106 protein-coding genes (2 of these 106 cut by a window edge) are annotated in these 113598 nt (G+C 69.5%); 67 read left to right on the top strand and 39 right to left on the bottom strand.

From position 1 onward, the window contains the following. Together EZ242_RS21075 and EZ242_RS21070 are read left to right on the top strand one after the other, a co-directional pair. Positions 1-5: the 3' portion of a Rieske (2Fe-2S) protein gene (locus EZ242_RS21075; RefSeq protein WP_135287160.1), read on the top strand. The gene continues 358 nt to the left of window position 1, outside the view; only the last 5 of its 363 coding nucleotides appear in the window; its start codon lies off the left edge, out of view; the stop codon is at positions 3-5. A gap of 3 nt (positions 6-8) precedes the next feature. Beyond that, complete coding sequence (locus EZ242_RS21070) at positions 9-1007, top strand: S49 family peptidase (protein WP_240787185.1); 999 nt, start codon at positions 9-11, stop codon at positions 1005-1007. A gap of 12 nt (positions 1008-1019) precedes the next feature. Here EZ242_RS21070 and EZ242_RS21065 read toward each other — a convergent pair whose 3' ends face one another. Together EZ242_RS21065 and EZ242_RS21060 are read right to left on the bottom strand one after the other, a co-directional pair. Then, positions 1020-1775 (bottom strand): SAM-dependent methyltransferase, encoded by a 756-nt coding sequence (locus EZ242_RS21065; RefSeq protein ID WP_135287159.1) that lies wholly within the window; start codon positions 1773-1775, stop codon positions 1020-1022. Next, a complete protein-coding gene (locus EZ242_RS21060) occupies positions 1772-2380 on the bottom strand; it encodes a Maf family nucleotide pyrophosphatase (RefSeq protein ID WP_135287158.1) in 609 nt (202 codons plus the stop codon). The genes EZ242_RS21065 and EZ242_RS21060 overlap by 4 nt, the downstream gene beginning before the upstream one ends. A 25-nt stretch (positions 2381-2405) precedes the next feature. On the opposite strand from EZ242_RS21060, the gene EZ242_RS21055 reads away from it, so the two are divergent. The 23 genes from EZ242_RS21055 (at position 2406) to nagZ (ending at position 22251) form a co-directional block, all read left to right on the top strand. After that, on the top strand, positions 2406-2945 hold the full coding sequence (locus EZ242_RS21055) for a YceD family protein (protein ID WP_135287157.1): 540 nt from the start codon (positions 2406-2408) through the stop codon (positions 2943-2945). 143 nt (positions 2946-3088) lie between these two features. Beyond that, positions 3089-3271, top strand: a complete 183-nt coding sequence (gene rpmF / locus EZ242_RS21050; protein ID WP_135249669.1) for a 50S ribosomal protein L32 — start codon at positions 3089-3091, stop codon at positions 3269-3271. 243 nt (positions 3272-3514) lie between these two features. Beyond that, positions 3515-4579: a phosphate acyltransferase PlsX gene (plsX, locus tag EZ242_RS21045; protein WP_135287156.1), complete on the top strand. Its 1065-nt coding sequence runs from the start codon at positions 3515-3517 to the stop codon at positions 4577-4579. Between the two features lie 8 nt (positions 4580-4587). Then, positions 4588-5562, top strand: a complete 975-nt coding sequence (locus EZ242_RS21040) for a beta-ketoacyl-ACP synthase III (RefSeq protein ID WP_135287155.1) — start codon at positions 4588-4590, stop codon at positions 5560-5562. Between the two features lie 37 nt (positions 5563-5599). Continuing rightward, positions 5600-6544, top strand: a complete 945-nt coding sequence (gene fabD, locus EZ242_RS21035) for an ACP S-malonyltransferase (protein WP_135287154.1) — start codon at positions 5600-5602, stop codon at positions 6542-6544. Beyond that, complete coding sequence (gene fabG / locus EZ242_RS21030; RefSeq protein WP_135287153.1) at positions 6541-7290, top strand: 3-oxoacyl-ACP reductase FabG; 750 nt, start codon at positions 6541-6543, stop codon at positions 7288-7290. Before fabD ends, fabG begins: the two co-directional genes overlap by 4 nt. 104 nt (positions 7291-7394) lie before the next feature. Then, on the top strand, positions 7395-7634 hold the full coding sequence (gene acpP / locus EZ242_RS21025; protein WP_123299754.1) for an acyl carrier protein: 240 nt from the start codon (positions 7395-7397) through the stop codon (positions 7632-7634). A 7-nt stretch (positions 7635-7641) separates the two neighbouring features. Further along, positions 7642-8886: a beta-ketoacyl-ACP synthase II gene (fabF, locus tag EZ242_RS21020; RefSeq protein ID WP_135287152.1), complete on the top strand. Its 1245-nt coding sequence runs from the start codon at positions 7642-7644 to the stop codon at positions 8884-8886. A 22-nt stretch (positions 8887-8908) separates the two neighbouring features. After that, positions 8909-9382, top strand: coding sequence for a hypothetical protein (locus EZ242_RS21015; RefSeq protein ID WP_135287151.1), 474 nt, complete (start codon positions 8909-8911; stop codon positions 9380-9382). Then, positions 9379-10014 carry an RNA polymerase sigma factor RpoE gene (gene rpoE, locus EZ242_RS21010; protein WP_135287150.1) on the top strand — a complete coding sequence of 212 codons (636 nt, stop codon included), beginning with the start codon at positions 9379-9381 and terminating at the stop codon, positions 10012-10014. Before EZ242_RS21015 ends, rpoE begins: the two co-directional genes overlap by 4 nt. A 20-nt stretch (positions 10015-10034) precedes the next feature. Beyond that, on the top strand, positions 10035-10610 hold the full coding sequence (locus tag EZ242_RS21005) for a sigma-E factor negative regulatory protein (RefSeq protein WP_135287149.1): 576 nt from the start codon (positions 10035-10037) through the stop codon (positions 10608-10610). A gap of 31 nt (positions 10611-10641) precedes the next feature. Further along, a complete protein-coding gene (locus tag EZ242_RS21000; protein ID WP_240787184.1) occupies positions 10642-11619 on the top strand; it encodes a MucB/RseB C-terminal domain-containing protein in 978 nt (325 codons plus the stop codon). A 109-nt stretch (positions 11620-11728) separates the two neighbouring features. Beyond that, positions 11729-13231 (top strand): DegQ family serine endoprotease, encoded by a 1503-nt coding sequence (locus EZ242_RS20995; protein ID WP_135287147.1) that lies wholly within the window; start codon positions 11729-11731, stop codon positions 13229-13231. A 488-nt stretch (positions 13232-13719) separates the two neighbouring features. Next, entirely contained in the window at positions 13720-15531 is a 1812-nt protein-coding gene (gene lepA / locus EZ242_RS20990; protein WP_135287146.1) for a translation elongation factor 4, read from the top strand. A 76-nt stretch (positions 15532-15607) separates the two neighbouring features. After that, positions 15608-16576 (top strand): signal peptidase I, encoded by a 969-nt coding sequence (gene lepB / locus EZ242_RS20985; protein ID WP_135287222.1) that lies wholly within the window; start codon positions 15608-15610, stop codon positions 16574-16576. A gap of 26 nt (positions 16577-16602) precedes the next feature. Then, positions 16603-16959, top strand: a complete 357-nt coding sequence (locus EZ242_RS20980; protein ID WP_135287145.1) for a DUF4845 domain-containing protein — start codon at positions 16603-16605, stop codon at positions 16957-16959. Positions 16960-16972: 13 nt separating this feature from the next. Continuing rightward, positions 16973-17692: a ribonuclease III gene (gene rnc, locus EZ242_RS20975; RefSeq protein ID WP_135287144.1), complete on the top strand. Its 720-nt coding sequence runs from the start codon at positions 16973-16975 to the stop codon at positions 17690-17692. Continuing rightward, positions 17689-18705 (top strand): GTPase Era, encoded by a 1017-nt coding sequence (era, locus tag EZ242_RS20970; RefSeq protein ID WP_135287143.1) that lies wholly within the window; start codon positions 17689-17691, stop codon positions 18703-18705. Before rnc ends, era begins: the two co-directional genes overlap by 4 nt. Before the next feature lie 24 nt (positions 18706-18729). Beyond that, positions 18730-19482 carry a DNA repair protein RecO gene (gene recO, locus EZ242_RS20965; protein WP_135287142.1) on the top strand — a complete coding sequence of 251 codons (753 nt, stop codon included), beginning with the start codon at positions 18730-18732 and terminating at the stop codon, positions 19480-19482. Then, positions 19479-20231 carry a pyridoxine 5'-phosphate synthase gene (locus EZ242_RS20960; RefSeq protein ID WP_135287141.1) on the top strand — a complete coding sequence of 251 codons (753 nt, stop codon included), beginning with the start codon at positions 19479-19481 and terminating at the stop codon, positions 20229-20231. The genes recO and EZ242_RS20960 overlap by 4 nt, the downstream gene beginning before the upstream one ends. Before the next feature lies 1 nt (position 20232). Then, positions 20233-20763 carry a 2'-5' RNA ligase family protein gene (locus EZ242_RS20955; RefSeq protein ID WP_167784910.1) on the top strand — a complete coding sequence of 177 codons (531 nt, stop codon included), beginning with the start codon at positions 20233-20235 and terminating at the stop codon, positions 20761-20763. Further along, positions 20760-21167 (top strand): holo-ACP synthase, encoded by a 408-nt coding sequence (acpS, locus tag EZ242_RS20950; RefSeq protein ID WP_135287139.1) that lies wholly within the window; start codon positions 20760-20762, stop codon positions 21165-21167. Before EZ242_RS20955 ends, acpS begins: the two co-directional genes overlap by 4 nt. A 1-nt stretch (position 21168) precedes the next feature. Further along, positions 21169-22251 (top strand): beta-N-acetylhexosaminidase, encoded by a 1083-nt coding sequence (gene nagZ, locus EZ242_RS20945; RefSeq protein ID WP_135287138.1) that lies wholly within the window; start codon positions 21169-21171, stop codon positions 22249-22251. Positions 22252-22321: 70 nt separating this feature from the next. Here nagZ and lysS read toward each other — a convergent pair whose 3' ends face one another. Continuing rightward, positions 22322-23851 carry a lysine--tRNA ligase gene (lysS, locus tag EZ242_RS20940; RefSeq protein ID WP_135287137.1) on the bottom strand — a complete coding sequence of 510 codons (1530 nt, stop codon included), beginning with the start codon at positions 23849-23851 and terminating at the stop codon, positions 22322-22324. An 83-nt stretch (positions 23852-23934) separates the two neighbouring features. Continuing rightward, positions 23935-24567, bottom strand: a complete 633-nt coding sequence (locus tag EZ242_RS20935) for an LON peptidase substrate-binding domain-containing protein (protein ID WP_135287136.1) — start codon at positions 24565-24567, stop codon at positions 23935-23937. Between the two features lie 56 nt (positions 24568-24623). Between EZ242_RS20935 and EZ242_RS20930 the strand changes: the two genes are divergently transcribed. Continuing rightward, on the top strand, positions 24624-25169 hold the full coding sequence (locus tag EZ242_RS20930; protein WP_135287135.1) for a YggT family protein: 546 nt from the start codon (positions 24624-24626) through the stop codon (positions 25167-25169). Between the two features lie 28 nt (positions 25170-25197). On the opposite strand, the gene accD is transcribed toward EZ242_RS20930, so the two are convergent. The 12 genes from accD to EZ242_RS20870 all read right to left on the bottom strand — a co-directional run bounded on the left by accD (position 25198) and on the right by EZ242_RS20870 (position 38389). Continuing rightward, on the bottom strand, positions 25198-26070 hold the full coding sequence (accD, locus tag EZ242_RS20925) for an acetyl-CoA carboxylase, carboxyltransferase subunit beta (protein WP_135287134.1): 873 nt from the start codon (positions 26068-26070) through the stop codon (positions 25198-25200). Positions 26071-26094: 24 nt separating this feature from the next. Further along, entirely contained in the window at positions 26095-26904 is an 810-nt protein-coding gene (gene trpA, locus EZ242_RS20920; protein WP_135287133.1) for a tryptophan synthase subunit alpha, read from the bottom strand. Beyond that, positions 26901-28163 (bottom strand): tryptophan synthase subunit beta, encoded by a 1263-nt coding sequence (gene trpB, locus EZ242_RS20915; RefSeq protein WP_135287132.1) that lies wholly within the window; start codon positions 28161-28163, stop codon positions 26901-26903. The genes trpA and trpB overlap by 4 nt, the downstream gene beginning before the upstream one ends. After that, positions 28160-28846: a phosphoribosylanthranilate isomerase gene (locus EZ242_RS20910; protein ID WP_135287131.1), complete on the bottom strand. Its 687-nt coding sequence runs from the start codon at positions 28844-28846 to the stop codon at positions 28160-28162. The genes trpB and EZ242_RS20910 overlap by 4 nt, the downstream gene beginning before the upstream one ends. Before the next feature lie 69 nt (positions 28847-28915). Beyond that, complete coding sequence (gene truA, locus EZ242_RS20905; RefSeq protein WP_135287130.1) at positions 28916-29725, bottom strand: tRNA pseudouridine(38-40) synthase TruA; 810 nt, start codon at positions 29723-29725, stop codon at positions 28916-28918. A 4-nt stretch (positions 29726-29729) separates the two neighbouring features. Next, a complete protein-coding gene (locus EZ242_RS20900) occupies positions 29730-32690 on the bottom strand; it encodes a FimV/HubP family polar landmark protein (RefSeq protein WP_135287129.1) in 2961 nt (986 codons plus the stop codon). Positions 32691-32886: 196 nt separating this feature from the next. Continuing rightward, on the bottom strand, positions 32887-34032 hold the full coding sequence (gene asd / locus EZ242_RS20895) for an aspartate-semialdehyde dehydrogenase (RefSeq protein ID WP_135287221.1): 1146 nt from the start codon (positions 34030-34032) through the stop codon (positions 32887-32889). Between the two features lie 85 nt (positions 34033-34117). Continuing rightward, on the bottom strand, positions 34118-35212 hold the full coding sequence (gene leuB / locus EZ242_RS20890) for a 3-isopropylmalate dehydrogenase (RefSeq protein WP_135287128.1): 1095 nt from the start codon (positions 35210-35212) through the stop codon (positions 34118-34120). An 11-nt stretch (positions 35213-35223) separates the two neighbouring features. Next, on the bottom strand, positions 35224-35868 hold the full coding sequence (gene leuD / locus EZ242_RS20885; RefSeq protein WP_135287127.1) for a 3-isopropylmalate dehydratase small subunit: 645 nt from the start codon (positions 35866-35868) through the stop codon (positions 35224-35226). Between the two features lie 5 nt (positions 35869-35873). Then, complete coding sequence (locus tag EZ242_RS20880; RefSeq protein ID WP_135287126.1) at positions 35874-35999, bottom strand: entericidin A/B family lipoprotein; 126 nt, start codon at positions 35997-35999, stop codon at positions 35874-35876. 18 nt (positions 36000-36017) lie between these two features. Beyond that, positions 36018-37439, bottom strand: coding sequence for a 3-isopropylmalate dehydratase large subunit (leuC, locus tag EZ242_RS20875; RefSeq protein ID WP_135287125.1), 1422 nt, complete (start codon positions 37437-37439; stop codon positions 36018-36020). Between the two features lie 26 nt (positions 37440-37465). Further along, complete coding sequence (locus tag EZ242_RS20870) at positions 37466-38389, bottom strand: LysR substrate-binding domain-containing protein (RefSeq protein ID WP_276606547.1); 924 nt, start codon at positions 38387-38389, stop codon at positions 37466-37468. A gap of 301 nt (positions 38390-38690) precedes the next feature. On the opposite strand from EZ242_RS20870, the gene EZ242_RS22170 reads away from it, so the two are divergent. Further along, positions 38691-39020, top strand: a complete 330-nt coding sequence (locus tag EZ242_RS22170) for a GYD domain-containing protein (protein ID WP_167784908.1) — start codon at positions 38691-38693, stop codon at positions 39018-39020. Between the two features lie 206 nt (positions 39021-39226). Further along, a complete protein-coding gene (locus tag EZ242_RS20860; protein ID WP_135287123.1) occupies positions 39227-40189 on the top strand; it encodes a Bug family tripartite tricarboxylate transporter substrate binding protein in 963 nt (320 codons plus the stop codon). A gap of 79 nt (positions 40190-40268) precedes the next feature. Here EZ242_RS20860 and gltA read toward each other — a convergent pair whose 3' ends face one another. The 7 genes from gltA to EZ242_RS20825 form a co-directional block, all read right to left on the bottom strand. Continuing rightward, positions 40269-41579 (bottom strand): citrate synthase, encoded by a 1311-nt coding sequence (gltA, locus tag EZ242_RS20855; RefSeq protein WP_135287122.1) that lies wholly within the window; start codon positions 41577-41579, stop codon positions 40269-40271. 19 nt (positions 41580-41598) lie between these two features. Next, positions 41599-41862 carry an FAD assembly factor SdhE gene (locus EZ242_RS20850; protein ID WP_135287121.1) on the bottom strand — a complete coding sequence of 88 codons (264 nt, stop codon included), beginning with the start codon at positions 41860-41862 and terminating at the stop codon, positions 41599-41601. A gap of 9 nt (positions 41863-41871) precedes the next feature. After that, the gene (locus tag EZ242_RS20845; protein ID WP_135287120.1) at positions 41872-42576 is read right to left on the bottom strand and encodes a succinate dehydrogenase iron-sulfur subunit; all 705 of its coding nucleotides are present in this window, start codon (positions 42574-42576) and stop codon (positions 41872-41874) included. A 52-nt stretch (positions 42577-42628) separates the two neighbouring features. Next, positions 42629-44437 (bottom strand): succinate dehydrogenase flavoprotein subunit, encoded by a 1809-nt coding sequence (gene sdhA, locus EZ242_RS20840; RefSeq protein WP_135287119.1) that lies wholly within the window; start codon positions 44435-44437, stop codon positions 42629-42631. Positions 44438-44444: 7 nt separating this feature from the next. Further along, positions 44445-44810 (bottom strand): succinate dehydrogenase, hydrophobic membrane anchor protein, encoded by a 366-nt coding sequence (gene sdhD, locus EZ242_RS20835; protein ID WP_135287118.1) that lies wholly within the window; start codon positions 44808-44810, stop codon positions 44445-44447. A gap of 23 nt (positions 44811-44833) precedes the next feature. Next, on the bottom strand, positions 44834-45271 hold the full coding sequence (gene sdhC / locus EZ242_RS20830) for a succinate dehydrogenase, cytochrome b556 subunit (RefSeq protein ID WP_135287117.1): 438 nt from the start codon (positions 45269-45271) through the stop codon (positions 44834-44836). 81 nt (positions 45272-45352) lie between these two features. Next, positions 45353-46150, bottom strand: a complete 798-nt coding sequence (locus EZ242_RS20825; protein ID WP_135287116.1) for a GntR family transcriptional regulator — start codon at positions 46148-46150, stop codon at positions 45353-45355. A 165-nt stretch (positions 46151-46315) separates the two neighbouring features. Here EZ242_RS20825 and EZ242_RS20820 point away from each other — a divergent pair, with 165 nt between their 5' ends. The 6 genes from EZ242_RS20820 (at position 46316) to EZ242_RS20795 (ending at position 53909) form a co-directional block, all read left to right on the top strand. Then, on the top strand, positions 46316-47302 hold the full coding sequence (locus tag EZ242_RS20820) for a malate dehydrogenase (RefSeq protein WP_135287115.1): 987 nt from the start codon (positions 46316-46318) through the stop codon (positions 47300-47302). 123 nt (positions 47303-47425) lie between these two features. After that, on the top strand, positions 47426-48415 hold the full coding sequence (locus EZ242_RS20815) for an HpcH/HpaI aldolase/citrate lyase family protein (protein WP_135287114.1): 990 nt from the start codon (positions 47426-47428) through the stop codon (positions 48413-48415). A gap of 21 nt (positions 48416-48436) precedes the next feature. Then, the gene (locus EZ242_RS22595) at positions 48437-49348 is read left to right on the top strand and encodes a hypothetical protein (protein WP_338101472.1); all 912 of its coding nucleotides are present in this window, start codon (positions 48437-48439) and stop codon (positions 49346-49348) included. Positions 49349-49403: 55 nt separating this feature from the next. Beyond that, positions 49404-51989 (top strand): bifunctional aconitate hydratase 2/2-methylisocitrate dehydratase, encoded by a 2586-nt coding sequence (gene acnB, locus EZ242_RS20805; RefSeq protein WP_135287113.1) that lies wholly within the window; start codon positions 49404-49406, stop codon positions 51987-51989. A gap of 180 nt (positions 51990-52169) precedes the next feature. Beyond that, positions 52170-53141, top strand: a complete 972-nt coding sequence (locus EZ242_RS20800) for a glycosyltransferase family 2 protein (protein ID WP_167784906.1) — start codon at positions 52170-52172, stop codon at positions 53139-53141. A 36-nt stretch (positions 53142-53177) separates the two neighbouring features. Continuing rightward, positions 53178-53909 (top strand): pseudouridine synthase, encoded by a 732-nt coding sequence (locus EZ242_RS20795; protein ID WP_135287111.1) that lies wholly within the window; start codon positions 53178-53180, stop codon positions 53907-53909. Here EZ242_RS20795 and EZ242_RS20790 read toward each other — a convergent pair. Further along, positions 53899-54672, bottom strand: a complete 774-nt coding sequence (locus tag EZ242_RS20790) for an alpha/beta fold hydrolase (RefSeq protein WP_135287110.1) — start codon at positions 54670-54672, stop codon at positions 53899-53901. The two genes, EZ242_RS20795 and EZ242_RS20790, sit on opposite strands and share 11 nt — an antisense overlap. A 70-nt stretch (positions 54673-54742) precedes the next feature. On the opposite strand from EZ242_RS20790, the gene EZ242_RS20785 reads away from it, so the two are divergent. The 14 genes from EZ242_RS20785 to EZ242_RS20720 all read left to right on the top strand — a co-directional run bounded on the left by EZ242_RS20785 (position 54743) and on the right by EZ242_RS20720 (position 69187). After that, entirely contained in the window at positions 54743-55720 is a 978-nt protein-coding gene (locus EZ242_RS20785) for a YncE family protein (RefSeq protein WP_135287109.1), read from the top strand. Then, entirely contained in the window at positions 55686-56480 is a 795-nt protein-coding gene (locus EZ242_RS20780) for a polysaccharide deacetylase family protein (RefSeq protein ID WP_135287108.1), read from the top strand. Before EZ242_RS20785 ends, EZ242_RS20780 begins: the two co-directional genes overlap by 35 nt. Before the next feature lie 4 nt (positions 56481-56484). Beyond that, positions 56485-57435, top strand: coding sequence for a sterol desaturase family protein (locus EZ242_RS20775; RefSeq protein ID WP_135287107.1), 951 nt, complete (start codon positions 56485-56487; stop codon positions 57433-57435). Between the two features lie 21 nt (positions 57436-57456). Then, on the top strand, positions 57457-58281 hold the full coding sequence (locus EZ242_RS20770) for a competence/damage-inducible protein A (protein ID WP_135287106.1): 825 nt from the start codon (positions 57457-57459) through the stop codon (positions 58279-58281). Positions 58282-58441: 160 nt separating this feature from the next. Beyond that, entirely contained in the window at positions 58442-59860 is a 1419-nt protein-coding gene (gene glnA, locus EZ242_RS20765; RefSeq protein ID WP_135287105.1) for a type I glutamate--ammonia ligase, read from the top strand. 134 nt (positions 59861-59994) lie between these two features. Further along, positions 59995-60552 (top strand): hypothetical protein, encoded by a 558-nt coding sequence (locus EZ242_RS20760; RefSeq protein WP_420821264.1) that lies wholly within the window; start codon positions 59995-59997, stop codon positions 60550-60552. A gap of 22 nt (positions 60553-60574) precedes the next feature. Continuing rightward, positions 60575-61660 (top strand): nitrogen regulation protein NR(II), encoded by a 1086-nt coding sequence (gene glnL / locus EZ242_RS20755; protein WP_167784904.1) that lies wholly within the window; start codon positions 60575-60577, stop codon positions 61658-61660. A gap of 27 nt (positions 61661-61687) precedes the next feature. Beyond that, positions 61688-63193, top strand: a complete 1506-nt coding sequence (gene ntrC, locus EZ242_RS20750; protein WP_135287104.1) for a nitrogen regulation protein NR(I) — start codon at positions 61688-61690, stop codon at positions 63191-63193. Between the two features lie 119 nt (positions 63194-63312). Then, entirely contained in the window at positions 63313-65901 is a 2589-nt protein-coding gene (locus tag EZ242_RS20745) for an ATP-binding protein (protein WP_135287103.1), read from the top strand. Next, on the top strand, positions 65901-66278 hold the full coding sequence (locus tag EZ242_RS20740) for a response regulator (protein ID WP_135287102.1): 378 nt from the start codon (positions 65901-65903) through the stop codon (positions 66276-66278). The genes EZ242_RS20745 and EZ242_RS20740 overlap by 1 nt, the downstream gene beginning before the upstream one ends. Beyond that, entirely contained in the window at positions 66275-66745 is a 471-nt protein-coding gene (locus tag EZ242_RS20735; protein ID WP_135287101.1) for an ATP-binding protein, read from the top strand. The genes EZ242_RS20740 and EZ242_RS20735 overlap by 4 nt, the downstream gene beginning before the upstream one ends. 19 nt (positions 66746-66764) lie before the next feature. Further along, complete coding sequence (locus EZ242_RS20730; protein WP_135287100.1) at positions 66765-67109, top strand: STAS domain-containing protein; 345 nt, start codon at positions 66765-66767, stop codon at positions 67107-67109. 16 nt (positions 67110-67125) lie between these two features. Then, entirely contained in the window at positions 67126-68010 is an 885-nt protein-coding gene (locus tag EZ242_RS20725; RefSeq protein WP_135287099.1) for a patatin-like phospholipase family protein, read from the top strand. Then, complete coding sequence (locus tag EZ242_RS20720) at positions 67997-69187, top strand: PP2C family protein-serine/threonine phosphatase (RefSeq protein ID WP_135287098.1); 1191 nt, start codon at positions 67997-67999, stop codon at positions 69185-69187. Before EZ242_RS20725 ends, EZ242_RS20720 begins: the two co-directional genes overlap by 14 nt. A gap of 15 nt (positions 69188-69202) precedes the next feature. Here the strand turns inward: EZ242_RS20720 and xth are convergent, their stop codons facing one another. From xth to EZ242_RS20700, 4 genes are read right to left on the bottom strand one after another with little or no spacing between them, the layout of a single operon-like run. Beyond that, on the bottom strand, positions 69203-69988 hold the full coding sequence (gene xth, locus EZ242_RS20715) for an exodeoxyribonuclease III (RefSeq protein ID WP_135287097.1): 786 nt from the start codon (positions 69986-69988) through the stop codon (positions 69203-69205). Positions 69989-70044: 56 nt separating this feature from the next. Then, positions 70045-71142, bottom strand: coding sequence for a DUF3616 domain-containing protein (locus tag EZ242_RS20710; RefSeq protein ID WP_135287096.1), 1098 nt, complete (start codon positions 71140-71142; stop codon positions 70045-70047). Between the two features lie 27 nt (positions 71143-71169). Next, the gene (locus EZ242_RS20705; protein WP_135287095.1) at positions 71170-71490 is read right to left on the bottom strand and encodes a hypothetical protein; all 321 of its coding nucleotides are present in this window, start codon (positions 71488-71490) and stop codon (positions 71170-71172) included. Beyond that, positions 71480-72310 carry a hypothetical protein gene (locus tag EZ242_RS20700; protein ID WP_240787183.1) on the bottom strand — a complete coding sequence of 277 codons (831 nt, stop codon included), beginning with the start codon at positions 72308-72310 and terminating at the stop codon, positions 71480-71482. The genes EZ242_RS20705 and EZ242_RS20700 overlap by 11 nt, the downstream gene beginning before the upstream one ends. Positions 72311-72371: 61 nt before the next feature. On the opposite strand from EZ242_RS20700, the gene EZ242_RS20695 reads away from it, so the two are divergent. Continuing rightward, complete coding sequence (locus tag EZ242_RS20695; RefSeq protein ID WP_167784902.1) at positions 72372-74129, top strand: PAS domain-containing sensor histidine kinase; 1758 nt, start codon at positions 72372-72374, stop codon at positions 74127-74129. A 19-nt stretch (positions 74130-74148) separates the two neighbouring features. On the opposite strand, the gene EZ242_RS20690 is transcribed toward EZ242_RS20695, so the two are convergent. Continuing rightward, positions 74149-74640, bottom strand: coding sequence for a dihydrofolate reductase (locus EZ242_RS20690; RefSeq protein ID WP_135287093.1), 492 nt, complete (start codon positions 74638-74640; stop codon positions 74149-74151). A 300-nt stretch (positions 74641-74940) separates the two neighbouring features. Here EZ242_RS20690 and EZ242_RS20685 point away from each other — a divergent pair, with 300 nt between their 5' ends. The 7 genes from EZ242_RS20685 to EZ242_RS22480 all read left to right on the top strand — a co-directional run bounded on the left by EZ242_RS20685 (position 74941) and on the right by EZ242_RS22480 (position 90955). After that, positions 74941-77127: a type I secretion system permease/ATPase gene (locus EZ242_RS20685; RefSeq protein ID WP_135287092.1), complete on the top strand. Its 2187-nt coding sequence runs from the start codon at positions 74941-74943 to the stop codon at positions 77125-77127. Further along, the gene (locus tag EZ242_RS20680) at positions 77124-78542 is read left to right on the top strand and encodes an HlyD family type I secretion periplasmic adaptor subunit (protein WP_135287091.1); all 1419 of its coding nucleotides are present in this window, start codon (positions 77124-77126) and stop codon (positions 78540-78542) included. Before EZ242_RS20685 ends, EZ242_RS20680 begins: the two co-directional genes overlap by 4 nt. Positions 78543-78815: 273 nt before the next feature. Then, complete coding sequence (locus tag EZ242_RS20675; protein WP_135287090.1) at positions 78816-79172, top strand: hypothetical protein; 357 nt, start codon at positions 78816-78818, stop codon at positions 79170-79172. Positions 79173-79243: 71 nt separating this feature from the next. Further along, complete coding sequence (locus EZ242_RS20670; protein WP_135287089.1) at positions 79244-79813, top strand: hypothetical protein; 570 nt, start codon at positions 79244-79246, stop codon at positions 79811-79813. Continuing rightward, entirely contained in the window at positions 79810-80601 is a 792-nt protein-coding gene (locus EZ242_RS20665) for a hypothetical protein (RefSeq protein WP_135287088.1), read from the top strand. Before EZ242_RS20670 ends, EZ242_RS20665 begins: the two co-directional genes overlap by 4 nt. After that, on the top strand, positions 80598-81170 hold the full coding sequence (locus EZ242_RS20660) for a hypothetical protein (RefSeq protein WP_135287087.1): 573 nt from the start codon (positions 80598-80600) through the stop codon (positions 81168-81170). The genes EZ242_RS20665 and EZ242_RS20660 overlap by 4 nt, the downstream gene beginning before the upstream one ends. After that, positions 81167-90955 (top strand): putative Ig domain-containing protein, encoded by a 9789-nt coding sequence (locus tag EZ242_RS22480; protein WP_276606546.1) that lies wholly within the window; start codon positions 81167-81169, stop codon positions 90953-90955. Before EZ242_RS20660 ends, EZ242_RS22480 begins: the two co-directional genes overlap by 4 nt. A gap of 16 nt (positions 90956-90971) precedes the next feature. Here EZ242_RS22480 and EZ242_RS20560 read toward each other — a convergent pair whose 3' ends face one another. Genes EZ242_RS20560 through EZ242_RS20550 form a run of 3 tightly spaced genes read right to left on the bottom strand, consistent with a single transcriptional unit; the run spans position 90972 to position 93627 of the window. Continuing rightward, the gene (locus EZ242_RS20560) at positions 90972-91784 is read right to left on the bottom strand and encodes a thymidylate synthase (protein WP_135287086.1); all 813 of its coding nucleotides are present in this window, start codon (positions 91782-91784) and stop codon (positions 90972-90974) included. A gap of 35 nt (positions 91785-91819) precedes the next feature. Further along, positions 91820-93232, bottom strand: a complete 1413-nt coding sequence (locus tag EZ242_RS20555) for an FAD-binding oxidoreductase (RefSeq protein WP_135287085.1) — start codon at positions 93230-93232, stop codon at positions 91820-91822. Then, on the bottom strand, positions 93229-93627 hold the full coding sequence (locus EZ242_RS20550) for a DUF2069 domain-containing protein (protein WP_135287215.1): 399 nt from the start codon (positions 93625-93627) through the stop codon (positions 93229-93231). The genes EZ242_RS20555 and EZ242_RS20550 overlap by 4 nt, the downstream gene beginning before the upstream one ends. 50 nt (positions 93628-93677) lie before the next feature. Here EZ242_RS20550 and EZ242_RS20545 point away from each other — a divergent pair, with 50 nt between their 5' ends. Next, positions 93678-94889: a YihY family inner membrane protein gene (locus EZ242_RS20545; protein ID WP_135287084.1), complete on the top strand. Its 1212-nt coding sequence runs from the start codon at positions 93678-93680 to the stop codon at positions 94887-94889. 3 nt (positions 94890-94892) lie between these two features. Here the strand turns inward: EZ242_RS20545 and EZ242_RS20540 are convergent, their stop codons facing one another. From EZ242_RS20540 to EZ242_RS20530, 3 genes are read right to left on the bottom strand one after another with little or no spacing between them, the layout of a single operon-like run. After that, positions 94893-96179 carry a cytochrome P450 gene (locus EZ242_RS20540; protein WP_135287083.1) on the bottom strand — a complete coding sequence of 429 codons (1287 nt, stop codon included), beginning with the start codon at positions 96177-96179 and terminating at the stop codon, positions 94893-94895. Beyond that, the gene (locus EZ242_RS20535; protein WP_135287082.1) at positions 96176-96982 is read right to left on the bottom strand and encodes an alpha/beta fold hydrolase; all 807 of its coding nucleotides are present in this window, start codon (positions 96980-96982) and stop codon (positions 96176-96178) included. The genes EZ242_RS20540 and EZ242_RS20535 overlap by 4 nt, the downstream gene beginning before the upstream one ends. Position 96983: 1 nt before the next feature. Continuing rightward, positions 96984-98291 carry an O-acetylhomoserine aminocarboxypropyltransferase gene (locus EZ242_RS20530; protein ID WP_135287081.1) on the bottom strand — a complete coding sequence of 436 codons (1308 nt, stop codon included), beginning with the start codon at positions 98289-98291 and terminating at the stop codon, positions 96984-96986. Between the two features lie 87 nt (positions 98292-98378). Between EZ242_RS20530 and EZ242_RS20525 the strand changes: the two genes are divergently transcribed. From EZ242_RS20525 to EZ242_RS20510, 4 genes are all read left to right on the top strand, one after another. Continuing rightward, a complete protein-coding gene (locus tag EZ242_RS20525) occupies positions 98379-98843 on the top strand; it encodes a CBS domain-containing protein (protein ID WP_135287080.1) in 465 nt (154 codons plus the stop codon). A gap of 69 nt (positions 98844-98912) precedes the next feature. Beyond that, on the top strand, positions 98913-100010 hold the full coding sequence (gene aroC / locus EZ242_RS20520) for a chorismate synthase (RefSeq protein ID WP_135287079.1): 1098 nt from the start codon (positions 98913-98915) through the stop codon (positions 100008-100010). Next, positions 100010-101200 (top strand): MFS transporter, encoded by a 1191-nt coding sequence (locus EZ242_RS20515; protein ID WP_135287078.1) that lies wholly within the window; start codon positions 100010-100012, stop codon positions 101198-101200. The genes aroC and EZ242_RS20515 overlap by 1 nt, the downstream gene beginning before the upstream one ends. Beyond that, positions 101197-101430, top strand: a complete 234-nt coding sequence (locus tag EZ242_RS20510) for a DUF167 domain-containing protein (RefSeq protein ID WP_135287077.1) — start codon at positions 101197-101199, stop codon at positions 101428-101430. The genes EZ242_RS20515 and EZ242_RS20510 overlap by 4 nt, the downstream gene beginning before the upstream one ends. A gap of 165 nt (positions 101431-101595) precedes the next feature. Here EZ242_RS20510 and mltB read toward each other — a convergent pair whose 3' ends face one another. The 4 genes from mltB to EZ242_RS20490 are packed head-to-tail and all read right to left on the bottom strand — an operon-like array spanning position 101596 to position 106737. Then, on the bottom strand, positions 101596-102783 hold the full coding sequence (gene mltB, locus EZ242_RS20505) for a lytic murein transglycosylase B (RefSeq protein ID WP_240787192.1): 1188 nt from the start codon (positions 102781-102783) through the stop codon (positions 101596-101598). Beyond that, positions 102780-104801, bottom strand: coding sequence for a transglutaminase TgpA family protein (locus EZ242_RS20500; RefSeq protein WP_135287214.1), 2022 nt, complete (start codon positions 104799-104801; stop codon positions 102780-102782). The genes mltB and EZ242_RS20500 overlap by 4 nt, the downstream gene beginning before the upstream one ends. Then, positions 104798-105757, bottom strand: a complete 960-nt coding sequence (locus tag EZ242_RS20495) for a DUF58 domain-containing protein (RefSeq protein WP_135287213.1) — start codon at positions 105755-105757, stop codon at positions 104798-104800. The genes EZ242_RS20500 and EZ242_RS20495 overlap by 4 nt, the downstream gene beginning before the upstream one ends. 59 nt (positions 105758-105816) lie before the next feature. Further along, positions 105817-106737 carry an AAA family ATPase gene (locus tag EZ242_RS20490; RefSeq protein ID WP_135287075.1) on the bottom strand — a complete coding sequence of 307 codons (921 nt, stop codon included), beginning with the start codon at positions 106735-106737 and terminating at the stop codon, positions 105817-105819. 46 nt (positions 106738-106783) lie between these two features. On the opposite strand from EZ242_RS20490, the gene EZ242_RS20485 reads away from it, so the two are divergent. From EZ242_RS20485 to EZ242_RS20460, 6 genes are all read left to right on the top strand, one after another. Further along, positions 106784-107743 (top strand): histone deacetylase family protein, encoded by a 960-nt coding sequence (locus tag EZ242_RS20485; protein ID WP_135287074.1) that lies wholly within the window; start codon positions 106784-106786, stop codon positions 107741-107743. Next, positions 107740-108999 carry a mechanosensitive ion channel family protein gene (locus tag EZ242_RS20480; protein ID WP_420821263.1) on the top strand — a complete coding sequence of 420 codons (1260 nt, stop codon included), beginning with the start codon at positions 107740-107742 and terminating at the stop codon, positions 108997-108999. Before EZ242_RS20485 ends, EZ242_RS20480 begins: the two co-directional genes overlap by 4 nt. A gap of 68 nt (positions 109000-109067) precedes the next feature. Beyond that, positions 109068-109817, top strand: coding sequence for an electron transfer flavoprotein subunit beta/FixA family protein (locus tag EZ242_RS20475; protein ID WP_135287073.1), 750 nt, complete (start codon positions 109068-109070; stop codon positions 109815-109817). 31 nt (positions 109818-109848) lie between these two features. Continuing rightward, on the top strand, positions 109849-110781 hold the full coding sequence (locus tag EZ242_RS20470) for an electron transfer flavoprotein subunit alpha/FixB family protein (protein WP_135287072.1): 933 nt from the start codon (positions 109849-109851) through the stop codon (positions 110779-110781). 171 nt (positions 110782-110952) lie between these two features. Next, the gene (locus EZ242_RS20465) at positions 110953-112773 is read left to right on the top strand and encodes an acyl-CoA dehydrogenase (protein ID WP_135287071.1); all 1821 of its coding nucleotides are present in this window, start codon (positions 110953-110955) and stop codon (positions 112771-112773) included. A 26-nt stretch (positions 112774-112799) separates the two neighbouring features. Next, a protein-coding gene (locus EZ242_RS20460; protein WP_135287070.1) for an NAD(P)H-dependent flavin oxidoreductase crosses the window boundary here: on the top strand, positions 112800-113598 show its 5' portion. It continues 164 nt past the right edge of the window; only the first 799 of its 963 coding nucleotides appear in the window; its start codon is at positions 112800-112802; its stop codon lies off the right edge, out of view.

Raw genomic sequence — 113598 nt, 5'->3', positions numbered from 1 at the left:
TCTGACCGATGTCCGACCGTCCCCCGCCCGAAGAGTCGGGCCTTCCCCCGTCGCCTTCCCCCGTCGCCTCCGAATCCGCCTCCGGCTGGGAGCGCGGCTCGCTCGAACGCCTGATGCTGGCCAACCTGCAGGAGCAGCGCGCGGCGCGCCGCTGGCGCGTGGGCCTGCGCGTGGCCTGGCTGGTGTTCCTGGTGTTTCTTGCGTGGGCGCTGCTCTGGCGCGGCGGCCCGAGTTCGGCGAGCAAGGCGCTGCCGCATACCGCACTCGTCGAGATCCGCGGCGCCATCAGCGCCGACGACACCAACAGCGCGGAGAACGTGGTGGCTTCGCTGCGCAGCGCCTTCGAGGACGCGGGCGCGCAGGGCGTGGTGCTCCTGATCGACTCGCCCGGCGGCAGCCCGGTGCAGGCCGGCCTCATCAACGACGAGATCCAGCGCCTGCGCGAGAAGCACAAGAAGCCGATCTACACCGTGGTGGAGGAGTCCTGCGCTTCGGCCGCCTATTACATCGCCGCAGCCACGGACCGCATCTACGTGAACAAGGCCAGCATCGTCGGCAGCATCGGCGTACTGATGGACGGGTTCGGTTTCACCGGGCTGATCGACAAACTCGGCATCGAGCGCCGCCTCATCACGGCCGGCGAGCACAAGGGTTTCCTGGATCCGTTCCGGCCGCAGACCGCGCAGGACCGCGCCTATGTGAAGGACATGCTGCAGGAGGTGCACCAGCAGTTCATCGACGTCGTGCGCCAGGGCCGCGGCAAGCGCCTCAAGGAAGACGCCGAGTTGTTCTCAGGCCTGTTCTGGACCGGCTCGCGCGCGATCGAGCTGGGCCTGGCCGACCAGCTCGGAAGCCTGGATTACGTGGCCCGCGAGGTGCTCAAGGCCGAGGAGGTGATCGACTACACCCGGCGCGAGAACCTGGCCGAGCGCCTGGCCTCGCGCTTCGGCGCCTCGATCGGGACGGGCGCCGTCCGCGCGCTGCAGCTCGCGCCTTCCATCCGCTGAGCCGCCGGCGGCTCAGCGCCCGATGGCGAAAACGGCCGGGCCTCCCACGGCCTGCGGACGTTCTCGCCAGCCGGCCACCGTGTCGCTGCGCGTGCGTGCCGCAGGAAGGGTCAGGCCGCTGCTGACCGACAGGCGCGTGCCGGGCGACAGGGCCTGGAGCAGGGCGCCGAGCAGGGCGGCATTCCGGTAGGGTGTCTCGATGAACAGCTGAGACTGCCCGGTGCGCAGGGCCAGGGTTTCCAGCTCGCGGATGCGCTGCACGCGGGCGGCGGACTCCTGCGGCAGGTAGCCCACGAAGGCGAAGTTCTGGCCATTGAGGCCACTGGCCACCAGGGCCAGCAGCAGCGAGGACGGCCCGACCAGCGGCAGCACCTCGATGCCCAGCGCATGCGCCGCCCGGACCACGGACGCGCCCGGGTCCGCAACGGCGGGCATGCCGGCTTCGCTCATGAGACCCAGGTCATGGCCTTCCAGGGCGGGGCGCAGCAGCGCGCGGGCGTCGAAGCCGGTGCCGTCATCGCCTTTCTTGTGCAGCTCACGCGGCAACTCCACGATGGACTGGGCCTGCAGCGGCGCGGACAGCGGATGGTGTTCCGCAATGCGCTTGAGGCAGGCCCGCGCGCTCTTGGCGTTTTCCACCAGCCAGTGGCGCAGGTCCGCGGCCTGCGCCATCGTGCCGGCGGGCATCACGGACTCGATCGGCACCTGCTCGTCGCAGCCGAAGTCCAGCGGCGCGGGCACCAGCAGCAGCCGGCCGGCCGCGCTCATGCGAGCAGCCTCACGCCGGCTTCGCGCAGCAGGGCGCAGGTGCGGATCAGGGGCAGGCCCACCAGGGCCGTGGGGTCGTCGCTGTCGATGGAATCGAGCAGGGCGATGCCCAGGCCCTCGCTCTTGGCGCTGCCCGCGCAGTCGTAGGGCTGCTCGGCGCGCAGGTAGGCGTCGATCTCCTGCGGCGCCAGCGTGCGAAAGCGCACTTGCACGGGCGCGAGCGACAGGCGCTCGAAGCCGGTCGCCTGGCAGACCACGGCGACCGCCGTATGAAAGACCACGCAGCGGCCGCTCATGCGCGTGAGCTGCTCGAAGGCGCGCTCGTGCGTTCCGGGCTTGCCCAGCGCTTGGCCGTCCAGGTCGGCCACCTGGTCCGATCCGATCACCGCCGCCTGCGGATACCGCGCGGCCACGGCGCGTGCCTTGGCCACCGCCAGGCGGCGCGCGAGCGCCTCGGGCGTCTCGCCCGGCAAGGGCGTCTCGTCCACCTCGGGCGAGGCCACCTCGAAGCCGAGATGGAGCCGCTGCAGCAGCTCCCGGCGGTAGCGCGAAGTGGACCCCAGCACCACGGGGCGGCTCGGGGCGGATTCGGGGGCGATCGTCATCGGGCGATTCTCTTACACTGCCCCGATGCCCAAGGAGTTCAAACCCCAGCGGCTGGACGTGCGCGCCTTCGCCGAAGAAGCCGCCGAACTGTCCGGAAGCAGCACGGTCGGCCAGCACCCGCGACTGGTGGCGGAAACCCAGGGGCGCGACCCCGACCAGCCCGTCACCTGGCGCGCGCGCGGCGAGCTGCGCAACGCGCGGCACCACGAGCCCGAGGTCTGGCTGCACCTTCAGGCCGAGACCGTGCTCGCGCTGGCCTGCCAGCGCTGCCTGGAGCCGGTCGCCACGCCGCTGTCGGTGGACCGGTCCTTCCGCTTCGTCGCCGACGAGGCCGCCGCCGAGGCGCAGGACGACGATTCCGAGGAAGACCTGCTCGCCCTCAGTGCGCAGTTCGACCTCATCGCCCTCCTGGAAGACGAGTTGCTCATGGCGGTGCCGCTGGTGCCGCGCCATGAGGTCTGTCCCGAGCCCTTGCCCGAGGTCGCTGCCCCGGCGGCCGATCCGCAGCAAGACGGCAAGCCCAACCCCTTCGCCATCCTGGGCAAGCTCAAGCAGCGGGGCTGAGGCGTCGCGCCGGGCGCGTGGGCTATAATCGCGGGCTTTTGCGCAGCCGCCTGGGTTCCTGGCCGGCTTCGCTCATCCACCCACCCCACACGTCGCGGCTGCAAGCAGGCAGCCTGCACTGTTTCTCTCTTCAGGAGATCGCCATGGCCGTCCAGCAAAACAAGAAGTCGCCTTCCAAGCGCGGCATGCATCGTTCGCACAATGCCCTCACGGTGCCCGGCATCGCCGTGGAGCCGACCACGGGTGAGACGCACCTGCGTCACCACATCAGCCCGAACGGCTTCTACCGTGGCCGCAAGGTCCTGAAGACCAAGAACGACGCCTGAATCCGCGGCGCGCCCCGAGCTGGCACCTGCGCTCCTCGCCGTACGCGTGGTGGGCGGCGGTGCTCGATGCCACCTCGGGCCGCTCGCTCGGACTCAGTCTCGCTTGCTGAGACGTTTCGCATTCACAAGGGCCCGTGGCGCGCAGGCGCGGCACGGGCCCTTGTCGCTGGCGTGCCGCACGTCCCGCACAGCGATGGGGTCCGGGCCCGGGCGGCGGGCTTCACTCGCTCTACATTTGAGCCTATGACAACGATTCTGGCCGTCGATTGCATGGGCGGTGACCATGGACCGCGGGTGACGCTGCCCGCCTGCAGCCGATTCCTGGACGAGCATCCCGACGCACAGCTGCTGCTGGTCGGCCGCGCGGAGGACCTGCAGGGCTTCAAGCACGAACGCGCCCGCGTCGTGGCCGCCTCGGAAGTCGTTGCCATGGACGATGCGGTGGAGGTCGCGCTTCGGCGCAAGAAGGACTCGTCCATGCGGGTGGCGCTGCAGCAGGTCAAGGGCGGCCATGCCCATGCGGCCGTGTCGGCCGGCAACACCGGCGCGCTTATGGCCCTGGCGCGCTACCTGCTCAAGACCGTGGAGGGGATCGATCGTCCCGCCATCGCCTACCCCATGCCCAACGCCAAGGGCGGCGCGACCACCGTGCTGGACCTGGGCGCCAACGTGGACTGCACCGAGCAGCACCTGCTGCAGTTCGCGGTGATGGGCTCGGCGCTGGTCTCCGCGCTTCGCCACGACGAGCAGCCCAGCGTGGGCCTGCTGAACATCGGCGAAGAGATCATCAAGGGCAGCGAGGTCATCAAGCGGGCCGGCGAACTCCTGCGCGCCGCGGCCGCGGCCGGCGACCTCAACTTCCACGGCAACGTGGAGGGCAATGACATCTTCAAGGGCACCACGGACATCGTGGTGTGCGACGGCTTCGTCGGCAACGTGGCGCTCAAGACCAGCGAAGGCTTGGCGACCATGATCGGCGGCTTCCTGAAGGAGGAGTTCTCGCGCACGCCGCTCACGCGCCTCGCGGCGGTGGTGGCCTGGCCCGTGCTGGCGGCGTTCAAGCGCCGGGTGGACTACCGCCGCTACAACGGCGCGGCCCTGCTCGGGCTGCGCGGGCTCGTGTTCAAGAGCCACGGCTCGGCCGACGAGTTCGCCTTCGGGCAGGCCCTCGGGCGCGCGTATGATGCGGCCCGCAATCAACTGCTGGAACGGGTGCAGGCACGCATCGCCCACGCCCGGCCGCTGCTGGTGGGAGAGGCCACCGCCGCGAACGACAACCAGCACCCCGTGGTCACGGCCGCCAGCTGATTCAATCCATGACATTTAGCCGCATCGCCGGAACGGGCAGCTACCTGCCCCCGCGCCGGGTCACCAACGACGAGCTGGCCGCAGAACTCGCGCAGCGTGGCATCGAAACCTCCGACGAATGGATCGTCGAGCGCACGGGCATCCGCGCGCGGCACTTCGCGGCGCCGGAAGTGACCAGCAGCGAGCTGGCCGAGCATGCCTCGCGCCATGCCATCGAGGCGGCGGGCCTTCAGCCCACGGACATCGACCTCATCATCGTCGCCACGTCCACGCCCGACATGGTGTTCCCGTCCTCGGCCTGCATCCTGCAGGCGAAGCTGGGCATCGTCGGCTGCCCCGCCTTCGACGTGCAGGCCGTCTGCAGCGGCTTCGTGTACGCCCTCACGGTGGCCGATTCCATGATCAAGGCCGGCGCCGCGCGCCGAGCACTGGTGGTCGGGGCCGAGGTGTTCTCTCGCATCCTCGACTTCAACGACCGTACCACCTGCGTCCTGTTCGGCGACGGTGCCGGCGCCGTGGTGCTGGAAGCTTCCGAGAAGCCGGGCATCCTCGCCACCGACCTGCATGCCGACGGCCGCCATGTGGGCGTGCTCTGCGTTCCCGGCAGTGTGAGCGGCGGCAAGGTGCTGGGCGAGCCGCTGCTGCGCATGGATGGCCAGGCGGTCTTCAAGCTGGCGGTGGGCGTGCTGGAGGCCAGCGCCCGCGCGACGCTCGCCAAGGCGAACTGCACCGAGGCCGACATCGACTGGCTGATCCCGCACCAGGCCAACATCCGCATCATGCAGAGCACGGCCCGCAAGCTGAAGCTGCCGCTGGACAAGCTGGTCGTCACGGTGGACCAGCACGGCAACACCTCCGCCGCGTCCATCCCCCTGGCACTGGACGCCGCCGTGCGCGGCGGCCGCGTCAAGCGCGGCGACAAGCTCATGCTCGAAGGCGTGGGCGGCGGCTTCACCTGGGGCGCCGTGCTGCTGCAGTATTGAAGCACTCCCGATCACCAAGCATCGAAGAATAAAAGCGATGAGTTCATTCGCATTCGTGTTCCCGGGCCAGGGCTCGCAATCGGTCGGCATGCTGGACGCCTGGGGCGAACACCCCGAGGTGCGCCGCACCCTGCAGGAAGCGTCCGAGGCCCTGGGCCAGGACATCGGCAAGCTGATCCACGAGGGGCCCAAGGAAGACCTGGCCCTGACCACCAACACCCAGCCGGTGATGCTGGTCGCCGGCGTGGCCGCCTGGCGTGCGTGGCGGGCCGAGGGCGGCGCCATGCCCGTCGTGATGGCCGGCCATTCGCTGGGCGAGTACAGCGCCCTCGTGGCCGCCGGCGCGCTGAGCCTGGCGGACGCGGCGCCGCTGGTGCGCTTTCGTGCGCAGGCCATGCAGGAGGCCGTGCCGGTGGGGACGGGCGCCATGGCGGCCATCCTGGGACTGGAAGCTGTCCGCGTGGTCGAAGGCTGCGCCGAGGCGCAGCGCGCTTGCGCCCCGGGTGAAGTGGTCGAGGCCGTCAACTTCAACGACCCCGCGCAGACCGTGATCGCCGGCAGCAAGGCGGCGGTGGACAAGGCCTGCGAAGTCCTCAAGGCCATGGGCGCCAAGCGCGCCCTGCCGCTGCCCGTGTCGGCGCCGTTCCATTCCAGCCTGATGAAGCCGGCCGCCGAGCGCCTGCGCGAGCGCCTGTCCGCCACGCGCATCGAGGCGCCCCAGGTGCCGGTGATCAACAACATCGACGTCGCCGTCGAGTCCGATGCGCAGCGCATCCGCGATGCCCTGTACCGCCAGGCCTTCGGCCCGGTGCGCTGGGTGGAGTGCGTGCGCGCCATGCAGGCGCGTGGCGTGGCCACCGTCGTCGAGTGCGGGCCGGGCAAGGTGCTCGCGGGCCTGTGCAAGCGCATCGACGCCCAGCTGACGGGCCTCTCCCTCATGGATCCGGCGAGCCTCGCCGAACTGAAAGGCAGCCTGCAATGAGCACGGTCGCATTCGCGGGCCAGGTGGCCCTGGTCACGGGCGCCTCGCGCGGCATCGGCGCCTGCATCGCCGGCGAGCTGGCGCGGCGCGGCCTCAAGGTGGTCGGCACGGCCACCACCGATGAAGGCGCGCAGCGCATTTCGCAGGCCCTGTCCGCCCACCCGGGGTGCCGTGGCGCGCGCCTGGACGTGAACGACGCCGCCGCTGCGGAGGCGCTGGTGGAGTCCCTGGTCAAGGAGCACGGCGGCCTGCAGGTGCTGGTCAACAACGCCGGCATCACGCGCGACACGCTGGCCATGCGCCTGAAGGACGAGGACTGGGACGCCGTGCTCGACACGAACCTCAAGGCCGTGTTTCGCCTGAGCCGCGCCGTGATGCGCACGATGATGAAGCAGCGCTACGGCCGCATCGTGAACATCACTTCTGTGGTGGGCGCCTCGGGCAATGCCGGCCAGGCCAACTACGCCGCCGCCAAGGCGGGCGTGGCCGGCCTCACGCGGGCCCTGGCGCGCGAGCTCGGAAGCCGCGGCATCACGGTCAATTGCGTCGCGCCGGGCTTCATCGCCACCGACATGACGGCGGCGCTTTCGCAGCAGCAGCAGGACGCGCTCCTGGGGCAGATCCCCCTGGGCCACCTGGGCCGCCCCGACGACGTGGCGCATGCGGTAGCCTATCTGGCCTCGCCGGAGGCCGGTTACGTCACCGGACAGGAGTTGCACGTCAACGGCGGCATGTACATGGCATAAAGCGGCCACAGGGCCGCTTTGCCTTCTCCCGCGCTGCCGGTGGGGCCACTCATGCCCGCCCGGCTAAAATCGCGGATTCATTCACAAACCCTTTGAGGGAACCCATGAGCGATATCGAAGCACGTGTCAAGAAGATCATCGCCGAGCAACTCGGCGTGGAAGAGTCACAGGTGACGAATGAGAAAGCCTTCGTGGCCGACCTCGGCGCCGACTCGCTCGACACGGTGGAGCTGGTGATGGCGCTGGAAGACGAATTCGGCATCGAGATCCCCGACGAGGACGCCGAGAAGATCACCACCGTTCAAAACGCCATCGACTACGCGGTGGCTCACCAGAAGGCCTGAAGCATCGATGTCGCGCCGCCGTGTCGTCGTAACCGGTCTGGGCTGCGTCAGCCCCGTGGGGAACACGGTTGCCGAGTCCTGGACGCGTCTTCTCGCCGGAGAGTCCGGCATCGACCACATCACGCAGTTCGACGCCAGCGCCTTCGGCTGTCGTTTCGCGGGTGAGGTCAAGGGCTTCAGCATCGAGGACTACCTGTCCGAGAAGGAAGCCCGGCACATGGATCGATTCATTCACCTGGGCTACGCCGCTGCGGCCCAGGCTGTGGCCGACAGCGGGCTGCCCACGGGCGAGGCCCTGGGCGAGGAACTCGCCACGCGCATCGGCTGCAACATCGGCTCGGGCATCGGCGGCCTGCCGATGATCGAGCAGACGCACGCCGAATACCTCAACCGGGGTCCGCGCCGCGTCTCGCCCTTCTTCGTCCCGGCCTCGATCATCAACATGATCTCCGGGCACGTGTCCATGCAGTTCGGCTTCAAGGGTCCGAACATCTCGGTGGTCACGGCCTGCACCACCGGCCTGCACGCCATCGGCCTGTCGGCCCGCATGATCGAGTACGGGGACGCCGACGTCATGATCGCCGGCGGCGCGGAGTCCACCGTGTCGCCGCTGGGCATCGGCGGCTTCGCCTCCGCCCGGGCCCTGTCCACCCGCAACGACGATCCCAAGACCGCCTCGCGGCCCTGGGACAAGGACCGCGACGGCTTCGTGCTGGGTGAAGGCGGCGGCGTGCTCGTGCTCGAGGAATACGAGCATGCCCGGGCCCGCGGCGCGCGCATCTACGCCGAGGTGGCCGGCTTCGGCATGACGGGCGATGCGCACCACATCACCGCGCCCGACGTGGACGGCCCGCGCCGGGCCATGCTCCAGGCGCTGCGCAACGCCGGGCTCGCGCCCGAGCAGGTGGACTACATCAACGCCCACGGCACCTCCACGCCGCTGGGCGACGTCAACGAGACCAATGCGATCAAGCTGGCCCTGGGCGAGCGCGCACGCAAGGTCGTCGTGAACTCCACCAAGTCCATGACCGGGCACCTGCTGGGCGGCGCGGGCGGCATCGAGTCGGTGTTCACCGTGCTGGCCGTGCACCACCAGAAGTCGCCCCCGACCATCAACATCTTCAACCAGGACCCCGAGTGCGACCTGGACTACTGCGCCAACGAGGCGCGGGACATGAAGATCGACGTGGCGCTGAAGAACAACTTCGGCTTCGGCGGCACGAACGGCACGCTGGTCTTCAAGCGCGTCTGAACCGCAGGCATCAGCAGTCCCCATGCGCAGCGCCCCATCGGTGACTTACCCGGTGGGGCGTTCGCTTTGGTGCGCCGGCGTCCTGGCCGGCGTGTGGCTGCTCGCGCTGGCCAACCTGGTGCTCTGGATGCTGCTGGGCCCCGCGCCTGGCGCGCGGCAGGCGCTGGTCGCGCTGGTGCTGCTGGCCTGTGTGCCCCTGTCGCTGCACGCATGGCGAACCCAGCTTCGCGGTGAACTCGACTGGGATGGGGCGGCCTGGCACCTGCGCACCGGGGGCGATCCGGTCCCGATCCGGCTCGACCGGGTCTGGGATGCTCAGCGGTGGATGGTGCTGCGCTGGCGCGGGCCCGAGGGGCAGAGTGGATCGACCCGCTGGGTCTGGCTCGCGCAAGGCCTGGATACAGAGGTCTGGCAGGCCTTTCGGCGCGCGGTATATTTTTCAGCCGGCGCGCAGGCGCAGTCCGCATCGGCGCGCGCGCCCGCAACCCCTACATGAACAAAGCACCGCCCTTTCCGCCACGCAACTCGCAGGATGCCGACCTTGCGCTCGTGGAGCGGACGCTGGCGGGCGACCAGAAGGCCTACGAACTGCTGGTCGTGAAGTACCAACGGCGCATCGAGCGCCTGATCGGGCGCATGGTCCGCGACACGGACCTGGTCCAGGACATCGCGCAGGAGACCTTCATCCGCGCGTACCGCGCCATCGGGCAGTTCCGTGGCGACGCGCAGTTCTACACCTGGCTTTACCGGATCGCGGTGAACACCGCCAAGAAGGCGCTGGTGGACTTGAAGCGCGACCCGCTGGTCACGGAAAGCGCGCTCAGGTCGGTCGAAGATGAAGATGAAACTTCGGCCGTGGAGAACGAACTAACGAGCCCCGAGACCCCGGAGACGGTGTTGGCGGCCAAGGAAATCGCTTACGCGGTGAACCAGGCGATGGAGGCCTTGCCCGAGGAACTGCGCCAGGCCGTCACGCTCCGAGAGATTGAGGGGTTGAGTTATGAAGAGATCTCCGAAGTCATGAACTGCCCCATCGGTACCGTGCGGTCGCGGATCTTCCGTGCGCGAGAGGCAATCTCGGCCAAGGTGAAACCTCTGCTGGCCCATCAGTCCGGCAAGCGTTGGTGAAGTGCCGACGAGGTGATGCGATGAACAAGACGACGAATACACACGAGATGATTTCGGCCCTGGCCGACGGCGACCTGGCGGGTGCCCGTGCCTCGGCCACCCTGGACCTGCTCTGCAGTGACCCGGCGGCCGAGGAGGCTTGGCACTGTTACCACGTGATTGGCGACGTGCTGCGCTCTCCTGACCTGGCCCGGGCAACGCCGCGGGCGGACTTCATGCAGGCCTTGTCGAAGCGGCTGGCCGAGGAGCCACGCCCCGTGGTGCCCGTGGCCGTGCCGCTGGGGCTGGTGGAGCCCCCGATCGACGCCGACATTCGCCCCACGGCCGAGCCGGCCAACGACCCGGTGTTCCGCTGGAAGATCGTCGCGGGTGCGGCCTCGCTGGCCGCTGCGTTTGCGGTGAGCTGGTCAATGCTGGGTGCGCCCGGGGCACCGGTGGGCCCGCAGCTCGCGTCGGTGCCCGCCAACGAACTGATGATCCGCGACGCGCAGCTCGACGAGCTGCTGGCCGCCCACCAGCAGCTGGGCGGGGCCGGGGCGCTGCAGATGCCGGCGTCCTTCATCCGCGAGGTTTCCTTCGATGCGCGCAACCGCTAGGCGGGCGGGGCGCCGGGCGTGCGCTTCGGTCTTGCGGCGGCAAGTGCTGGTGATGGGCCTGGGCATGCTCGGGCTGGCCGCCGGCGTGCACGCGGGCAATGCGTCCGGCGGCAACGCGGTGCACAGCGTCACCGACTGGCTCAGCCGCGTGGAGGCGGCGCCGCGCAAGCACAACTACATCGGCACCATGGTCGTGTCAGCCGGTGCCGGGGCCATGTCGAGTGCGCGCATCTGGCATGCCTGCACGGCGGACCTCCAGGTCGAGCGGGTCGATGCGCTGACGGGCCCGGCCCGCTCCAGCCTCCGGCGCGACGACCGCGTGGTCACCCTCCTGCCCGATCAGAAGCTGGTGCGCATCGAGCGCCACGACGCGCTGGGCCGCTTCCCGGACCTGCTGCGGTCCACCGGGGCGGCCATTGCGGACTTCTACGGCGTTCGCCCCGCGGGCACCGAGCGCGTGGCCGGTTTCGAGGCCGACGTGGTTCAGCTTGCGCCCAAGGACGCCCATCGCTTCGGCTACCGCGTCTGGACCGAGCGGCGCACCGGCCTGGTCGTGAAACTGCAGACGCTGGGCCACGAAGGCGGCGTGCTCGAGCAGGCCGCGTTTTCCGAGCTGCAGCTGGACGTGCCCCTGCGTCCCGAGAAACTGATTCGCATGATGACGCCCCCCGCCGGCTGGCGCGTGGAGCGCAACGAGGCCGTGAAGACCACGGCCGCCGCCGAAGGCTGGCAGCTCAAGCCCGGCGTGCCCGGCTTCGAGGCCATGGACTGCTATCGCCGCGGCGAAGCAGCCGGCGCCATGCATTGCGTCTTTTCGGATGGCATTGCCGCCGTCTCGCTCTTCGTCGAGCCGGCGCAGCCCGGCAAGCCGACCCGTGAGGGCGTGCTCGCGGCCGGTGCCACGCACACCCTGATGCGGCGCCTGCAGGACTGGACGATCACCGCCGTGGGCGAGGTGCCGCCGCAGACGCTGCGTACTTTCGTGCAGAGCCTTGAGCGCCGCCCCTGAGCCCTCATCTGCGGGCTTGGCACGCCCTGGCCTTGCCAGGTTGAACCCTTTGCGCTCTTCCTGCTCCCTGGGCAGGAGGCACGCCTGATTTTTCCGATCCGAGGACACCATGCCTGAGACCCGCAGCCATCCTTTGCGTACCCGCACCGCCACCGCCGCGATGTCGCTCCTCGTGGCTTCCAGCCTGCTCGCCGGCCCGCCGGCGCTCGCGCAGTCGGCGCCCCAGGGCGGCGGCCTGCCCGACCTCACCCACCTGGTGGAGCAGGTCGGGCCGGCGGTGGTCAACATCCGCACCATGGAGCGCAGCCGCAGCCCGCAGATGCCGCCTGGCATGGACGAGGAGATGCAGGAGTTCTTCCGCCGCTTCTTCGGCCAGCCCCTGCCGGGCACGCCGCGCCAGGGGCCGCCTGGACAGGGCCAGGGGCCGGGGCAGGGGCCGGGGCAAGGCGAAGGTCCGCAGCGCCGCGGCGTGGGCTCCGGATTCATCCTCACGCAGGACGGCTTCGTCATGACCAACGCGCACGTGGTGGACGGCGCCGAGGAAGTGCTGGTCACGCTGCCCGACAAGCGCGAGTTCAAGGCCAAGGTGATCGGCACGCCCGACAAGCGCACCGACATCGCGGTGCTCAAGATCGAGGCGACGGGCCTGCCCTTCGTGCGCATCGGCGACGCCAACCGCCTGAAGGTGGGCGAGTGGGTGATGGCCATCGGCTCGCCCTTCGGGCTGGACAACACCGTCACGGCCGGCATCGTCAGCGCCAAGCAGCGCGACACGGGTGACTACCTGCCCTTCATCCAGACCGACGTGGCGATCAACCCGGGCAACTCCGGCGGGCCGCTGATCAACATGCGCGGCGAGGTCGTGGGCATCAACAGCCAGATCTATTCGCGCTCGGGCGGCTTCATGGGCATTTCCTTCGCCATTCCGATCGACGAGGCCATCCGCGTGGCCGAGCAACTGCGCACCAGCGGCCGCGTCACGCGCGGGCGCATCGGCGTGCAGATCGACCAGGTGAGCAAGGAAGTGGCCGAGTCGATCGGCCTCGGGCGCGCCCAGGGCGCGCTGGTGCGCAGCGTGGAGAGCGGCTCGCCGGCGGCCAAGGCGGGCATCGAGGCCGGCGACATCATCGTCCGCTTCGACGGTCGCACCATCGACCGCCCCACGGACCTGCCGCGCCTGGTGGGCAACACCAAGCCGGGCACGCGCTCGTCGATCACCGTCTTCCGCCGCGGCAACACGCGCGACTTGCAGGTCCAGGTCGCCGAGCTCGAACCCGAGCAGGCGCAGCGCCAGGCTTCGGGGCCGCAGAGCAAGCCGCCAGCCGGCTCTGCACTCGCGCAGTCGGTGGGCCTGGCGGTCGCCGAACTGAGCGAGGCGCAGAAGAAGGAGCTGAACATCAAGGGCGGCGTGCGCGTGGAAGCGGTGGCCGACGCCGCCCTGCGAGCCGGCATCCGTGAGGGCGACGTGATCGTCGCCATCGGCAACACGGAGATCAGCAACGTGCGCGAGTTCGAAGCGGCGGTCGCCAAGCTGGACAAGAGCAAGCCCCTGCCGGTCCTGCTGCGTCGGGGCGAGATGGCCACCTACCTCGTGCTGCGCCCGCAGGGGTAAGCGAAAAGACCTCAAGACCCTGATGGGCGCTCGGGTTTCGGGGTTTTTCGCCGCGGCCGCCCGGATTATTTTCGGGCCTCGCGGGTGGCGTGAAGCCTCGGTTGGCGGGCGCTCACCTTCAAATCGCTACAACCATTTTCGATAGAATCGCGCCCTTCGAATGGGTGTTCGGCGCATATGCAAGGGCGCGCGGCTCACCATGCGGGATGGCATGAACCCGTCCACCGGCCGTCCACAGATCGCCCACATGTTGTTCAGTCACCCGCCTACCAAGCGTGTTCATAAGCTGTGAATAAAGTTGCTGTTGCTGCGCTGCAACTCGGGGTGGGGGCCATGGCTGTGGCTGTACGGCGGGGGGTTTTTGCCTACAATGAAGTCCCAACTATCGCAGTTGCCATTGATTGTTGGTTCAGGGCGCGTCGCCACTCGACGCGCCCTTTTTTCTTGCCCGCGCTCCTTTGAATTCAATCACTTAAGCGTTCCCCTTGATGAAGCACATCAGAAACTTCTCGATCATTGCGCACATCGATCATGGCAAGTCCACGCTGGCGGACCGCCTGATCCAGCGTTGCGGCGGCCTGTCCGATCGCGAGATGAAAGAGCAGGTGCTCGACTCGATGGACCTCGAAAAAGAGCGTGGGATAACCATCAAGGCGCAGACCGCGGCGCTGCACTACACGGCGCGCGATGGACAGGTCTACAACCTCAATCTGATCGACACGCCCGGGCACGTGGACTTTTCCTATGAGGTCTCGCGATCGCTGTCCGCATGCGAGGGCGCGCTGCTCGTGGTCGATGCGAGCCAGGGCGTGGAAGCGCAGACGGTGGCCAACTGCTACACCGCGCTGGACCTCGGCGTGGAGGTGGTGCCGGTCCTGAACAAGATGGACCTGCCGCAGGCCGACCCCGAGACCGCGAAGTCCGAGATCGAGGACGTGATCGGCATCGACGCCACCGATGCGATCCCCTGCTCGGCGAAGACCGGCATGGGCATCGACGAGATCCTCGAGGCCATCGTGGCCAAGGTGCCGGCGCCGCGTGGCAAGGCCGAGGGCCCGCTGCGCGCCATGATCGTCGACAGCTGGTTCGACAGCTATGTCGGCGTGGTCATGCTGGTGCGCGTGGTGGACGGCCGCCTGGCCAAGGGCGACCGCATCAAGCTCATGGCCACGGGCGCGAGCTACAACGCCGACAACCTGGGCGTCTTCACGCCCGGCAACGAGCCGCGCGAGTCGCTGGAGGCCGGCGAGGTCGGCTACATCATCGCGGGCATCAAGGAACTGCAGGCGGCCAAGGTGGGCGACACCGTGACGCTGCTCAAGGCCGGCAGCGGTGGGGCGGCCTTCACCGCGACCGAGCCGCTGCCCGGCTTCAAGGAGATCCAGCCGCAGGTCTTCGCGGGCCTGTACCCCACCGAGGCCAACCAGTACGACGCGCTGCGCGACAGCCTGGAAAAGCTCAAGCTCAATGACGCCTCGCTGCACTTCGAGCCCGAAGTGAGCCAGGCCCTTGGTTTCGGCTTCCGCTGCGGCTTCCTGGGCCTGCTGCACATGGAGATCGTGCAGGAGCGCCTGGAGCGCGAATTCGACCAGGACCTCATCACCACGGCGCCGAGCGTGGTCTACCAGGTGGTCAAGGGCGACGGCGAGGTCATCATGGTCGAGAACCCGTCCAAGATGCCCGACCAGGGCCGCATCCAGGAGGTTCGCGAGCCCATCGTCACCGTGCACCTGTACATGCCGCAGGAGTACGTCGGGCCGGTGATGACGCTGGCCAACCAGAAACGCGGCGTGCAGATCAACATGGCCTACCACGGGCGGCAGGTCATGCTCACCTACGAGCTGCCGCTGGGCGAGATCGTGCTGGACTTCTTCGACAAGCTGAAGTCGGTCAGCCGTGGCTACGCCTCCATGGACTACGAGTTCAAGGAGTACCGCCCCTCGGACGTGGTGAAGGTGGACATCCTCCTGAACGGCGAGAAGGTCGACGCCCTGTCCATCATCGTCCACCGCACGCAGGCGCAGTACCGTGGCCGCGCGGTCGCCGCGAAGATGCGCGAGATCATCAGCCGGCAGATGTTCGACGTGGCCATCCAGGCGGCCATCGGCGCCAACGTGATCGCGCGCGAGACCATCAAGGCGATGCGCAAGAACGTGCTGGCAAAATGCTACGGGGGTGACATCACCCGCAAGCGCAAGCTGCTCGAAAAACAAAAGGCAGGCAAGAAACGAATGAAGCAGATCGGCTCGGTCGAAGTACCGCAGGAAGCGTTCCTCGCCATCCTGCAGGTGGAGGAATGAAGCGCGTCGTGCAGCCGGGGGCTGCAGTTCCGGGCCTGCCGAGGCAGGGGCGCTCGCTGCGGAGGGCAGCGGCATGATGCAGGCACTCACCGCCGCCATCCTGGCGGGCTTCGTCGGCTATGCGGGTGCCTGGTACCTGGGGATGGTCGAAGGCAACTTCGCGCTCCTGCTGTTCCTGGCCACGCTGGTCACCGGGGCGTACTGGGTCGCCGAGCGCCTCTGGTTCCTGCCGCAGCGCCGCCGCGCGGCGCAGGCGCTGCAGGCCCAGGCGGCCGAACGCGAGGCAACGCTCGCGCGCCAGGGCATCCAGGCGGGCGATGGTGCCCAGGTCGCCGTGGCGCGGGAACGGGTCCTCGCGCAGCCCTGGTGGCTGGACTGGACCGCCGGCCTCTTCCCGGTGATCCTGGTCGTGTTCCTGCTGCGGTCCTTCCTCTTCGAGCCCTTCAAGATTCCCTCGGGCTCCATGATTCCCACGCTGCTGGTCGGCGACCTGATCCTGGTGAACAAGTTCACCTATGGCCTGCGCATGCCGGTGCTCAACACCAAGATCACCGAGGGCCGCGAGCCGCAGCGGGGTGACGTGGTGGTCTTCCGCTATCCGCCCAAGCCCAGCCTGGACTACATCAAGCGCGTGGTGGGCTTGCCGGGCGACGAGGTGGCTTACCTCAACAAGCGCATCTTCATCAACGGCCAGCCCATCGAGCGCCAGCCCATCGATGACTTCTTCGACCGCGAGTCCATGCGCTACGCCAAGCAGTTCGAGGAGCACCTGGGGGGCAAGGACTTCCGCGTCCTGGTCAATCCGCAGAGTCCGGGCTTCGTTCCGGGCGTCGAGGAGTTTCCTTTTCGCGACAACTGCCGCTACAACGTCGAGGGTGTGGTGTGCAAGGTACCCCCTGGCCACTATTTCGTCATGGGGGACAACCGTGATAATTCCCTCGATTCGCGCTTCTGGGGCTTCGTTCCGGATCGCAACCTGGTCGGCAAGGCTTTCCTCATCTGGATGAACTTCGGTGACCTGGGGCGCATCGGCGGCTTCGAGTGATCGGTTTTACACAAGAGGGGCAAGCAATGAAGTTTTCGACCATCCGGCGCCAGCGTGGCGTGTCCGTCCTGGCGGTGTTCCTGCTGCTGGGCGTGGCCGGGCTGCTGATCGTCCTGGCCGCGCGCGTCACGCCCACGGTCCTGGAATACCAGGCCATCCAGGGCGCGGTGGAAAAAGCCAGGGTCGGCCAGACCCCGGACGAGGTGCGGCGCCTCTTCGACCGCGCCGCCGAGGTCGATGGCATCAAGTCCATCTCCAGCAAGGACCTGGAGATCACGCGCGACGATTCCGGGCGCGTGGTGATCGGCTATGCCTACGACCGCCAGTTCAGCCTGGGCGGCCCGGCCTTCCTGCTGATCAAGTACTCGGGCAAGTCGATTTGACCCTGCTTTCTCCGTGACAGCTCCGCGTGCCGCGTCGGCGGGAGCCGATCCCCTTCTGTCGGCATTGCAGCAGCGCTTGCAGCACCGCTTCACGGACCCGCGCCTGCTCGCGCGGGCGCTCACGCACCGCAGCTTCTCGGCCGACCACAACGAGCGGCTCGAATACCTCGGCGACGCCGTGCTGGGCCTGGCGGTGTCCCGCCTCGTCTACGAACGCCTCGCCGAACTTCCCGAGGGCGACTTGTCGCGCGTGCGCGCCAACCTCGTGCGGCAGGAGAGCCTGCACCAGATCGCACTCGAACTGCGCCTTCCCGAGGTGGTGCGCCTGGGCGAAGGCGAGGCCCGCTCCGGCGGCAGCAAGCGCCCCTCCATCCTGGCCGACGTGCTGGAGGCGCTCATCGGCGCGGTCTACCTCGACGCCGGCTTCGAAGCTGCCGAGGCGCTGGTGCGCCGCCTCTTCGAGTCGCTCGAGATCCGCCCCGAAATGCGCGCCGCGGCCAAGGACGCCAAGACCGAGCTGCAGGAACTGCTGCAGGCCCGCCGCATGAAACTTCCGCTCTACCGCGTGGCCGCAACGCTGGGCGCTGCGCATCGACAGACTTTCGAGGTCGACTGCGAAGTGCTTGAATTGGGGCGCACGGCGCGTGGCACCGGCGGCTCCCGCCGGGCCGCCGAGCAGGCGGCCGCGGCCGCCATGCTCGAAGCCCTGCGAAGCCTCAAACCCTCCAAATGAACCCTTCCGATCCTCCTTTGCCCGCGCCTGCGCAAGCGGGCGCCGCTCCCCCGTCGCCTGAGCCCGGTGCCGGTCTGCCTTCCGCCGGCGACGACGCCTCGTCGAGCCCGCCCGAGGGCGCGCAGCGCTGCGGCCTGGTCGCCATCGTCGGCAAGCCCAACGTCGGCAAGTCCACGCTGCTCAACGCCCTGGTGGGCCAGAAGATCAGCATCACCTCGCGCAAGGCGCAGACCACGCGGCACCGCATCACCGGCATGCGCACGCGGGGCGCCACGCAGTTCGTCTTCGTGGACACGCCCGGCTTCCAGACGCGGCACTCCACGGCCCTGAACCGGTCCCTCAACAAGACCGTGATGGGCGCGGTGGGTGACGTGGACGTGGTGCTGTTCCTGGTGGAGGCGGGCCGCTTCACGCTGGGCGATGCCAAGGTGCTGTCGCTGCTCAAGCCGGGCATCCCGGTGCTGCTGGTGGCCAACAAGCTCGACCAGGTGCACCGCCGCGGCGAGCTCGCGCCCTGGCTGCGCGACATGCAGGAGCGGCACGCCTTCGCGGAGTTCGTGCCCATGTCGGCCAAGAACCCCAAGGACATCGAACGCCTGTTCGGCATCGTCGAGAAGTACCTGCCCGAGCAGCCTTGGTGGTATGCGGAAGACGAACTCACCGACCGCAGCGAGAAGTTCATGGCCGCGGAGATGGTGCGCGAGAAGCTGTTCCGCCTCACGGGCGAGGAGCTGCCCTACACCTCCACCGTCATCATCGACAAGTTCGACGAGGAACCCAGCCCGCGCCATGGCCGCATGCTGCGCATCGCCGCCACCATCGTGGTCGAGCGCGACAGCCACAAGGCCATGGTCATCGGCGAGAAGGGCGAGCGCCTCAAGCGCATCGGCACCGAGGCCCGCACCGAGCTGGAGAAGCTCATGGGCGCCAAGGTGTTCCTGGAGATCTGGGTCAAGGTGCGCGCGGGCTGGGCCGACGACGAAGCGCGGGTGCGCAGCTTCGGCTACGAGTAGCGGGCGCCCCGCGCCGCCCTTGCGATGGCCACCCGCCGCATCTCCGACGAAGCCGCCTTCGTGCTCCATCGCTACGACTGGAGCGAGTCCAGCCTCATCCTGGAGACCTTCACCCGGCGCCATGGCCGTGTCGCGCTGGTGGCCAAGGGGGCCAAGCGCCCCAGCTCCAACTTCCGTCCGGTGCTGCTGCCCCTGCAACCCTTGCGCCTGGCCTTCAGCGCCGAAGGCGAGATCCGCACGCTCAAGGACGCCGAGTGGGTGGGCGGGCAGGTCATGCCCACGGGCGACGCCCTGCTGGCCGGCTACTACCTGAACGAGCTGCTGCTTCGCCTGCTGGCGCGCGACGACCCGCACCCGGCTCTCTTCGAGCACTACGCCGCCGCCGTGCAGGTGCTCGCCTCCGAGCATGGCGAGGCCCTGCAGCCGGCGCTGCGGGCCTTCGAGCTGCTGCTGCTGCGCGAAGTCGGCGTGCTGCCTTCGCTCGATGTGCAGACCCTGGCCATGGCGCCCCTGCAGGCGGGCGAGACCTACGGCCTGGTGCCCGAAGGCGGGCTGGTGCGCACGGAGCCGGGCGAAGGGCGGGGGGCGCTCGCCGCCACGGACTGGCTCGCGCTGGAACAGGCCATGTCGCAGCCCGCACCCTTCCACGCCACGCTGCGCGAAGCCGCGCGCCTGTCCTCCGCGCTCAAGCCGCAGCTGCGCAACCTGCTGCACTACCATTGCGGGGTCTCTTCGCTGCGAACGCGCCAGCTCATGGTCGATCTCCAGGCCTTATGAATCCGCACCCCACTGCGCTGTCCATCAACCTGAACAAGGTCGCCCTGGTGCGCAACACCCGCCACCTGGGTATCCCCAGCGTGGAGCGCGCCGCCACCTTGTGCCTGGACGCGGGCGCGCAGGGCATCACCGTCCACCCGCGGCCCGACGCGCGCCACATCCGCGCGGACGACGTGCACGCGCTGCACGCCCTGCTCGCGCGGCGGCCCGGCGTGGAGTTCAACATCGAGGGCAACCCCTTCCACAACCTGATGGACTTCGTGCGCGCGCTGCGGCCGCAGCAGGCCACCTTCGTTCCGGACAGCGAAGGGCAGTTCACCAGCGACCACGGCTGGAGCTTCCCGGCCGACGGCCCGCGCCTGGCACCGCTCATCGCCGAATGCCATGCGCTGGGCGTGCGGGTCAGCCTCTTCATGGACCCGGTCCCCGAGGCCATGGCCGCGGTGCGCGAATGCGGCGCCGACCGCATCGAGCTCTATACCGAGACCTATGCCCGCGCCTTCGGCACCCCAGCCGAGGCCGAGGTGCTGCAGGGCTTTGCGCAGGCCGCGCGTGCGGCGCAGGCGGCGGGCCTGGGCGTCAACGCCGGCCATGACCTCAACCAGCAGAACCTCACGGCCTTCCTGCGGGCCTTGCCCGGCGTGCTGGAGGTGTCCATCGGCCACGCCTTCATCGCCGACGCGCTCGAGCTGGGGTATGCGGCGGCCGTCGCGCGCTATCTCGCCTGCGTGCAGGCGGCGGGACACTGAGATGTTGAACGTGGTGGCCCTGCCGCGCTGGCGCGCTGGCGACGCCGAACGCCTGCAGGCCTGGCGCGTCAAGCACCAGCCGGGCGCGCTGCGCCTTCCGGCGCACGTGCCCCTGGTGCAGAGCGAGCATGCCCTGGCCGACGCGGACCTCATCGAGCATGTGCGCGCCGTCGCCGCGCGCGTTCGGCCCTTCACCTTCGAATTCAGCTACGCGCTGCCGCTCATGTGGGACGGCCAGAGCGCCCGCGTGCTGCTCATGCCGGAGGCGGGCGCCGCGGCCCTCTGGTCGCTCTATCGCAACCTGTACAGCGGCCGGCTCGCGGCCTGGCTGCCCACCACCAGCACCTTCGTGCCCCACATCACCCTGGGCAGCTTCTCCATGCCGGAGCAGGCCTTGGCCCTGTCGGACCAGTGGAACGCGAGCGAGGCGCCGCTGCGCGGCGAGGTCACCGAGCTGAGTGTCATGCGCCTCTCGGGTCCGCGGGTGCAGTGGGTCACCGAAGTGCCGCTGCAGGGCCTGGTCAGCGCATGATCTACGGCATCGGCACGGACATCTGCGACGTGCGCCGCATCCGCGAGTCCTGGGAGCGGCATGGCGAGCGCTTCGCGCGGCGCGTGCTGGCCGACGCGGAGCTCGCCGTCTTCCAGGCCCGCTCGCGCCGCTGGCCGGAGCGGGGCCTGCGCTACCTGGCCACCCGCTTTTCCGCCAAGGAGGCCTTCAGCAAGGCCGTGGGCCTGGGCATGCGCCTGCCCATGACCTGGCGCCGCTGCGAAATCGCCAACCTGCGCAGCGGCCAGCCCGTCATCGTGCTGCACGGCGAGCTGAAAGCCTGGTTCGAGGCGCAGGGCCTCACGGCCCACGTCACCGTCACCGACGAATCCGACTACGCCGCGAGCTTCGTCGTCGTCGAAAAGAAGCAAGAAGAGAAATCCTGAAATGAGCGACCACGCCCCCGTCATCCTCGACATCGCCGGCCTCGAACTGACCGACACCGACCGCGCGCGCCTCGCGCACCCGCTGTGCGGCGGCCTCATCCTCTTTGGCCGCAACTGGAAGGACCGCGAGCAGCTCACGCGCCTGTGCGCCGACATCAAGTCGGTCCGTGAGGACCTTTTGATCTGCGTGGACCACGAGGGCGGCCGCGTGCAGCGCTTTCGCACCGGCGGCTTCACGCACCTGCCGCCCATGCGCGCGCTGGGCGAGCTGTGGATGTCGGACGGTGGCACGGGCGCCAGCGCCATGCGCGCCACCGACGCGGCCACCGCCTGCGGCTACGTGCTGGCGAGCGAACTGCGCGCCTGCGGCGTGGACTTCAGCTTCACGCCGGTGCTGGACCTGGATTGGGGTGAGAGCGGCGTGATCGGCGACCGCGCCTTCTCCCGTGACGCGCGCGTCGCCACGCTGCTGGCCAAGAGCCTCATGCACGGCCTGCTCCAGGCCGGCATGGCCAACTGCGGCAAGCACTTCCCCGGCCACGGCTTCGTCAAGGCCGATTCGCACACCGACATCCCCGTGGACGATCGCAGCCTGAAGGCCATCCTGGCCGACGACGCCGCGCCCTACGGCTGGCTCAGCGCCACGCTCACCAGCGTCATGCCCGCGCACGTGATCTATCCGAAGGTCGATTCGCGCCCGGCGGGCTTCTCGCGCCGCTGGCTGGAGGACATCCTGCGCCGGCAGCTGGGCTTCCAGGGCGCGATCTTCAGCGACGACCTGAGCATGGCGGGGGCGCGGATCATCGATGGACGCGAGGTGAGCTACACCGAGGCGGCGGTGGTGGCGCTGGAGGCGGGGTGCGACATGGTCTTGCTTTGCAACCAGTCGGTGGAGAGCGAGGGGGGGGCGGCGGTGGATGAATTGCTGGAGGGGTTGTCAACGGCTGCGGAGAGCGGGGAATGGAGCGCGAACGGCCGCAGCGAAGAGCGTCGATATGGCTTGCTGCCGACGGCTGCCGCCCCGGACTGGGAGGCCCTGATGGCCCATCCCAGCTACCTCCGCGCGATCGACCTGCTCGTCTGAGATTCTTTTCAGTAGTGCGACTCGACGTTGCGGGGCTGGGTAGCCCGGGACTGCGCGCAGCGCTGCCCGCTCAGCCCTCGCGCCGCAGCGCCGGAAACAGGATCACGTCCCGGATGCTCGCCGAGTCCGTCAGCAGCATCATCAGCCGGTCGATGCCGATGCCGCAGCCGCCGGCCGGCGGCATGCCGTATTCCAGGGCGCGGACGAAGTCGTGGTCGAAGAACATGGCTTCGTCGTCGCCGGAGTCCTTGGCGCTGACCTGCGCGGCGAAGCGGGCGGCCTGGTCTTCGGCGTCGTTGAGTTCGGAGAAGCCGTTGCCGAATTCGCGGCCGGTGATGTACAGCTCGAAGCGCTCCGTCACTTCCGGCCGCTCGTCATTGGCGCGCGCCAGCGGCGAGATTTCGGTGGGGTGCTCCATGATGAAGGTCGGCTGCCAGAGCTTGTCCTCCACCGTCTCCTCGAAGTACATCACCTGCAGGCTGGCGAGCGAGCGGGTGGACAGGCGGTTCTTTTCCTCGCTGAGGCCCTGCTTGCGAAGGGCCGCGACGAGCCACTCGCGGTCGTCGGCGCCGGCGCCGGCATCCGTGTGGCGCGCGATGGCTTCGCGGATGGTGAGGCGCTCGAACGGCTGCGACAGGTCCACCGGCTTGCCCGCGTACGTGAGCTGCAGCGTGCCCACGGCCTTCTGCGCGGCGTCGCGCACCAGGGCTTCGGTGAAGTCCATGAGGTCGCGGTAGTTCCAGTAGGCCGCGTAGAACTCCATCATCGTGAACTCGGGGTTGTGGCGCACCGAGATGCCTTCGTTGCGGAAGTTGCGGTTGATCTCGTAGACGCGCTCGAAGCCGCCCACCAGCAGGCGCTTCAAGTACAGCTCCGGCGCGATGCGCAGGAACATCTGCTGGTCCAGCGCGTTGTGGTGCGTGACGAAGGGCTTCGCGTTGGCACCGCCGGGGATGGGGTGCAGCATGGGCGTTTCCACTTCCAGGAAACCGTGCGCGCCCATGAATTCGCGGATGCCGCTGACGGCCTTGCTGCGCGCGACGAAGCGCCGGCGTGCGTCCTCGTCGGTCATGAGGTCCACGTAGCGCTGGCGGTACTTCACCTCCTGGTCGTGGATGCCGTGGAACTTGTCCGGCATGGGGCGCAGGCTCTTGGTCAACAGGCGGATGCGCGTGGCCTGGATCGTGAGTTCGCCGGTCTTGGTCTTGAAGAGGGTGCCCTCGCAGGCGACGATGTCGCCGAGGTCCCAGTGTTTGAAGGCCGCGTAGTCGGCCTCGCCCACCTTGTCCCGCTGCACGTACACCTGAAGCCGGCCCGTGCCGTCCTGCAGCGTGGCGAAACTGGCCTTGCCCATCACGCGCTTGAGCATCATGCGGCCGGCGATGGAGGCGGGGATGGCCTCGGCTTCGAGCTGCGGGGCTTCCTTGGCGTCGTGCGCTGCGAACAGCGCCTGCGCCTGGTCCGCGGGCTTGAAGTCGTTGGGGAAGGCGACCGCGCCGCCCTGCTTCTGCGCCTCGCGCAGGGCCTTGAGTTTCTCGCGCCGCTCGGCGATGAGCTGGTTGTCGTCGGAAGCGGGAACGGAGGCTGCGTGGTCGGACATGGTGCGAAGGGGCGAAACGGAAGTCGGGCCGGCGCGCGCGGCCAAACCCGCGATTCTAGTTTCTGCGCCCTGGCGCCCAGCCTTCAGCCGATGCCCATGCGCGTGAGCAGGTCGCCCACCAGCTCCAGGCGCACCAGCGGGTTGTCCAGCTCCATGAGCCGCTGCTTGAGCGTGACCGGCACGGGCAGCAGCTCGCACCAGCGGTTGGCGACCCAGCCGCAGTCGTCCAGGTGCCAGGGCTCGGCCACGGGCATGGCCTCGCCGGGGGCGAGCTTCTCCTGCAGCGATGCCAGCAGCCTCGACAGGGACTGCGCGCTCGCTTCCAGGTCGGGTGGAACGGGCACCGCGACGTCGGGTTCCAGAGCCGCGATGTCCGCCACCCAGAGCCCGTGCTTGAGTTGCTGGCTGCGGGTGATGCGAAAGCGGTGCAGGCCTTCGATGCGGATCATCATGAGCCCGGGCTGCGGCGCCGCGAAGTCGCTGATGCGCGCGAGCGTGCCGACCTGCGCGAAGGCCTCGGACGGTGCGCCGGGCTGTTTCACTTCGTGCCCCTGCGTGAGCGAGACCACGCCGAACGGCGCTCCCGCCTTGTGGCAGCGGCCGATCATGTCCAGGTAGCGCACCTCGAAGATGCGAAGCGGCAGCAGGCCGCCGGGGAACAGCACGGTGCCCAGCGGGAACAGCGGAAGCGAATGCAGGGTGAGGTCGGCCGCCACGGTGGGTTCTCGACGAGCTGTCGCTATGATCCCACGAGCTTTACGGTCGCGGGCCCATGCTTTACGAAATCTTGTCCTTGCTTCTGAACGTGGCCGCCGGCCTCATTGGCGGGGCCTGCCTGCTGCGGCTGTACATGCAGCACCAGCGCATTGCCTTCTCCAATCCGGTGGGCCGTTTCGTCTTCGCCGTGACGGACTGGATCGTGCTGCCCCTGCGGCGCGTGCTGCCCGCCCTGGGCCGCTGGGACACGGCCAGCGCCGTCGCGGCCTGGCTGGTGGAGCTGCTGCAGGTGTTCCTGCTGTGGCTGCTGATGGGTGCGGTGGGCTCGCCGGCCTGGCTGCCGCTGGTGGCGGTGTTCGGGGTGCTGCGCCTGGCCATCTCGGCGCTCACGGTGCTGATCATCGTGGGGGCGGTGCTGTCCTGGCTGCGGGCGGATTCGCCCATGGTGGACATCATCGAGCGCCTGTGTGCGCCGCTGCTGCGGCCCTTCAGGCGCATGGTGCCGCTGGTGGGAGGGATCGACCTGTCCCCGCTGGTGCTGCTCCTGCTGCTGCAGGTGGCGGGCATCGTGCTCAACGGGGTGCAGCGCTCGATCATGTGAGCGCAGGGGGCCATCCCCCTGCGGCTTCTCAGCTCACCGCGTCCGCCGGCTGCCGTTGCAGCATCGCCAGGGCATTGGCGATGGTCTTGCGCAGCTCGCGCCGGTCGCAGATGAAATCGACCCCGCCTTTTTCCTGCAGGAATTCCGCGCGCTGGAACCCTTCGGGCAGCTTGACCCGCACGGTGGACTCGATCACGCGCGGGCCGGCGAAGCCGATCAGCGCCTTGGGTTCGGCGACGACCAGGTCGCCCATGAAGGCGAAGCCGGCGCTCACGCCGCCCATGGTGGGGTCGGTCAGCACGCTGATGTAGGGCAGGCCCTTCTGCGCCAGCCGCGTGAGCGCGGCGTTGGTCTTGGCCATCTGCATGAGCGACAGCAGGCCTTCCTGCATGCGCGCACCGCCCGTGGCGGTGAAGCAGAGGAAGGGCACCTTCTGCTCGATGGCGGTCTCCACGCCGCGCACGAAGCGCTCGCCGACCACGCTGCCCATGCTGCCGCCCATGAAGTCGAACTCGAAGGCCGCGGCGACCAGGGGGATGCTGTGCACCGCCCCGCCCATGACGATGAGCGCGTCGGTCTCGCCGGTGTTCTCCAGGGCTTCCTTCAGCCGCTCCGGGTAGCGGCGGCTGTCCTTGAACTTGAGCGCGTCGACCGGCAGCACTTCCTGGCCGATCTCGTAGCGGCCCTCGCCGTCGAGGAAGGCGTCCAGCCGCGTGCGCGCGCCGATGCGGTGGTGATGGCTGCAGGTGGGGCAGACGTTCTGGTTCTGTTCCAGGTCGGTCTTGTACAACACCGTCTCGCAGCTGGGGCACTTGACCCACAGGCCTTCCGGCACGCTGCGACGGTCGGCGCGGTCCGAAGCTTGGATCTTGGGCGGGAGGAGTTTTTCGAGCCAGGACATGGAGGCTTCCTTTCGGGGCGGATTCTAGGCGTCCAGCGCCCGGCGGATCTCCGCCAGGAACTGCGCCGCAGCCGGCGCGACCTTCTCGCGCGGCTGCCCTTCGATCAACTGGATAAGACGCGTGCCGATGACCACCGCATCCGCCACGCGACCGACGGCGCAGGCCGTCTGCGCATCCCGGATGCCGAAGCCCACGCCCACCGGAATCTTCACGTGCTCGCGGATGCGCGGCAGCATCCGTTCGACCGCGCCGGTGTCGAGGTGGCCGGCGCCGGTCACGCCCTTGAGCGAGACGTAGTAGACGTAGCCGCTGGCCACGCGTGCCACCAGGCGGATGCGTTCGTCGGTGCTGGTGGGCGCGAGCAGGAAGATGAGGTCCATGCCCTGCGCGCGCAGCTGCGCGGCGAAGGCCTCGCATTCCTCGGGCGGGTAGTCCACGACCAGCAGGCCGTCCACGCCCGCCTGCGCGGCGTCGCGGATGAAGGCGCCGGCGCCGTGGCGCAGGTCGTAGCGCTCGACCGGATTGGCATAGCCCATGAGGACGACCGGCGTGCTTTGGTCGCGCTCGCGGAACCGGCGCACGGCCTGCAGCACCTGCGCCATGCCCACGCCCAGGGCCAGCGCACGTTCGCCGGCCTTCTGGATCACCGGGCCATCGGCCATGGGGTCGGAGAAGGGGACACCCAGCTCGATCACGTTGGCGCCGGCTTCGACCATGGCGTGCATCAGCTCCGGCGTGACGTCCGCATAGGGGAAGCCCGCCATGACGTAGGGAATGAGGGCCTTGCGGCCCTGCGCCTTCAGGCGCTCGAACGTGGCGGCGATGCGGCTCACGGCTTGAACTCCACGCGCGCCTCGCCCTTGACGCTCTGGCCGCGGCAGCTCGGTCGGCAGTAGAAGTCCGCGCCGCTCAGGTCGGCCACGGTGCCGATGTCCTTGTCGCCCCGGCCCGAGAGGTTCACCAGCAGGCTCTGGTCGCTGCGCATCGTCCGCGCGAGCTTCATGGCATGGGCGATGGCGTGGCTGGACTCCAGCGCGGGGATGATGCCTTCGGTGCGGCACAGGTAGTGGAAGGCCTCCAGCGCCTCGGCGTCGGTGATGCCCACGTACTCGGCACGGCCGATGTCCTTGAGCCAGGCGTGCTCCGGGCCCACGCCAGGGTAGTCCAGGCCCGCGCTGATGCTGTGCGTCTCGGTGATCTGGCCGTCCTCGTCCTGCAGGATGTAGGTGCGGTTGCCGTGCAGCACGCCCGGATTGCCCCGCTGGAGCGAGGCCGAGTGCTTGCCGCTGTCCAGGCCTTCGCCGGCGGCCTCCACACCGATGAGGCGGGTGTCCTCGAAGCCGATGTAGGGGTGGAAGATGCCCATGGCGTTGCTGCCGCCGCCCACGCAGGCGATCACCGCGTCGGGCTGGCGGCCGGCGAGCGCGGGCATCTGTTCGATGCACTCGTGGCCGATGACGCTCTGGAAGTCACGGACCATCATCGGATAGGGGTGCGGGCCGGCCACGGTGCCGATGATGTAGAAGGTGTTCTCCACGTTCGTGACCCAGTCGCGCATGGCTTCGTTCAGGGCGTCCTTGAGCGTGCGGCTGCCCAGTTCCACCGGCACCACCTGCGCGCCCAGCAGCTTCATGCGGTACACGTTGGGGCTCTGGCGCTTGACGTCCTCGGCGCCCATGTACACCACGCATTCCAGCCCGTAGCGGGCGCAGATGGTGGCCGTGGCCACGCCGTGCTGGCCGGCGCCGGTTTCGGCGATCACGCGCGGCTTGCCCATGCGCCGCGCGAGCATGGCCTGGCCGATGACGTTGTTGATCTTGTGCGCGCCGGTGTGGTTGAGGTCTTCGCGCTTGAGGTAGATCTGCGCGCCGCCCATCTCGCGGCTCATGCGCGCGGCGTGGTAGATGGGGGAGGGCCGACCCACGAAGTGCGCCAGCTCGTACTGGAACTCGGCCAGGAACTCGGGGTCGCGCTGCCAGCGCGCGTAGGCCGCGCGCAGTTCGCTGATGGCGTGGGTCAGCGTCTCGCTGACGAAGCTGCCGCCGTAGATGCCGAAATGGCCCGCGGCATCGGGTTGCTCATAGCTGCTCATGATTGGGAAGGGGCAAGCTCGTCGGCTGCCCGGACGGCAGCCACGAAGCGATGGATCTTGCCGGCGTCCTTGATGCCCTTGGCGGACTCGACGCCGGAACTCACGTCAACGGCCAGCGTTCGGCAACGCGGCCGCAGCTGCGCGATGCCATCGCCCACGTTTGCAGGTGTCAACCCACCAGACAAGACGAGGTGAGCGTCGACGTTTGTTGGAATGCGTGACCAATCGAATGCCTTGCCGGCGCCGCCGTAGCCCTCGACATGCGCGTCGAGGACCAGGCCCTGGGCCGAGGAGAAGCGGGACGCGAATGTTAGCAAGTCGAAGCCCTGTCCCGCTTCGAGCGGGATGCGGGCGGCGCGCAGGTAGGGCCGCCCCGCGGCGGCCACCACGCACTGCTCGGGTGTCTCGTCGCCGTGGAACTGCAGCCAGGCCTGCGGGATGCGCTCGCAGGCAGCCACGACGTCGCTGGCGGGGGCATTGACGAAGAGAAGCGTGGGCGCGACGAAGGGCGGCAGGCGCCGCGCGAGCTCGGCGGCACGCGCGAGGCTCACGTGGCGCGGGCTGCGCTCCCAGAGCACGAAGCCCACCGCATCCGCGCCGGCCTGCACCGCGGCATCCACGTCCTGCTCGCGCGTGAGCCCGCAGATCTTGATGCGCGTGCGGCGCTGGGAAGGGGCGGTCATGGCGTGTGGGTCCGGGGGGCGGTCTGCAGGTGGGACCGGGAGGCCGAGCCGGGGCTCGGGGAGGAAGTCTCAGGGAAGCCAATCATACGCAGCGCTGTGCTGCGGCAATCCCCAGTGCGGCTCGTACACCGGGCCCAGGAAGTACAGGCCGTCGGGCGAAAAGGTCGGCGCCGCCGCGTCGCGGCTGCGCGCCTGCAGCACCTGCCGCATCCACGAAGGCGGCTGCGCACCCTGGCCGACCAGCACCAGGCAGCCCATGATGTTGCGGATCATGTGGTGCAGGAAGGCATTGGCCTCGAACTCGAAGCGCCAGTAGGCGCCGCGCCGGTGGATGTCGATGCGGTGCAGGGTCTTCACCGGCGTGTGCGACTGGCAGGCCGAGGCGCGGAAGGAGCTGAAGTCGTGCTCGCCCAGGAGCATCGCAGCGGCTTCCCGCATGGGCTCGGCCTGGAGCGGGCGGAACACCCAGCCGGCACGGCCGGCGTCCACGCTGGGACGCACCGGCGACTCGCGCAGCACGTAGGCATAGCGGCGCGCGATGGCGCTGGCGCGGGCATGGAAGCTGCGCGGCACGGGCTGTGCCCATTCGACGGCGATGTCCGGCGGCAGGAAGCGGTTGGTGCCGCGCACCCAGGAGAAGGGCTCGCGCTGCACGGGCGTGTCGAAGTGCACCACCTGCATCAGGCCGTGCACGCCGGCGTCGGTGCGGCCGGCGCACAGGGTGGCGATCGGCTGGTCGGCGAACTGCGAGAGCGCATGCTCCAGGTGGTCCTGGATCGTGCGGCCCGAGGGCTGGCTCTGCCAACCCTCGTAGCCCTGGCCGCTGTAACTGATGCCGAGCGCGATGCGGCCCGGGTCGGGCGCGGCCTCGGAGTTCACGTCATCAACCGAGGTCCGCGAGGAAGCGGCGCGCGCGGTCCTGCAATGCCCCGGAGGCTTCGGCCAGCACTTCCTCGGCCAGGCTGCGGGCGCCGTCGCTGTCGCCGATGGCCTGGAATTCCTCGGCCAGCGAGAGCTTGGTGGCCAGCGGGTCGGCGTCGGTGAAATCCTCGTCCTCGGCCCTGAGCTCGGGCAGGTCGCCGAGGGTGGAGGGCGGCGGATCGAGTTGCAGCGAAAGATCGCCCAGGTCGAAGGAGAGCGGGTCGGACACCGGGGCGGCAGCGGCCTGCGCCTCCGGTGCCGGCGCCGGTTCGAATGACAGGTCGGCGAGCGGCATGGCCGCCAGGCCGGACAGCTCGGTGCCGGCTTCAGCCGCGGCCGTCGGTGCGGGCAGCGGATCGAATTCCAGGTCCGGCAGTTCCAGCGTGACGGCTTCAGCCAGCGACGCGGTTGCAGTCGGCTGCGCAGGCGAGGGCGCCGGCTCGTCGGGTGGGAGGTCGAAGTCCAGGCTCGTCGCTTCCGGCATGGGCAGGGCCGCGGCCCGGGCGCTGGAGAGGGCGGCGAGGTCGTCGAGCAACTCGTCCGCCGGGCTGGGCGCCGCCTCGTCCGCGACCACCGGGCGCAGCTCTTCGAGCGGGTCCGCGGGGAGCCTGGCGAGGGTGGAGGCAGGCGTGTTGCCTTCCGAATCGATGAAGTCCAGGTCCAGGTCCAGGTCGATGCCCGCGGGTGCGGCCGGGCTCGGCACGGACGGCGGCACGGCTTCCAGGACCACGGCTTCGTCGGCCTCGTCGGTGGTGATGTAGCGGGTGCCCGCCAGCGTCGCCGAGGCGGCCGGCATGGCCGCGGCCAGGGTGGCGGCGCCTGGCCGGCGGGCGTCCGCGAAGCCGTGTGCGCTTTCGTAGAGCGGGTTGGCCGCGTCGAGCTCCTGGCCCAGCTTGCAGATGTGCTGCCACTCGGGACCTTGGCCCTGGGTCAGGGCATGCGCCTCCGAGGCGATGAGTTCGAAGGCCTGCGCGTCGCGACGTCGCGCGTAGATCTCCAGCAGCTTGGTGTGGATGGCCACCCGCTGCGGCGTGATGCGCAAGGCTTCCTTGAGGATTTCCTCGGCCTGCAGGTCACGGCCATAGGCCAGGTACACATCGGCCTCGGCGACCGGATCGACGTCGCCGGCGGCGTCGAGCTGGCTGGGCGAATACACCATGGACGAGGCGGTGGTCTGCGCGGCCTCGGCCGTGTCGATGCGCTGGCCGCCGCTGGCGCCGAAGAAGGAGTCCGGCTGCAGGCGGCTTTCCAGGAAGGAGCTGTCCACGGTGGCGGTCTTGTTCCGCCGCCGCAGGCGCAGCAGCGCCCAGCCGAGCAGCAGGGCGAGGGCGCCACCGGCCGCGGCGGGCACCAGCGGTTCGGCGATGAGCTGGTCCACGAGGGCGGGCTCGTCCGCGCTGGACGCAGGCGCCGGGCTGGGGGGTGCGGCGGCGGCCGTCGGCGCTGCAGCGGATGCAGCGGGTGCGGCAGGCGCGGCGGAATCCGGCGCTGCGGCGCCAGGTGCCTGCGCGGCCGACGCTTCGGCCGCGGCGGCCGCGGCCGGAGCCGGTGCCTCGATGGTGGCGCCCGGTACCTGGGCTGCCACGGCGATGCCGGCCGCAGGCGCGGCGGCCGGGGCCGCCGCTGCCGCGCCGCCGGTGCCGCCCCCGGCGGGGGCCGTCGCGGTGGCCGTGGTGGCGGCGCTCAAGCGGCTGAGCTCGGCGATGTTCTTGTTCAGCTCCGCCAGCCGGGCGGCGGTCTCCTGCTCGTTGCGCTCCCGCGCGATGCGCTCCTCCTCGGCCGCCGTACGGGCTGCGCGCACGGAACCCTTGGACAGGGTGAGCCGGTCCGGGCCGGCCGTCGCCTGGCCCCGGTCCTGTACCTCGGTCTGCACGCGGCCGGAGGCCGAGCGGGACGCGCTGGCCACGGCCGGCGCTTCGCCGAGGTTCTGCGCCAGGCGGCGCCGGAACTCGTTGAAGTCGCGGCTGTGCGCGACGATGGTCTGGCGGGCTTCGGCGCGCGGCACGGCAGCGGCCTGCGCTTCGCTGGGCAACTCCAGCACGGCGCCCGAACGCAGGCGGTTGACGTTGTCGCCGAAGAAGGCCTCCGGGTTGCTGCGCAGCATGGCCACCAGCATCTGGTCGAGCGAGACCGAGGGCGGCCGATAGCGCGTGGCGATCTCGCCGGCCGTGTCGCCCGGCTGCACGGTGACCCGGGCCGGCGCGTCGGCCGTGGGCGCCGCGGGCCGCCGCGCCAGGCGTTCGGTGCCCGCAGGACGGGCGGGGGCTTCCGGTGTCGGTTCGGCGGCCCTGGCCGCGGCGGGCGCGGCAGCGGGCGCCGAAGAGGAGGGCGCGCGGTTCGCGACATCGGCGCGAACCGCGGGCGGCGTTGCGGGCGTGGGCTCCGCGGCAGCCCGCGCGGACGTGCGGCCGACCGGCGGCGGGACGATCTGCGCCGCCACGGGCGCGGACGGGCGCAGGCTGGGCGGATCCAGCAGCATGGTGAAGTCGCGCACGATGCGGCCGGTGGCCCACTGGGCATCGACGATCACGTCGAGGAAGGGGTCGTTGATGGCCCGCTCGCTGGACAGGCGCAGGAAATAGCTGCCGTCGGCGCGGCGCTGCAGGGCCAGGCGCGCACCGGCGAGCGCCTGGTTGAGTTCGACGCCCGCGCGCTGGAAGGCTGCGGGCGAGGCAATGGACACCTTGAGCGATTCGAGCTCTTCGGCGGAGATCTGCGGAACCTCGATTTCGGCCTGCAGGGGCTCGCCCAGGGCGGAGACCACCTTGACGCGGCCGAGCGCCAGGGCGTGCGCGTCGCCCCCGACGCCGACCAGCAGCAGCGCCGCCGCCAACGCCACGGCGGTGGACCGCCAGCGGGGCAGGCGCGAGGCACCGGAAAGCAGATGGCCGGCTCGGCTGGCGGGCAGCAGCGGTTTTCTCATGGTGCGGGCGGTCGCCTTATGCAATGGATCACCTGAAGTAGATTGCATGATTCCTCGGAGCCGGACAAGGAAGCCGGCTCGGCGGCCGAGACATCGTTCTCAGCCGCACGGAAGCTCTGCGATTCATGTTGCCACATGACAACGGCCTGGAACGTTCAGTTACAGGCCGTTGCATTAGGTTAATTCCTGAAGGGTGTCAAGCGTCCAGCAGGATGCGCAGCATGCGGCGCAGCGGTTCGGCGGCGCCCCAGAGGAGCTGGTCGCCGATGGTGAAGGCGCCCAGGTACTCGGGGCCCATGGCCAGCTTGCGCAGGCGCCCCACCGGGATGTCCAGCGTGCCCGTGACGGCCACGGGCGTGAGGCCGGCGAGCGTGGCCTCGCGGGTGTTGGGCACGACTTTGACCCAGGCGTTGTCCGCCGCGATCATGGCCTCGATGTCCGCCAGCGGCACGTCCTTGCGCAGCTTGAATGTCAGGGCCTGGCTGTGGCAGCGCATGGCGCCGACGCGCACGCAGAAGCCGTCCACCGGGACGGCCGGTGCCGAGAAGCCGGGGCCCTGGCCCAGGATCTTGTTGGTCTCGGCGCCGCCCTTCCATTCCTCGCGGCTCATGCCGTCGCCCAGGTCCTTGTCGATCCAGGGAATGAGCGAGCCGCCCAGGGGCACGCCGAAATTCTGCGTCTCGGCGGCAGACAGCGACTGCTGCTTGCCCAGGATCTTGCGGTCGATCTCCAGGATGGCCGAGCGCGGATCGTCCAGCAGGGCGCGCACCTCGGCGTTGAGCGTGCCGAACTGGGTGAGCAGCTCGCGCATGTGCTGCGCACCGCCGCCCGAGGCGGCCTGGTAGGTCATGCTGGTCATCCACTCGACCAGGCCGGCCTTGTACAGCGCGCCCACGCCCATCAGCATGCAGCTGACGGTGCAGTTGCCGCCGATCCAGTTGCGGCCGCCCTTGGACAGGGCGTTCTTGATGACCGGCGAGTTGACCGGGTCGAGGACGATGACGGCGTCGTCCTTCATGCGCAGGGTGGAGGCGGCGTCGATCCAGTGGCCGTTCCAGCCGGCCGCGCGCAGCTTGGGATAGACCTCGCTGGTGTAGTCGCCGCCCTGGGCCGTGAGGATCACGTCGCACCTGGCGAGCTGGCCGATGTCGAAGGCGTCCTTGAGGGTCGGCTCGTTCTTGGCCTGCGCGGGCGCCTTGCCGCCGGCGTTGGAGGTGGAGAAGAACACCGGCTCGATCAGGCCGAAGTCGCCTTCGGCCTGCATGCGGTCCATGAGGACCGAGCCGACCATGCCGCGCCAGCCGACCAGGCCGACCAGGGGTTGTTGTGCCTTGAGAGTCATCGTCATCGCCCTTTGCTTGAGTTGGATTTCACTTCGCCCCCGGCTCGTCCGGGCCGGGGGAGGGCGCGCGACGAACCGGAGCTTGCTAGCCCTTGGTAATCGTTTTGGTGGTGATCGCGGCCACGACCGCGTCGCCCATCTCGCGGGTGCCGACCTTCGTGGTGCCGTCCGAGTGAATGTCCGCCGTGCGCAGGCCCTGCGCCAGCACGTGCTGGACCGCCGACTCGATGCGGTCGGCGGCCTGGGGCTGGTCGAGGGAGAAGCGGAGCATCATGGCGGCGGACAGGATTGTAGCCAAGGGGTTGGCGATTCCCTGGCCCGCGATGTCGGGCGCGCTGCCGTGGCTGGGCTCGTACAGGCCCTGGCCCCGCTCGTTCAGGCTGGCCGAAGGCAGCATGCCGATGGAGCCGGTGAGCATGGCGGCTTCGTCCGAGAGGATGTCGCCGAACATGTTGCCGGTGACCACCACGTCGAACTTCTTGGGCGCGCGCACCAGCTGCATGGCGGCGTTGTCCACGTACATGTGGTCCAGCGCGACGTCGGGGTACTGCTGCCCCACCTCGGTGACCACGTCCTTCCAGAGCTGGAAGGTCTCCAGCACGTTGGACTTGTCAACGCTGGTCACGCGCTGGCTGCGCTTGCGCGCGGCCTGGAAGGCGATGTGGGCGATGCGCTCGATCTCCGGGCGCGAGTAGCGCATGGTGTCGAAGGCTTCCTCGGCGCCGGGGAAGTGGCCGTCCGGTGCGGTGCGGCGTCCGCGCGGCTGGCCGAAGTAGATGTCGCCCGTGAGCTCGCGGATGATGAGGATGTCCAGCCCGGCGATCAGTTCGGGCTTCAGGCTGGAGGCGTGCGTGAGCTGCTCATAGCAGATGGCCGGCCGGAAGTTGGCGAACAGGCCCAGGTGCTTGCGCAGCCCCAGGATGGCCTGCTCGGGCCGCAGCGCGCGTTCGAGCTTGTCGTACTTCCAGTCGCCCACGGCGCCGAACAGGATGGCGTCGGCCTCCTGGGCCAGCTTGAGCGTGGATTCGGGCAGCGGATGCCCGTGCGACTCGTAGGCCGCGCCGCCCACCGGCGCTGCCTCCATGTCGAATTCCAGCTCGAGCGCGTTGAGGACCTTGACGGCCTCGGCCACGATCTCGGGGCCGATGCCGTCGCCGGGGAGCACTGCAATCTTCTTCATCTGTCCTTGCCTCACAGGGTCTGCGCCAGCCAGGGCTTGGTGGCCAGGCGCTCGGCCTCGTAGGCCTTGATCTTGTCCGCCTGCCGCAGCGTCAGCCCGATGTCGTCGAAGCCATTGAGCAGGCAGTACTTGCGAAAGGGCTGCACCTCGAAAGCGAGTTCCTCGCCCTGCGGCTTGACCACGACCTGGCGTTCCAGGTCCACGGTGAGTTCGTAGCCGGGAAAGGCGTTCACCTCGTCGAAGAGGCGGGAGACCGTGCTCTCGGGCAGCACGATGGGCAGCACGCCGTTCTTGAAGCAGTTGTTGAAGAAGATGTCGGCGTAGCTCGGCGCGATGAGTGCACGGAAGCCGTACTGCTGCAGCGCCCAGGGCGCATGCTCGCGCGAGGAGCCGCAGCCGAAGTTGCGGCGCGCCAGCAGCACCGAAGCGCCCGCGTAGCGGGGCTGGTTCAGCACGAAGTCCGGGTTCGGCTTGCGGCTGGCCGGGTCCTGGCCGGGCTCGCCATGGTCCAGGTAGCGCCACTCGTCGAACAGGGTGGGGCCGAAGCCCGTCTTGCGGATCGACTTGAGGAACTGCTTGGGGATGATGGCGTCGGTGTCGACGTTCTCGCGGTCGAGCGGTGCGACCAGGCCTTTGTGGATGGTGAACTTGTCCATGGTGGCTACTTCTTGCCAGCGCCTTCGAGCGCGCTGCCGGCCTTCTGGATGTCCTGGCCCATGCCACGGACGGTGTTGCAGCCGGCCAGCACGAAGGTGGCGGCCAGCAGGAGGGCGGTGAACTTCTTCATGGTGTTTGTCCTCAAGGATCAGGCGAACTGGCGGATATCGACGAAGTGACCATGCACGGCCGCGGCGGCAGCCATGGCGGGGGACACCAGGTGCGTGCGGCCGCCGGCGCCCTGGCGGCCTTCGAAGTTGCGGTTGCTGGTGGAGGCGCAGCGCTCGCCCGGCTCCAGCCGGTCGGCGTTCATGGCCAGGCACATGGAGCAGCCGGGCTCGCGCCACTCGAAGCCGGCGGCCTTGAAGATCTCGTGCAGGCCCTCGCGCTCGGCCTGCTCCTTGACCAGCCCGGAGCCCGGCACCACCAGCGCCAGCTTCACGTTGCGGGACACCTTCTGGCCCAGGCGCTTGACCACGGCCGCGGCCTCGCGCATGTCCTCGATGCGGCTGTTCGTGCACGAGCCGATGAAGACCTTGTCCACGTGCACGTCGGCCAGCGGCTTGCCCGGCTCCAGGCCCATGTAGGCCAGGGCCCGCTCCATGGCGGCGCGGCGGCTCTCGTCCTTTTCCTTGTCGGGGTCGGGCACGCGCGCGTCGATGCCCAGCACCATCTCGGGCGAGGTGCCCCAGGTGACCTGCGGCACGATCTGCGCGGCGTCGAGCTCGACCACCGCGTCCCAGTGCGCGTCGGCGTCGGAATGCAGCGTGCGCCAGTAGGCGACCGCCTGCTCCCAGGCGACGCCGGTGGGCGCCAGCGGGCGGCCCTTCACGTACTCGATGGTCTTGTCGTCCACCGCCACCAGGCCCGCGCGCGCGCCCGCCTCGATGGCCATGTTGCACACCGTCATGCGGCCTTCCATGGTGAGCGAGCGGATGGCCGAGCCGCCGAACTCGATGGTGTAGCCGGTGCCCCCGGCGGTGCCGATCTTGCCGATGATGGCCAGCACCACGTCCTTGGCGGTGATGCCGCGCGCGAGCGTGCCGTTCACCTTCACCAGCATGTTCTTCGCCTTCTTGGCCAGCAGGGTCTGCGTGGCCAGCACGTGCTCCACCTCGCTGGTGCCGATGCCGTGGGCCAGCGCACCGAAGGCGCCATGCGTGGAGGTGTGCGAGTCGCCGCAGACCACCGTCATGCCCGGAAGCGTGGCGCCCTGCTCGGGGCCGATCACGTGCACGATGCCCTGGCGCTTGGAGAGGAACGGGAAGTAGGCGGCCGCGCCGAACTCCTTGATGTTCTTGTCCAGCGTGGTGACCTGCTCCTTGGAGATCGGGTCGGTGATGCCGTCGTAGCCGCGTTCCCAGCCGGTGGTGGGCGTGTTGTGGTCGGCCGTGGCCACCACGCTGCTGACGCGCCAGACCTTGCGGCCGCTCTCGCGCAGGCCCTCGAAGGCCTGGGGGCTGGTGACTTCATGCACCAGGTGGCGGTCGATGTAGAGGATGGCGGTGCCGTCCTCCTCCGCGTGGATGACGTGCTCGTCCCAGATCTTGTCGTAGAGGGTGCGTCCCATGATGAGGCCTTTTCGGGTCAGGAATTCTAAGGAGCGGTGCGCACCTGTGCGCCGAGGTGTTCGGCCAGCAGGCGTGCGGTAGCGGGCAGGGTGGCGAAATCGCGGGCCACGAGCTGCAGCTCGCGCAGGGCCCAGGCGTCGGTCAGCGGCACGGCTTCGAGGCCGCCCATGGGGGCCAGCAGCTCGAAGGCGCGGTCGGGCACCAGGCCGATGCCCAGCCCGCTTTGGACCATGCGGCACAGGGCGTCCAGGCCGGTGACCTGCATGCGAAGCCGCAGCGGCCGGCCCGCCTCGTGCGCGGCGCGGCTCATGGCCAGGTTGATGGAGCTGTTGCTGTGAAGCCCGAGGTGGTCGAAATCCAGCGTGTCGGCGAACGCCACCCGCGCCAGCCGCGCGAGCGCATGGCCGCTCGGGACGGCGAGCACCAGCCGGTCCTGCCGGTAGGCGCGCAGGGCCAGGTCGCCGGCCTCGGCCGGCAGGTGGCAGATGCCCAGGTCGCAGTGGCCTTCGCGCACGGCGCGGACGACGTCGGCACTGAGGTGCTCGCTCAGGTCGATCCTCACCTCGCGGTGGTGTTCGGCGAAAGCCGCCAGGTCCTCGGGCAGGAACTGCACGATGGCCGAGATGGTGGCGTGCACGCGCACGTGGCCGCGCACGCCTTCGGCGTAGTCGCTGAGGTCCGCCTGCATGCGCTCCAGGTTGAACTGGACGGCGCGCGCGTGATGCAGCAGCGTCTGGCCGGCCGGGGTCAGCTCGACCCCCCGGGCGCGCCGGTAGAACAGCGGCGTGCCCACGGCGTCTTCCAGGTCGCTGATGCGCTTGCTGGCGGCGGAATTGGCCAGCGACTCCTGCTCGGCCGCGCGCCCGATGCTGCCCAGCTCGCCGGCCGCCATGAACAGCTGCAAGGAGGTGAGGTCAAGCCGGCGGATGAAGCTGCGGTCGGGCGGCACGTGTCGCGATCTGCGAAGGGAATCGCCGATTTTCTCAGAGCGAAGGCCGGGTGATTTCTCTTTTGGCGAAGGGTGCGTGCGTGGTTCCGGATCGCTGGCGGCCGTTTGGCCGGGGCCGCACACCCTGTTGCATCGCTCGCGCCACCGTACAAAGCCGCTGTTTACGAAGCGGGTCGCGGCGCGCTCAATGCGGCTTGGCCGGACCTTCAGCGCCGCCGGCCAACCCGGGTGCGCAGGCGACGTTCCCGGACTGGCGCCCGGGAATCCATCGGCGCTGATGTCGTTTTCCAAGGAGGCCACCATGCCCCGCTACCTCGTCCAGGCGTCCTACACCTCCGCTGCCGCGGCGGCGTTCATCAGCAATCCCCAGGACCGGGTCGCCGGCCTCAAGGCCCTGGTCGAAAAGATGGAAGGGAAGTTGGAAAGCCTGGACTTCTGTCTCGGCGAGTACGACGTGGTCGGTGTCTATTCGGCTCCCGACGACGTCACGGCGGCCGCCCTGGCACTAGCCGTCAGCGCGCCCGGGCACCTGCGCAGCTACAAGACCACGCGGCTGCTGTCCGCGCAGGAATTCCTGCAGGCACAGAAGAAGGCACGCGGGGCGAACTATCAGGCGCCGACGAGCGCGTGAGTCACGCGCAGACGATGTGGGCAGCCGGTGCGATGGCTGTCCGCAGGACGCAAGAGGCTCGCTGATGCGGGCCTCTTGTCTTTGCTGTGGCAGAGGCACTCCAAAAGGACTGTGCAGGCCGTGTCCACCAAGTGACTGGACGCGGCATGGAAATGGCATGCAATCCGAAGTGGCTCGATCAGCAATCGCAAAAGGAGACGAATTCCATGCAACGCCGCCACTTCACCGCCGCCCTCGCGGCCACCGTCGCCGCGCCGTTCGCGCACGCGCAGCCTGCCTGGCCTTCGCGTCCGATCAAGGTGCTGGTGGGTTACCCGCCGGGCGGGTTCACCGACATCACGGCCCGCTTGATCTCCGACAAGCTGCAGGCGCGGCTCGGCCAGCCGGTGATCGTCGAGAACAAGCCGGGCGCCAACGGCATCGTGGCCGTGGACACGCTGGCCAAGGCGGCGCCGGACGGCAGCACCTTCGCGGTCGTCATCGCCGCGCACGCGGCCAATACGACGCTGTACAAGAAGCTGCCCTACGACCCGAAAGACGTGACCGGTGTGTCGCTGATCGGCGTGTCGCCGCTGATCTACGCCGCCAACAACGACGGGCCCTTCAAGAACGCCAAGGAACTGGTCGCCTACGCCAAGGCCAACCCGGGCAAGATCAGCTACGGCTCCAGCGGCAACGGCTCGGCCGTGCACCTGTCCACCGAACTGCTGAAGTCGGTGACCGGCACGCAGATGGTCCACGTCCCCTACCGCGGGTCCGCGGCGGCGTTCACGGACCTGCTGGGCGGGCAGATCCAGCTGTTCGGCGACGCCGCGCAGGGCCTCATTGCACCCGGCAAGGCGGGCAAGGTGCGCCTGCTCGGCGTGGCGAGCGACAAGCGCCTCGCGGCGCTGCCCGACGTCCCCACCTTCATCGAGCAGGGCATCCCCGGCTACGTGACGAGCACCTGGGCCGGCATGCTCGCCCCCGCCGGCACGCCGGCGCCGATCGTCGAGCGCATGGCCGAGGCGATCGCGGCCGTCGTGAAGATGGACGATGTCAAGGCGCGCCTGGACACCATGGGCACCATCCCGGTGGGCAACAGTCCGGCGGAGTTCAACAAGTTCATCGCCGACGAGACGGCCAAGTGGAGCAAGGTCATCCGCGAAGCCGGGGTGACGCTGGACTGAGTAGCTTCTTGACACAAGCGCGACGGCCAAGAAAAAGGCCCGCCGGAGCGGGCCTTTGTTCCCCAGGCCGAAGCCGGAATCAGCGCTGCCCGATCGGCCTCACGTCGCGCTTGACCGAGCCGCTGTACAGCTGGCGCGGGCGGCCGATCTTGTACTCGGGGTCGGCGATCATCTCGTTGAGCTGGGCGATCCAGCCGACGGTGCGGGCCAGGGCGAAGATGGCCGTGAACAGGCTCACCGGGATGCCGATGGCGCGCTGGACGATGCCGGAGTAGAAGTCCACGTTCGGGTAGAGCTTGCGAGAGACGAAGTACTCGTCTTCCAGCGCGATCTTCTCCAGGGCCATGGCCAGCTTGAAGAGCGGGTCGTTCTCCAGGCCCAGCTCGGCCAGCACCTCGCGGCAGGTCTCCTGCATGAGCTTGGCGCGCGGGTCGTAGTTCTTGTAGACCCGGTGGCCGAAGCCCATGAGCTTGATGCCGGAGTTCTTGTCCTTGACCTGTTTGATGAACTCGCCGATCTTGTCCACGCCGCCCTGGCGCTGGATGTCGTGCAGCATGTTCAGGGCCGCCTCGTTGGCGCCGCCGTGGGCCGGGCCCCAGAGGCAGGCCACGCCGGCCGCGATGGCGGCGAAGGGGTTGGTGCCCGAGGAGCCGCACAGGCGCACCGTGGAGGTGGAGGCGTTCTGCTCGTGGTCGGCGTGCAGGATGAAGATGCGGTCCAGCGCGCGCACCAGCACGTCGTTGGGCTCGTACTCCTCGCAGGGCGTGGCGAACATCATGCGCATGAAGTTCGCGGTGTACGACAGCGAGTTCTTGGGATAGATGTACGGCTGGCCGGTGGCGTACTTGTAGGCCATGGCCACCAGCGTGGGCATCTTGGCGATCAGGCGGATGGCCGAGATCTCGCGGTGCTCGGGGTTATTGATGTCCGTGCTGTCGTGATAGAAGGCCGAGAGCGCTCCCACCAGGCCGGTCATGACCGCCATGGGGTGGGCGTCCCGCCGGAAGCCGCGCAGGAAGAACTGCATCTGCTCGTTGACCATGGTGTGCAGGGTCACGCGGCGGGTGAATTCGTCCTTGGCCTTCTCGTCGGGCAGCTCGCCGTACAACAGCAGGTGGCAGGTCTCCAGGAAGTCGCACTGCGTGGCCAGCTGCTCGATGGGGTAGCCGCGGTACAGCAGCTCGCCCTTGTCACCGTCGATGTAGGTGATGGTGGACTGGCACGAGGCCGTGGACAGGAAGCCCGGGTCGTACGTGAACATGCCGGTCTGCGCGTACAGCTTGCGGATGTCGATGACGTCCGGACCGATGGTGCCCGAGTAGACGGGCAGCTCCACGCTGGGGCTGCCGTTGGCGAAGGACAGGGTGGCTTTGTTGTCGGCGAGTTTCATTGGGTGTTCCTCTCGGGTCTCAGGTCCGCAGCATGGCGACCACTTCTTTCACGTCGGCGGTGTCGAACTCGCCTGCGGGTTCGGTGCGGCGAAGCATCAGGTCCAGCAGGTCGTTGTCCGGCAGCTGCATCAGCTGTTCCAGCGCCTGGGCCTGCCGCACCGTCAGGTGCGCTTCGTGCCGCTCGAAGAAGCGCTGGAGGAACAGGTCGTTCTCCAGCAGGCCCCGGCGGCAGCGCCACCTGAGCTTGCTCAATCCCCGCTCGTCCAGCAGCGCTTCGCTCATGTCAGTTGGCTAGACGGCGCGGCGCACCATCAGTTCCTTGATCTTGCCGATGGCCATGGCCGGGTTCAGGCCCTTGGGGCAGACATCGACGCAGTTCATGATGGTATGGCAGCGGAACAGGCGGTAGGGGTCTTCCAGGTTGTCCAGCCGCTCGCCGGTGGCCTGGTCGCGGCTGTCGGCGATGAAGCGGTAGGCCTGCAGCAGGCCCGCCGGGCCGACGAACTTGTCCGGGTTCCACCAGAAGCTCGGGCAGCTGGTGGAGCAGCTGGCGCACAGGATGCACTCGTACAGGCCGTCGAGTTCCTCGCGTTCCTCGGGCGACTGCAGGCGCTCGCGGTCCGGCGGAATGGTGTCGTTGACCAGGTAGGGCTTGATGGAGTGGTACTGCGCGAAGAACTGCGTCATGTCCACGATCAGGTCGCGCACCACCGGCAGGCCCGGCAGCGGCTTGAGCACGATCGGGTCCTTGAGCGTGCGCATGTTCGTCAGGCACGCCAGGCCGTTCTTGCCATTGATGTTCATGGCGTCGGAACCGCACACGCCTTCGCGGCAGGAGCGGCGGAAGGACAGGGTGGGGTCCTGCGCCTTGAGCTTCATCAGCGCGTCCAGCAGCATGCGCTCGTTGCCGTCGAGCTCGATCTCGACGGTCTGCATGTACGGCTTGGCGTCCTTGTCCGGGTCGTAGCGGTAGATCTGGAAAGTGCGTTTTTGCATGGCTCGGTGTTCCGGGAATCTAGGTGCTGGGCAGTGCGGCGGCCAGTACGTACTAGAACGTACGAACCTTGGGCGGCACCGACTCGACCGTGAGCGGCTTGAGCTTCACGGGCTTGTAGCTCAGGTGGTTGCCCTCGCTGTGCCACAGGCTGTGCTTCATCCAGTTGGCGTCGTCGCGGCCGAGCGGCGCGACCGGGTCGTCCGCCGGGCGCTCGTAGTCGCTCACCGTGTGGGCGCCGCGGCACTCCTTGCGGGCCGCGGCCGAGACCATGGTGGCCTGCGCGCATTCGATGAGGTTCTCCACCTCCAGCGCCTCGACGCGGGTGGTGTTGAAGACGCGCGACTTGTCCTTCATGGCGATGGCGCCCACGCGCTCGCGGATGGCGGCGATCTTGGCCACGCCCTCGTCCATGCCGGCCTGCGTGCGGAACACCCCGGCGTGCAGCTGCATGCTGGCGCGGATGTCGTTGGCCACGTCCTGGGCGTACTCGCCGGAGGCGGCGGACTCGAGCCGGTTCAGGCGCTCCAGCGTGCGCTCGGCGGCATCGGCCGGCAGCGGCTTGTGGGTGCGGTTCTTGTCGTTGAACTCGACGATGTGGTTGCCTGCCGCGCGGCCGAAGACCAGCAGGTCCAGCAGCGAGTTGGTGCCCAGGCGGTTGGCGCCGTGCACGCTCACGCAGGAGCACTCGCCCACGGCGTAGAGGCCGTTGACCACCGCGTTGTGCTCCTCGCCCTTTTGCACCACGACCTGGCCGTGGATGTTGGTGGGGATGCCACCCATCTGGTAGTGGATGGTGGGCACGACCGGGATCGGCTCGCGCGTGATGTCCACGTTGGCGAAGTTGACGCCGATCTCGTACACCGAGGGCAGGCGCTTGTGGATGGTCTCTGCGCCCAGGTGGTCCAGCTTGAGCAGCACGTAGTCCTTGTTGGGACCGCAGCCGCGACCTTCCTTGATCTCCTGGTCCATGGAGCGCGAGACGAAGTCGCGCGGCGCCAGGTCCTTGAGCGTGGGCGCATAGCGCTCCATGAAGCGCTCGCCGTTGCTATTGAGCAGGATGGCGCCCTCGCCGCGGCAGCCTTCGGTGAGCAGCACGCCCGCGCCGGCCACGCCGGTGGGGTGGAACTGCCAGAACTCCATGTCCTCCAGCGGGATGCCGGCGCGCGCCGCCATGCCCAGTCCGTCGCCGGTGTTGATGAAGGCGTTGGTGGAGGCGGCGAAGATGCGCCCGGCGCCGCCCGTGGCCAGCAGCGTGGTCTTGGCTTCCAGGATGTGCAGGTCGCCGGTTTCCATCTCCAGCGCGGTGACGCCCACCACGTCGCCTTCTGCGTCGCGGATCAGGTCCAGCGCCATCCACTCGACGAAGAAGCTTGTGCGGGCCTTCACGTTCTGCTGGTACAGGGTGTGCAGCATGGCGTGGCCGGTGCGGTCGGCCGCGGCGCAGGCGCGCTGCACGGGCTTTTCGCCGTAGTTGGCCGTGTGGCCGCCGAACGGACGCTGGTAGATGGTGCCGTCCGCATTGCGGTCGAAGGGCATGCCCATGTGCTCCAGGTCATAGACGACCTTGGGCGCTTCGCGGCACATGAACTCGATCGCGTCCTGGTCACCCAGCCAGTCCGAGCCCTTGACGGTGTCGTAGAAGTGGTAGTGCCAGTTGTCCTCCGACATGTTGCCCAGCGATGCACCAATGCCGCCCTGGGCAGCCACGGTGTGCGAGCGGGTGGGGAAGACCTTGGTGAGCACGGCCACGTTCAGGCCGGCGCGGGCGAGCTGCAGGGAGGCGCGCATGCCGGAGCCGCCGGCCCCGACGATGACGACGTCGAACTTGCGCTTGGTGATGTTCTTGGCGGTGTAGCTCATGACTTGCTCAGACCCTCCACAGGACCTGGATGATCCAGCCGGCGCAACCCACCAGCCAGACGATGACGAAGATCTGCAGCGCCAGGCGGATGCCCACCGGCTTGACGTAGTCCATCAGCACGTCGCGCATGCCGACCCACACGTGGTAGATGAGGGCGATGACGGTGGCGAAGGTGAGCACCTTCATCCACTGGCTGGCGAAGATGCCGGCCCAGGTGTCGTAGCCGATGGGGCCGCGGGTGAAGATCACCTGCGCCAGCACCAGCACGGTGAAGAGGGCCATGATCACCGCGGTGACCCGCTGGCTGAGCCAGTCGCGCATGCCGTAGTGCGCACCGACGACGGTGCGCTTGGAGCCGTAGTTCACGGTCATTTGAATTGTCTTTCCCTGTGGATTCAGTACAGCCCGAACAGCTTGGCGCCCAGGACCACGGTGAGGACGAGCGCCAGCACCAGGGTCACCTTGGCCGACATCCCGCCGCGCTGCTTGGTGACCGCTGCGTGGTGGGTGTCCATCCAGACGTGGCGCACGCCCGCGATGAAGTGGTGCAGGTAGGACCAGATCAGCGCCAGGGCCACCAGCTTGATGAACCAGCCCGGAACGAAGCCCAGCCCGCTCTCGAAGGCAGCGCGAAAGCGCGCGAAGGAGATCTCGGAGGACACCGAGGTGTCGAACAGCCAGATGATGAAGGGCAGCAACAGGAACATCACCACGCCGCTGATGCGATGGAGGATGGACACCCAGCCCGGCGCCGGCAGGCGATAGGTGGGCAAGTCCCGGAAGGCGTGGATGTTGCGGTACTCGCGTCGCTTGCTGCTGGCTAGTTCTGTCATGGAAGGGTAAGTCTGGGCTGACAAACCCAAAATTCTATTTCATGCAACAGACTGTCTCTGCTGCGGTGAGGTGTCCGAGCGTCAGCTCAGGTCATTGCGGTAGTGATGCGTGTCGGTCCGGTAGAGCCCGCGCCGCAGTTCCATGGGCTGGTCGTTGTAGGTGAAGGCCACGCGCTCGACGGACAGGAGCGGTGACCCCGTGGGCACCTGCAGCAGCCGGGCCTGGGCGGCCTCGGCGGCGACGGCGCGGATCTTTTCCTGCGCCCGCACCATGCGAACGCCGAATTCCAGCTCGAACATCGCGTAGGTCGGCCCGCCGTAGCTGGCCATCTGTTCGGCGGTGAGGCCGCGAAAGGCGCCGCCCGGCAGCCACAGGTCCTCCAGGATGGTGGGCACGCCTGCAAAGGCCAGCACGCGGCGCACCTGCACCAGCGTGTCGCCCGAGCGGATCGCGAGCAGGCGGGCGACGTCGGCGCCGGCGCGCACGCGCCGGCATTCGAGAATGCGGCGCTCGGCCGGGCCTTCGCTCGCCTGGTCCCCCGTGTCGGGCACGAGCTTGAGGAAGCGGTACTGCACCTGCTGCTCGGCGTGGGTGGCCACGAAGGTGCCCTTGCCCTGGCGCCGCACGACCAGGTTGCCGGCGGCCAGTTCGTCGATGGCTTTGCGCACCGTGCCCTGGCTCACGCGGAAGCGCGCGGCCAGGTCCATCTCACTGGGAATCGCTTCGCCCGGCTTCCACTCACCCGACTGCAGGCTCTGCAGCATGAGGCCCTTGATCTGCTGGTAGAGCGGGCTGAACGCGGGCGTGGCCGGCCCGGCGGACAGGTCGCTCGTGGTGTCGCCGCCGAAGACGGACGAAGAGGGCGAGGAGTTGGGCATGGGGCAGTAGGCGGATGCGCCATCTTATCTTATATAAGACATAAGACAAATTGACCCTGGCCCGCTTTCGGAAGTACACTCGCCGGCTGCTGCGGGCCCACCCGGTCGCCCGCTCTGATGGCTGCGGCCGGTGCCGTTTTCCACCTTTTCATCCGGAGATTCCCCATGAGCAAGAAGCCCGTCCGCGTCGCCGTCACCGGCGCCGCCGGTCAAATCGGTTACGCCCTCCTGTTTCGCATCGCCTCGGGCGAAATGCTCGGCAAGGACCAGCCGGTCATCCTCCAGCTGCTCGAGATCCCGGACGAGAAGGCCCAGAAGGCGCTCAAGGGCGTGATGATGGAACTGGAAGACTGCGCCTTCCCGCTGCTGGCCGGCATGGAGGCGCACAGCGACCCCATGACCGCCTTCAAGGACACCAACTACGCCCTGCTGGTCGGCGCCCGTCCCCGCGGCCCCGGCATGGAGCGCGCTGACCTGCTGGCCGCCAACGCCCAGATCTTCACCGCCCAGGGCAAGGCCCTGGACAAGGTCGCGAGCCGCAACGTGAAGGTGCTGGTGGTGGGCAACCCGGCCAACACCAATGCCTACATCGCCATGAAGAGCGCGCCCAGCCTGCCGCGCGAGAACTTCACCGCCATGCTGCGCCTGGACCACAACCGCGCGCTGTCGCAGGTCGCGGCCAAGACCGGCACCCGCGTCGGCGACATCGAGAAGCTCACCGTCTGGGGCAACCACTCGCCCACCATGTACGCCGACTACCGGTTCGCGACCGTGGATGGCAAGAGCGTCAAGGACATGATCAACGACCAGGTCTGGAACGCCGACGTGTTCCTGCCCACCGTGGGCAAGCGCGGCGCCGCCATCATCGAGGCGCGCGGCCTGTCGTCCGCCGCCTCGGCCGCCAACGCCGCCATCGACCACATGCGCGACTGGGCGCTGGGCAGCAACGGCAAGTGGGTCACCATGGGCGTTCCGTCCAACGGCGAGTACGGCATCCCCAAGGACGTGATGTTCGGCTTCCCGGTCACCACCGAGGGCGGCAAGTACAAGATCGTCGAGGGCCTGCCCATCGACGAGTTCAGCCAGGAGCGCATCAACAAGACGCTCAAGGAGCTGCAGGAGGAGCAGGCGGGGGTCGCGCACCTGCTCTGACCTGACTCTCCCTCCTCCTCCTTGCGGGAGGGCTGCGGAGGGGCCGCGCGCGCCGGACATGCCGCTTCGCGCAGGCCCCCATCCCGGCCTTCCCCCAGCGGGGGAAGGAGCAAGACCGCTTTCATGACGCATCCCCGTTCCATCCTCCTCGACGCCCAGGCCCGCACCGGCAGCATTCCGGTGTGCGACCACTACAGCGGGGTCGAGGCGCGGATGCGGCGCAGCCTGCAGATGCAGGCCGAGCTCACCCAGGAGTTCGGCGCCTGCGTGGTGGACGTCACGCTCGACTGCGAGGACGGCGCCCCGGTCGGCGGTGAGGCCGAGCATGCGGCGCTGGTCACGGAGCTGGCGCTGGGAAGTGATGCGCAGGCCCGTGTTGCCGTGCGCGTGCATGCCGTGGACCATCCGGCCTTCGAAGCCGACGTTGCCACCATTGCGGGCCGTGCCGGCTCGCGCCTCTCGCACCTCATGCTGCCCAAGGTGGAGACCGTGCAGGACATCGAGCGTGCCGTGCGCGCCGTCGATGCCGCTGGCGCGGGCGCGCTTGCGCTGCATGCCCTGATCGAGTCGCCGGCCGCCGTGCACCGCGCCTACGACATCGCCGCGCACCCGCGCGTGCAGTCCCTCAGCTTCGGGCTGATGGATTTCGTCTCCGCGCACGGCGGCGCGATTCCGGGCACGGCCATGGACGTGCAAGGCCAGTTCGCGCACCCGCTGGTGCTGCGCGCCAAGCTGGAGATCGCCTCGGCCTGCCACGCGCACGGCAAGGTGCCCTCGCACTGCGTGGTCACCGAATTCAAGGACAAGGAGGCCCTGGCCGCCGCCGCCCGCAAGGCGGCGCGCGAGCTGGGCTACACCCGCATGTGGAGCATCCACCCGGACCAGGTCCGGGTGCTGCTGGACGCATTCGCTCCCGACGAGCGCGACATCGACACCGCGGCGGCCGTTCTCGTGGCGGCCGAGCGGGCGGAATGGGCGCCGGTCAGCCACGACGGAAAACTGGAGGACAGGGCGAGCTATCGCTATCACTGGCAGGTGCTGCAGAGGGCGCACCAGACCGGAAGATCGCTGCCCCACGAGGTGCGCGGCTGGTTCCAGCCGCCCGCCGCCTGATCCCACCCTGGAGACAACGCCTTGATGAAGTTCATTGCCGCCGCGCTGTTGATGGCCGGCGCTCCCGTGCTCGCGCTCGCGCAGGCACAAGCCCCCGCAAGCAAGCCCGCCGCCAAGCCCGCCGCCAAACCTGCGGCCAAGCCGGCATCGAAACCGGAGGCCAAGCCCCCCCTCACCCGCAGCGCGCAGAAGGCCGTCGAGGAGAACACGGCGCTGGAAGACGAGCCGGCCCCCGAACTCACGCCCGAAGCCCTGCAGGTGGCCCGCCAGGTCTATGTCGGCGAAATGAAGTGCGAGCTGGGCGCCACCGTGAAGGTGGTTCCGCTCAAGCGCGAGGGCTTCTTCCTGGTCACCACGCGCGGCCATCGTTTCCGCATGCATCCGGTCGAAAGCCGCACGGGTGCCATCCGCCTGGAGGACCCGCGCCGCGGCGCCATGTGGCTGCAGCTGGGGAACAAGTCCATGCTCATGAGCCAGAAGCTGGGCCAGCGGCTGGCCGATGAATGCCAGGGCCCGGAGCAGGTGACGCACGCCGAGTACCTGAAGAAGAACCCGCAGCCCAACCTGCTCGAAGGCCTGGGCCAGGGGCCCCGGCACGGCGGCGGCCAAGGCCCCATGCACGGCCAGGGTCACGGACCCATGCACGGCCGGCAGGGGGAGACACCCGTGCCGGGTGCGACGGTGCAGCCCACCGCCACGCAGCCGGCAGCCACGCAGCCGGCAGCCACGCAGCCGGCAGCCGCTGCCGCTCCCGCTGTGCCGGCTGCGACCGAGCCGACGCCGCCCGCATCGGCGACCGCGCCCGCCGCGACGGCGGCCCCAGCACCCGCAGCGCCCGAGCCCGTACCGGCACCGGCACCGGCACCGGCACCGGCACCGTCAGCCGCGCCCGCACCGGCCCCCGTTTCCGCTCCCCAGACCGAAGCCCCCTGAAAGAGGGCCGCTCCATCCTTCAACAACAAGCCCCTTGCCTCGTACGGAGAACCCCATGCTTCAAGCCTACCGTGCCCACGTCGCCGAACGCGCAGCGCTCGGCATTCCGCCGCTGCCGCTGTCGGCCGCCCAGACGGGCGAATTGATCGAGCTGCTGAAGAACCCGCCCGCCGGCGAGGAAAGCTTCCTGGTGGACCTGATCACGCACCGCGTGCCGGCCGGCGTGGACGACGCGGCCAAGGTCAAGGCCAGCTACCTCGCCGCACTGGCGCACGGGTCCGAGGGCAATCGCCTGATCGGGCGCGCCAAGGCCACGCAGCTCCTGGGCACCATGCTGGGCGGCTACAACATCGGCCCGCTGATCGAACTGCTGGACGACGCCGATGTCGGCGGCGTCGCGGCCGATGCGCTGAAGAAGACGCTGCTGATGTTCGACCAGTTCCACGACGTGCGGCAGAAGGCCGACGCCGGCAATGTCCACGCGAAGGCCGTGCTGCAAAGCTGGGCCGACGCCGAGTGGTTCACCAGCCGCCCGGAGGTGCCCAAGAGCCTCAAGGTCACCGTCTTCAAGGTGACCGGCGAGACCAACACCGACGACCTCTCGCCCGCGCCCGACGCCTGGAGCCGCCCGGACATCCCGCTGCATGCGCTGGCCATGCTCAAGAACCCGCGCCCGGGCATCACCCCCGAGGAAGAGGGCAAGCGCGGCCCGGTCAGGTTCCTGCAGGAGCTCAAGGCCGGCGGCAACCTCGTCGCCTACGTGGGTGACGTGGTGGGCACGGGGTCGTCGCGCAAGTCGGCCACCAACAGCGTGCTGTGGTGGACGGGCGAGGACATCCCTTTCGTTCCCAACAAGCGTTTCGGCGGCGTGTGCCTGGGCGGCAAGATCGCGCCCATCTTCTACAACACCATGGAAGACGCCGGCGCCCTGCCCATCGAGCTGGACGTGAGCCGGATGGACATGGGCGACGTGATCGAGCTGCGCCCCTACGAGGGCGTCGCGCTCAAGAACGGCGAGGTCATCGCCCGCTTCGAGGTCAAGAGCGAGGTGCTGTTCGACGAGGTGCGCGCCGGCGGCCGCATTCCCCTCATCATCGGCCGCGGCCTCACGGCCAAGGCGCGCGAGGCGCTGGGCCTGGCGCCTTCCACGCTGTTCCGCCTGCCCCAGGCGCCCCAGGGCAGCAGCCGCGGTTTCACGCTCGCGCAGAAGATGGTCGGCCGCGCCTGCGGCCTGCCCGAAGGCCAGGGCATCCGTCCGGGCACCTACTGCGAGCCGCGCATGACCTCGGTGGGTTCGCAGGACACCACCGGCCCCATGACGCGCGACGAGCTGAAGGACCTGGCCTGCCTGGGCTTCTCGGCCGACCTGGTCATGCAGTCCTTCTGCCACACCGCCGCCTATCCCAAGCCGGTGGACGTGAAGATGCACCACGAGCTGCCGGACTTCATCTCCACCCGCGGCGGCATCTCGCTGCGCCCGGGTGACGGCGTGATCCACAGCTGGCTCAACCGCTTCCTGCTGCCCGACACCGTGGGCACGGGCGGCGACAGCCATACGCGCTTTCCCATCGGCATCAGCTTCCCCGCGGGCTCGGGCCTGGTGGCCTTCGCGGCGGCCACGGGCGTCATGCCCCTGGACATGCCCGAGAGCGTGCTGGTGCGCTTCAAGGGCAGCATGCAGCCGGGCGTCACCCTGCGTGACCTGGTCAATGCCATCCCGCTCTACGCCATCAAGCAGGGCCTGCTCACGGTGGAGAAGAAGGGCAAGAAGAACGTCTTCTCAGGCCGCATCCTGGAGATCGAGGGCCTGCCGGACCTGAAGGTGGAACAGGCCTTCGAGCTGTCCGACGCCTCGGCCGAGCGCTCGGCCGCCGGCTGCACCGTGCACCTGAACACCGCCCCGGTGGTCGAGTACATCAACAGCAACATCACCCTGATGAAGTGGATGATCGCCCAGGGCTACCAGGACGCACGCACCCTGCAGCGGCGCATCGCGGCGCAGGAAGCCTGGCTGAAGGACCCCAAGCTGCTCAAGGCCGACAGCGACGCCGAGTACGCCGCCGTCATCGAGATCGACCTGGCCGAGATCAGCGAGCCCATCGTGGCCTGCCCGAACGATCCCGACGACGTCAAGACGCTCTCGGACGTGGCCGGCGCGAAGATCGACGAGGTCTTCATCGGCTCGTGCATGACCAACATCGGCCACTTCCGCGCGGCGTCCAAGCTGCTCGAAGGCAAGCGCGACATCCCGGTCAAGCTCTGGGTCGCGCCGCCCACCAAGATGGACCAGAAGCAGCTGACCGAAGAGGGCCACTACGGCGTGCTCGGCACCGCCGGCGCGCGCATGGAGATGCCCGGCTGCTCGCTGTGCATGGGCAACCAGGCCCAGGTGCGCGAGGGCGCGACGGTCATGTCCACCAGCACGCGCAACTTCCCCAACCGCCTGGGCAAGAACACCAATGTGTACCTGGGCAGCGCCGAGCTGGCCGCCATCTGCTCGCGCCTGGGCCGCATCCCCACGCGCGAGGAATACCTCGCCGACATGGGCGTCTTGGACGCCAACGGCGCGCAGATCTACCAGTACATGAACTTCGACCGCATCGCGGACTTCAGGGACGTGGCGGACCAGGTCACGGCCTGACGCGCGCCCGCCATCAAGCCATCCGGAAGGCGGCCCTCGTGGCCGCCTTTTTTTCATCACGGCCGCGCACGCGCGTGGATGGGCAGCCGCAGGTGTTCTGCGGGAAACCGCGCATGGCCGCCACCACGAGCTCGTCCTTATATTTGGAGCATTCGGGCCGTGCCCGTGGGGAGGCCGTTCATGAAGCTCAGCGTCATCCTGCCCTGCTACAACGGCGCCGCGACGCTCGCGGTGCAGATGGAGGCGCTCGCGGCGCAGGCATGGCCAGGCGGCTGGGAACTCATCGTGGTGGACAACGGCTCCACGGACGGGTCCGCCGCCATCGCCGAGGCTTTCCGGGACCGGGTGCCGGACTTGCGCATCGTCCAGGCCCACGCGCCGGGCACGCCGCGCCTGGGCGTGCCCCACTCCTACAACACCGGCATCGCGGCCGCCACCGGCGACGCCTTCGTCTTCTGCGAAGCCGACGACGAGGTCGCCGCGGGGTGGCTGCAGGCGATGGGTGAGGCGCTCGCGCGGCACGATTTCGTCGCCGCGCGGCTCGACCATCGCAAGCTCAATCCGGAATGGCTGCATCCCGTGCACGGGGAGGGCTACCAGTCCGAGCACCTGTCGCGCCTGCCCGGCTATCCCTACCTGGCCCATGCGAGCGGCTGCGCCATCGGACTGCGACGCGCCGTGTGGGAGCGCGTGGGCGCCTTCGAGGTGGCCTTGCCTTGCGTGCACGACACCGACTACTGCTGGCGCGCGCAGCTCCAGGGCTTCGCCCTGCACCTGGAAAAGGCGGCGCTGGTGCACTACCGCGAGAAGCAGAGCTTGCCGGCGCGCTTGCGGCAGGGGCGCAACTGGGGCCGTGACTACGTGCGCCTGCTGCAGCGCTACGGCGCGCCGACCCGGTCCCTGCCCCGGTTGCGACGGCTGGTGTGGGTGCTGCGTTGCCTGTCGGCGGGCGTGCCGGTCGGCCTGCGGGCCGGGCTCGGGCTGGCCGATGGTCGGCGGCGCCTGGCCGACTGGGTGTGGAATTTCGGTTGGGCCTGGGGCGAAGTGCTGGGCACCTTGGGCCCGCCCGAGCCGGTGCGTTCGGAGCTGCTGGCCCTGGCACTTGCCAGAAGCACCGAGGGGGCCCAGGCCGCGCGGCCTTCGACAAGCTGAACGGACGCGGCCGCCGGGGCCGTAGCATCGCAGCCCATGCAACTGCAAGCGCTGCTTTATTCACAAGGTTTCGGCACCCGGCGCGTCTGCGCCGGACTGGTGGAGCAGGGCCATGTCACCCTCGCGGGCCAGCCCTGCACGGACCCGTTCACGGACGTGAACCCCGAGGGCCTGGCCTTCACCGTGCAGGGCACGCCCTGGGTCTATCACGCCAAGGCCTACCTGATGCTGCACAAGCCCGCCGGCACCGAGTGCTCGCAGAAGCCCTCGGCCTGGCCGAGCATCTACACACTGCTGCCCGCGCCGTTGCGGCAGCGCCCCAACAAGGGCGGCGTGGATGGCGTGCAGGCCATCGGCCGGCTGGACCAGGACACCACGGGCCTCTTGCTGCTGTCCGACGACGGGCAGTTCATCCACCGCATGGCGTCGCCGAAGCGCCACGTGCCCAAGGTGTACGAGGTCGGCACGCGCCACCCGGTCGATGCGCGCCAGCTGGAGCGGCTGCTGGCCGGCGTGCAGCTCGAGGACGATCCGCGTCCGGTTCGCGCGGCCGCTTGCGAGGCCACGGGCGAACGCGCGTTGCGCCTCACGCTCACCGAGGGCAAGTACCACCAGGTCAAGCGCATGGTCGCCGCGGTGGGCAATCGGGTGGAGACCCTGCACCGCTCGCGCATCGGCGCGCTCGACCTGCCTGCGGACCTGGCGCCGGGGCAGTGGCGCTGGATGGCGCAGGACGAGGTGACGCGCGCCAGCGCGATCAGTCCTTAGCCCGCAGGAACGCCGCGATCGCCGCCGTCACCGCTTCGGTCTGATCCTTGTGCGGCGAGTGCCCGCAGCGTGCCAGCACCCGTTTTTCGAAGGGCCCCTGCGTGGGCGCGATCTCCTCGATCTGGCGCAGGGTGCCGTAGGGGTCGTCCTCGCCCTGGATCGCCAGCACCGGCGCCTCGATAAGGCGGCAGTCGGGGCGGATGTCGAAGCGGCGGAAGTCCTCGCTCAGCCAGATGTCGTTCCACTGCCAGAAGGCGCCGTCCACGTCGGCATGGAAGCGTGCCAGGCGTTCCCGCAGGCCACCGCTTTCGAACGCCTCGCGTGCCTGGGCGATGGACTGCACCGACACATCCTCGACGATCACGTGCGGCGCCAGGACCACGCAGGCGCTCACCGGATGGCGGCTCGCGTGCAGCAGCGCGATGCTGCCGCCGTCCGAATGGCCCAGCAGCACGGGGCGCTCGACGCCCAGGGTGGCGAGCAGGGACGGGAGCACCTCCCAGGCTTCGCGGTGCATGTAGTCGGGCGCGAGCCGGCCCGCGCCGCGCACGTCGGGCACCGGGTCCGAATCGCCATAGCCCCGGCGCGAATAGACGATGCCTTCCCGCCCGCAGGCCCGGCACAAGGTTTCCGGCCAGTCGCGCCATAGGCTCACCGAGCCCAGGCCCTCGTGCAGGAAAACGACAGGTGCGCGCCCCGCGGGCGCTTCGGTGTTCACGCGGCGCAACTCCAGTGCGACGCCATCGACCATGATCTTGGACATCGCGGGGATGTTACGAGACGGACGCGCCGGCGCGGCTACACTCGCGCAGCCCTCCACCGCCCCCCGCCCCGTGACCCGCTTTCTCCGCCCGCTCCTGTGCGTCCTGGGGCTTGCCGCCAGCCTCGCGGCGGTGGCGCAGACCCAGCCCATCTTCGTGCTCAACTCGCTGGACGCCAATGTCAGCGTGGTCGACCCGACCAGCGGCTGGACCGAGTCGCGGCGCCTGCCCACCGGCAAGGAGCCCCACCACCTCTACATGACGCCGGACGAGCGCTCGGTGATCGTGGCCAACGCCAACTCCGACTCGCTCACCTTCATCGATCCGCGCACGGCCCAGGTCCAGCGGACCGTCATGGGCATCCTGGACCCCTACCACCTGCGCTTCTCGCCGGACATGAAGTGGTTCGTCACCGCCGCCAACCGGCTCAACCACGTGGACGTGTACCGCTGGGACGGACGCGACCTGCAGCTGGCCAGGCGCATCCCCACCGGCAAGACGCCCAGCCACATCTGGATCGACAGCCGCAGCACCACCGCCTTCGTGACCATGCAGGACAGCGACGAGCTGGTCGCCGTGGACCTGCCCACGCAGACGCTCAAGTGGCGCGTCAAGACTGGGCCCATGCCGGCCGACGTCTTCGGCACGGCCGACGACCGCCACCTGCTGCTGGGCATGACCGGCAGCGACCATGTGGAAGTCTGGGAGCTCGGCGCGGCCGAGCCCAAGCTCGTCAAGCGCATCACCACCGGGGCCGGCGCGCACGCTTTCCGCTCGGCGGGGGACCGCCGCCACGTGTACGTGAGCAATCGTGTGGCCAACACCGTGGGCAAGATCGACCTGCAGCGCATGGCGCTGGTCGACACCATCCCGGTGCCGGGCGGGCCGGACTGCATGGAGCTCGTGGCCGGCGGCAAGCTGCTGCTGGTGACCTCGCGCTGGTCGCGGCGGCTGAGCGTGGTGGACACCGAGACCCGCCAGCTCGTGCGGCAGATTCCCGTCGGCAAGTCCCCCCATGGCGTCTGGACGCTGGATCACGTGCGGCCTTAGCGCGGCGGCCCTGGCCGCGGCCGCGTCACTGTCCTGGGCGGCGCCCCCGGACTGCAAGCCCGTCTACCTCACCTTCGACACCGGCCACATGGGCGTGGCCCCCCTCATCGCGGACGTGCTCGCGCGCCACGAGGTCAAGGTCACCTTCTTCGCCGCCAACGAACGCACCCAGGCGGGCGACGGCAGCCTGGGCGCGCACTGGGCGGCCTGGTGGCGCGCCCGCGCGGCCGAAGGGCATGAATTCGCCTCGCACACCCACGACCACGTCTATTGGCGCGCCGACCTGCCGGGCGGGCGCTTTCGCGTGCAGGCCTCGGCCGGCCCCGCGCAGGGCCAGGCGCAGGACTGGAGCGCCGCGCAGTACTGCGCCGAGATCGGCCGGGCGGCGCAGCGCCTCGAAGACCTGACCGGCAGGAAGCCGCTGCCCCTGTTCCGCGCGCCGGGCGGCAAAACGTCGCCTGCCTTCCTCGCGGCCACGCGCGCCTGCGGCTATGCGCACGTCGGCTGGTCGCCCGCCGGCTTCCTGGGCGACGAGCTGTCCAGCCAGACGCACCCCAACGAGCGCCTGCTGGCCCAGTCCCTGAAGAACATCCGCGCCGGCGACGTGCTGGTGGCGCACCTGGGCATCTGGTCGCGGCGCGACCCCTGGGCGCCTGCGGTGCTGGAGCCGCTGATCACCGGGCTCAAGGCGCGGGGTTTCTGCTTCCGCACGCTGCGCGACCATCCTGATTTCCGCGGCTGGATCGCCGCGCGGTCCTGACCCCATGGACACCCTCGACACCCTGTTCTCCGCCGCGCAGCAGTGGCTGTTCGAGGCCGCCGTGCAGCCGCTGATGTTCGGCCTGGGCCTGGGCAACATCCTGGAGGACGGCTTCGCTGCCACGGGCTGGCTGCTGGTGGGCCTGGTGCAGCTCGCGGTCATGCTGCTGGTGCTGGCCCCGCTGCAACGCTGGCGGCCGGTGGAGCCCGTGGTGGACCGCCCGGCCATTCGCACCGATATCGTCTACACCTTCATCCATCGCCTGGGGCTGTTCCGGCTGGCGCTCTTCTTCTCGGTCGATCCGCTCTTCGACGCCCTGTTCGGCCGCCTGCGTGCCGCCGGCATCGGCACCTTCCACCTGGACCAGCTCTGGCCCGGCGTGACCGACCTGGCCTGGGTCAGCTTCGCCCTCTACCTGGTCGTCTTCGATTTCGCCGACTACTGGATCCACCGCGGCCAGCACGGGGTGCGCTGGTGGTGGAAGCTGCACGCGCTGCACCATTCGCAGCGGCAGATGACCATGTGGAGCGACAACCGCAACCACCTTCTGGACGACCTGCTGCGCGACGGCCTGCTCGTGGTGCTGGCGCAGGCCATCGGCGTGGCGCCCGGGCAGTTCGTCGCGCTGGTGGCCATCACGCAGCTCAGCGAGAGCCTGCACCACGCCAACCTGCGGCTGTGGTTCGGGCGGGTCGGAGAGCGCCTCTGGGTCAGCCCGCGCTTCCACCGGCTGCACCACAGCATCGGCCTGGGCCACGAGACCCGCGGCCCCGGCAGCCTGGGCGGGCACAACTACGCGGTGCTGCTGCCGGTCTGGGACGTCCTGTTCGGCACGGCCAACTTCGAGCTCCGCTACGATCCGACCGGCATCCGCGACCAGGTGGAGCAGGGGCGCGACTACGGGCGCGGCTTCTGGTCGCAGCAGTGGCTGGGCCTGAAGCGCCTGGTGGAGTGAACAGCGGGCAAGGACGGGGGAATGCAGGACACGAACGAATTCGGGCTCGTCATCGTCGGTGACGAGATCCTCTCGGGCAAGCGGGCCGACAAGCACCTGCCCAAGCTGGTGGAGCTCTTGTCGGCGCGCGGGCTGCAGCTGGCCTGGGCCGAGTACGTGGGCGACTCGCCCGAGCGCATCACCGCCACGCTGCGCCGCGCCTTCGACGGGCCGCTGCCCGTCTTCTGCTGCGGCGGCATCGGCGCCACGCCCGACGACCACACCCGCCAGTGCGCCGCCAAGGCACTTGGCGTGCCCCTGGCACTGCACCCGGAGGCCGAGGCCCTGATCCGCGAGCGCATGCAGGACACCGCGCGCGAGCAGGGCATCCCCTACGATCCCGACCGCGCCGACAACGTCCACCGCCTGAACATGGGCGTGTTCCCCGAGGGCGCGCGCATCATCCCCAACCCCTACAACAAGATCCCGGGCTTCTCGGTCGGCGAGGTGCACTTCCTGCCCGGCTTCCCGGTCATGGCCTGGCCGATGATGGAGTGGGTGCTGGACACGCACTACGGCCACCTCGCCGGCCGCCGCGCCTTCGTCGAGAAGTCCGTCATCGTCTTCGGCTCCATGGAGGCCACGCTCACCCCGCTCATGGAGGCCATCGAGCGCGACCACCCCGCCATCCGCGTCTTCAGCCTGCCCAGCGTGGACCATCCGCAATGGGGCCGGCACATCGACCTGGGCGTCAAGGGCGAGCCCGAGCCGGTCGATGCCGCCTACCGTCAGCTCGTCCAGGGCCTGCAGGCTCTGGGCAGCCGCCTGGGCCCGGAGTTGGTGCGAAAACAGGGCGACATCGCCTGATACCGACCACAATCGCACCTTAGAGGTGCGTCTGCACTGAAACGGTGCAGTCCCCGGCCGAGCCAGGCCGGGATCGCCATGCACCAGCAGGTGGCACAAAACCTGCATCCGATCCCCCCGTTCACTCGATCAACAACCAACCATCGACCAGGAGAAACTGATGGCAGCCAAGACCGTCGCCGACGTGATGAAGATGGTGAAGGACAACGAAGTCAAGTTCGTCGACTTCCGCTTCACCGACACCCGTGGCAAGGAGCAGCACGTCACGGTCCCCGTTTCGCATTTCGACGAGGACAAGTTCAGCTCGGGCCATGCCTTCGACGGCTCGTCCATCGCCGGCTGGAAGGGCATCGAGGCCTCGGACATGCTGCTGATGCCCGACCCGGACACCGCGAACATCGACCCCTTCTTCGAAGAAACCACGCTGTTCCTGTCCTGCGACGTGCTGGAGCCGGGCGACGGCAAGGCCTACGACCGCGACCCGCGTTCCATCGCCAAGCGCGCCGAGGCCTACCTGAAGGCTTCCGGCCTGGGCGACACCGCCTTCTTCGGTCCGGAGCCCGAGTTCTTCATCTTCGACGACGTCCGCTGGGGCGCCGACATGTCCGGTTCCTTCGTCCACATCGACGAGTACGAAGCCGCCTGGAACACCGGCAAGAAGATCGAAGGCGGCAACAAGGGCCACCGTCCCACGGTCAAGGGCGGCTACTTTCCCGTGCCCCCAGTGGACAGCACGCAGGACATGCGCGCCGAGATGTCCCTGATCCTCGAATCCCTGGGCATTCCGGTCGAGGTGTTCCACCACGAAGTGGCGGGCGCCGGCCAGAACGAGATCGGCACGCGCTTCAACACGCTGGTGCGCCGCGCCGACTGGACCATCCTGCAGAAGTACGTGATCCAGAACGTGGCCAATGCCTACGGCAAGACCGCCACCTTCATGCCCAAGCCCATCGTTGGCGACAACGGCTCGGGCATGCACGTGCACCAGTCGGTCTGGAAGGACGGCAAGAACCTGTTCGCCGGCGACGGCTATGCGGGCCTGTCGGAGTTCGCGCTGTACTACATCGGCGGCATCATCAAGCACGCCCGCGCGCTCAACGCCATCACCAACCCCGGCACCAACAGCTACAAGCGCCTGGTGCCCGGCTTCGAGGCGCCGGTGAAGCTGGCCTACTCGGCCCGCAACCGCTCGGCGTCGATCCGCATCCCCTTCGTGGCGAACCCCAAGGGCCGCCGCATCGAGGCGCGCTTCCCCGATCCCCTGATGAACCCCTACCTGGGTTTCGCCGCGCTGCTGATGGCCGGCCTGGACGGCGTGGAGAACAAGATCCACCCGGGCGAGGCCGCCACCAAGGACCTGTACCACCTGCCGCCGGAAGAAGACGCGAAGATCCCCACCGTCTGCCACAGCCTGGACCAGGCGCTGGACTACCTGGACAAGGACCGCGCCTTCCTGACCAAGGGCGGTGTCTTCACCGACACCATGATCGACGCCTACATCGAACTCAAGATGGCCGAAGTCACGCGCTTCCGCATGACCACGCACCCCATCGAGTTCGACATGTACTACAGCCTGTGATGCGGCATGCCGCCGGTTGCGTATCGGCGGCAGCAATCGCAGCTGTGACAAAAGGGCGGCCGAGGCTGCCCTTTTTCACTTTCGCATTCAGGGCTTCACGGTCCATTTGCAGAGTTCCGCCATACTCCGGCCCCATGAGACTGCGCCATCACGGACATCCCATGAAGCATGCACTGGCCCTCGTATTCGCCGCGCTGGCCGCCGCCGGCGCCCAGGCCCAGGCGACCCAGGCGCCCACCCGCGTCTTCCGCTGCGGCAACACCTACACCAACGACGCCGCCGAGGCCCAGGCCAAGGGCTGCAAGCCCATGGACGGCGGCAACTTCACCGTGATCCAGGGCACCCGCGTGCTCACGCCGCCGCCCCGCGCGGCGAGCGCCCCGGCGGCCACGCCGGCGGCCGCAGCGAGCGGCAGCGCCCAGGCAGGCCAGCGGATCGACAGCAGCGAGCAGCGTGCCCGCGACGCCGACGCCCGGGCCATCCTGGAAGGCGAGCTGAAGAAGGCCGAAGCCCGGCAGGCGGAACTGCTCAAGGAATACAACAACGGGGAGCCGGAAAAGCTCGGCCCCGAGACGCGCAACTACCAGAAGTACCTGGACCGCGTGGCCGAGCTCAAGGCGGCGATCGCCCGCAACGAGGCCGACATCGCCGGCATCCGCCGCGAGCTGTCGCGCCTGACGGCGGCGCGCTGACGAGGCGGCAGGGCCGCTTGCCGTGAAGAAGCCCGCCGCCCCGCCGGCCCCCTTCGAGGGCGCGAACTTCCAGTCCTTCGACCTGCTCGCCACGCTCGTGGCCGTGGTGGGCACCGACGGCACCGTGCGCTTTGCCAACGCCGCGCTCGAGGACGCCCTGGGCATGTCCCGGCGCAGCATCGCCGGCACCGCGTTCGCACAGGCCTTCACGGAGCCGCAGCAGCTGCTCACGGCCTTGCAGGGCGCGCGCGACAACGAGTTCGCCGTGCTGCGCTACGACGCGGCCCTGCAGCGCCACGCCGGCGAGCCCCTGCCCGTGCACGTGGTGGTGGTGCAGACCGAGCGGCCGGGCGAGGTCGTGGTCGAGATGCTGCCCCTGGAGCAGCACGCCCGCCAGGAGCGCGAGGAGCGCCTCATCGACCAGGCGCAGGCGAACAAGGAGCTCATTCGCAACCTCGCCCACGAGATCAAGAACCCGCTGGGCGGGATCCGCGGCGCCGCGCAGCTGCTGGAGATGGAGATCGAGTCGCGCGAGCTCAAGGAGTACACCCAGGTCATCATCCACGAGGCCGACCGCCTGCAGACGCTGGTCGACCGGCTGCTCGCGCCGCACCGCCGGCCGCACGTGGTGGGCGACGTGAACATCCACGAGGTCTGCGAGCGCGTGCGCTCGCTCATCCTGGCCGAGTTTCCGCGCGGGCTGAAGGTGCGGCGCGAGTACGACACCTCGCTGCCCGAGTTCCGCGGCGATCGCGAGCAACTGATCCAGGCCGTGCTGAACATCGCGCACAACGCCTGCCAGGCGCTGGCCGATCGAATGGCCGAGGGCGACGCCGAGCTCGTGTTCCGGACGCGGATCGCGCGCCAGGTCACCTTCGGCAAGCAGCGCTATCGACTGGCACTGGAATTGCATGTCATCGACAACGGACCCGGCGTTCCCCCGGCCATCAAGGACCGCATCTTCTACCCGCTGGTATCGGGCAGGGACGGCGGCTCCGGCCTGGGACTGACGCTCGCGCAGACCTTCGTGCAGCAGCACCATGGCCTGATCGAGTGCGACAGCGTGCCGGGCCGAACGGATTTCAAGATCCTGATTCCGTTGCCATGAACCGAATGACCTGAGGGACGCGCACGCATGAAGCCGATCTGGATCGTTGACGATGACCAATCCATCCGCTTCGTGCTGGAAAAAGCCCTGGCCCGCGAGGAGCTGCCCACCCGTAGTTTCACCAGCGCCCGCGAAGTCCTCCATGCCCTGGAGCACGAGGACGACGACGAGGCCAGCGCCGGCCCGCAGGTGCTGGTGAGTGACATCCGCATGCCGGGTGGCTCGGGCCTGGACCTGCTCGGGAAGGTGAAGGAGAAGCACCCGGGGCTGCCCGTCATCATCATGACCGCCTTCTCCGACCTGGACAGCGCCGTCTCGGCGTTCCAGGGCGGCGCCTTCGAGTACCTGCCCAAGCCCTTCGACCTGCCCAAGGCCATCGAGCTGATCCGGCGTGCGGTGGAGGAAAGCCAGCGCGAGCAGGTGGCCGAGGAGCGCATGAACGCCGCCCCTGAAATGCTCGGGCAGGCGCCGGCCATGCAGGACGTCTTCCGCGCCATCGGCCGGCTGTCGCAAAGCAACGTGACGGTGCTGATCACCGGCGAGTCCGGCTCGGGCAAGGAACTGGTCGCGCGCGCGCTGCATCGCCATTCGCCGCGGGCGAGCGGCCCCTTCGTCGCGATCAACACCGCCGCCATCCCCAAGGACCTGCTGGAGTCGGAGCTGTTCGGCCACGAGCGCGGCGCCTTCACCGGCGCCCAGACCATGCGGCGCGGCCGCTTCGAGCAGGCCGAGGGCGGCACGCTGTTCCTGGACGAGATCGGCGACATGCCCTTCGACCTGCAGACGCGCCTCTTGCGCGTGCTGTCCGACGGCCACTTCTACCGCGTGGGCGGCCACAACGCGGTCAAGGCCAATGTGCGCGTGATCGCGGCCACCCACCAGGACCTGGAGGTGCGGGTCAAGGACGGCGGGTTCCGCGAAGACCTGTTCCACCGCCTGAACGTGATCCGCCTGCGCCTGCCGGCATTGCGCGAGCGGCGCGAGGACATTCCCATGCTGGCGCGGCACTTCCTGCAGCAGTCGGCCAAGCAGCTCGGCGTGGAGCCCAAGCGCATCTCCGACGCCGCGCTGGCCCGCCTGTCGAACTTCGCCTTCCCGGGCAACGTGCGCCAGCTCGAGAACATCTGCCACTGGCTCACCGTCATGGCGCCGGCCCAGCTCATCGAGCCCAAGGACCTGCCGCCGGAGGTCGTGCTCGCGGAGGCCGCGCCGGCCGCCGCCCAGGCCGTGGACGCTTCCCTGGCAGAGCCGCTCGCGACCGCCGTGCCGGCGGCCGCCGGTCCTGGCGCTTCCGCTCCCGCGCCCGTGGCCGCGTCCACCGCCTGGGAAGCGGGCCTGGAGGCGGAAGCCCTGGCCCTGCTCACCAGCGGCCACCACGACGTGTGGGACCAGCTCACCCGCCGCTTCGAGTCGCGCCTCATCCTCACTGCGCTGCACAACACGCGCGGGCGCCGCATCGAGGCCGCGCAGAAGCTGGGCATCGGCCGCAACACCATCACCCGCAAGATCCAGGAGCTGGGCCTGGAGGAATGAGCCTGCTGCGCACTTAAGTCCGCTCCCGGCGCGCCGGCAGCGCGCTTTCGCTCGCTACCGCCGGCCTTGCGCCGGTCCTACACTGGCGCGACCCCGACCTTCCCACCGGAGGAGCGCGCATGGATTCCGTCTCGGGCTCCGCCGGTCTCGGCGAGCCGATCGCCATACCGGATGCCAGCGCGGGCCCGCAGCGCCCGCGGCCCCATGCGCTCGTGCGGCTGGACTACCCGGTCCGCATCGTGGCCTACCTCCTGGCCGGCGCCACCATGGCTTCGGTCTTCGCCCGCATCCCCACCACGGCGCCCACCTGGATGCTGCTCGGCGCCTGGGCCCTGCTGTGGCCGCACCTGGCGTATTTCATCGCCTCGCGCGCCTCCAACTCCAAGCAGGCCGAGCTGTACAACCTGCTGTTCGACAACCTGATGCTGGGGCTGTGGTCGGGCCTGGCGCATTTCGACCTCCTGATCGGGATGTGCTTCCTCATCGCCATCAACGCGGGCAACCTCAGCACCGGTGGCGTGCGCTTCGCCGGCATGGGCCTGCTCACCTTCGTGCTGGGTGCCATGATCGGCGGCACGGTCACCGGCTTCGTGTTCGAACAGAGCGCCTCCGTGCTCACCACCGTCCTGGTGGGCGTCGCGGTCTTCAGCTACACCTCCGTCTTCGCCATTGCGTCCTATGCGGCCGTTCGCCGCGTCATCGCGACGCAGCGCGAACTCAAGGAACGCAATCGGCTGATCGAGGAGCAGAGCCGCGAACTCGTCGAGGCGCGCACGCTGGCCGACAGCGAGCGCCGCTCCGCGGTGGAGGCGCGGCTGGCCGCCGAGCAGGCCAACCAGACCAAGAGCGCCTTCCTGGCCAACATGAGCCACGAGCTGCGCACGCCCCTGAACGCGGTCATCGGCTACGCCGAGATGCTGGAGGAGGAACTGCTCGACGAGGGCGCCGCGCCCACGGTGCTGGCCGACCTGGGCAAGATCAAGGGCGCGGGCAAGCACCTGCTGGGCCTGATCAACGACGTGCTGGACCTGTCCAAGATCGAGGCCGGCCGGGTGGAGCTGAGCTTCGACACCTGCGACATCGCCCAGCTGGTGGACCAGGTCTGTTCCACCTCCCAGCCGCTGATCGCGGCCAACCGCAACCGGCTGGTGGTCGAGTTGCCCGAGCGACCCGGCACGCTGCGCGCCGACGCGACCCGCCTGCGCCAGGTCCTCTACAACCTGCTGTCCAATGCGGCCAAGTTCACCAGCGAAGGCACCATCACCCTGCGGGTGCGGCGCGAAGCCCTGCCCGGCGCCGAGCAGGTGATGTTCGAGGTGCAGGACACCGGCATCGGCATGACCGAGTCGCAGCTGGCCAAGCTGTTCCGGCCCTTCACCCAGGCCGACTCGGCCACCACGCGCAAGTACGGCGGCACCGGCCTGGGCCTGGTCATCAGCAGGCGCCTGTGCCGCATGATGGGTGGCGACGTCATCGTCCACAGCGAGCCGGGCCAGGGCAGCTGCTTCACCGCCACCGTGCTGGCCGACGGCGCCGAGAGTGCGGCCAGCCCGCTGCCCGCGCGCGAGGCGGTTCCCGACGCGCCGGCGCAGCCCGCCGCAAGCGTGCCGGCGGCCCCGGGCGCGCTCGACACCGCCGGCGACGAACGCATCCGCGCCCTGGTGCAGGCCGCGCCCGTGTTCCTGGTGCTCTGGCGCGCCGAGGACGGCGAGATCCTGCTGGCCGGGCCGGCGGTTCGTGAGCTGTTCGGCTATGCGCCGCAGGAGGTGATCGGCCAGCGCATGGAAAAACTCTATGGCGCGCACAGCATCGACGGCGAGGTGCTCAAGCGCGCGGTGGTGGAGCAGGGCGCCGTGCGCGACCACGAGCTGCAGTTCCTGCGCGCCGACGGGCGCGAATTCCGCGGGCGGGTCTCGGCGCAGCAGCTCGTGTACGAAGGCCGCACCTGCCTGATCGCCGGCGTGGCCGACGTCACCGACCTGCACGAGGCCCAGCGCGCCACGGCCGCGGTGAGCGAGACCAAGTCGCGGCTCCTGAGCAACATGGGCCATGCGCTGCGAACGCCGCTGACCGACACCATCGGCTATGCCGAGCTCTGGCTGGAGTCCGCGGGCGGCGCGGAGGCCGCGGGCGCCCGCGAGGCCCAGCGCATCCGCGATGCCGGACGCCGCCTGCTGGACATGGTGGACACGGTGCTGGATTTCTCGCGCCTGGAGGCGGGGGAACTGCAGCTCGCGCGTGAGCCGGTGGCGCTTGCACCCCTGCTGTCCGAACTGCGCACGGTGGCGCGCTCGCTCGCCTCGCAGCATGGCAGCTGGCTGGTGGCGCCCGACGTTCCCGAACTCACCGTCATGGGCGACCGAACCCGCATCAAGCAGGTGCTCATGGTCCTGTTGAACAACGCGGCGCGTTTCAGCAACCGCCAGGAGATCACGCTCGTGGCCCGCCGCGCCGAGGGCGACCAGGTGGAGATCCAGGTCCGCGACAAGGGCCCCGGCATGGACCCCGAGGCGCTCGCGCGCGCACTCCAGCCTTTCGGTGCGTTGGGTGCGCTGCCGGCCGAAGGCGGCACGGGCCTGAGCCTGGCGCTGGCGGTGCGGCTGTGCGAGCGCATGGGCGGACAACTGCTGGTGCACAGCGAGGCGGGTCGGGGCTCGCGCATGAGCGTGCGCCTGCCCCTGGCGGCAGCCGGCGTGCAGGAGGCCTGATGCCGCGCATCCTCCTTGTCGAAGACAACGAACTCAATCGCGACATGCTTTCGCGCCGGCTGGAGCGCCGCGGCTTCCAGGTCAGCATCGCCGTCAACGGGCTGGAGGCGCTGGAACGCGTCGCGCAGGAGCGGCCCGAGCTGGTGCTCATGGACATGAGCCTGCCCGACATGGACGGCTGGGAGGCCACGCGGCGCCTGAAGGTCTCGCCGACCACGCGGGCCATCCCCGTCATCGCGCTCACCGCCCACGCCATGGCGGGCGACCGCGAGCGCGCACTGGAGGCCGGCTGCGACGACTTCGACACCAAGCCCGTCGATCTCGACCGGCTGCTGCGCAAGATGCAGGCCCTGCTGCCGGCCGGAGAGGGGGCATGAAGGCGCGCACTGCCGAAGCCAGCGCCTGCCTGCTGAAGCTGCGCGTGCCCGCCTGCATGCAGGCCATGGAACGCCTGATGGCGGGCGTCGATGCGGCGCTGGGCCGGGTGGAGGCGCCCGCCTCGGTGCGCCACGACATGCGCCTGGTGGCCGAGGAAGCCTGCGCCAACGTGATCCGCCATGCGTATTCGCAGGCCCCGCGGCCCGGGGACCTGAGTGTCGCGCTGCACCGCGACATGCTGGAGGGCGTGCCTGCGCTGCGCCTGGTGGTGTGCGACCACGGCCGCCCCTTCGATCCGCTCGGCGCCTGCGCGCCGGCACTGGACCTGCCGGCCGAGGAGCGACCCATCGGCGGGCTGGGCATCCACCTCATTCGCAGCCTCACCGATCGCCAGCGGCACACGCGGGATCGCGCGGGCCGCAACTGCCTCGAACTCGTGAAGTGGCTTCACGAGGCCCCCGAATAGCCAACAAGAAGGAACTGCAGTGGACATCCGTTATTCCGAGTCGGGCCCCATCACGGTGGTCGGCATCGAGGGGAGTGTCGACAGCCTCACGGCCGACCGCCTCACCGAATCCCTGGAAGCGAAGCTGCGCGAAGGGCGCGTGCGGCTGGTGGCCGACTTCTCGCAGGTGAGCTACACCAGCAGCGCGGGCCTGCGCTCGCTGCTGGCGGCGGTCAAGGACGCGCGCCAGCGCGGCGGCGACCTGCGCCTGGCGGCCGTGCAGCCGCAGGTGCAGCGCGTCCTGTCGCTCGCTGGCTTCACCAGCATCATCCGCGTCTTCGACGACGTGCCGGCGGCGGTGGACAGCTACGGCGTCGCCGCATGAAGGGAGGAAAGTCGTCATGACGAAGAACCCACCGGTCCCGCGCGTCTCGCTCGTCATCGGCTCGGGCAGCGTCAAGTGCGCCGCCGCCATCGGCGTGGTCAAGGCCTTGACCGCGGGCGGCATCGGCATCGAGCGGGTGGTCGGCTGCAGCGCGGGCGCCATCTTCGGTGCGCTGATCGCGCTGGGCTACTCCATGGACAATGCCCGCGAAGCCACCACGCGCCTGTGGACCGCCGAACTCACCGCGCGGCGCAACACCCGCGCGCTGCTCGCGGCCATCGCGCCGCGCCTGTTCGGCTTCGACGTCGAGCGCTTCGGGCTGCGCGACGACCGCCTGATCAACGAGCGCCTGCAGCAGGCCTTCGGCGACCGCCAGATCGAGGACAGTCCCATCCCGCTGCACATCGTGGCCGCGGACTTCTCCAACGGCGAGCTGGTGGACCTGAACCGCGGCAGCCTGGCCAAGGCGATCCGCGCCAGCGTGGCGCTGCCCTTCGCCTTCCCGCCCGTGCGCTGGGGCGACAAGCTGCTGGCCGACGGCTGCCTGGCCGACCCGTTGCCGGTCAGCGTGGCCATCCGCCATGGCGCGCGCGTGATCGTCGCGGTGGGCTTCGAGAGCCCCTACCAGGAGCACATCCGAAGCCCCGGCCGCTTCGCGTTCCAGCTCAGCGCGATCATGTCCAACAACCTGCTGAAGTCGCGTTTCTCGTTCCACAGCGTCTCGCACCATTCCGAGGTGATCGCGATCATCCCGGAGTTCAAGCAGCGGGTGCGCCTCTTCGACACCGAGAAGGTGCCCTACATCATCGACGAGGGCGAGCGCGCGGCGGCGGAGCAGATGCCCTACCTGCGCGAGCTGCTGGCCGCCGAAGCGCCGGACGCGGCAGGTGCCACTGCCTGACGCCAAGGGCGGCGTGAGCATGCAGCACGCCCCCGCCCGCCTCCTCGTGGTGGACGACATCGAGGTCAACCGCGAACTGCTGGTGCGCCGTGCGCGCCGCCTGGGCCACGAGAGCGGCACCGCCGAGGACGGCCTGGATGCCCTGGCGCAGCTGCGCGCCGCGCCCTGGGACCTGGTGCTGCTGGACATCACCATGCCGCGGATGGACGGCTATGAGACCCTGCGGCAGATCAAGGCCGACAGCGCGCTGGCCCACATTCCGGTCATCATGGTGTCGGCCATCGACGAGATCGACAGCGTCGTGCGCTGCCTGGAGCTGGGCGCCGACGACTATGTCACCAAGCCCTTCAACCCGGTGCTGCTGCAGGCGCGCATCGAGGCGGCGCTGGCCAAGAAGCGCCTGGCCGACCAGCGACAGGCGGTGCTCGATGCGCTGGAGCGCGAGCTGACCCTCGCGCGGCGCATCCAGCGCGGCTTCCTGCCGCTGGCGCTCCCGCAGGTCGCGGGCTGGTCACTGGCGGCGCACTTCGAGCCCGCGCGGCACGTGGGCGGCGACTTCTACGACGTGGTGCCGCTGGCCGATGGCCGCCTGGGCCTGGCGATCGCCGACGTGTGCGACAAGGGCGTGGGCGCGGCGCTCTACATGGCCCTGTTCCGCACGCTGGTGCGCTCGCAGCTGTCGAACGCGCCGCCCGGCGCACCGGCCGGGCCGCTCCTGTCGCAGTCGCTTGCCTTCGTCAACGACTACATCGCGCGCGAGCACGGCCGCGACAACATGTTCGCCACGCTCTTCGTCGCGGTGCTGGAGCCGGCCACGGGCGCCCTGGCCTATGCCAACCTGGGCCACGACGCGCCGGTGCTGCGGGGCGCGGCCGGCGGGCTGCGGCGGCTGCCACCGGGCGCGCCTGCCTGCGGCCTGATGCCCGGCCTGCGACCGGCGGTCGAGGCCGTGGCCATTGCGCCGGGCGAAAGCCTTCTGATGTTCACGGACGGCGTCACCGAGTGCCGGGGTGCCGAGGGCGAGTTCGGCGAGGCCCGCCTGCTGGCCATGCTGGCGCTGGACGCGGCCACGGCGTCGGACCTCGCCGGCGCGCTGCGCACCGCCTTGTCGGTCCACGCCGGCGACTGCGCCGCGCACGACGACCTGACGGTGTTGTGCCTGATGCGCGAGGCGTGACGTGCTAGCCGAGCGCTAGCCGAGCGCCAGGTCCACCGTGACCGGCGCGTGGTCGCTCGGCTGCTTCCACTTGCGCGGCGTGCGGTCGATGCTGCAGGCCTGAACGGCGCTGCGCAGCGCCTGGCTCACCAGCACATGGTCGATGCGCAGGCCGCGGTTCTTCTGGTAGCCCAGCATGCGGTAGTCCCACCAGGTGTAGCTTTTCTCGGGCTGCTCGAAGAGGCGGAAGCCGTCCACCAGGCCGAGTTCGAGCAGGCGGCGGAAGTGCTCGCGCTCGGGCGTGCTGTGGTGGATGGTCTCGCGCAGGCCCTCGGGGTCGTAGGAGTCGCGGTCTTCCGGGGCGATGTTGAAGTCGCCCACCAGCACCAGGCGCGGATGCTCGCGCAGCTGCGCCGCGAGATAGCGGTTCAGCCCGTCCAGCCAGGCCATCTTGTAGGCAAACTTCTCGGTCCCCGGCGCCTGGCCGTTGACGAAGTAGCCGTTGACCAGGCGAAGCGGGCCGGCCGGCGTGTCCAGCGTGGCCGCGATCACGCGCGAGGACTCGTCCTGGAACCCCTCGATGTTGCGGCCGACCTCGCGCAGCGGCTGGCGGCTCAGGAGGGCCACGCCGTTGTAGGTCTTCTGCCCGAACACCGCGCAGTGCGCGTAGCCCGCCGCCGCCAGCTCCATGAGCGGGAACTTGTCTTCGGTGAGCTTGAGCTCCTGCAGGCACAGCACGTCCACGGGGTTGGCTTGGAGCCAGTCGAGGACGTGCTGCAGGCGGGCAGTGAGCGAGTTGACGTTCCAGGTGGTGATCTTCACGGTGCGGCCAAAGTCATGGGGGCGCGCGCATTGTCCTGGATGCGGCGCCGAGGCTTTCAGGGCAGCGCGAACACGTCGGCGCGCAGCGAGTTGCGGCCTGGCTGGCGTGCAGGGTCCGGCGAGTCGTGCACCACCAGAAGCGCCACCGCGGCGTCCTGGCTTCGTCGCAGCAGCGTCATGCCTTCGGCGTGGTCGCAGCCGGTGCCGTAGGGCAGATCGAGCAGGACTTGGAGCTGCGAGGCCGCGACCACGCTGGCCTCGTCGCACCGCAGGGCGTCGCGCCAGCGCAGCACCCGCACGGGACCATCCAGGTCCATGGTCGGCCCGGCCAGCACCAGCAGGTCCTCGCCCTGCAGGCACAGGTCGCGCACGCCCAGGCCGGACAAATCGAGGAAATGCTTGCGCAGGCACGCGCCCTTCTTGCTGCCGTCCAGCGGCTGCAGCGTGAGCCATCGTCCATCGCCCTGGAGCCGCAGCTCCAGCACCACGGCCCAGCCGCGCAGCACCGGGCCGCGCAGGCCGACGAACACGCGCTCGCCGGCCACGGCGATGCCCTCGATGTCGAAGCCGTTCTCCTTGCCCGGCAGGCCGATGAAGGGCCCCAGGTGCTCGTCCTTGCGCAGCAGGCGGGTGAGCGCGTTGCCCTTGCCGTCGCCGCGCAGGCGCTGGGCGCGGCGGGGCTTGGCCTTGCGCGCGAGGGTCGGCAGTTCGCCCTCGGCTTCGATGAGCGGGATGCGTGCGAGCAGGAAGCGGTTGGGGTCCTTGTCCACGTCGGCCAGGCACGCCACGGCCTCGGCCGGGCTGTTGCCTTCGGACGGCTTGCTGCGCTTGCGGCTGTGGGAGCCCACGACCCACAGGTAGCCGCCGGCTCCGTCCAGGCCCTCCACGTCCACTTCGTCGGTGTCCGCCTCCTTGTCGGCCGGCTCGGGCAGGTCGAGATAGCGAAGCAGCGGGAACTGCTCGTGCGCCCCGGCGCGGTCGCCGTCCAGCGTCAGTCGCTCCACGCTGGCCGACTCGTCGTTGGCCAGCCAGAGCGTGCGGCCGATCTGCCGCACCGCGGAGAGCCCGTCGCGCAACTCCTTCCGGGGTCCGCGCGCATCGTCCAGCGGCGCAGAGAACGTCAGGTCGATGTGGCCGTGGGCATGGGCAGGCATCGCGCCAGCATAGACCCGGCGCGCCGCTCAGGGGGCGCCGGCCGGCCGCAACCGCAGCCTCACCAGGGTGCCGCCCGGGTCGAAGAGCAGCACCAGTTCGGGCGGGTCGGCGCCCGGCCGCGCGTTGCGTGCTTCGCGCGCGCGGTAGGCCCAGGCCTCCCAGCCGCTGTCGAACACCAGGCGCTCGGGCTCGCCCAGGCGTTCGCGGACAGCCCCCCGGTCGCTGCGGCCCGGCGTGAGGCCCAGCGCCGCACGCTCCAGCTCGGGCGCGCGGGACGGCGCGGGCGTGGGCATCGCGCAGGCGGATGCGAGCAGTGCGAGGGCGGGCAGCGCCGCTTCAGGGCGCATGCGCGGCCCCTTGCATGAAGTCGAAGACCACGCGGGTCTCGTCCGGCCAGCGCGCATCGCCCAGCGGGGCGTAGTACGTGCGGTCCAGCAGCATCGCGCAGTCACAGTGGGGCAGCCATTCACGCAGTCGCTCGTCGCCCAGGGCCCCGGCCCAGAGGCGACGCACCGGGAGCGCCTCGCGCCGCTCGCCCGCCACCAGCGTGACGCCGAAGATCGGCCGGTCGGCGAAGAACATGTAGCGGTTGTCCTCGCTGTCGCAGTAGGCCGGCGTGTCGGTGAGCAGGGCGCCGAGGCGGCCGGCCCAGGTAGGCTTCTCGGAGATCAGGCCGGCCTCCATGCCCACGCGGCACTCCAGCCGCAGGTCGCCCAGGCGCCGCGTGTTCGCAGGCAGCCCCGGCGTTCGCACCTGCGCCCGCCAGGTCATGCTGCGCACGGCGCGGTCGGGCGTGACCACGGCGTTCTCGCGCAGGGCGCGGGGGTCGCGGGGCAGGGTGAAGCTGCGGTCCGGGGCCACGGGCACCGGGATCACGGTGCCGGCCGACACGATGTTCAGGTCCACGTCGTCCACGTTCACGCCCGGCTGCCGCGGCAGCAGCTCGAAGCGCAGGACCGCCTGGGGCGCCCGCAGCGCGCGCTCGCGCTCGAACAGGTCCATGGCCCGCACCATGCGCGGATAGGACTTCTCGACGGCCGGCGGGCTGCGGGCCGCCGACACGGTCACGGGGGGCAGGGTGCGGTCCTGCGCGTGCAGCGCGGCGGCCGCCAGCAGGGCCGGCAGGACAGGGACGAGGCGCGAAGACTTGGGCATGGCGAAGGCCATGTTGTCACGCCCGGCGTCGCGCGTGGCTCTGCAGTTCGCCGGTCACTACACTTGGCCGGCCATGGACGAAGTACCCCAGCCATCGCCGCAGAGCGCGCCCCTGGACCACGATGCGCTGCGCACCCGGCTGGAGGGCCTCGGCTCGTCCTTGCACCTGCTGCAGGAGATCGTTTTCCATGCACCGGTGAGCCTGCAGCTGTTCGACACCAGCGGCCGCTGCGTCCTGTTCAACCCCAAGCACACGGAACTCTTCGGCGCCATGCCGCCCGAGGACTACAACGTGTTCGAGGACACGGTGCTGGAAGGCGCCGGCGTGCTCGAGCGCCTGCGCCAGGCCTTCGCGGGGAAGCGCAGCGTCATCCCGCCGCTCTGGTACGACGCGCGCGAACTCGGCAACGTCCACCTGGACACCGGGCGGCGCTTCGCGCTCAGCGCCGAGCTCGTGCCCTTGCGCATGACCGGCGGGGACGTGACGCACGTGATGGCCGTCGCCACCGATGTCACCGAGGCCGTGCTGGCCCGCGAGAAGGCGGAGGCGGCGGCTCGCGGCGCCGCCTTCCTGTCCGAGGCGGGGCGGCTGCTCAATTCCAGCCTGGACCTGGGGCAGACGCTCAGCCAGCTGGCGCGCCTGGCCACCCCTACCCTGGCCGACTACTGCATCGTGGACCTGGTCGAGGCGGACGGCTCCGTCAGGCGCGTGGCGGCGGCGCATGCGGACCGGCTGGGGCAGCCGATCCTGGACGAGATGGCCAACTTCCCGCCCGTGCCCGGCTCGCCGCAACCCGCCCGCCGCGTGCTGGACTCCGGCGAGCCCGAGCTGCTGCCCGAGCTGGACGCGGACCTGCTGGCCGAACGCAGTCTCGATCCGGTGCACCACCAGCTGTTGCGGCGCCTGGGCGTGCGTTCGCACCTGGCAGTGCCGATGCGCAGCGGCCACCGCATCGTGGGCGCCATCAGCCTGGGCTATGTGCTCGCGCGCCGCTACCGTCCCGAGGACATTCCGCTGGCCGAGGCGCTGGCCAGCCGCGCCGCGGTGGCCATCGACAACGCACGCCTCTATGGCGCGCTGGCGCGCAGCGAGGCCGCGCTGCGCGAGCTGGACCGGCGCAAGGACGAATTCATCGCCGTGCTCGCGCACGAGTTGCGCAATCCGCTCTCGGCCATCAGCAATGTCGGCTGGGCACTGCGCAGCCAGGCGCTGCGGCCGGAGATGGAGCGCAGCGTGAACATCCTGGCGCGCCAGACCGGTCGCCTCACCGGACTGGTCAACGACCTGATGGATGTCTCGCGGATCACGCGCGGCCTCGTGGTCCTGCGGCCCCGCGAAGTCGATCTGCGCGAGCTGATCGACCGGGCGCTGGAAAGCGTGCAGGTGCTGGTGCAGGACCAGGGCCACGCCGTGACGGTGGAGTGTCCCGACACGGCGGTCCCGGTGCGCGGCGATCCGGCTCGCCTCGAGCAGATCGTCGTCAACCTGCTGGGCAACGCCGTCAAGTACACCGACCCGGGCGGACGGATCCGGGTCTCGCTGCGCACCACCCAAGACCGTGCCGTGCTGCAGGTGCACGACCCGGGCATCGGCATCGCGCCCGAGTTCCTGCCGCGGATCTTCGACATGTTCGCGCAGGCCGAGCCGGGCCTGTCGCGATCACGCGGGGGACTGGGCATCGGCCTGACCATCGCGCGGCGACTGGTCGAGCTGCACGGCGGCCGCATCGAGGCGAGCAGCGTGGGCGTCGGTCAGGGCGCGACCTTCACGGTGGAATTGCCCCTGGCGTCCCCGGGAGCGGGCGAGGCCGGCGCCGGCCCGGCGGCCTGAGGGGCCGAGGGGCTGAGCTTCAGCCTTCGCGGCGCACCCAGCTCACGAACGCGAAGCGCATGCCGTTGGCCGCCGTGTGCGCCTCGCGCGAGCGCGCGGTCCACTCCGGCCCCAGGGCCGGTGCATGCGCATCACCCTCGACGTCGGCGTCGATCTCCGTGGCCTCGACCACCTGAGCGAGCCCCAGCGCCTGCGCATAAAGCTGCGCCCCGCCGATCACCCAGGCCTGCGCGGCGCCCTCGCACAGCGCCAGTGCTTCTTCCAGCGAACCCGCCCGCTCGGCGCCCTCGGCTTCCCACTGCGGATTGCGCGTGACCACCAGGTTGCGCCGCCCGGGTAGCGGCCTGAAGCGTGGCGGCAGGGAATCCCAGGTCTTGCGACCCATGATCACCGGCGAGCCCTGCGTCACCCGCTTGAAGTGCGCCAGGTCCTCCGGCAGGTGCCAGGGCAGCTGGCCGTCGCGGCCGATGACGCCGTTGCGGGCGTGGGCGTAGATGAGGCCGAGGCGCATCAGCGTGACTCCACCGTAGCAACGGATGGCATCGGTGCGACGGGGCAGTGGGGCAAGCGCTTTGTGAAAGTCGGCAGGGTGCTCGTAGGCATGCTTCTGTGCTGAAAAGGAAAGGTCGCGCGGACGGACAGGTGAAGTCATTCCGTGGCGCGGTGATTCTCAGGCGTTTCCAAGGTTCTGGAGGTCGCAGTCGGACTTGCCCGTCCATGCGTACTCGAACTAGCTAATTAATGCTCATATCTGATTTTTGTAGTACGTGGGTATCTAAAATGTGGGGCTTTGTACAAAGTGCCGCGCTCGATGGACAGCAACGCTTCCGACGATCCCCAGGATGACCCACTCGCCAAATCGTTGCGTGCGCTCTGCGCCGTTGCGCGCTTCCACCACGTCGCCGGCGACCCGGTCTCCCTCGCACACCAGCTCGCACTGCCGCCCCGCGAGCTGCCGCCGGCGCAGGACATGGTGCGCGCGGCACGGCACCTGGGCTTGCGGGCCAGGCGCGTGCGGATGGAGCCTGCCGCCCTCGCGGCCACGCCCCTGCCGGCCCTGGTGCTGCTGGAGGACGGCGGGACGAGACGATGGGCCGTGCTGGCCCGCTGCGACGGACAGCAGGTGATCCTGCAGTCCTTCGGCACCGGTGCCGACGGCCCGCAGCTCTGGCCATTGGCGCGCCTCGCCGCGTGCTGGCCGGGCGAGCTGGTTCTCCTGACCCGGCGGGCGAGCCTCCCCGAGGCGCTGGCGCGCTTCGACTTCAGCTGGTTCATTCCCAGCCTGGTCAAGTACCGCAAGCTCCTGGGCGAGGTGCTGGCGATCAGCTTCTTCCTGCAGCTCTTCGCGCTCGTCAGTCCCTTGTTCTTCCAGGTGGTGATGGACAAAGTGCTGGTGCACCGGGGCCTGGCCACGCTGGACGTGCTGGTGATCGGCCTGGTCGTGGTCGTGCTCTTCGAGAGCCTGCTCACGGCGATGCGCAGCTTCGTGTTCTCGCACACCACCAGCCGCATCGACGTGGAGCTCGGCTCGCGCCTGTTCCGCCACCTGGTGCAGCTGCCCCTGGCCTACTTCCAGGCGCGACGCGTGGGCGACTCCGTGGCGCGGGTGCGCGAGCTGGAGAACATCCGCGCCTTCCTCACCGGCAGCGGCCTCACCGTCGCGATGGACCTCGTCTTCTCCCTGGTCTTCGTCGCCGTCATGGCCTTCTACAGCCTCACGCTCACGCTCATCGTGCTGGCGAGCGTGCCGCTCTATGCCGCCATCAGCCTGGCCGTGGTGCCGGTGCTGCGTCGCCGCCTGGACGAGAAGTTCGCGCGCGGCGCGGAGAACCAGGCCCTGCTGGTCGAGACCGTCACCGGCGTGCAGACCGTCAAGGCCGGTGCGCTGGAACCGGGCTTCGCCGCGCATTGGGACCGCCAGCTCGCCGCCTACGTCCAGGCGAGCTTCCGGGCGCAAACCCTCGCCAGCTGGGCGCACGAGGCGACCCACCTCGTGGGCAAGCTGGTCCAGGCGGCCACGCTCTGGTGGGGAGCCCACCAGGTCATGGCCGGCGCCCTCACGGTGGGCGAGTTCGTCGCGTTCAACATGTTCGCGCAGCGCGTGGCCCAGCCCGTTCTGCGGCTCGCGCAGCTGTGGACCGACTTCCAGCAGACCGGGATCGCCGTGGCCCGGCTCGGTGACATCCTCGACACGCCCACTGAGCGCCCGCCGGCCCAGGCGGCGCAGCTGCCCACGCTGCGCGGGCACATCCGGCTGGAGGGCGTCACCTTCCGCTACCGGCCGGAGGCCTCGCCCGTGCTGCAGGACCTCTCGCTGGAACTGCGCCCGGGCGAGGTCCTCGGCGTCGTCGGCCGCTCGGGCAGCGGCAAGAGCACGCTGGCCAAGCTGGTCCAGCGCCTGCACGTGCCCGAGCGCGGTCGCGTGCTGGTCGACGGCATCGACATCGCCCTGGCCGACGCCGACCAGCTGCGCCGGCAGGTGGGCGTGGTGCTGCAGGAGAACCTGCTGTTCAACCGCAGCGTGCGCGAGAACATCGCCATCGCGGACCCGGCGGCGCCGCTGGACGCGGTGGTGCAGGTCGCGCGCATGGCCGGCGCGCACGAGTTCATCTGCGAGCTGCCGCAGGGCTACGACACCGTGGTGGGCGAGCAGGGCGCCTCGCTCTCCGGCGGCCAGCGCCAGCGCATCGCCATCGCGCGCGCGCTCTTCACCCGCCCGCGCATCCTCATCCTGGATGAAGCCACCAGCGCGCTCGACTATGAAAGCGAGGCCATGGTCCAGCGCAACATGGCCCACATCTGCCGCGGCCGCACCGTGCTGGTCATCGCGCACCGCCTCAGCACCGTGCGCCGCGCCGACCGCATCGTGGTCATGGAGCGGGGAGCCGTCCTCGAGTCCGGCACGCACGAGGCGTTGCTTGCGCGGCCGAACGGCGCCTATGCGCGCCTCTGGGCCCTGCAGCAGACCGGAGCCGGGGCAGCGGCGACGCTGGCATGAGCCCCGACCGTCCCGGTCCGGCCGGCCGCTGCCTGCATGCGCTGCGCAGGGCCTGGGCCCTGCGCCATGAACTCGACGCGCCGCCGCGCAGCCGCGACCAGTCCGCCTTCCTGCCTGCCGCGCTGAGCCTGCAGGACACGCCCGTGCACCCAGCCCCGCGCTGGCTGGCGCGCGCGCTCATCGCGCTCTTCTGCATCGCGTTGGGCTGGTCGGTGCTCGGCCATATCGACGTCGTGGCCGTCGCGCCCGGACGCCTGGTCGTCAGCGAGCGCACCAAGCTGATCCAGCCGCTGGAGCGCAGCGTCGTGCGGCGCATCGCGGTCCGGGACGGCGACCACGTCGAGGCGGGGCAGTTGCTGGTCGAACTCGACCCCACCACCGCCCAGGCCGACCGCGCCAGCATCGGCGAACAGGGTCGCGCGGCGCAAGCGGAGCTGCTGCGGGCCCGGGCCCTGCTTGACGCCTTGCAGAGCGGGGCGGCGCCGCAGCTGCAGGGCCCCACCCCGGCCGACTGGACGGTGCAGGACGCACGGTCTGCGCGCCAGCAACTACAGGCCGAATGGTCCGAGCTGCAGGCGCGCAACGCGCGTGGGCAGGCGGAGCGCGAGCGCCGGCTGGCCGAGCAGCTGACCGTGCAGGAGAGCGTCGCCAAGCTGGAAGCGCTACTGCCCCTCGCGCGCCAGCGCGAGGCGGACTTCCTTCGCCTGAGCGCGCAGGGCTTCATGTCCCACCACGCCGGCCAGGACCGAACCCGTGAGCGCATCGAACTGGAACGCGACCTCGCCACCCAGCGCGCGCGCCTCGCCGAAGTGCAGGCGGCCACGCGCGAGAGCGAGCAGGCCTTGTCCGCCCTGCGTGCCGAGGCGGTCCGCAGCCTGCGCGACCGGGAAGCCGAGGCCAGCCTGCGCTGGGCCCAGGCCCGTGAGGAAGAGGCCAAGGCGCTCCACCGCGAACGCCTCACCACCCTGAGCGCGCCGGTGTCCGGCATCGTGCAGCAACTGGCCGTGCACACCTCGGGCGGCGTGGTCACCGAGGCCCAGCCGCTCATGGTCATCGTCCCGGAGGCGGCCCAGCTCGTCGCCGAAGTGGCGCTGGAGAACAAAGACATCGGCTTCGTCCACGCGGGGCAGGCCGCCGAAGTCAAGCTGGAGACCTTTCCTTTCACCCGCTACGGCACGGTGCCTGCACGGGTGCTGCACGTCACGCCCGACGCGGTGCAGGACGACAAGCGCGGCGCGGTGTTCCTCGCCACCTTGGTCCTGGAGCGCATGCACATCGACGTCGATGGCCGGCCTATCGCCCTCTCGGCCGGCATGAACGCCAGCGTGGAGATCAAGACCGGGCACCGGCGGGTGATCGAGTTCCTGCTCAGTCCGATTCAGAGGGCAGGGCGTGAGAGCTTGAGGGAGAGGTGATGCTTCGAAGATCGCGCCAGCCGAAGCCACTCCTTGATCGAGCAGAGGCAGTCGTCACCTCTCGAACCGCGTTGCGGCGGTGCATCTGTTGCCGGTAAGTCACGGCTGGCAGAGCCGCTTGCACGGACCCCTGCGCGGCAGGCCCGCGCCCGGCGAGGCTCTCCCGCGGATGAGGTAGCGGAAAACACTTTCCTTCCCTCATCCAAAAGTGCTACTAGCAAGAAAAAGTGACTAGAGTGCGGGCCTGGAGCGTCCCTGCATGCCCCTCTGGCCATGAACTCATCTGATCACGACCCGGTTTTCGCCACCCTGCTGTCGCGCCTTATCGACAGCAGCACTCGGTTCGACGACCTCGGCCTGAAGGCGCGGGCGAATCTCGCCATCGCGCGAACGGTGCCCAGGCCGGACGACGTGGCGCCGCCGGCGGCATCGCGGCTGGTGTTCGGCACCAGCGCAGGCGGTGAGTGGTGGAGTGGCGGGGCGGCAAACGATCCCGTCTTTTGGGTCGAAAGCAGCGATCGAGACCGGGCACCGGCGCGTGATTGCGTTCCAGATCCAAGCGGAATTGGGCGGGAGTGCTTGGGTAGAACGCGGTCGAAAGTCGAACATTGGCTCAGAAGAGAACGATGATTAATCGAAGGCAAAGGCAGCGAACCATGCAGTAACTGAAATGCGATATTCAAGAATTTGGAGGAGGTGCTATGGGTTCGCAGGAGTACAAACATCCCCCAATCGGGATTCCATATCTTGGCCACACGGTGGGGGCGGCGTTGATGGGGGCGCTTCTCCCGAAGGGTGATTACCTAATTTTGATGCATTCACTCATCTGGCCAATCGTAAGTTGGATTCCAAACGTCGTTCGACTGACGGTCAATGCGCCAGATCCAGTATTTGCGCAGGTTTTCATCGGCCTATCTTTAATCGCCTCCACTGGAATTCTCGGCTTCTATTGTTTCTTCATGGGCTCGCGGGGTTACCGCACTCGAACTTTTAATAGTGCATGGCATCGCGTGATGTTTCTTTCATACATGTGGGTGGTGCTCGGTACCTGCCTCGCGATCTTATGGGTAGTGCCATATGTTGGCCCGGCGAGCAAGGGGCGCGCGTATTTCTTGTTCAAGAGCGCAACCGCCAGCGATTTTGGCGTCGTCGTGGTAATGAATCAGCTGGTGGTGGGCCTTCCGTTCATGATGCTGTTGGCGCTATGGATCGCGCATGCCTGCACGGGTTCCCGCAGCTTCGTTGGTGTACCGAGGAGGGTTGAGCTGTGAGTGATTCCGCCGCCGTGAAGCAACAGTCGTTCGGGCAATCTGCAACCGTGTGGTCCAAGTTGACAGGGTGGTCTGCCAGCTTTGCCAATGGGGTAGTCGAAACTTTCGAGGGAGGGGCGAACAGCGCGGAGAAGCAGCTTGCAGCTATACAGGCCAAATATCAGGTGGCTGTTGCGGCTGCGATTTCTCGAAGAGACATGGCGGTTGCATCATCTGATTTCATTGCCGAAGCGGTTTGGCGGCAGGCTGCCGATGAGATGGCGAGGGAAGCGTCCGAGCTTGCTGACGAGGGCGTTGCTGCTGTGCAGCGACTCGCGACCTTTCCGATCAGCGTGCGACGCGGCGCGGCCGGCCTGCTGCAGCTGGTCACGGGCGCGCAGACGCTGGACCTCTCGCAGCCGGTGGACATCGCGCTGGCGCCGGGGCAGACGGACCGGGCCTTCTCCATCGTGAGCAGCCAGGCCTTCGAGGGCGAGCCGGTGCTGGAGCTGGTGGTCACCTACCACCACGGCGGCGAGGCGGTGGAGAGCAACAGCCTCACACTGACCCTGCGGGACGGCGGCGAACAGCAGGGCGTCATCGCGGGGGACTACCTCGCGCTGGCGGTCGTGAACGAGGGCGCGGCCTTCACGCGCACGCGCGAGGATGGCTCCACCACCACCGTGGTGGAGCGCGGCGAGCTGATGTTTATGCGGGATGGGTTCGGGAGCCGGGATGTTGGTGCGCTCTCGCCCGCAGAAGCCAACGATGCTTTTTATGAGCATGGTTATGAGCAGAGGTGCGCATGAGTGGCAGCACTTACAAAGAGCCCTCACTTGCAAAGACCTATCTTGGCCATGCCGTCGGCACGGCGCTGATTGGCGCACTGTTGCCGAATGGGGATAGGCTGGGCTGGCTACATTCTTGGATGTGGCCGATCGTCGAATGGATTCCTAATGCCGGTCGACTAACGAATCGCGCCAGTGACCCGATTTTTGCTCAGACGTTCGTTGGCATGTCGGCGCTGGTTGCCATTGCATGCCTGCTCCTCTATATCCAAGCCCTGCGCAGGTGGGGTGGCTGCACCAGAAGTTTTGAGCGCAGCTCTCGTCGCTTCTTGTGTCTTGCCTATATTTACGCATTGGTAGGGTTATTGATTGCGCTCGCCTGGTCGCTCCCCATAGTTGATCCAGTTAGTAAGGGCAGGGCTTACTTTATTCTCCAACTGGCATCCTCTGGGACCATTGGCGTTGTTACGGCAATAAACCAGATTCTGATCGGTGCGCCGATGCTCTTCCTGCAGCTTCTGCTAGTGGCGCATCTCTGCACAAGAGTAGTCAATCGAACGCACGCACTTCATGTTAGGGAGGCTCTATGAGCGTTGAATCCGATACGCAGCGACAAAGCTACGAGCAGCTTGCTGGGGTGCTGAAGAATCTGAGTAGTTGGTCTGCGAGCTTCGCTAATGGCGTTGTTGAATCGCTCGAGTCCAGTGGTCGAGATGCCGCGGAAAGACTGGCAGCTCTACGAGGTCAGTATCAAGGCGCCATTGCTTCGGCGGTGGCCTTTCGTGAAGCCGCGATTGCCACGTCAGACGTTGTAGCTGAAGGCGTGTGGCGGGAGGCTGCCAACAATATGGCCCGGACCGCACTCCAGCTTGCAGACGAGTCACTCTCTGCGGCTGAGCGGGTCGCCGCTTTCCAGACTTCGGTGAACGAGGGCTTGTTGCGCGTTGGCCGCGTTGTCGGCCCAGCTTTCGATATCTACTCCATCGCGGACGCGATCATTGATGGGGATGGAAATGCAGCTGGCGAGGCTGTGCTTTCAATCGCGCTTGGGGCATGTGTTGGAGCCGCCGTGGCCGCCGGCGGTGCCATGTTCGGTGCGAGTGCCGCTGCAGTGATGCTTGCTGGAGGAACCGGCGCAGTGCTTGCGTCGGCCGCCGCCCCATTAATTCACCCCCACACCACCCGACCGTTCTTCGACTGGCTCGGCTCCTACCTCCCCGAGGGACTGTGGCGAGCTTTTGAGAGCACCACCTTCGGCCCCGGCGCCGCCCGCCTCGATCCCGCCGGCGCGGTCTTCACCACCCTGCTGCTGCACCGCATCGACAACAGCATCCAGCTTGCCGACCTCGGCCGCCTGTTCGACGTCGCCGGCTCGGCCCGTGACGGGCGGGAGACGGTGGCCTTGCTCAATTCGCTGGGCCGCGTCTTTACTCCAGCCGCGCCCTCGCTCGTCGACAGCGCCACCGACCAGCAACTCATCGCCTACGCAGGCCGAATAGCCGCCATCACCGACCGCAGTCCCGGGGGCATCCGCATCACCGCGAGTTCGCCTACCGTCGTGGACGCCCGCAACGACTTCGGCGCAGTGTTGTCGTTGCAGTTCGGTCTTCCGGTTTCCATTCGGCTGAACGATCAGTCGCCCACGTCCGCCGCGGCCCTGCAGCTCTATGCGCTGCACCGCACGGACTATGAGCGCTGGCTTTCGGATCGCAGTGCCATCGAGCAGGGCAAGGACCCGGCCTCTCTGCACTTCAGCGACACCTACCTGCAGGCGCGTGCTGATTTCGTCATTGCGCAAGGCATGGCTCGGACGGAAGAGGCGGCGGCCCTCCATGGGGTGCGCACGGTGCGCGACCTGCGCGGCCCGGACAACTATTTCTTCGACGACCGTGCCAACCGCCAGCAGGTCCAGATGCTTGGCACGGCGCCATTGGCGGCGGCTTCGCGAGTCGTGTTCGGCACCGGCAGAGGTGACGCGGAGTTGAGCGGCGGGGCGGCGAACGATCGCATCTTCGGAGGCGACGGCAACGACACCCTCCTCGGCCTCGGAGGCGCCGACTGGCTGGAGGGCAACAGCGGCAACGACGTGCTCACGGCCGGCGCTGGTGACGACACGCTGCTCGGAGGCGCGGGATCCGACCGGCTCGACGGGGGCGAAGGCCGGGATCGCTACGTCTTCGCGGCCGACCAGGGCAGCGACCGCATCGTGGACAGCGACGGGCGCGGCGAGATCGTGGTGGGCGGCGTGCGGCTGACGGGGGAGGGCGCCCGCTACGCCATCACCCCCACCAACCAGGCCAGCTGGGTCGATGCGCAGGGGGTGCGCTACCGCTTCAACGACACCGGCAGCCAACGGGTCACGCTCACCGTCACGGGCGGGCCGCTCGGGGGCGGCGACATCACCATCGAGGACTTCGACCTGGCGCGCGCGGCCGGCGAGGGCTTCCTGGGCCTGCAGCTCTCGCGCCCGGCGCGCTCGGCCATCGTGGCCCATGCGGCCGGCAATCCCTTCGCGGCCGGAGCCGATGCGCAGCCCGCGCCCGTGGCCGGCACCCTGGCAGAACTCGGTGGCACGGCGCTGCGCTGGTTCGGCAACGTGGCCGCCTGGGCGGGAGACCGCATCACCATCAGCGTGCGAAGCGGCGCGGCCGGCCTGCTGCAGCTGGTCACCGGCGCGCAGACGCTGGACCTCTCGCAGCCGGTGGACATCGCGCTGGCGCCGGGGCAGACGGACCGGGCCTTCTCCATCGTGAGCAGCCAGTCCTTCGAGGGCGAGCAGGTGCTGGAGCTGGTGGTCACCTACCACCACGGCGGCGATGCGGTGGAGAGCAACAGCCTCACGCTGACCCTGCGGGACGGCGGCGAACAGCAGGGCGTCATCGCGGGGGACTACCTCGCGCTGGCCGTCGTGAACGAAGGCGCGGCCCTCACGCGCACGCGCGAGGATGGCTCCACCACCACCGTGGTGGAGCGCGGCGAGCTGATGTTCGTGCGGGATGGGCAGGGGAACCTGGTGGCCGGTGGCGGGGTGCTGATCACGGACAACACCCTGTACGGCAGCGCGGGCAACGACACCATCCACGCGGGCGAGGGCAATGACCTGGTGCAAGGGGGCGCAGGGAACGATGTGATCGACGGGGGCGCGGGCGACGACATGATCGCCGGGGGAGGCGGCGACGACCTGATCCGCGGTGGAGACGGTGACGACTACATCGCCAGCAGCATGGACATCGCCAGCGGCCGGCAGCTGCTGGGGCCGAACGACCGTTGGCTGGACTGGGGCCAGCCGGGCGGGGCGCGAGTCCTGCACACCGGACTCGCCTGGGGCGCCTATCCCGCGCTCGACGGCTCCGATCTGGTCTTGTGGGACGGCATCGGCCAGGGCCGCACGGATGCACAGCACGACGTGATCGACGCGGGTGCCGGCGATGACCGGGTCATGGGAAGCTGGGGCGACGACCGCATCAAGGGGGGCGCCGGACGGGACGCGCTCGACGGCCTGGCCGGTGAGGACATCCTCGAAGGGGAGGACGGGGACGACGTCCTTTTTGGCGACGGCACCATTCGCCCAGGCTTCCTGAACTCGGTCGCGGGCTCGTTCCATGGCCGGGACTTCCTCGACGGCGGCGCGGGCGATGACGCGATGGTCGGCGGCGGCGCCGGCGACGACCTGTTCGGCGGAAGCGGTGACGACCTCCTATTCGGCGACGGCAGCGATGCGCCCGGGGAGGCCGGCTTCCTGGACATCGCGTACCACGGGGCCGATTACCTGGATGGGGAAGACGGCAGCGACTACATCGAGGGTGGCGGCGGCAACGACACCCTGCGCGGCGGTGCGGGCGACGACGTGCTGCGCGGGGACTTGCAGGTGGAACATGCGGCCGCACTGGCCGATGCCACGGCCGCCTGGGGCGATGATCATCTGGCCGGCGACGAGGGCGCCGACAAGTTGTTCGGTGGCGGCGGCAGCGACGTGCTGCTGGGCGGCACGGGCCATGATGCTTTGTGGGGTGACGAGAGCAGTGCCTTGCTGGCGGGGCGCTTCCACGGCAGGGACTTTCTCGACGGGGACGAGGGGGACGATCTGCTGGTCGGAGGCGGCGCCGACGACATCCTTCTGGGCGGGGCCGGCAATGACACGCTGCGCGGCGACGACGAGTTGGGCGTGCTGGCCTTGGCGTTCCACGGGGCGGACTTGCTGGATGGAGGCGCGGGTGACGACTACCTCTCGGGCGGAGGCGGTGACGATGTGCTCATCGGGGGTGAAGGTGACGACTGGTTGATCGGCGGCGAAGGTGCGGACGTGCTGATCGGCGGGGCCGGCGCCGATGTGTACGAGTTCGCACGCGGCGACGGCAGCGACTTCATCCGCAACCTCGACTTTCTTCGCAGCACTGCGGACCCGGCGCGGCCGCAGGCGCTGGACACTTTGCGCTTCGGCCCGGGCGTCGCGGCGCACGAGGTGGTGGCCCGCCGCATCGATGACGATCTCCTGCTGCAGCTTCGCGGCACCGAGGACACGGTGACGGTCAGCGGCCATTTCGCGGCCGAGGAAGTCCGTGGCGAGGAGGTGCACGACCGGCGGATCGACCGCATCGCCTTCGACGATGGCGAGAGCTGGGACCAGTCCGCGATCGACGCGCAGGTCATGCGAGCGGCGCAGAACCGGGCCCCCGCGCAGCTGGCCCCCCTGCCCGGGCTGTCGGCACGCGCGGGTAGGGCGTTCGTCCACCAGCTGCCTGCCGGCGCGTTTGTCGATCCGGACCTCGGGGACGAAGTGAGCTACTCCGCCACGCTGCCCGATGGTTCACCTTTGCCATCGTGGCTCGGCTTCGATCCGGCGAGCCGGACTTTCAGCGGCGTGCCGGGGGAGCTGGCGGTCGGCACGATGAGCCTGGCGCTCTGGGCCACGGACAGGTACGGCGCTTCCACCGGCGCGCTGATGACCCTGAACGTGGCGCCACCCAACCGTCCACCGGTGGCTGTACAGGCGCTGGCGGACGCGCGGGTCCAGCAGGGGGCCGCCTTCAGCTACACGGTGCCGGCGCACGCATTCAGCGATCCGGACAGCGGAGATGCGCTCGCCTTGCGCGTGAGCCTGGACGATGGCTCGCCGCTGCCCGAGTGGTTGTCCTTCGACGCCGCGACACGGATCCTGACCGGCCAGGCGCCGGCGGGCACCGGCAGCGCGCTGGCCCTGCAGGTCCACGCCGCCGACAACGACGCTGCCATGGCCAGCACGGCGCTCATGCTGCGCATCGAACCGAACCATGCACCCACCCTGGACAAGCCCCTTGTAAATCGGTCGGTGGGGGTCGGTGTGCGCTTCAGCCATACCGTGCCGGCCGATGCCTTCAGCGACCTCAATGCCGACGATGCCCTGAGCTACAGCGCCACGCTGGCCGACGGCAACGCCTTGCCCGCGTGGCTCCAGTTCGATGCAGCGACGCGCACTTTCAGCGGCATGGCGCCCGAGGCGACCAGCCTGGGCGTGCGCGTGACCGCCAGCGACCCGAGCGGCAATGCGGCTTCGGATGTGTTCGACATCCGCAGCGTCCTGAACACGATCGTCGGCTCTGAAGAAGATGATCACCTCACCGGTACCTCCGGGGCCGATGGCTTGCACGGCCTGGGCGGCCAGGATGTCCTGATCGGCGGCGCGGGAAATGACCGCCTGGAAGGGGGCGCCGGGATGGATCGCCTCGACGGTGGGGATGGTGACGATCTGCTGCTCGGGGATGCCGAGGACGTGCTCGCCGGGGGTGCCGGCAACGACACCTTGGTCGGGGGCTGGTCGGTGAACCTGGGCAGTGGAAATGACCGGTGGCAGATCAGCGCGGCGACGTTCTACCAAGTGTTGCGCAACGCAGCGCCGGTGGCCGGGCAGATCAAGACCCTGCGCCTTCCCGACGGCGTGACCCCCGAAGCCTTGCGGGTGAGCCGCACCGGTGAGGACCTGATGCTACGCTGGGAAGTCGCTGGCATCCTGAGAGAGCTGAAGCTGGAGGGCCTCTATGCCTTGGCCGACGCCCCGTACCGCTACGCGCAAAGTTACCGCGTGGAGTTCGAAGCCGCACCCGGCGTGGTCTGGTCGCAGTTCGAGTTGCTGGCGCGCATTTCCTTGATGCAGGCCCCCGACTGGAACACCGTGATCGACGGCACTGCGGGGCCCGACACTCTCGTCGATTCGCAAGCCTACGCCGTGCATGGGTGGGAGGGCGATGACCACTTGAGCGGAAACGGCATCAACCGGCTGTACGGGGGCGCCGGTGCGGACACGCTGGCGCACGGCGATTACCTGCACGGCGGCCCGGGTGACGACATCCTTGTGGATGGAGGAATCATGGTGGGCGGCGGCGGCCTGGACCGCTACATCGTGGGCTTCGACCGGGCGATGCAAACCATCGTCGCGAACGCCGACGGGGGTGACCAGGTGTTCATCCGTGGCACGGTGCGGCCGGGCGAGCTGCGCGTGTCCCATGAGCCTGCAGGCGCCGTGATCGTTCTCACCGACCTTTGGGGGCGCCAAGTCCGTCTGGAGGGCCAGTCCGCATACGGCACCGGCGCGCCCGCGCCCATCGCGCAGCTGCATTTCGAGAGTACGCCCGACGTGACATGGACAGCGGCCATGCTGCAGCAGATGGGGACGACGGGTGACGCGCGCCAGGGCAACACCCTCTGGGGCTACGCCGACCAGCCCAACGTGATCACCGGCGGCGCGGGACGCGACGAACTACACGGTGGCAATGCAGCCGACACCCTGGCTGGAGGGGCTGGAGCGGACCTGCTGGAAGGAGGGCTCGGCGAGGATACCTACGTCTTCGGCGCGTACGATGGCGCCGACCACGTCGTGGACAGAAGCGGGAGCGGCAACCTCATCGCACTGAAGCCGGACATCACCCCCGCCACGCTGCAGTTGCTGCGCACCGGCCAGACGGGGAGCGGAACCATGGCAAGCAACGACTCCTTGGTCCTGTGGGTGCCCGAAACCGGCGCGCGGCTGTGGGTGGACGAGTTCTTCCGGAGCACGCCTGCCGGACGCAGCTTCACAGGCATTCGCTTCGCCGACGGCAGCGCCTGGAACTACGACGAGATCGCCGCCCGAGCCGGCGCAGCGCTCACCGGCGCCGTCGATGCGCTGGTCGGAACCGAGGGGGATGACATGTACAGCGTGGACAACGCGCGGGACACGATCGCCGAATCCCCAGGTGGCGGCATCGACTCCGTGTACAGCAGCGTCTCCTATACGCTGCCCGCCAACGTGGAGAACCTGACCCTCGTGGGCACGCTTGCCGCGGACGGCACGGGCAACAGCGGCAATAACGTGCTGCGGGGCAACGATGGGCCGAATGTCCTGCGCGGCACCGACCGGACCTGGGAATCCAGTGGCGGCGAGGACGAGTACCACGGCGGCAAGGGCGACGACACCTACATCGACTGGGTGGGGGCGGGCACGAACATCTGGCTGTTCGGTGCTGCACGCGAGATCGCCGTCTTCGAAAACCCTGGCGAGGGACGCGACACGCTCGTTACGAACTCCTTTTCCCTGCGCTTGCCGAGCGAGGTCGAGAACCTAGTGGTACATCGCCAGAACTACAGCATGGGTGTCTTCGGCGAAAGCTTCAGCTACCTCGGCAACGCGCTGGACAACATCATCGACCTGTCGGGCAGCGCCAACACTTATGAAGAGCCGACGATCGTGATCGATGGCGGTGCTGGGAACGACACGCTGATCGGCAGCGCGGCCATGCGCACGGCCAACCTGATCTACATCGTGGACAGCGTCGGTGATGTGGTGATCGAACCGCTCAGGCGCAGCGACGGGTTCAGCAGCGAAGTCCAGAGTAGCGTGTCGTACACACTGGGCGCCAACATCGACAAGCTGACCTTGACGGGCAGCCGGGCCATCGAAGGACGCGGCAACGAAGGCGCCAACGTGCTGGACGGCAGCAACAACGCCGCCGCGAACGTGCTTGCCGGCGCGGACGGTGACGACACCTACATTCTTGGAGAAGGCGACTCGGTGGTCGAACGGGAGGGCGGCGGCAGCGATACGGTCGTCATCGGAACGCAGGGCCTGCTCGGTGTGGCGCAGCTCAGTCTCTCGCAATGGCAACACGTCGAGTCCCTGCGCCTGGGACAGCATGCGGGCGATGTCGATCTTGTCGGTGACGACGGAAACAACACCCTGGCGGGAAGCCTGGGCAGCAACCACATCCAGGGACTGGCGGGCGACGACGTCCTCTACAACATCAACAAGGACCGCGCTGCATTCCATGAGATTGCCGGCACGGCGGCCGATCGGCTGGAGGGCGGTGACGGAAACGACCTCATCTACAGCTATGGGGGCTTCGACCTGATCGAAGGAGGCCGGGGTGACGATCGCATCGTCCTCGACCGGACCCGCTTCGCCACCGTGGACGGAGGCGCCGGTGACGACCGCATCGACGCCTCGGAGGGGCGGTTCAGCGTCGCGCTCGCTCCGGGAGGGGGGCATGACCGGATCGAGGCGTGGTCCGTCAGGCGCTCCGAAGAGGAATGGGCGTGGGACCGACAAGTCCGCTCGCGCATCGTTCTGGCGGCCGAAACGGACGCGAGCAGCCTGCGCTTCGAGCGAGTGGGCGATGCGCTGCAGGTCAGCATCCGCGGCGGTGCGGACAGCGTCACCGTCGCCGATTACTTCGAAGCCGGCAGCTCGGACATCCGGTCAGGCGTCGATGCGGTCATCCTGGGCGACGGTACCGCGCTGATGCGGGACGCTGTTCGCGCGGCGCTGAGCCGCCAGGAGCCGAACGACGACGTGGCGCGAAGTGACTTCCTTGTTGCCGGCTTCGCCGGATCCGCGCTTGTGGGCGGCGCTGGAGACGACTTCCTGGTCGGGCAGTCCGGTGCCGACCATCTCGCTGGTGGCGAGGGGAGCGATACCCTGCTCGGCGGAAGTGGCGACGATGAATTGGTCGGAGGGACCGGTGACGACATGCTCGTGGGCGGCCGCGGCGCGGACACCTACCGCTTCAGCGCCGGCTGGGGGCGCGATGTGATCGACGACGCGCAAAGGCAGGCCTGGGGCTGGGATCTCAATGACGACGCGGCGTGGGACGCGGTCGAGTTCGACGCGTCGATTCGTGCCGCAGACATCCACGTCCAGCGCGCGCCCGAGCATCCATGGGACCTGCTCCTGACGCGTGTCGGCAGCGACGATTCGCTGACGCTGATCAACTTCCTTGCGCCCGACCGCGATCGAGGGCAAGTGGAGGTGATCCGCTTCGCGGACGGAACGGCTTGGGATCGTGGCGCCGTGCAGGACATTCTGAGCACCATCCGAGGGACCGATGGCGATGACGAATTGGCCGCCTCGACCGACATGGGCAGCAGCCTGCATGGACTGGCCGGGAATGATGTCCTCACCGGAGGCTGGTACGACGACCAGCTCTTCGGCGGCGACGGTGATGACGTGTTGAGCGATCCGGAGGGAAACAACCTGCTGGACGGCGGGCGGGGGGCGGATCGAATGGGCGGTGGCTACGGCAACGACACCTTCGTGGTGGACGACCCGGGAGACATCGTCTGGGAAGCGTCGTTCTCCGGCTTCGACCGTGTTCTGTCCGCGATTTCGTACGTGCTGCCCGACCACGTCGAGGCCCTCACCCTGACCGGTGCGGCGGCCACCGCTGCGACCGGCAACGCCATGGGCAACGAGCTGATCGGCAACGGCGCCGACAACGTGCTGGACGGAGCCGCTGGCGCCGACCTGATGGCCGGGGGCGCCGGAGATGACCTGTACTGGGTGGACCACGCCGCTGACGTAGTGGTCGAGCAGGCGAGCGAAGGCATGGACACGGTGATGGCGTCCGTCAGCTACGTGCTGCCCGACCACGTGGAGAACCTCACCCTCACCGGAACCGCCCCCGGCCGCAACGGCACCGGCAATGCGCTGGACAACGTGCTGACCGGCAACAGCGCGCGGAACGTGCTCACTGGCGGCGCGGGTAACGACAGCTACGTGTGGGGCCGCGGCTGGGGCACCGATCGAGTAGAGGAGAACGATGCGACGGCAGGAAACCGCGACGTGCTTCAGCTGGGGCCGGACGTGGCACCCGACCAGCTCTGGTTTCAGCGCATCGGCGACGACCTCGCGCTGAGCGTGATCGGCACCACGGACACGGCGGTGATAGCGAACTGGTACCGCGGCGCGCAGTTCCAGGTCGAGGAAATCCGTACCGACGACGGGCAGGCCTTGCTGGCGCGGCAGGTGCATCTCCTGGTCGAGGCGATGGCGAGCTTCTCGCCACCGCCGCTCGGCCAGACAAGCTTCACACCGAACTACCAGGCTGCGCTGGGCGGTGCCATCGTGGCGAACTGGACCGGACTTTGAAACACGGCGGCAAGGGCTACACCGCCACCGGCGCCTTGATCGCCCCGTGGCACTGGTACTCCAGCACCTCGAAGTCCTCGTACTCGTACTCGAAGATGCTGGCCGGCCGGCGCTTGATGTTCAGGACCGGGTAGGGGTAGGGCTCGCGCGAGAGCTGCAGCTCGACCTGCTCGGTGTGGTTGCTGTAGATGTGGCAGTCGCCGCCGGTCCAGATGAAGTCGCCGACCTGCAGGTCGCACTGCTGCGCCATCATGTGCGTGAGCAGGGCGTAGCTGGCGATGTTGAAGGGGACACCCAGGAAGATGTCGGCGCTGCGTTGATACAGCTGGCAGGAGAGCTTGCCGTCCGCGACATAGAACTGGAAGAAGGCGTGGCAGGGCGCCAGTGCCATCTTCGGGATGTCGGCCACGTTCCAGGCGCTCACGATGATGCGGCGCGAGTCGGGGTTGGTCCGGATCGTCTTGATGGCCTCGGCGATCTGGTCCACGTGGCCGCCGTCCGGCGTGGGCCAGCTGCGCCACTGCACGCCGTACACCGGGCCGAGGTCACCGTCCTCGCGCGCCCACTCGTCCCAGATGGTGACGCCCCGCTCGCGCAGCCAGTTGTTGTCGCTGGAGCCGCGCAGGAACCACAGCAGCTCCACGATGATGGACTTCAGGTGCACCTTCTTGGTGGTCACCAGCGGAAAGCCCTCCTGCAGGTCGAAGCGCATCTGGTGGCCGAACACGCTGCGCGTGCCGGTGCCGGTGCGGTCGGTCTTGGGCGTGCCGTGCGTGTGCACGTGGCGCATGAAGTCTTCGTACTGGCTCCGGATGGGGCGCTGGGACATGTCGGTGCTCTGGAAAGAAGTAAAAGGTGCGTGCATCAGGGGCGCACGACCCGCCCCGGGTTCATCAGGTTGCGCGGGTCCAGCCCACCCTTGATGGCGCGCATCATTCCCAGCGCCACCGGGCTCTTGTAGTCGGGCAGGCTGTCCACCTTGAGGCTGCCCACGCCGTGTTCGGCGGAGATGGAGCCGCCATGGCGGCGCACCTGGTCGTACACCAATGCGTTGACCGCCTCTTCGCGCTCGCGCAGGAAGGTGGCGGCGTCGCCGCCCTCCGGGGCCTGCACGTTGTAGTGCAGGTTGCCGTCGCCCAGGTGGCCGAAGTTGACCAGGCGCACGCCCGCAATTTCGCGCAGCAGGAGCGCGTCGGTCTCCTCGCAGTAGGCGGGGATGCGCGAGATGGGCAGCGAGATGTCGTGCTTGATGTTCAGGCCCTCTTCGGCCTGGGCCAGGGGGATGCTTTCGCGCACGTGCCAGAGCTGGCGCGCCTGGGCGATGTTCTCCGCCACCACGGCGTCGGTCACGCAGCCTTCTTCCAGCGCGCGCTCCAGCAGGGTCTCGAACTGGCCGCGGGCGTGGGCCTCCGATTCGTGGTCGGCGTTTTCCAGCAGCACGCACCAGGGGCTGTCCTGCACGAAGGGCACGCGCATCTGCGGGAAGTGGCGCGCGACCAGGCCGAGGGCGAACTGGCCCATGACCTCGAAGCCGGTGAGCCCCGCGCCCAGGTGGCGGCGCGCCAGGCCCAGCAGCTGCACGGCCGCCTGCATGGACGGCACGGCCGCCCAGGCGGTGAGGGTGGCGGCCGGCAGCGGGTACAGCTTGAGCGTGGCCGCGGTGATGAGGCCGAGCGTGCCTTCGCTGCCGATGAAGAGGTCACGCAGGTCGTAGCCGGTGTTGTCCTTGCGCAGGCCCGACAGGCCGTCCCAGACCTCGCCTGCGGGCGTGACCACCTCCAGCCCGAGGCACAGGTCGCGGGCATTGCCGTAGCGCAGCACCTGGGTGCCCCCGGCGTTGGTGGCCAGGTTGCCGCCGATGGTGCAGCTGCCTTCGGCGGCCAGGCTCAGGGGGAAGAGGAAACCGGCGTTGCGCGCGTGTTCCTGCAGGGACTGCAGCACGCAGCCGGCCTCCACGGTGACGGTCATGTTGGCAGCGTCGAGTTCGCGCACGGCCGTCATGCGCTGCAGGCTCAGGACCACCTGCGTGCCCGATTCGTCCGGCGTGGCGCCCACCACCAGGCCGGTGTTGCCGCCCTGCGGGACCATGGCCACGCCGGCCTGCGCGCAGGCGCGCACCACGGCCGCCGCCTCGCCCGTGGAGCCGGGCCGCACGACGGCCAGGGCCTTGCCGTGCGCGCGCTTGCGCCAGTCGACTTCGTAGGCGCTCAGGTCGCCGTCCACCAGCACGTGGGCGGCCCCGACCAGGGTCTTGAGTTCTTCGATCAGGGCAGTCATCTCGCAGCCTTTTTTCCGAGCCGCGTGCGCACGTGCAGCACGCAGGCGGCGAAGAGCAGAAGGCACAGCACGATCTCCACCATGGCCAGCCAGGAGGAGGGCGGCCGGTCGCTCCAGGCCCGCACCACGCCTTCGGTGAAGTACAGCCACACCAGCAGGCTCACCCAGCGGTAGGTGTACATGCGGTGTCGCAGCAGGCCGGCCAGGGGCAGGCACAGCGGCAGCACCTTGAGAGCCAGCCAGCTGCCGCCGGGGCGCACGGGCGCAAGCCAGAGCTCCCAGGCCAGGCCCAGGACGATCAGCCCCATCAGGCTCCCGACGGCGAGCCGCCGGCTGAAGGCGACCGCCGGGGGCGGGGAGGTGGGCGTGGCTTCGGGCGTGGACGTGGACAGCATCGCGTCCGCAGGGGCGGGGGCAGGCATGGGCGATGGCATCATAGCGGCCGATGAAAGCCCGGCAGTTCCTCGAGGCGCTTGTGCGCTTCCCCTGGCGCTCGGCGGCCCAGACGCTGCGCGAGCGCATCGTCGAGGACCGCCTCAGCCTGTCCGCCGGCAGCCTCACCTTCACGACCACCATTGCGCTGGTGCCCTTCTTCACCGTGGTGCTGGCGGTGTTCACCGCCTTTCCCATGTTCGGCAAGCTGCAGACCTCGCTGCAGGTCTGGCTGATGCAGAGCCTGGTGCCCGACACCATCGCCCGGCAGGTTCTCAGCTACCTGAACCAGTTCGCGGGCAAGGCGAACCAGCTCGGATTCGTGGGCCTGGGCGTGCTGGTCCTCACGGCCCTCACGCTGGTGCTGACCATCGACCGCACCCTCAACGGCATCTGGCGCGTCAAGCGCCCGCGCCCGCTGGCGCAGCGCCTGCTGATCTACTGGGCCGCGCTGACGCTGGGGCCGCTGGTGCTGGCCGCCTCGGTGAGCATCAGCTCGTACGTCATGTCCGCCTCGCGCGGCTTCGTCTCGGCCCTGCCCAAGGGGGCGCTCACGGTGCTGGACTGGCTGGAGCTGATGCTGCTGGCCGGTGGGCTGGCGGCCCTGTACCGCTTCGTTCCGAACGCGCCGGTGCGGCTGCGGCATGCCCTGATCGGCGGCGTGTTCGCGGCGGTGGGCATCGAGCTCGCGCGCCAGCTGCTGGCGGTGTACCTGAAGGCGGTGCCCACCTATTCCGCGGTGTATGGCGCCTTCGCGACGCTGCCGATCCTGTTGATCTGGATCTACGTGGCCTGGCTGGTGGTGCTGCTCGGCGCGGTGCTGGCGGCCTACCTGCCGGGGCTGACGGCGGGGCCGCACCGGCAGGCCGAGGGGCACGGCTGGCAGTTCCAGCTCGCCCTGCAGGTGCTGGCGGCGCTGTCGCAGGCGAAGCCGGGCGCTCGCCACGGCATGACCCTGGACGAGCTGGCGCAGGCCCTGCAGGTGACCGACCTGCAGCTGGAGCCCGTGGTCGAGGCCTTGCAGTCGCTGGACTGGATCGGCCGGCTGGACGAGCCGCATCGGGACGAGGCGCGCTTCGTGCTGCTGGCGGACCTGGCGTCGACCTCGCTGGAGCCGCTGATGCGCCAGCTCCTGCTGCCGCTCACGGAGGCGACACAGCCCCTGTGGCGCAGCGGGCGCCTGTCCGGGGTGTACCTGAAGGACGCGATCGGCCGCGCCGCCTGAGCTTCAGCGCACGGCGAAGGGCGCGTGCAGGAAGCCCCGGAAGCGCGCGCGTCCGCCCCGCTCCGGGGGCGCCGTGAGGCGGTAGTCCGGGAAGCGCCGCAGGAAGCGGCCGATGGCGATGCGGCCCTCCAGGCGCGCGAGGCTCAGTCCCGCGCACTGGTGGATGCCGAAGCCGAAGGCCAGGTGCCGGTTGTCCTCGCGGGCCAGGTTCAGCGTGTCGGGATCGTCGAACAGCGCCGGGTCCCGGTTGGCGGCGCCGATGCACAAGGTCACGAGCGCGCCTTCGGGCAGCGACACGCCGCCCACCTCGCAGGCCCGCAGGGCGCGGCGGTTGCCCAGCTGGTTGGAGGACTCGAAGCGCAGGAACTCGTCCACCGCCAGCGTGAGGGGCGGCTCCAGCGCCGGGTCACCGGGGGCGTGGCGCGTCACCAGCGCGGACAGCCGCTCGCGCTCGCCAGGCCATTCCTGCAAGGCCACCAGAGCGTTGCCGATCAGGTTGGTGGTGGTCTCGTGGCCCGCGTTGAGGATGAAGACGCAGTTCTGCAGCAGCTCGGATTCGGACAGGCGCTCGCCCGCCGCCTCACCCTGGATGAGGCGCGTGAGCACGTCGTGCTCGGGGTCGCCGGGACGGCGGCGCCGCTGCGCCACCAAACGGCGCAGGTAGTCGGTGAACTCGCGCACGCTGCGCTGGCCCAGCGCCTCCTGCTCGGGCGACAGGCGCGGCTCCAGCGCGCCCAGAATGGCCAGCGACCAGCCGCGCAGCGGCCCGCGCTCGGCGTGCGGCACGTCCAGCAGGTTGCCGATGATCTCCACCGGGATGGCCGCCGCGAAGTCCTCGATCAGGTCGCCTCCGCCTTTCGCCTCGATGCCGTCCAGCAAGCCTTCCACCAGCTGCACCAGCCCGGGCTCCAGGTCGGCGATGGCGCGTCGCGTGAGCGCGCCCATGATCAGCTTGCGCACCCGGGTGTGCAGCGGCGGGTCGTTGAACACCAGGCTGGTGGTGTGGTGTTCGAAGAGCGGGGAGCCGGCGCCGTACTTGGGGGCGAACTCCACCTTCTTGTCCGAGCTGAAGCAGGCCGCGTCGCGGTACACCGCCACCAGGTCGGCGTGCCGCGTGAGGAACCAGGAGCCGTCCGGCATGGCCCGCACCGGCTCGCGCTCGCGCAGGGCGGCGTACACCGGGTAGGGGTTGGCATAGAAGTCGGGCGGCAGCGCGCGCAGGTCGAAGCCGGCGGCAACTTCGCGTGCGCGCGCCTCGGTCATCGGCGGGGTGATGGCCAGGGCCGTCATGGCGCGAGGAAGGACGTGAGGGCGGCCAGCACCGCGTCGGGCGCCTCGGCCATCATGGCGTGGCCGGCGTCCACGGTCACGACGCGGGCATCCCGCGCGCGTGCACGCAGCGCCTGCGAGGCGCCGGGCGGTGTCATGGCGTCACGTGCGCCGATCAGGAAGAGCGTGGGCGCCTGCACGCGCGCCATGGCTTCCTCGCCGCCGCGGTAGCGGTCGCAGGCCCTGAAGCCGGTGTGGGCCACGTTCTCGCGCGCGTTGCTCTGGAGGATGCGCCGCATCAGCGCGCGCGAGTGCCCGTGCAGCCAGGTGCCCGGGCCCAGGGCCGAGGGCGGCGGCGCCAGCGTGGAAAGCGAGAAGGTGGTGGTCATCTCGATGGCACGCAGCGGCTCGTGCTCGGCCGCCTCCAGCAGCGCGGGCGAGACCTTCATGGGGTAGGCGGTCGCGAGCAGCGCGAGGCGGTCGATGCGCCCGGGCGCGCGGCTGGCGGCCTCCAGCGCCGCGAGCGAGCCGAAGCTGTGCCCCACCAGGGCGGCGCGCTCGAGCTTCAGCGCATCGAGCAGGGCCAGCGCGAAGTCGGCCGCGTCTTCGACCGTGGCGGGCGCCGGCCCCGCGCTGCGCCCATGCCCGGGAAGGTCCGGCGCCAGCACGCTCCAGCCATGGTGGGCCAGGTAGCGCGTCTGCAGGCCCCAGACGCTGTGGTCGTTGAGGACGCCGTGGAGGAAGACGGCGGTGGGCCGGGCGGCGTCGAAGGGGCGCCCGCCGGTGTAGCAGTAGCAGGAGTGACCTTTGACTTCGAGCTGCATGTCAGGCCCCCTTCTCGGCTGCGCGCAATGCGCGCTTGAGGTCGTCGAGCAGATCGTCCGGGTCCTCCAGGCCGATGGACAGGCGGATGGTCCCCGGGCCGATGCCGCCGGCCGCGAGGTCCTCGTCGCTCATGCGGAAATGCGTGGTGCTGGCCGGGTGGATGACGAGCGAACGGCAGTCGCCCACGTTGGCCAGGTGGCTGAAGACCTTGAGCGACTCGATGAAGCGCCGGCCCTGCTCGCGGCTGCCCCGGATGTCGAAGCTGAACACCGCTCCGGCGCCGCGCGGCAGGAGCTTGCGCGCGAGCTGGTGGCTGGGGTGCGACTCCACCAGCGGGTGCCCCACGCGCGCGACCATCGGGTGCGCCGCGAGGAACTCGACCACCCGCTCGGTGTTGGCCATGTGGCGCGCCATGCGAAGCGGAAGCGTCTCGATGCCCTGCAGGATCAGCCAGGCGGTGTGCGGGCTCATGCAGGCGCCGAAGTCGCGCAGGCCCTCGCGCCGGGCGCGCAGCAGGAAGGCGCCGACGGTGGACTCCTCGGTGAAGACCATCTGATGGAAGCCGGCATAGGGCGCGGTGAGTTCGCCAAAGCGTCCCTGCGTGCGCGGGTGGTCCCAGTCGAAGCTGCCGCCATCGACCAGCACGCCGCCGATGACGGTGCCGTGGCCCGAGAGGAACTTGGTCGCCGAGTGGTAGACGATGTCGGCGCCGAGCGAGAGCGGCTTCATGAGCCAGGGCGAGGTGAGGGTGGAATCCACCAGCAGGGGAACGCCGGCCTCGTGCGCGATGGCGGCCACCGTAGGGATGTCCAGCACGTCCAGGCCGGGGTTGCCCACGGTTTCTCCGAACAGCAGGCGGGTCTCGGGCCGGATGGCGGCGCGCCAGCCGTCGATGTCGCCGGGGCGCACAAAGGTGGTCTCGATGCCGAAGCGCCGCATCGTGTAGTGCAGCAGGTTGTGCGAGCCGCCATAGAGCGCCGAGCTGGCCACGATGTGCGAGCCCGCGCCCATGATCGTGGCGATCGCCAAATGCAGGGCCGCCTGGCCGCTGGCCGTGGCGATGGCGCCGATGCCGCCGTCGAGCGCCGCGACCCGTTCCTCCAGCACCGCGTTGGTCGGATTGCTGATGCGGGAATAGACGTGCCCGGCGCGCTCCAGGTTGAACAGCGAGGCCGCGTGCTCGCTGGACTCGAACACGAAGGACGTGCTCAGGTGGATGGGGACCGCCCGCGCCCCGGTGGCCGGGTCGGGCGCGGCCCCGGCGTGCAGGGCGAGCGTGTCGAAGCCGGGGTCCGAATAGCCGGGCATGGTGTCTGCGCTCTCTTGTTGGATGTGGCTGGAATTGTGGGCTATATTCTTTCGGACCGGCAGTGCGCTGCCACCCTGGAGACACCCATGAAAGTCAGCGACATCCTGCGCGTGAAGGGCAACACGCTCTACACCGTGGGGCCCGACGAACACATGGCCCGCGCGATCGAGGTCATGGCCGAAAAGGACATCGGCTCGCTGGTGGTCATGGCGCACGGCGACCTGGTGGGCATGCTCACCTTCCGCGAGGTCATTCAGTGCATCGTGGCCAACAAGGGCGTCGTCGGAACCCTGCTGGTGCGAACGGCCATGGACGACCACCCCCTGACCTGCACCCCCGACACCGAGCTGGACGAAGTGCGCCGCATGATGCTGGACCGGCACGCCCGCTACATGCCCGTCATGGACAAGCGCATGCTCATGGGCGTCATCAGCTTCTACGACGTCGCCAAGGCCGTGGTGGACAGCCAGAATTTCGAGAACCGCATGCTCAAGGCCTACATCCGCGACTGGCCCAGCAGCGAGGACGTGCAGCCCTCCGCGCAGCTCTGAACGGCCCGGCGCGGGCCGGCCCTCGGGGATAATCGCCCGCTCGGCACGCGAGCGGAAACTCCCACACACATGAGCGGCAACACCTTCGGCACCCTGTTCGCGGTCACCAACTTCGGTGAATCCCACGGCCCGGCCATCGGCTGCGTGATCGACGGGTGCCCGCCGGGGCTGGCGCTGTCCGAAGCCGACATCCAGCCCGACCTGGACCGCCGCCGTCCCGGCACCAGCCGGCACGTCACCCAGCGCCAGGAGGCCGACCGGGTCGAGATCCTCTCCGGCGTGTACGAAGGCCACACCACCGGCACCCCCATCTGCCTGCTGATTCGCAACACCGACCAGCGAAGCAAGGACTACTCGGACATCGCGTCCACCTTCCGGCCGGGCCACGCCGACTACGCCTACATGCAGAAGTACGGCCGGCGCGACCCGCGCGGCGGCGGCCGGTCTTCCGCGCGCATGACGGCACCCATGGTGGCGGCCGGGGCCGTCGCCAAGAAGTGGCTCGCCGCACGCCATGGCACGCGCTTCCAGGGCTGCATGCAGCAGCTCGGCGACATGGAAATCCCTTTCGAGGGTTGGGAGCACGTGCCGAACAACCCCTTCTTCGCGCCCGTGGCCGACGTCTCGGCGCTGGAGGCCTACATGGACGCGCTGCGCAAGAGCGGCGACTCCTGCGGTGCCCGCATCCGGGTCAGCGCCTCGCGCGTGCCCCCGGGCCTGGGCGAACCGCTCTACGACAAGCTCGACGCCGACATCGCCTGGGCCATGATGGGCATCAACGCGGTCAAGGGCGTGGAGATCGGCGCCGGCTTCGCAAGCGTCACGCAGCGGGGCAGCACCCACGGCGACTCGCTCACGCCCGAGGGCTTCGCGAGCAACAACGCCGGCGGCGTCCTGGGCGGCATCAGCACGGGCCAGGACCTGGAAGTCTCCATCGCCATCAAGCCGACCAGCTCCATCATCACCCCGCGCGACACCATCGACGTGCAGGGCCGTCCCACCCAGGTGGTGACCAAGGGCCGCCACGACCCCTGCGTGGGCATCCGCGCCACGCCCATCGCCGAGGCCATGCTGGCCCTCGTGGTGATGGAACACGCTCTGCGCCAGCGCGCGCAGAACGGTGACGTGAGCCCGCCGATGGCGGGCATCGAAGCCTCGTTCCTCTGATGCCGGCGGCTTCGCCGCCCGCGCCGGGCCTGCGGCAGCTCGCGCCGTTCGCGGGGCTGTCGGCCAGCTACTTCGCGCACATCGGCTTCTTCAATCCCTACCTGCCCCTGTGGCTCAAGCACCTGGGCCTGCCGGTGACGGTGATCAGCGTGCTGATCGCCACGCAGTCCTTCACGCGCGTGTTCGCGCCCTACGCCTGGGGCATGCTGAGCGACCGCACTGGCGAGCGCGTGCGCCTGCTGCGCCTGAGTGGCCTGGTGGCCGTGATCGCATCGCTCGGCCTGTGGTGGTCGGGCGGGCCCGTGTGGATCGGGCTGGTGCTGCTGGTGATGTTCACGCACACCAGCTCCATGATGTCGCTGACCGAGGCGGCGATGGCGCAGCTCGTGGCCGGCGACTGGGGCCGCTATGGCCGGGTGCGGCTCTGGGGGTCGGTGGGTTTCATGGCCACGGTGGTCGTGGCCGGTGCCTGGTTCGAGCGCTTCGGCATGGAGCACTTCCCGGGCTGGACGCTCTTCACGCTGGTGCTGGTGCTGGGCTGCACGCTGTGGCTGCCGGACGTGCGCGAGGCGCCTGCGCCCGCGGGCCATCGGCACGAGGCGATCCTTCCGGTGCTGCGCGAGCCGGCCGTGCGCTGGTTCTTCGCCTCGCTGCTGTTCCACATCACGGCGCATTTCGCGGTCTATGGCTTCATCTCGCTGTACCTCGACGCGCGTGGCTACAGCAAGGCCATGATCGGCGGGCTGTGGGCGGTGTCCGTGGCGGTGGAGATCCTCTGGTTCTTCTGGCAGGGCCGCCTCATCGGCCACCTGTCCATGCCGCGCTGGCTGGTGGTCTGCGGCGCCGCCACGGCGCTGCGCATGGCGCTGCTGGCCACGGCGGCCGACTGGCTGGCGGCGCTTGTCGTCGCCCAGGTGCTGCACGCGCTGAGCTTCGCGACCCACCACACGGCCGCCATCGCCATGGTCACGCGCCACTTCCCGGGCCGCCTGCGCGGGCGCGGCCAGGCCTTGTTCACGGTGGTGGGCTACGGGGTCGGCGGCGTCACGGGCGTGCTGGCCGGCGGGCAGGTGGTGGCGCGCTTCGGCTACGTGCCGATGTACGCGGCCGCGACCGTGCTGGGGATGGCGGCGACGTACTGCGCCTGGCGGGTGCTGAAGCTGGAGTCGGCGGCCGCGGCGAATCCATGAAGGTCCTGCAGGTCCGGGTCAAGCCGAACGCGCGCGCAAGCGTGCTGCTGCCACCTGCTGCCGAGGGCGAGCCCTGGCAGGCGCAGCTGGCAGCGCCGCCCGTCGATGGCCGTGCAAATGACGAGTTGGTGCGTTTGGTGGCACGGCATTTCGGCTGCTCGCGCTCGGCGGTCCGCATCAAGTCTGGGGCGGGTGCGCGCCTGAAGCTCGTGCAGGTGGCGCAGGACTGAGAAGCTGGGAGTGACATCGCCGCGCGCGCCTCGGCCGCCAGAACGCCGCCCGTCTGGCGCCCGCTTCGAACGCGCCGGATCCGTTCTCAGCTTCTGAGTTCGGCTATCGCCGGGAACCCGCGCCGGCGACGGTCTTTTCTCGCCGCGCTTCGTCTCGAACCGCTGCTAGCGACCGAGCTGCTCCGCCACCGCCCGTCCCAGTTCGATCACCGCCATCGCGTAGTAGCTCGACTGGTTGTAGCGCGTGACCACGTAGAAGTTCTCGGTGCCTGCCACGTAGGTGGGCAGGCCTTCTCCGTTCTGCAGTTCCACCAGCGCCAGCGGGCCGGCGTGGCCCTGCGCGGCGCCATCGAGCACGGCGCCTTTGGCGGCGAAGCTGGCGACGTTGAAGGTGGGCAGGATGTCCGGGGCGAGCAGGGCGTCGAGGTCCAGGTGGTCGGCGTCGAAGCTCACGGGGTAGTGCGTGGGCATGCCGGTCTGCCAGCCGTGGCCCTTGAAGTAGCTGGCGACCGAGCCGATGGCGTCCGCGGCGCTGTTTCGCAGGTCGACGCGGCCGTCGCCGTCGAAGTCCACCGCCCATCGCACCCAGCTGGTGGGCATGAACTGCGGAAGGCCCTGGGCGCCCGCGAAGCTGCCCAGGGGCTCCAGCGGGTCCAGGCCGCGTCGGTGCTGGGTGGAGAGGAACTGTTCCAGCTCGCCCCGGAAGTACTCGGCGCGCTCGGCGGCGCGCGGGTGCTGCGGCGGGTGGTCGAAGGCCAGGGTAGCCAGGGCGTCGATGACGCGGAAGTCCCCCATGTGCCGGCCGTAGAGGGTCTCCACGCCGATGATGCCGACGATCATCTCGGCCGGAACGCCGTACTCGGCCTCGGCTTTCTGGAGCGCGGCGCGGTTCTCCTGCCAGAAGCGCAGGCCCCCCTCGATGCGCACGCGGTCGATGAAGCGGCTGCGGTAAGCCGCCCAGTTCTTGCGGGTGCCGGGCGGCGCCGGCTGCATCAGGCGCTGCACGATGGCCAGGGGCCGGGCTTCGGACAGGGCCCGGCGGGTCCAGGCCGCATCCAGGCCGCGGCGCTCGGCGACCTCCTGCGCGAAGCGCATGGCCTCGGGCCGGCCGGCGTAGGTTTCGCGTGGAGCGGGCGACGGGTGCGACACCTTTTTCGCTGCTGCTGCCGCCGCCGGCTTGCGCTTGGCCGCGGACGTTTTCGCGGCGGCAGCCTTGGCCTTCTTGTCGGTGGGCTTGGCCTGGGGCGCGCTCGCGCGCTGGCGTGGCGCGGGGTCCGCCGCCGCGGCGCAAAGGGGCAGGGCAAAGGCGGCTGCGGCGAGCAGCCCGGTGGCGAGCAGGCGGGGGGACATCAGCGTGGAACGGGCCAGGGCAGTTGCTTGAATTGTCGGCGCAAGGCGGGCAGCCGCTGCTGCGACTGGCGCGAATAGCGCTGCGCCTCCAGGCGCAGCAGCCAGTCTGCCAGCGGATCGGCGGCCGCGCCGAAGTGCGTGCGGGCCGCGGCCGCGAGCTGGCGCGGCCCGTGGGTGGGCGGCAACACGAGTCCGCACTTTTCCATCCGCCCACGGGCACGCGCCAGCAGGCGCAGCCAGGGGTCCTGCCGGCGCCGCTCCCAGGCCGCCCAGGTGGCCCCCAGCGTGGCGGCGCCGGCGAGAAGCAGCACCAGCACCTGCAGCAGGTCCTGCCAGCTCGGCGACTGGAAGCCGAGCTGGCGCAGGAGGTTCAGCTGGCGGCTTTGCGTGTAATTGAGCACCCGCTGCTTCCAGGCGTTGTCCAGCGCCTCCCAGGCGCTGCGCAGGGTCATGGCCAGCGCAGGGTTGACGGCGCCCACCGCATTGGCCAGCACGCCGGGCGCGGGCTGCAGGCGCTGAAAGCTGCCGGTGCGTCCGGGGGCGACGGAGGAGGTCGGGTCCACGCGCACCCAGCCGCGGCCGGCCAGCCAGACCTCGACCCAGGCGTGCGCGTCGCTTTGCCGCAGCACCCAGTAGCCGTCGATGGGGTTGCGCTCGCCGCCCTGGTAGCCCGTGACGATGCGCGTGGGGATGTCCATGGCGCGCATCAGCACCGCGAAGGCCGAGGCGATGTGCTCGCAGAAGCCCTCGCGGCGGTCGAACCAGAATTCGTCGGCGCTGTGCTCGCCGAAGGTGCCGGGCTCCAGCGTGTAGCGGTAGCCGCCGGTGCGAAGCCGCGTGAGCGCGGCCTGGACCAGGGCGGCCTTGTCCTCGGGCGGCGCGGTGCTCTCGCGCATGAGGTCGGTGGCGAGCTGGAGGGTGCGCGGGTTGAAGCCGGGGGGAAGCTCGCGGTATTCCAGCGGCAGGGCGGCGGCGCTGCCGAGCGGGCCCTGGGTCCAGCGCACGTAGCTCTCGGCCTCGTAGCGCAGGAGGTCCGTGACGGGCTGCAGCAGCAGCCACTGCAGCTCGGGCGTGCCGATGACGCGCTGGCCGGGCACCTCGGGCGCCGCGCCGGCGACGTCCAGGGTCAGCAGCCAGGGCCGGTTGTTCGGCTCCATGGTCACCTGGTAGCGCAGCGGCTCGCCCTGCAGGCGCACGGGGGCCACCCGGCCTGCACCGGTCAGCCAGGCCGAGCGGCCGGAATAGAGCGGCTGCCAGCTGCGCCCGTCGAAGCGGGTGAGCACGGGGCCGCGGAAGTACAGGTCGCTGCGTTCGGGCACGGGGCCCTCGAAGCGCAGGCGCATGGCGATGCTCTCGTCCAGCGCTAGCCGCGCCACGTTGCCCACCTCCATGCTGGCCGACAGGCCGCTGCGGCCGGTCATCGCGTCGGCCGGGATGCCCCAGAGCGGGCCGAAGCGCGGGAACAGCACGAAGAGGACGAGCATGATCGGTGCGCCCATCAGCGCCATCACCCCCGCCGTGCGGGCGGACGCGGCCAGCGGGGGCCGGCCCACCGGTTTGTGCGCATTGACCAGCGCCGTGAGCAGGCCCAGCAGCCCCACCAGCATGGCCGCGGCGATGGCCAGCGACTGCGAATGGAAGAAGTTGGTCAGCAGCGTGAAGAAGCCGAGGAAGAAGACCACGAAGGCATCGCGCCGGGCCCGCAGCTCCAGGGTCTTGAGCGCCAGCAGCACCACGATCAGGGTCACGCCCGCCTCGCGTCCCAGGAGGGTGCCGTGGCTCAGCGCGGTGGCGGCCATGCCGGAGGCGAGCAGGGCGACCAGCCAGCGCGCGCGTGGCAGTGACCGGTTGCTCAGCGCCAGCCAGCCGCGCCAGCCCAGCACCAGCAGCACCAGGGCACTGCACCACAGGGGCAGGGCGCCTGCCTGCGGCAGCACGATCCAGCCGATCACCGCCAGCAGGAAGAGCGTGTCGCGTCCTTCGCGCGGGAGCGAGCCGATGCGGCGGCGCAGGGCGCTCAGCACAGTGCGAGCACCTCCAGGCAGCGCCGCTTGTGGGCCTCTCCCCGGCCCGGCTCCAGCTGCTTGCCGGGCACGCGCAGGCCGAAGTCCAGGCCCAGGCGGTCCGCCTGCAGCACCCAGGCAGCCAGGCGCGAGAGGCGCTGCTCCACGTCGCCCGGGCCGGCCTGGGCGTAGTCCAGCCAGAGCTCGTGGCGGCGCGCCTGCTGCGTGTCGCGGCTGACCAGCTCGCCGGTACGGGCCGCCTTCTTCCACACCACGCCGCGCAGCGGGTCCCCGGTGCGGTAGGCCCGCACGCCCTCGAACTCGCCGGCGAAGGCGACCCGGGCCGGTCCGCTGCCGCCGCGCGGCTCGCCGGGCGGCAAGGGCGGCGGGGGCGATTCGGGGGCAGGCCAGACCAGCACCCGCGCGGCCGGCCGCCACACCGTCCAGACGCGGAAGGTGCCCAGCGGATAGCGGGTTTCCAGGGTGATGGCCGGCACTGGGTGCAGGCCGCGGCGCGTGGCGGCGAAGCCGACCCGCACGGGGGTGCCCGCCTGCGGAGCCACGTCGCACCAGACCCAGTTGTCCGCGCCGGCGCCTTCGCGCACGCGCAGCCCGATGCCGTGGCGGGTGCGGCGCAGCTCGCTCACGAGCACGATGCCCAGGCTTGCGCCGGCGCCCGCGAACTGCGGTTGCGGCGGCTCCAGCGTGAGCTGCAGCCCGCGCAGGGTGGCATGCGTCACATGCATGCCCACCAGCGCGCAGCCGGCGAGCAGGAAGGTGAGCAGATAGCCCAGGTTGAGCTGGTAGTTGATGGAGGCCACCAGCAGCACCACGAGCGTGGCCGCGAGCAGCCAGCCCGCGCGCGTGGGCAGGATGTACACATTGCGCTGGGTCAGCGTGAGCGTGTCGGTGAGCGGAAGCCGCGCGTGCCACCACTGGCGCCAGCGGGCAGGCAGGCCCCGCAGCGCCGCCATCGGACTGGAGCGGCCCGGCGCCGGGTGGACGACGGAGGCGGCCTGCGGCCGGCGTGCGTTCACGGCAGCGGCACGGCCTCGAGCATGGCCAGCACCTGCTCCACCGGGCCCCGGCCCGCCTGTCCCACGGGGACGAGGCGGTGGGCGATGGTCTGCGGCAGGATGGCCTGCACGTCGTCCGGGCCAGCGTAGTCGCGCCCGTCCAGCAGGGCCTGAGCCTTGGCGACGCGCAGCACGGCGAGGCTGGCGCGCGGCGACAGGCCCTGCAGGAACCAGCGGCCCGAGCGCGTGGCCGCGACCAGGTCCTGCACGTAGTCCAGCAGCTTGTCGGCCACGTGCACCTGCTGGACCTGGGCTTGCAGGGCGGCCAGCGATGCGGGCGAGAGCGTGCCGCGCAGCGACGCCACCATCTGGCGGCGGTCCTGCCCGCGCAGGAGCTCGCGCTCGGCGGCGCGGTCGGGGTAGCCCAGCGAGATGCGCATGAGGAAGCGATCGAGCTGCGACTCGGGCAGGGGGAAGGTGCCGAGCTGGTCCTGCGGGTTCTGCGTGGCGATGACGAAGAAGGGGTCGGGCAGCGGCCGGGTCTCGCCCTCGACGCTCACCTGGTGTTCCTCCATGGCCTCCAGCAGGGCGCTCTGCGTCTTGGGGCTGGCGCGGTTGATCTCGTCGGCCAGCAGCACCTGCGCGAACACCGGCCCGGGATGGAAGACGAAGCCTTCCTTGCCGCGGTCGTACACGGACACGCCCGAGAGATCGCTGGGCATGAGGTCGGCGGTGAACTGCACGCGCGAGAACTGCAGGCCGAAGGAGCGCGCCAGCGCATGCGCCAGCGTGGTCTTGCCCACGCCGGGCACGTCCTCGATCAGCAGGTGGCCACCGGCCAGCAGGCAGGCCACGCAGTCGCGGACCTGCGCGCTCTTGCCCACGATCACCGTGTTAAGCTGATCGAGCAGTCCTGCGAGTTCTCGTTGTGCTTGCATGGCGCGACGTTATCCGAATTTCAAGTCGTCTCCAGAGTCGCCTGCGATGCCTGCCCACAAGACCGGGTATTTCACTCATGCCGATTGCCGGCGCCATGAAATGGGGCCGGGCCATCCCGAATGCCCCGAGCGGCTCGACGCGATCGAGGACCGCCTCCTGGCCTCGGGCGTGGGTGACCTGCTGGAGCGGCGCGAGGCACCCTCGGCCGCCCTGTCCGACCTGGAGCTGGCCCACGACCGGCTGCACATGGCGGCCCTGCGCGGGCTCGAAGCCGAGCTGGCCGAGCAGCGCGAAGCGGGCGGGCCGGCCTACTGCCACGTCGATGCCGACACGGCGATGAACCTGCACACCTGGGAAGCCGCGCAGCGTGCCGCGGGTGCCGCGCTGGCCGCCACCGACGCGGTCATGGCCGGTGAACTGGAGAACGCCTTCTGCGCCGTCCGCCCGCCGGGGCACCATGCGTGCCGCTCGCAGGCCATGGGCTTCTGCTTCCTGAACAACGTGGCCATCGCCGCGCGGCACGCCCTGGAGCGGCACGGGCTGTCGCGCGTGGCCGTGGTGGATTTCGACGTGCACCACGGCAACGGCACCGAGGACATCCTGGCCGGCGACGAGCGCGTGCTGATGGTGGGCATCTTCCAGCAGGGCATCTATCCCTTCAGCGGCGATGTGCCGCGCGCGCCCAACATGGTGAACCTGCCCGTTCCCGCGTACACCCGCGGCATGGACGTGCGCGAGCTGATCGAGCAGGTGTGGCTTCCGCGCCTGGAGGCCTTCCGGCCCGAGATGATCTTCATCAGCGCCGGCTTCGATGCGCACCGCGACGACGATCTGGGCCAGCTCGGCCTGGTGGAGCAGGACTACGCCTGGATCACCTCCCGCCTGCGCGAGGTGGCGCGGCGGCATGCGCAGGGGCGCATCGTCTCCTGCCTGGAGGGCGGCTACAACCTCGCGGCCCTGGGCCGCAGCGTCGAGGCGCACCTGCGCGCCCTGGCCGACCTGTGAGCCCGGTGCTGGACCGCCTGGCGCTGCAGCTCGCGCAGCCTGCGCTCTGGTGGGAGCTGGGCGTGCTGCTGGCCTGCCTGGGCGTGGCGGCCGGCATGGCCTGGGCGATCGGCCGGCGCCGCGAGAGCAGCTCGGTCTGGTTCGGCCGCTTCATCGTCGATGGGCTGCTGTTTCCCCTGCTCTCGCTCGCCCTGGTGTATTCGGCCATGCTGGTGGTGGCGCGCTTCCAGCCGGTGGCCCTGCTGCACCTGGCCGTGCCGGTGCTCCTGGCGCTGGCCGGCATCCGCTTCCTGGCCCGCGTCCTCACCGTCGTGTTTCCGACCTCCGCCGCGGCGCGGCTGGTCGAACGCCTGTTCTCCTGGCTGGCCTGGCTCATGGCCGTGCTGTGGATCGGTGGCGTGCTCCAGCCGGTGCTGGCGCGGCTCGAAGCGCTGCGCTTTACCGTCGGCAAGACCCAGGTGAGCGTGCTGGGCCTGATCGAGAACCTGCTGGTGGCCGGCGTGGTGCTGGTGCTGACCTTGTGGATCTCGGCCGCCCTGGAGCGGCGGGTGATGCGCCAGGCCACCGGCGACCTGTCGCTGCGGCGGGTGGCGGCCAACGTCGTGCGCGCGGGCCTGCTGCTGGTCGGCGTGCTGGCGGCGCTGTCCACGCTCGGCGTGGACCTCACGGCGCTGTCGGTGCTGGGCGGCGCGATCGGCGTCGGCCTGGGCTTCGGCCTGCAGAAGCTCGCCTCCAACTACGTGAGCGGCTTCGTGATCCTCTTCGAGCGGTCGCTGCGCATCGGCGACACGGTGCGGGTGGACAACTTCGAGGGGCAGGTCATGGACATCAAGACCCGCTACACCCTCATCCGGGCGCCCAACGGCCGGGAGTCGATCGTGCCCAACGAGAAGCTGATCACCGAGCGCATCGAGAACCTGTCGCTGGCCGATCCGCTCATCCTGCTGTCCACGGATGTGGCGGTGGGCTACGACAGCGACGTGGACGAGGTCCAGCGCCTGCTGTGCGAGGCGGCCACCGGCTGCGCCCGCGTGCTGAAGGATCCGGCCCCGGCCGCGCGCCTGGCGCGCTTCGGCGCCGACGGGCTGGAGTTCCAGCTCCTCTTCTGGATCGGCGATCCGGCCAACGGCCAGCTCAACGTGAGATCGGAAGTCAACCTGGCCGTGCTGAAGAGCCTGCGCCAGGCCGGCATCGTCATCCCCTACCCGCAGCGGGTGGTTCACCTCGTCGGCAGCGAGGCCACCGCGGGCCGTTGACCGGCCCACGGGGCATAGAATCCACCGGTTTACGTGAACGTCAATTCCAACTCAGGAGCGTCCCCAGCATGAAGGCCCTCGTTTCGGTCAAGCGGGTGGTGGACTACAACGTGAAGGTCCGGGTCAAGTCGGACAACACGGGTGTGGACATCGCCAACGTCAAGATGAGCATGAACCCCTTCGACGAGATTGCGGTCGAGGAGGCCGTGAGGCTGAAGGAAAAGGGCGTGGTCACCGAAGTGATCGTCGTTTCCTGCGGCGTCGCGCAGTGCCAGGAGACGCTGCGCACGGCCATGGCCATCGGCGCCGACCGCGCCATCCTGGTGGAGACCTCCGAGGAACTGCAGCCCCTGGCCGTGGCCAAGCTGCTCAAGGCCGTGGTGGACAAGGAGCAGGCGCAGATCGTCATCCTGGGCAAGCAGGCCATCGACGACGACTGCAACCAGACCGGCCAGATGCTCGCCGCGCTGGCCGACATGCCGCAGGCCACCTTCGCCTCCAAGGTGGAGATCGCTGACGGCAAGGCGCAGGTCACCCGCGAAGTGGACGGCGGCCTGGAGACGCTGTCGCTGGACCTGCCGGCCATCGTCACCACGGACCTGCGCCTGAACGAGCCGCGCTACGTCACGCTGCCCAACATCATGAAGGCCAAGAAGAAGCCGATGGAGACGCTCAAGCCCGAGGACCTGGGCGTGGACGTGTCGCCGCGCCTGAAGACGCTGAAAGTGAGCGAGCCGCCCAAGCGCGGCGCCGGGGTGAAGGTGCCCGACGTGGCCACCCTGGTGGACAAGCTCAAGAACGAAGCCAAGGTGATCTGACGCCCCGCGCGACCTCTCCAGGAATCTTTTCATGACCTCTCTCGTCATCGCCGAACACGACAACGGCGCCCTCAAGGGCGCCACGTTCAACACCGTCACCGCCGCCGCCGCCTGTGGGGGCGAGGTGCACGTCCTGGTCGCCGGCCACAACGCCGCGGGCGCCGCCGAAGCCGCCGCGAAGATCGCCGGCGTCGCCAAGGTGATCCATGCCGACGGCGCCTCGCTGGAGCACCAGCTCGCCGAGAACGTGGCCGCGCAGGTGCTGGCCCTGGCCGGCAGCTACAGCCACATCCTCTTTCCCGCCACCGCCCACGGCAAGAACGCCGCGCCGCGCGTGGCCGCGAAGCTGGACGTGGCGCAGATCTCCGACATCACCAAGGTGGACAGCCCCGACACCTTCGAGCGGCCCATCTACGCCGGCAACGCCATCGCCACCGTGCAGAGCCAGGACAAGGTCAAGGTGATCACGGTGCGCACCACCGGCTTCGATGCCGCGGCGTCCTCCGGCGGCAGCGCCGCGGTCGAGAAGATCGACGCCGTGGCCGACAGCGGCAAGAGCCGCTTCGTCGGCCAGGAGATCGCCAAGAGCGACCGCCCCGAGCTCACTGCCGCCAAGGTCATCGTCTCCGGCGGCCGCGCCCTGGGCAGCTCGGAGAAGTTCAACGAGGTCATGACGCCGCTGGCCGACAAGCTGGGCGCCGCGCTGGGCGCGAGCCGCGCGGCCGTCGATGCGGGCTATGCCCCCAACGACTGGCAGGTGGGCCAGACCGGCAAGATCGTCGCGCCGCAGCTGTACGTGGCCTGCGGCATCTCGGGCGCGATCCAGCACCTGGCCGGCATGAAGGATTCCAAGGTGATCGTGGCGATCAACAAGGACCCGGAAGCGCCGATCTTCTCGGTGGCCGACTACGGCCTGGAAGCCGACCTGTTCACGGCGGTGCCGGAACTGACCAAGGCGCTGTAAGAACCCACTCCCTCCCCCTCTGGGGGAGGGCAGGGGCGGGGGCCGCGCGAGCCGCCCGCGTCATCGGCGCGCGGGCCCCCATCCCGACCTTCCCCCAGAGGGGGAAGGAGAACGTCAGCCCCGCTCCTTTCCCAGAGGGGATGGAGGTATCACCTGCCGGAGACACGTGCCATGACCTACCGCGCCCCCCTCAAGGACATGCTCTTCGACATCCGCCACCTGGCGGGCATCGACGAGCTCGCCAAGTTGCCCGCTTTCGAGGACGCCGGCTTCGAGACCGCCCAGGCGGTGCTCGAGGAATGCGCGAAGTTCAACGAGGAAGCCGTCGCGCCCTTGAATGCCACGGGTGACCGCGAACCGTCGCTGTGGCGCGATGGCCAGGTCCACACCACGCCCGGGTTCAAGGAGGCGTATCGCCAGTACAGCGAAGGCGGCTGGCAGGGCCTGCAGCACCCCACCGAGGTCGGCGGCCAGGGCCTGCCCAAGACCATCGGCGCGGCCTGCGGCGAGATGCTCAACTCGGCCAACCTGAGCTTCGCCCTGTGCCCGCTGCTCACCGACGGTGCCATCGAGGCCCTGCTCACCGCCGGCTCGGACGAACTCAGGTCCACCTACCTGCCCCGGCTGGTGAGCGGCGAATGGACCGGCACCATGAACCTCACGGAGCCGCAGGCCGGCAGCGACCTGGCCCTGGTGCGAACGCGCGCCGAGCCGCAGGCCGACGGCACCTACCGCATCTTCGGCACCAAGATCTTCATCACCTACGGCGAGCACGACATGGCGGACAACATTGTCCACCTCGTGCTCGCGCGCGTGACCGGCGCGCCCGAGGGCGTCAAGGGCATCAGCCTGTTCGTCGTGCCCAAGTTCCTGGTGAATGCGGACGGCACGCCCGGCGCGCGCAACGACGTGCACTGCGTGAGCATCGAGCACAAGATGGGCATCAAGGCCTCGCCCACCGCGGTGCTGCAATACGGCGACGGCACGGCGGCGAAAGACGTGAACGGCACCGGACCCGGTGCCGTGGGCTTCCTGGTGGGCCAGGAGAACCGCGGCCTGGAGTACATGTTCATCATGATGAACGCGGCCCGCTACGCGGTGGGCGTGCAGGGCATCGCGGTGGCCGAGCGCTCCTACCAGCAGGCGGTGGCCTACGCCCGCGAGCGCGTGCAGTCCCGCCCGGTCGACGGCAGTGTCCCGGGCAGCGCGCCCATCATCCATCACCCCGACGTGCGGCGAATGCTCATGACCATGCGCGCGTACACGGAGGGCTGCCGCGCCATGGCCACGGTGGCGGCCGCGGCCTACGACGCCGCCCACCATCATCCCGACGCCGAGGCGCGCCAGCAGAACCAGGCCTTCTACGAATTCATGGTGCCGCTGGTCAAGGGCTTCAGCACCGAGATGAGCCTGGAGGTCACCTCGCTGGGCGTTCAGGTGCACGGCGGCATGGGCTTCATCGAGGAGACCGGCGCGGCGCAGCACTACCGCGACGCCAAGATCCTCACCATCTACGAAGGCACCACCGCCATCCAGGCCAACGACCTGGTGGGACGCAAGACCGCGCGCGACGGCGGCCGCACGGCCCGCGCCATCTCCGCGCAGATCGAGCAGACCGAAGGCGCGCTGGCCGCCCAGGGCAGCCCCGAGGCCCGCGCGGTCGCCGACCGCCTCTTCGCGGCCCGCAAGGCCTTCCTCGACGTGGTGGACTTCGTCGTGGCACGCGGCAAGGAGTCGCCCAATGCCGTCTTCGCCGGATCGGTCCCCTACCTCATGCTCGCGGGCAACCTGGTGGCCGGCTGGCAGCTGGCCCGCTCGCTGCTGGTGGCGCAGGACCTGTTGCGCTCGGGACAGGACGAAGCCTTCATGCGCGCGAAGATCGCCACCGCACGCTTCTACGCCGAGCACATCCTGGCCAAGGCGCCGGGGCTGCGTGACAGCATCGTCGAAGGCGCGGACAGCGTGACCGCCCTGGCCCTGGACGCCTTCTGAAGTACCGACCACCGAAAGCCTGCCGCATGTCCCGTCTGCCGCCCGCCCTCAGCCGCCTCGCGCTTCCCATCATCGGATCGCCGCTCTTCATCATCAGCAATCCCAAGCTGGTGATCGAGCAGTGCAAGGCCGGCATCGTGGGCGCCATGCCGGCGCTCAACGCGCGGCCGGCATCGCAACTGGACGAGTGGCTGCACGAGATCACCGAGACCCTGGCGGCCTGGGACAAGGCGAATCCCGAGCGCCCCTCGGCGCCCTTCGCCATCAACCAGATCGTCCACCGCAGCAATGACCGGCTGGAGCACGACATGGGGCTGGTGGTCAAGTACAAGGTGCCCGTGGTCATCACCTCGCTGGGCGCGCGCACGGACGTCAACGACGCGGTGCATGGCTACGGCGGCATCGTGCTGCACGACATCATCAACAACACCTTCGCCCGCAAGGCGGTGGAAAAGGGCGCCGACGGCCTGATCGCCGTGGCCGCGGGGGCCGGCGGCCATGCGGGCGTGAAGAGCCCCTTCGCGCTGGTGCAGGAAATCCGCCAGTGGTTCGATGGGCCGATCGCGCTGTCCGGCGCCATCGCCAACGGCGGCGCGGTGCTGGCGGCGCAGGCCATGGGCGCGGACCTGGCCTACATCGGCTCGGCCTTCATCGCCACGCACGAGGCGCGCGCGCCCGAGGCCTACAAGCAGGCCATCGTGGAAGGCAGCAGCGACGACATCGTGTACTCCAGCCTGTTCACCGGCGTGCACGGCAACTACCTGAAGGCGTCCATCGTCGCCTCGGGGCTGGACCCGGACAAACTGCCCGAGAGCGACCCGAGCA

It is taken from the genome of Ramlibacter rhizophilus (genome assembly GCF_004681965.1).
Lineage (GTDB): Bacteria > Pseudomonadota > Gammaproteobacteria > Burkholderiales > Burkholderiaceae_C > Ramlibacter > Ramlibacter rhizophilus.
The sequence above is the reverse complement of the archived record's forward strand: the minus strand, read 5'-3'. Positions and strand labels throughout refer to the sequence as shown.

Excerpts from the sequence above, each read along its gene's own strand:
- EZ242_RS21070 (WP_240787185.1), top strand. The coding sequence starts at position 9 with ATGTCCGACCGTCCCCCGCCCGAAGAGTCGGGCCTTCCCCCGTCGCCT.
- EZ242_RS21065 (WP_135287159.1), bottom strand. The coding sequence starts at position 1,775 with ATGAGCGCGGCCGGCCGGCTGCTGCTGGTGCCCGCGCCGCTGGACTTC.
- EZ242_RS21060 (WP_135287158.1), bottom strand. The coding sequence starts at position 2,380 with ATGACGATCGCCCCCGAATCCGCCCCGAGCCGCCCCGTGGTGCTGGGG.
- EZ242_RS21055 (WP_135287157.1), top strand. The coding sequence starts at position 2,406 with ATGCCCAAGGAGTTCAAACCCCAGCGGCTGGACGTGCGCGCCTTCGCC.
- rpmF (WP_135249669.1), top strand. The coding sequence starts at position 3,089 with ATGGCCGTCCAGCAAAACAAGAAGTCGCCTTCCAAGCGCGGCATGCAT.
- plsX (WP_135287156.1), top strand. The coding sequence starts at position 3,515 with ATGACAACGATTCTGGCCGTCGATTGCATGGGCGGTGACCATGGACCG.
- EZ242_RS21040 (WP_135287155.1), top strand. The coding sequence starts at position 4,588 with ATGACATTTAGCCGCATCGCCGGAACGGGCAGCTACCTGCCCCCGCGC.
- fabD (WP_135287154.1), top strand. The coding sequence starts at position 5,600 with ATGAGTTCATTCGCATTCGTGTTCCCGGGCCAGGGCTCGCAATCGGTC.
- fabG (WP_135287153.1), top strand. The coding sequence starts at position 6,541 with ATGAGCACGGTCGCATTCGCGGGCCAGGTGGCCCTGGTCACGGGCGCC.
- acpP (WP_123299754.1), top strand. The coding sequence starts at position 7,395 with ATGAGCGATATCGAAGCACGTGTCAAGAAGATCATCGCCGAGCAACTC.
- fabF (WP_135287152.1), top strand. The coding sequence starts at position 7,642 with ATGTCGCGCCGCCGTGTCGTCGTAACCGGTCTGGGCTGCGTCAGCCCC.
- EZ242_RS21015 (WP_135287151.1), top strand. The coding sequence starts at position 8,909 with ATGCGCAGCGCCCCATCGGTGACTTACCCGGTGGGGCGTTCGCTTTGG.
- rpoE (WP_135287150.1), top strand. The coding sequence starts at position 9,379 with ATGAACAAAGCACCGCCCTTTCCGCCACGCAACTCGCAGGATGCCGAC.
- EZ242_RS21005 (WP_135287149.1), top strand. The coding sequence starts at position 10,035 with ATGAACAAGACGACGAATACACACGAGATGATTTCGGCCCTGGCCGAC.
- EZ242_RS20995 (WP_135287147.1), top strand. The coding sequence starts at position 11,729 with ATGCCTGAGACCCGCAGCCATCCTTTGCGTACCCGCACCGCCACCGCC.
- lepA (WP_135287146.1), top strand. The coding sequence starts at position 13,720 with ATGAAGCACATCAGAAACTTCTCGATCATTGCGCACATCGATCATGGC.
- lepB (WP_135287222.1), top strand. The coding sequence starts at position 15,608 with ATGCAGGCACTCACCGCCGCCATCCTGGCGGGCTTCGTCGGCTATGCG.
- EZ242_RS20980 (WP_135287145.1), top strand. The coding sequence starts at position 16,603 with ATGAAGTTTTCGACCATCCGGCGCCAGCGTGGCGTGTCCGTCCTGGCG.
- era (WP_135287143.1), top strand. The coding sequence starts at position 17,689 with ATGAACCCTTCCGATCCTCCTTTGCCCGCGCCTGCGCAAGCGGGCGCC.
- recO (WP_135287142.1), top strand. The coding sequence starts at position 18,730 with ATGGCCACCCGCCGCATCTCCGACGAAGCCGCCTTCGTGCTCCATCGC.
- EZ242_RS20960 (WP_135287141.1), top strand. The coding sequence starts at position 19,479 with ATGAATCCGCACCCCACTGCGCTGTCCATCAACCTGAACAAGGTCGCC.
- EZ242_RS20955 (WP_167784910.1), top strand. The coding sequence starts at position 20,233 with ATGTTGAACGTGGTGGCCCTGCCGCGCTGGCGCGCTGGCGACGCCGAA.
- acpS (WP_135287139.1), top strand. The coding sequence starts at position 20,760 with ATGATCTACGGCATCGGCACGGACATCTGCGACGTGCGCCGCATCCGC.
- nagZ (WP_135287138.1), top strand. The coding sequence starts at position 21,169 with ATGAGCGACCACGCCCCCGTCATCCTCGACATCGCCGGCCTCGAACTG.
- lysS (WP_135287137.1), bottom strand. The coding sequence starts at position 23,851 with ATGTCCGACCACGCAGCCTCCGTTCCCGCTTCCGACGACAACCAGCTC.
- EZ242_RS20930 (WP_135287135.1), top strand. The coding sequence starts at position 24,624 with ATGCTTTACGAAATCTTGTCCTTGCTTCTGAACGTGGCCGCCGGCCTC.
- accD (WP_135287134.1), bottom strand. The coding sequence starts at position 26,070 with ATGTCCTGGCTCGAAAAACTCCTCCCGCCCAAGATCCAAGCTTCGGAC.
- trpB (WP_135287132.1), bottom strand. The coding sequence starts at position 28,163 with ATGAGCAGCTATGAGCAACCCGATGCCGCGGGCCATTTCGGCATCTAC.
- EZ242_RS20910 (WP_135287131.1), bottom strand. The coding sequence starts at position 28,846 with ATGACCGCCCCTTCCCAGCGCCGCACGCGCATCAAGATCTGCGGGCTC.
- EZ242_RS20900 (WP_135287129.1), bottom strand. The coding sequence starts at position 32,690 with ATGAGAAAACCGCTGCTGCCCGCCAGCCGAGCCGGCCATCTGCTTTCC.
- asd (WP_135287221.1), bottom strand. The coding sequence starts at position 34,032 with ATGACTCTCAAGGCACAACAACCCCTGGTCGGCCTGGTCGGCTGGCGC.
- leuB (WP_135287128.1), bottom strand. The coding sequence starts at position 35,212 with ATGAAGAAGATTGCAGTGCTCCCCGGCGACGGCATCGGCCCCGAGATC.
- leuD (WP_135287127.1), bottom strand. The coding sequence starts at position 35,868 with ATGGACAAGTTCACCATCCACAAAGGCCTGGTCGCACCGCTCGACCGC.
- EZ242_RS20880 (WP_135287126.1), bottom strand. The coding sequence starts at position 35,999 with ATGAAGAAGTTCACCGCCCTCCTGCTGGCCGCCACCTTCGTGCTGGCC.
- leuC (WP_135287125.1), bottom strand. The coding sequence starts at position 37,439 with ATGGGACGCACCCTCTACGACAAGATCTGGGACGAGCACGTCATCCAC.
- EZ242_RS22170 (WP_167784908.1), top strand. The coding sequence starts at position 38,691 with ATGCCCCGCTACCTCGTCCAGGCGTCCTACACCTCCGCTGCCGCGGCG.
- EZ242_RS20860 (WP_135287123.1), top strand. The coding sequence starts at position 39,227 with ATGCAACGCCGCCACTTCACCGCCGCCCTCGCGGCCACCGTCGCCGCG.
- gltA (WP_135287122.1), bottom strand. The coding sequence starts at position 41,579 with ATGAAACTCGCCGACAACAAAGCCACCCTGTCCTTCGCCAACGGCAGC.
- EZ242_RS20850 (WP_135287121.1), bottom strand. The coding sequence starts at position 41,862 with ATGAGCGAAGCGCTGCTGGACGAGCGGGGATTGAGCAAGCTCAGGTGG.
- EZ242_RS20845 (WP_135287120.1), bottom strand. The coding sequence starts at position 42,576 with ATGCAAAAACGCACTTTCCAGATCTACCGCTACGACCCGGACAAGGAC.
- sdhA (WP_135287119.1), bottom strand. The coding sequence starts at position 44,437 with ATGAGCTACACCGCCAAGAACATCACCAAGCGCAAGTTCGACGTCGTC.
- sdhD (WP_135287118.1), bottom strand. The coding sequence starts at position 44,810 with ATGACCGTGAACTACGGCTCCAAGCGCACCGTCGTCGGTGCGCACTAC.
- sdhC (WP_135287117.1), bottom strand. The coding sequence starts at position 45,271 with ATGACAGAACTAGCCAGCAGCAAGCGACGCGAGTACCGCAACATCCAC.
- EZ242_RS20825 (WP_135287116.1), bottom strand. The coding sequence starts at position 46,150 with ATGCCCAACTCCTCGCCCTCTTCGTCCGTCTTCGGCGGCGACACCACG.
- EZ242_RS20820 (WP_135287115.1), top strand. The coding sequence starts at position 46,316 with ATGAGCAAGAAGCCCGTCCGCGTCGCCGTCACCGGCGCCGCCGGTCAA.
- EZ242_RS20815 (WP_135287114.1), top strand. The coding sequence starts at position 47,426 with ATGACGCATCCCCGTTCCATCCTCCTCGACGCCCAGGCCCGCACCGGC.
- acnB (WP_135287113.1), top strand. The coding sequence starts at position 49,404 with ATGCTTCAAGCCTACCGTGCCCACGTCGCCGAACGCGCAGCGCTCGGC.
- EZ242_RS20800 (WP_167784906.1), top strand. The coding sequence starts at position 52,170 with ATGAAGCTCAGCGTCATCCTGCCCTGCTACAACGGCGCCGCGACGCTC.
- EZ242_RS20795 (WP_135287111.1), top strand. The coding sequence starts at position 53,178 with ATGCAACTGCAAGCGCTGCTTTATTCACAAGGTTTCGGCACCCGGCGC.
- EZ242_RS20790 (WP_135287110.1), bottom strand. The coding sequence starts at position 54,672 with ATGTCCAAGATCATGGTCGATGGCGTCGCACTGGAGTTGCGCCGCGTG.
- EZ242_RS20780 (WP_135287108.1), top strand. The coding sequence starts at position 55,686 with ATGGCGTCTGGACGCTGGATCACGTGCGGCCTTAGCGCGGCGGCCCTG.
- EZ242_RS20775 (WP_135287107.1), top strand. The coding sequence starts at position 56,485 with ATGGACACCCTCGACACCCTGTTCTCCGCCGCGCAGCAGTGGCTGTTC.
- EZ242_RS20770 (WP_135287106.1), top strand. The coding sequence starts at position 57,457 with ATGCAGGACACGAACGAATTCGGGCTCGTCATCGTCGGTGACGAGATC.
- glnA (WP_135287105.1), top strand. The coding sequence starts at position 58,442 with ATGGCAGCCAAGACCGTCGCCGACGTGATGAAGATGGTGAAGGACAAC.
- EZ242_RS20760 (WP_420821264.1), top strand. The coding sequence starts at position 59,995 with ATGAGACTGCGCCATCACGGACATCCCATGAAGCATGCACTGGCCCTC.
- ntrC (WP_135287104.1), top strand. The coding sequence starts at position 61,688 with ATGAAGCCGATCTGGATCGTTGACGATGACCAATCCATCCGCTTCGTG.
- EZ242_RS20745 (WP_135287103.1), top strand. The coding sequence starts at position 63,313 with ATGGATTCCGTCTCGGGCTCCGCCGGTCTCGGCGAGCCGATCGCCATA.
- EZ242_RS20740 (WP_135287102.1), top strand. The coding sequence starts at position 65,901 with ATGCCGCGCATCCTCCTTGTCGAAGACAACGAACTCAATCGCGACATG.
- EZ242_RS20735 (WP_135287101.1), top strand. The coding sequence starts at position 66,275 with ATGAAGGCGCGCACTGCCGAAGCCAGCGCCTGCCTGCTGAAGCTGCGC.
- EZ242_RS20725 (WP_135287099.1), top strand. The coding sequence starts at position 67,126 with ATGACGAAGAACCCACCGGTCCCGCGCGTCTCGCTCGTCATCGGCTCG.
- EZ242_RS20710 (WP_135287096.1), bottom strand. The coding sequence starts at position 71,142 with ATGCCTGCCCATGCCCACGGCCACATCGACCTGACGTTCTCTGCGCCG.
- EZ242_RS20705 (WP_135287095.1), bottom strand. The coding sequence starts at position 71,490 with ATGCGCCCTGAAGCGGCGCTGCCCGCCCTCGCACTGCTCGCATCCGCC.
- EZ242_RS20700 (WP_240787183.1), bottom strand. The coding sequence starts at position 72,310 with ATGGCCTTCGCCATGCCCAAGTCTTCGCGCCTCGTCCCTGTCCTGCCG.
- EZ242_RS20695 (WP_167784902.1), top strand. The coding sequence starts at position 72,372 with ATGGACGAAGTACCCCAGCCATCGCCGCAGAGCGCGCCCCTGGACCAC.
- EZ242_RS20690 (WP_135287093.1), bottom strand. The coding sequence starts at position 74,640 with ATGCGCCTCGGCCTCATCTACGCCCACGCCCGCAACGGCGTCATCGGC.
- EZ242_RS20685 (WP_135287092.1), top strand. The coding sequence starts at position 74,941 with ATGGACAGCAACGCTTCCGACGATCCCCAGGATGACCCACTCGCCAAA.
- EZ242_RS20680 (WP_135287091.1), top strand. The coding sequence starts at position 77,124 with ATGAGCCCCGACCGTCCCGGTCCGGCCGGCCGCTGCCTGCATGCGCTG.
- EZ242_RS20675 (WP_135287090.1), top strand. The coding sequence starts at position 78,816 with ATGAACTCATCTGATCACGACCCGGTTTTCGCCACCCTGCTGTCGCGC.
- EZ242_RS20670 (WP_135287089.1), top strand. The coding sequence starts at position 79,244 with ATGGGTTCGCAGGAGTACAAACATCCCCCAATCGGGATTCCATATCTT.
- EZ242_RS20660 (WP_135287087.1), top strand. The coding sequence starts at position 80,598 with ATGAGTGGCAGCACTTACAAAGAGCCCTCACTTGCAAAGACCTATCTT.
- EZ242_RS22480 (WP_276606546.1), top strand. The coding sequence starts at position 81,167 with ATGAGCGTTGAATCCGATACGCAGCGACAAAGCTACGAGCAGCTTGCT.
- EZ242_RS20560 (WP_135287086.1), bottom strand. The coding sequence starts at position 91,784 with ATGTCCCAGCGCCCCATCCGGAGCCAGTACGAAGACTTCATGCGCCAC.
- EZ242_RS20555 (WP_135287085.1), bottom strand. The coding sequence starts at position 93,232 with ATGACTGCCCTGATCGAAGAACTCAAGACCCTGGTCGGGGCCGCCCAC.
- EZ242_RS20550 (WP_135287215.1), bottom strand. The coding sequence starts at position 93,627 with ATGCTGTCCACGTCCACGCCCGAAGCCACGCCCACCTCCCCGCCCCCG.
- EZ242_RS20545 (WP_135287084.1), top strand. The coding sequence starts at position 93,678 with ATGAAAGCCCGGCAGTTCCTCGAGGCGCTTGTGCGCTTCCCCTGGCGC.
- EZ242_RS20540 (WP_135287083.1), bottom strand. The coding sequence starts at position 96,179 with ATGACGGCCCTGGCCATCACCCCGCCGATGACCGAGGCGCGCGCACGC.
- EZ242_RS20535 (WP_135287082.1), bottom strand. The coding sequence starts at position 96,982 with ATGCAGCTCGAAGTCAAAGGTCACTCCTGCTACTGCTACACCGGCGGG.
- EZ242_RS20530 (WP_135287081.1), bottom strand. The coding sequence starts at position 98,291 with ATGCCCGGCTATTCGGACCCCGGCTTCGACACGCTCGCCCTGCACGCC.
- EZ242_RS20525 (WP_135287080.1), top strand. The coding sequence starts at position 98,379 with ATGAAAGTCAGCGACATCCTGCGCGTGAAGGGCAACACGCTCTACACC.
- aroC (WP_135287079.1), top strand. The coding sequence starts at position 98,913 with ATGAGCGGCAACACCTTCGGCACCCTGTTCGCGGTCACCAACTTCGGT.
- EZ242_RS20515 (WP_135287078.1), top strand. The coding sequence starts at position 100,010 with ATGCCGGCGGCTTCGCCGCCCGCGCCGGGCCTGCGGCAGCTCGCGCCG.
- EZ242_RS20510 (WP_135287077.1), top strand. The coding sequence starts at position 101,197 with ATGAAGGTCCTGCAGGTCCGGGTCAAGCCGAACGCGCGCGCAAGCGTG.
- EZ242_RS20495 (WP_135287213.1), bottom strand. The coding sequence starts at position 105,757 with ATGGCGGCGCTGCGGGGCCTGCCTGCCCGCTGGCGCCAGTGGTGGCAC.
- EZ242_RS20490 (WP_135287075.1), bottom strand. The coding sequence starts at position 106,737 with ATGCAAGCACAACGAGAACTCGCAGGACTGCTCGATCAGCTTAACACG.
- EZ242_RS20485 (WP_135287074.1), top strand. The coding sequence starts at position 106,784 with ATGCCTGCCCACAAGACCGGGTATTTCACTCATGCCGATTGCCGGCGC.
- EZ242_RS20475 (WP_135287073.1), top strand. The coding sequence starts at position 109,068 with ATGAAGGCCCTCGTTTCGGTCAAGCGGGTGGTGGACTACAACGTGAAG.
- EZ242_RS20470 (WP_135287072.1), top strand. The coding sequence starts at position 109,849 with ATGACCTCTCTCGTCATCGCCGAACACGACAACGGCGCCCTCAAGGGC.
- EZ242_RS20465 (WP_135287071.1), top strand. The coding sequence starts at position 110,953 with ATGACCTACCGCGCCCCCCTCAAGGACATGCTCTTCGACATCCGCCAC.